Source organism: Escherichia sp. 94.0001 (assembly GCF_013369155.2).
GTDB classification, from domain to species: domain Bacteria; phylum Pseudomonadota; class Gammaproteobacteria; order Enterobacterales; family Enterobacteriaceae; genus Escherichia; species Escherichia coli_F.
The window spans coordinates 1-115343 of record NZ_JABWMS020000001.1; the positions used below are offsets into that span (position 1 = coordinate 1).

At 51.5% G+C, this 115343-nt stretch carries 99 protein-coding genes, 1 tRNA gene and 2 pseudogenes (1 of these 102 running past the window's edge); 65 read left to right on the forward strand and 37 right to left on the reverse strand.

Annotated elements, in window-relative coordinates; all coding sequences use genetic code 11:
* Positions 1-417: 417 nt before the first annotated feature.
* The gene (locus HEN33_RS00005) at positions 418-588 is read left to right on the forward strand and encodes a hypothetical protein (protein WP_001354975.1); all 171 of its coding nucleotides are present in this window, start codon (positions 418-420) and stop codon (positions 586-588) included.
* 61 nt (positions 589-649) lie between these two features.
* Here the strand turns inward: HEN33_RS00005 and zupT are convergent, their stop codons facing one another.
* Positions 650-1423: a zinc transporter ZupT gene (gene zupT, locus HEN33_RS00010; protein WP_001295627.1), complete on the reverse strand. Its 774-nt coding sequence runs from the start codon at positions 1421-1423 to the stop codon at positions 650-652.
* A gap of 142 nt (positions 1424-1565) precedes the next feature.
* On the opposite strand from zupT, the gene ygiD reads away from it, so the two are divergent.
* Positions 1566-2354, forward strand: coding sequence for a 4,5-DOPA-extradiol-dioxygenase (ygiD, locus tag HEN33_RS00015; protein WP_001364330.1), 789 nt, complete (start codon positions 1566-1568; stop codon positions 2352-2354).
* Between the two features lie 37 nt (positions 2355-2391).
* Here ygiD and HEN33_RS00020 read toward each other — a convergent pair whose 3' ends face one another.
* The 3 genes from HEN33_RS00020 to tolC form a co-directional block, all read right to left on the reverse strand.
* Positions 2392-3552: a glutathionylspermidine synthase family protein gene (locus HEN33_RS00020; protein ID WP_176263710.1), complete on the reverse strand. Its 1161-nt coding sequence runs from the start codon at positions 3550-3552 to the stop codon at positions 2392-2394.
* Positions 3553-3557: 5 nt separating this feature from the next.
* Positions 3558-4229 carry a DUF1190 family protein gene (locus tag HEN33_RS00025; protein ID WP_000831534.1) on the reverse strand — a complete coding sequence of 224 codons (672 nt, stop codon included), beginning with the start codon at positions 4227-4229 and terminating at the stop codon, positions 3558-3560.
* A gap of 147 nt (positions 4230-4376) precedes the next feature.
* Positions 4377-5858 carry an outer membrane channel protein TolC gene (gene tolC, locus HEN33_RS00030; protein WP_000735299.1) on the reverse strand — a complete coding sequence of 494 codons (1482 nt, stop codon included), beginning with the start codon at positions 5856-5858 and terminating at the stop codon, positions 4377-4379.
* A gap of 204 nt (positions 5859-6062) precedes the next feature.
* On the opposite strand from tolC, the gene nudF reads away from it, so the two are divergent.
* The 5 genes from nudF to parE are packed head-to-tail and all read left to right on the forward strand — an operon-like array spanning position 6063 to position 10469.
* Positions 6063-6692 carry an ADP-ribose diphosphatase gene (gene nudF / locus HEN33_RS00035; protein WP_176263711.1) on the forward strand — a complete coding sequence of 210 codons (630 nt, stop codon included), beginning with the start codon at positions 6063-6065 and terminating at the stop codon, positions 6690-6692.
* On the forward strand, positions 6693-7115 hold the full coding sequence (locus HEN33_RS00040; protein WP_000833393.1) for a DUF1249 family protein: 423 nt from the start codon (positions 6693-6695) through the stop codon (positions 7113-7115).
* A 24-nt stretch (positions 7116-7139) separates the two neighbouring features.
* Positions 7140-7967: a 3',5'-cyclic-AMP phosphodiesterase gene (gene cpdA / locus HEN33_RS00045; RefSeq protein ID WP_032185146.1), complete on the forward strand. Its 828-nt coding sequence runs from the start codon at positions 7140-7142 to the stop codon at positions 7965-7967.
* Positions 7967-8548, forward strand: a complete 582-nt coding sequence (yqiA, locus tag HEN33_RS00050) for an esterase YqiA (protein ID WP_176263712.1) — start codon at positions 7967-7969, stop codon at positions 8546-8548. The genes cpdA and yqiA overlap by 1 nt, the downstream gene beginning before the upstream one ends.
* Positions 8549-8576: 28 nt before the next feature.
* Positions 8577-10469 carry a DNA topoisomerase IV subunit B gene (gene parE / locus HEN33_RS00055; RefSeq protein ID WP_176263713.1) on the forward strand — a complete coding sequence of 631 codons (1893 nt, stop codon included), beginning with the start codon at positions 8577-8579 and terminating at the stop codon, positions 10467-10469.
* 47 nt (positions 10470-10516) lie between these two features.
* Here parE and HEN33_RS00060 read toward each other — a convergent pair whose 3' ends face one another.
* Both HEN33_RS00060 and mdaB read right to left on the reverse strand, forming a co-directional pair.
* Positions 10517-10831 (reverse strand): putative quinol monooxygenase, encoded by a 315-nt coding sequence (locus HEN33_RS00060; protein ID WP_000633737.1) that lies wholly within the window; start codon positions 10829-10831, stop codon positions 10517-10519.
* Positions 10832-10861: 30 nt separating this feature from the next.
* A complete protein-coding gene (gene mdaB, locus HEN33_RS00065) occupies positions 10862-11443 on the reverse strand; it encodes an NADPH:quinone oxidoreductase MdaB (RefSeq protein ID WP_000065430.1) in 582 nt (193 codons plus the stop codon).
* Positions 11444-11759: 316 nt separating this feature from the next.
* Between mdaB and HEN33_RS00070 the strand changes: the two genes are divergently transcribed.
* Positions 11760-12092: a DUF2645 family protein gene (locus tag HEN33_RS00070; protein ID WP_000912121.1), complete on the forward strand. Its 333-nt coding sequence runs from the start codon at positions 11760-11762 to the stop codon at positions 12090-12092.
* Between the two features lie 45 nt (positions 12093-12137).
* On the opposite strand, the gene qseC is transcribed toward HEN33_RS00070, so the two are convergent.
* Both qseC and qseB read right to left on the reverse strand, forming a co-directional pair.
* Positions 12138-13487, reverse strand: a complete 1350-nt coding sequence (qseC, locus tag HEN33_RS00075; RefSeq protein WP_000673345.1) for a quorum sensing histidine kinase QseC — start codon at positions 13485-13487, stop codon at positions 12138-12140.
* Entirely contained in the window at positions 13484-14143 is a 660-nt protein-coding gene (qseB, locus tag HEN33_RS00080; RefSeq protein WP_001221493.1) for a quorum sensing response regulator transcription factor QseB, read from the reverse strand. The genes qseC and qseB overlap by 4 nt, the downstream gene beginning before the upstream one ends.
* Before the next feature lie 151 nt (positions 14144-14294).
* On the opposite strand from qseB, the gene ygiW reads away from it, so the two are divergent.
* The 7 genes from ygiW (at position 14295) to HEN33_RS00115 (ending at position 24120) form a co-directional block, all read left to right on the forward strand.
* Complete coding sequence (gene ygiW, locus HEN33_RS00085) at positions 14295-14687, forward strand: OB fold stress tolerance protein YgiW (RefSeq protein WP_000712658.1); 393 nt, start codon at positions 14295-14297, stop codon at positions 14685-14687.
* 52 nt (positions 14688-14739) lie between these two features.
* Positions 14740-15222, forward strand: a complete 483-nt coding sequence (locus HEN33_RS00090; protein WP_000793821.1) for an AraC family transcriptional regulator — start codon at positions 14740-14742, stop codon at positions 15220-15222.
* 108 nt (positions 15223-15330) lie between these two features.
* A complete protein-coding gene (locus HEN33_RS00095; protein WP_176263714.1) occupies positions 15331-16938 on the forward strand; it encodes an ABC transporter substrate-binding protein in 1608 nt (535 codons plus the stop codon).
* A gap of 137 nt (positions 16939-17075) precedes the next feature.
* Positions 17076-19334: a DNA topoisomerase IV subunit A gene (parC, locus tag HEN33_RS00100; RefSeq protein ID WP_001281881.1), complete on the forward strand. Its 2259-nt coding sequence runs from the start codon at positions 17076-17078 to the stop codon at positions 19332-19334.
* Positions 19335-19567: 233 nt separating this feature from the next.
* Positions 19568-20305, forward strand: a complete 738-nt coding sequence (gene plsC / locus HEN33_RS00105) for a 1-acylglycerol-3-phosphate O-acyltransferase (RefSeq protein WP_000965713.1) — start codon at positions 19568-19570, stop codon at positions 20303-20305.
* A 73-nt stretch (positions 20306-20378) separates the two neighbouring features.
* Positions 20379-21791, forward strand: a complete 1413-nt coding sequence (gene ftsP, locus HEN33_RS00110; RefSeq protein ID WP_088541756.1) for a cell division protein FtsP — start codon at positions 20379-20381, stop codon at positions 21789-21791.
* Positions 21792-21900: 109 nt separating this feature from the next.
* Positions 21901-24120, forward strand: coding sequence for a YgiQ family radical SAM protein (locus HEN33_RS00115; protein WP_176263715.1), 2220 nt, complete (start codon positions 21901-21903; stop codon positions 24118-24120).
* Positions 24121-24158: 38 nt separating this feature from the next.
* Here HEN33_RS00115 and HEN33_RS00120 read toward each other — a convergent pair whose 3' ends face one another.
* From HEN33_RS00120 to yqhD, 5 genes are all read right to left on the reverse strand, one after another.
* On the reverse strand, positions 24159-24389 hold the full coding sequence (locus tag HEN33_RS00120; protein WP_176263716.1) for an LPP leucine zipper domain-containing protein: 231 nt from the start codon (positions 24387-24389) through the stop codon (positions 24159-24161).
* Between the two features lie 17 nt (positions 24390-24406).
* Positions 24407-24664, reverse strand: a complete 258-nt coding sequence (gene yqhH / locus HEN33_RS00125) for a lipoprotein YqhH (RefSeq protein WP_000848528.1) — start codon at positions 24662-24664, stop codon at positions 24407-24409.
* 50 nt (positions 24665-24714) lie between these two features.
* On the reverse strand, positions 24715-25641 hold the full coding sequence (locus HEN33_RS00130; protein ID WP_176263717.1) for a YbjP/YqhG family protein: 927 nt from the start codon (positions 25639-25641) through the stop codon (positions 24715-24717).
* A 199-nt stretch (positions 25642-25840) separates the two neighbouring features.
* A complete protein-coding gene (gene dkgA / locus HEN33_RS00135) occupies positions 25841-26668 on the reverse strand; it encodes a 2,5-didehydrogluconate reductase DkgA (protein WP_176263718.1) in 828 nt (275 codons plus the stop codon).
* Positions 26669-26772: 104 nt separating this feature from the next.
* A complete protein-coding gene (gene yqhD, locus HEN33_RS00140) occupies positions 26773-27936 on the reverse strand; it encodes an alcohol dehydrogenase (RefSeq protein ID WP_001058802.1) in 1164 nt (387 codons plus the stop codon).
* A gap of 193 nt (positions 27937-28129) precedes the next feature.
* Here yqhD and yqhC point away from each other — a divergent pair, with 193 nt between their 5' ends.
* Entirely contained in the window at positions 28130-29029 is a 900-nt protein-coding gene (gene yqhC / locus HEN33_RS00145) for an AraC family transcriptional regulator (RefSeq protein ID WP_203219654.1), read from the forward strand.
* A gap of 39 nt (positions 29030-29068) precedes the next feature.
* Here yqhC and yghB read toward each other — a convergent pair whose 3' ends face one another.
* Positions 29069-29728: a DedA family general envelope maintenance protein YghB gene (gene yghB, locus HEN33_RS00150; protein WP_000268419.1), complete on the reverse strand. Its 660-nt coding sequence runs from the start codon at positions 29726-29728 to the stop codon at positions 29069-29071.
* 139 nt (positions 29729-29867) lie between these two features.
* Positions 29868-31055 carry a cystathionine beta-lyase gene (metC, locus tag HEN33_RS00155; protein WP_176263720.1) on the reverse strand — a complete coding sequence of 396 codons (1188 nt, stop codon included), beginning with the start codon at positions 31053-31055 and terminating at the stop codon, positions 29868-29870.
* 251 nt (positions 31056-31306) lie between these two features.
* Here metC and exbB point away from each other — a divergent pair, with 251 nt between their 5' ends.
* Both exbB and exbD read left to right on the forward strand, forming a co-directional pair.
* Entirely contained in the window at positions 31307-32041 is a 735-nt protein-coding gene (exbB, locus tag HEN33_RS00160; protein ID WP_000527851.1) for a tol-pal system-associated acyl-CoA thioesterase, read from the forward strand.
* 6 nt (positions 32042-32047) lie between these two features.
* Positions 32048-32473 carry a TonB system transport protein ExbD gene (gene exbD / locus HEN33_RS00165; RefSeq protein ID WP_001240714.1) on the forward strand — a complete coding sequence of 142 codons (426 nt, stop codon included), beginning with the start codon at positions 32048-32050 and terminating at the stop codon, positions 32471-32473.
* A gap of 160 nt (positions 32474-32633) precedes the next feature.
* On the opposite strand, the gene yghA is transcribed toward exbD, so the two are convergent.
* Positions 32634-33518: an NADP(+)-dependent aldehyde reductase gene (gene yghA, locus HEN33_RS00170; protein ID WP_176263721.1), complete on the reverse strand. Its 885-nt coding sequence runs from the start codon at positions 33516-33518 to the stop codon at positions 32634-32636.
* A gap of 190 nt (positions 33519-33708) precedes the next feature.
* Between yghA and HEN33_RS00175 the strand changes: the two genes are divergently transcribed.
* Positions 33709-34203, forward strand: coding sequence for a TIGR00645 family protein (locus tag HEN33_RS00175; RefSeq protein WP_000439331.1), 495 nt, complete (start codon positions 33709-33711; stop codon positions 34201-34203).
* Between the two features lie 39 nt (positions 34204-34242).
* Here the strand turns inward: HEN33_RS00175 and gpr are convergent, their stop codons facing one another.
* Positions 34243-35283 carry an L-glyceraldehyde 3-phosphate reductase gene (gpr, locus tag HEN33_RS00180; protein ID WP_000262163.1) on the reverse strand — a complete coding sequence of 347 codons (1041 nt, stop codon included), beginning with the start codon at positions 35281-35283 and terminating at the stop codon, positions 34243-34245.
* Between the two features lie 156 nt (positions 35284-35439).
* Here gpr and yghX point away from each other — a divergent pair, with 156 nt between their 5' ends.
* The 10 genes from yghX to hybG all read left to right on the forward strand — a co-directional run bounded on the left by yghX (position 35440) and on the right by hybG (position 43467).
* A complete protein-coding gene (yghX, locus tag HEN33_RS00185; RefSeq protein WP_001360974.1) occupies positions 35440-36327 on the forward strand; it encodes a YghX family hydrolase in 888 nt (295 codons plus the stop codon).
* Positions 36328-36445: 118 nt separating this feature from the next.
* Positions 36446-36733, forward strand: a complete 288-nt coding sequence (gene yghW, locus HEN33_RS00190) for a DUF2623 family protein YghW (protein ID WP_001059139.1) — start codon at positions 36446-36448, stop codon at positions 36731-36733.
* A 188-nt stretch (positions 36734-36921) separates the two neighbouring features.
* Positions 36922-38040 (forward strand): hydrogenase 2 small subunit, encoded by a 1119-nt coding sequence (gene hybO / locus HEN33_RS00195; protein ID WP_000145410.1) that lies wholly within the window; start codon positions 36922-36924, stop codon positions 38038-38040.
* 2 nt (positions 38041-38042) lie between these two features.
* Complete coding sequence (hybA, locus tag HEN33_RS00200; protein WP_001081868.1) at positions 38043-39029, forward strand: hydrogenase 2 operon protein HybA; 987 nt, start codon at positions 38043-38045, stop codon at positions 39027-39029.
* Entirely contained in the window at positions 39019-40197 is a 1179-nt protein-coding gene (gene hybB, locus HEN33_RS00205; RefSeq protein ID WP_000017694.1) for a Ni/Fe-hydrogenase cytochrome b subunit, read from the forward strand. The genes hybA and hybB overlap by 11 nt, the downstream gene beginning before the upstream one ends.
* Positions 40194-41897 (forward strand): hydrogenase 2 large subunit, encoded by a 1704-nt coding sequence (gene hybC, locus HEN33_RS00210; RefSeq protein WP_000083074.1) that lies wholly within the window; start codon positions 40194-40196, stop codon positions 41895-41897. The genes hybB and hybC overlap by 4 nt, the downstream gene beginning before the upstream one ends.
* Positions 41897-42391 (forward strand): HyaD/HybD family hydrogenase maturation endopeptidase, encoded by a 495-nt coding sequence (locus HEN33_RS00215; RefSeq protein ID WP_001221940.1) that lies wholly within the window; start codon positions 41897-41899, stop codon positions 42389-42391. Before hybC ends, HEN33_RS00215 begins: the two co-directional genes overlap by 1 nt.
* A complete protein-coding gene (hybE, locus tag HEN33_RS00220; protein ID WP_000134014.1) occupies positions 42384-42872 on the forward strand; it encodes a hydrogenase-2 assembly chaperone in 489 nt (162 codons plus the stop codon). The genes HEN33_RS00215 and hybE overlap by 8 nt, the downstream gene beginning before the upstream one ends.
* The gene (gene hypA / locus HEN33_RS00225) at positions 42865-43206 is read left to right on the forward strand and encodes a hydrogenase maturation nickel metallochaperone HypA (protein ID WP_000544953.1); all 342 of its coding nucleotides are present in this window, start codon (positions 42865-42867) and stop codon (positions 43204-43206) included. The genes hybE and hypA overlap by 8 nt, the downstream gene beginning before the upstream one ends.
* A 12-nt stretch (positions 43207-43218) precedes the next feature.
* The gene (hybG, locus tag HEN33_RS00230) at positions 43219-43467 is read left to right on the forward strand and encodes a hydrogenase maturation factor HybG (RefSeq protein ID WP_000334896.1); all 249 of its coding nucleotides are present in this window, start codon (positions 43219-43221) and stop codon (positions 43465-43467) included.
* A gap of 132 nt (positions 43468-43599) precedes the next feature.
* Here the strand turns inward: hybG and yghU are convergent, their stop codons facing one another.
* The gene (gene yghU, locus HEN33_RS00235) at positions 43600-44466 is read right to left on the reverse strand and encodes a glutathione-dependent disulfide-bond oxidoreductase (RefSeq protein WP_001352936.1); all 867 of its coding nucleotides are present in this window, start codon (positions 44464-44466) and stop codon (positions 43600-43602) included.
* Between the two features lie 204 nt (positions 44467-44670).
* Here yghU and gss point away from each other — a divergent pair, with 204 nt between their 5' ends.
* On the forward strand, positions 44671-46530 hold the full coding sequence (gene gss, locus HEN33_RS00240) for a bifunctional glutathionylspermidine amidase/synthase (protein ID WP_001332914.1): 1860 nt from the start codon (positions 44671-44673) through the stop codon (positions 46528-46530).
* 291 nt (positions 46531-46821) lie between these two features.
* On the forward strand, positions 46822-48321 hold the full coding sequence (pitB, locus tag HEN33_RS00245; RefSeq protein WP_000933296.1) for an inorganic phosphate transporter PitB: 1500 nt from the start codon (positions 46822-46824) through the stop codon (positions 48319-48321).
* A gap of 48 nt (positions 48322-48369) precedes the next feature.
* Here the strand turns inward: pitB and HEN33_RS00250 are convergent, their stop codons facing one another.
* Positions 48370-49062: a dTMP kinase gene (locus HEN33_RS00250; protein WP_001190762.1), complete on the reverse strand. Its 693-nt coding sequence runs from the start codon at positions 49060-49062 to the stop codon at positions 48370-48372.
* Positions 49063-49235: 173 nt separating this feature from the next.
* On the opposite strand from HEN33_RS00250, the gene HEN33_RS00255 reads away from it, so the two are divergent.
* The 7 genes from HEN33_RS00255 to lptG are packed head-to-tail and all read left to right on the forward strand — an operon-like array spanning position 49236 to position 55706.
* Positions 49236-49949, forward strand: coding sequence for a dTMP kinase (locus tag HEN33_RS00255; protein ID WP_001076266.1), 714 nt, complete (start codon positions 49236-49238; stop codon positions 49947-49949).
* 30 nt (positions 49950-49979) lie between these two features.
* Complete coding sequence (locus tag HEN33_RS00260; protein ID WP_000339526.1) at positions 49980-50738, forward strand: hypothetical protein; 759 nt, start codon at positions 49980-49982, stop codon at positions 50736-50738.
* A 45-nt stretch (positions 50739-50783) separates the two neighbouring features.
* Positions 50784-52133 carry a lipopolysaccharide biosynthesis protein gene (locus tag HEN33_RS00265; RefSeq protein ID WP_000896872.1) on the forward strand — a complete coding sequence of 450 codons (1350 nt, stop codon included), beginning with the start codon at positions 50784-50786 and terminating at the stop codon, positions 52131-52133.
* Positions 52133-52957: a hypothetical protein gene (locus HEN33_RS00270; RefSeq protein ID WP_176263530.1), complete on the forward strand. Its 825-nt coding sequence runs from the start codon at positions 52133-52135 to the stop codon at positions 52955-52957. Before HEN33_RS00265 ends, HEN33_RS00270 begins: the two co-directional genes overlap by 1 nt.
* Positions 52958-52968: 11 nt before the next feature.
* On the forward strand, positions 52969-53529 hold the full coding sequence (locus tag HEN33_RS00275; RefSeq protein ID WP_176263534.1) for a YtfJ family protein: 561 nt from the start codon (positions 52969-52971) through the stop codon (positions 53527-53529).
* Positions 53530-53559: 30 nt separating this feature from the next.
* Entirely contained in the window at positions 53560-54630 is a 1071-nt protein-coding gene (gene lptF, locus HEN33_RS00280; RefSeq protein WP_000779656.1) for an LPS export ABC transporter permease LptF, read from the forward strand.
* A complete protein-coding gene (lptG, locus tag HEN33_RS00285) occupies positions 54627-55706 on the forward strand; it encodes an LPS export ABC transporter permease LptG (RefSeq protein WP_176263531.1) in 1080 nt (359 codons plus the stop codon). Before lptF ends, lptG begins: the two co-directional genes overlap by 4 nt.
* Positions 55707-55740: 34 nt before the next feature.
* Here lptG and spt read toward each other — a convergent pair whose 3' ends face one another.
* The 4 genes from spt to HEN33_RS00305 are packed head-to-tail and all read right to left on the reverse strand — an operon-like array spanning position 55741 to position 59813.
* Complete coding sequence (spt, locus tag HEN33_RS00290) at positions 55741-56913, reverse strand: serine palmitoyltransferase (protein ID WP_176263532.1); 1173 nt, start codon at positions 56911-56913, stop codon at positions 55741-55743.
* Positions 56913-57161: an acyl carrier protein gene (locus HEN33_RS00295; RefSeq protein WP_000248097.1), complete on the reverse strand. Its 249-nt coding sequence runs from the start codon at positions 57159-57161 to the stop codon at positions 56913-56915. The genes spt and HEN33_RS00295 overlap by 1 nt, the downstream gene beginning before the upstream one ends.
* 31 nt (positions 57162-57192) lie before the next feature.
* Positions 57193-58107, reverse strand: a complete 915-nt coding sequence (locus HEN33_RS00300) for an NAD-dependent epimerase/dehydratase family protein (protein WP_176263533.1) — start codon at positions 58105-58107, stop codon at positions 57193-57195.
* Positions 58104-59813, reverse strand: coding sequence for a fatty acyl-AMP ligase (locus HEN33_RS00305; RefSeq protein WP_105276749.1), 1710 nt, complete (start codon positions 59811-59813; stop codon positions 58104-58106). The genes HEN33_RS00300 and HEN33_RS00305 overlap by 4 nt, the downstream gene beginning before the upstream one ends.
* 371 nt (positions 59814-60184) lie before the next feature.
* On the opposite strand from HEN33_RS00305, the gene yghO reads away from it, so the two are divergent.
* Entirely contained in the window at positions 60185-61327 is a 1143-nt protein-coding gene (yghO, locus tag HEN33_RS00310) for a protein YghO (protein WP_176263326.1), read from the forward strand.
* 6 nt (positions 61328-61333) lie between these two features.
* On the opposite strand, the gene glcC is transcribed toward yghO, so the two are convergent.
* Positions 61334-62098, reverse strand: a complete 765-nt coding sequence (gene glcC, locus HEN33_RS00315) for a transcriptional regulator GlcC (protein ID WP_001332920.1) — start codon at positions 62096-62098, stop codon at positions 61334-61336.
* A gap of 256 nt (positions 62099-62354) precedes the next feature.
* Between glcC and glcD the strand changes: the two genes are divergently transcribed.
* The 20 genes from glcD (at position 62355) to yghD (ending at position 87750) form a co-directional block, all read left to right on the forward strand.
* A complete protein-coding gene (gene glcD / locus HEN33_RS00320) occupies positions 62355-63854 on the forward strand; it encodes a glycolate oxidase subunit GlcD (RefSeq protein WP_000026096.1) in 1500 nt (499 codons plus the stop codon).
* Complete coding sequence (gene glcE / locus HEN33_RS00325) at positions 63854-64906, forward strand: glycolate oxidase subunit GlcE (RefSeq protein ID WP_176263327.1); 1053 nt, start codon at positions 63854-63856, stop codon at positions 64904-64906. The genes glcD and glcE overlap by 1 nt, the downstream gene beginning before the upstream one ends.
* Positions 64907-64916: 10 nt before the next feature.
* Positions 64917-66140: a glycolate oxidase subunit GlcF gene (gene glcF, locus HEN33_RS00330; RefSeq protein ID WP_176263328.1), complete on the forward strand. Its 1224-nt coding sequence runs from the start codon at positions 64917-64919 to the stop codon at positions 66138-66140.
* A 4-nt stretch (positions 66141-66144) separates the two neighbouring features.
* Positions 66145-66549: a GlcG family protein gene (locus HEN33_RS00335; protein WP_000853256.1), complete on the forward strand. Its 405-nt coding sequence runs from the start codon at positions 66145-66147 to the stop codon at positions 66547-66549.
* 21 nt (positions 66550-66570) lie between these two features.
* Positions 66571-68742: a malate synthase G gene (gene glcB / locus HEN33_RS00340; protein ID WP_176263329.1), complete on the forward strand. Its 2172-nt coding sequence runs from the start codon at positions 66571-66573 to the stop codon at positions 68740-68742.
* Between the two features lie 354 nt (positions 68743-69096).
* Complete coding sequence (gene glcA, locus HEN33_RS00345; protein WP_000259279.1) at positions 69097-70779, forward strand: glycolate permease GlcA; 1683 nt, start codon at positions 69097-69099, stop codon at positions 70777-70779.
* Positions 70780-71263: 484 nt separating this feature from the next.
* Positions 71264-75820 (forward strand): lipoprotein metalloprotease SslE, encoded by a 4557-nt coding sequence (gene sslE / locus HEN33_RS00350; protein ID WP_176262852.1) that lies wholly within the window; start codon positions 71264-71266, stop codon positions 75818-75820.
* A 147-nt stretch (positions 75821-75967) separates the two neighbouring features.
* Positions 75968-76777, forward strand: coding sequence for a prepilin peptidase PppA (gene pppA, locus HEN33_RS00355; protein WP_176262851.1), 810 nt, complete (start codon positions 75968-75970; stop codon positions 76775-76777).
* Between the two features lie 65 nt (positions 76778-76842).
* Positions 76843-77253, forward strand: a complete 411-nt coding sequence (gspS2, locus tag HEN33_RS00360; RefSeq protein WP_001332998.1) for a type II secretion system pilot lipoprotein GspS-beta — start codon at positions 76843-76845, stop codon at positions 77251-77253.
* A gap of 15 nt (positions 77254-77268) precedes the next feature.
* Positions 77269-78228 (forward strand): type II secretion system protein GspC, encoded by a 960-nt coding sequence (gene gspC / locus HEN33_RS00365; RefSeq protein ID WP_032185103.1) that lies wholly within the window; start codon positions 77269-77271, stop codon positions 78226-78228.
* Positions 78229-78257: 29 nt separating this feature from the next.
* Complete coding sequence (gene gspD / locus HEN33_RS00370) at positions 78258-80318, forward strand: type II secretion system secretin GspD (protein WP_000498829.1); 2061 nt, start codon at positions 78258-78260, stop codon at positions 80316-80318.
* A complete protein-coding gene (gene gspE, locus HEN33_RS00375) occupies positions 80318-81811 on the forward strand; it encodes a type II secretion system ATPase GspE (RefSeq protein WP_000249374.1) in 1494 nt (497 codons plus the stop codon). Before gspD ends, gspE begins: the two co-directional genes overlap by 1 nt.
* A 4-nt stretch (positions 81812-81815) precedes the next feature.
* Positions 81816-83039 carry a type II secretion system inner membrane protein GspF gene (gene gspF / locus HEN33_RS00380; RefSeq protein ID WP_176262850.1) on the forward strand — a complete coding sequence of 408 codons (1224 nt, stop codon included), beginning with the start codon at positions 81816-81818 and terminating at the stop codon, positions 83037-83039.
* A 16-nt stretch (positions 83040-83055) separates the two neighbouring features.
* Positions 83056-83511, forward strand: a complete 456-nt coding sequence (gspG, locus tag HEN33_RS00385) for a type II secretion system major pseudopilin GspG (RefSeq protein ID WP_176262849.1) — start codon at positions 83056-83058, stop codon at positions 83509-83511.
* 3 nt (positions 83512-83514) lie between these two features.
* Positions 83515-84078, forward strand: coding sequence for a type II secretion system minor pseudopilin GspH (gene gspH, locus HEN33_RS00390; protein WP_176262848.1), 564 nt, complete (start codon positions 83515-83517; stop codon positions 84076-84078).
* Positions 84075-84446, forward strand: coding sequence for a type II secretion system minor pseudopilin GspI (gene gspI / locus HEN33_RS00395; RefSeq protein ID WP_105268460.1), 372 nt, complete (start codon positions 84075-84077; stop codon positions 84444-84446). Before gspH ends, gspI begins: the two co-directional genes overlap by 4 nt.
* A complete protein-coding gene (gene gspJ / locus HEN33_RS00400) occupies positions 84443-85048 on the forward strand; it encodes a type II secretion system minor pseudopilin GspJ (RefSeq protein ID WP_129707995.1) in 606 nt (201 codons plus the stop codon). Before gspI ends, gspJ begins: the two co-directional genes overlap by 4 nt.
* On the forward strand, positions 85045-86022 hold the full coding sequence (gene gspK, locus HEN33_RS00405; protein ID WP_176262847.1) for a type II secretion system minor pseudopilin GspK: 978 nt from the start codon (positions 85045-85047) through the stop codon (positions 86020-86022). Before gspJ ends, gspK begins: the two co-directional genes overlap by 4 nt.
* Positions 86019-87197, forward strand: coding sequence for a type II secretion system protein GspL (gene gspL / locus HEN33_RS00410; RefSeq protein WP_176262846.1), 1179 nt, complete (start codon positions 86019-86021; stop codon positions 87195-87197). The genes gspK and gspL overlap by 4 nt, the downstream gene beginning before the upstream one ends.
* Before the next feature lies 1 nt (position 87198).
* On the forward strand, positions 87199-87750 hold the full coding sequence (gene yghD / locus HEN33_RS00415; protein WP_176262845.1) for a GspM family type II secretion system protein YghD: 552 nt from the start codon (positions 87199-87201) through the stop codon (positions 87748-87750).
* 353 nt (positions 87751-88103) lie between these two features.
* Here yghD and HEN33_RS00420 read toward each other — a convergent pair whose 3' ends face one another.
* The 8 genes and pseudogenes from HEN33_RS00420 to HEN33_RS00455 form a co-directional block, all read right to left on the reverse strand.
* A complete protein-coding gene (locus tag HEN33_RS00420; RefSeq protein ID WP_176262844.1) occupies positions 88104-90335 on the reverse strand; it encodes a hypothetical protein in 2232 nt (743 codons plus the stop codon).
* Positions 90332-95029 (reverse strand): hypothetical protein, encoded by a 4698-nt coding sequence (locus HEN33_RS00425; protein WP_176262843.1) that lies wholly within the window; start codon positions 95027-95029, stop codon positions 90332-90334. The genes HEN33_RS00420 and HEN33_RS00425 overlap by 4 nt, the downstream gene beginning before the upstream one ends.
* Before the next feature lie 11 nt (positions 95030-95040).
* The gene (locus tag HEN33_RS00430) at positions 95041-97239 is read right to left on the reverse strand and encodes a DEAD/DEAH box helicase (protein WP_176262842.1); all 2199 of its coding nucleotides are present in this window, start codon (positions 97237-97239) and stop codon (positions 95041-95043) included.
* A complete protein-coding gene (locus tag HEN33_RS00435) occupies positions 97236-98552 on the reverse strand; it encodes an ATP-binding protein (RefSeq protein WP_176262841.1) in 1317 nt (438 codons plus the stop codon). The genes HEN33_RS00430 and HEN33_RS00435 overlap by 4 nt, the downstream gene beginning before the upstream one ends.
* A gap of 3 nt (positions 98553-98555) precedes the next feature.
* Positions 98556-100883, reverse strand: a complete 2328-nt coding sequence (locus HEN33_RS00440; RefSeq protein ID WP_176262840.1) for a tellurite resistance TerB family protein — start codon at positions 100881-100883, stop codon at positions 98556-98558.
* A gap of 182 nt (positions 100884-101065) precedes the next feature.
* A pseudogene (locus HEN33_RS00445) lies at positions 101066-102133 on the reverse strand (nucleotidyl transferase AbiEii/AbiGii toxin family protein).
* Entirely contained in the window at positions 102133-102750 is a 618-nt protein-coding gene (locus HEN33_RS00450) for a DUF6088 family protein (RefSeq protein ID WP_176262839.1), read from the reverse strand. The pseudogene HEN33_RS00445 and the gene HEN33_RS00450 overlap by 1 nt, the downstream one beginning before the upstream one ends.
* A 154-nt stretch (positions 102751-102904) precedes the next feature.
* Entirely contained in the window at positions 102905-104881 is a 1977-nt protein-coding gene (locus tag HEN33_RS00455; protein ID WP_242460275.1) for an ATP-dependent nuclease, read from the reverse strand.
* Between the two features lie 241 nt (positions 104882-105122).
* Here HEN33_RS00455 and HEN33_RS27050 point away from each other — a divergent pair, with 241 nt between their 5' ends.
* From HEN33_RS27050 to HEN33_RS00475, 4 genes and pseudogenes are all read left to right on the forward strand, one after another.
* On the forward strand, positions 105123-105434 hold the full coding sequence (locus HEN33_RS27050; protein WP_445297903.1) for an ash family protein: 312 nt from the start codon (positions 105123-105125) through the stop codon (positions 105432-105434).
* The gene (locus tag HEN33_RS00465) at positions 105317-105787 is read left to right on the forward strand and encodes a hypothetical protein (protein ID WP_176262838.1); all 471 of its coding nucleotides are present in this window, start codon (positions 105317-105319) and stop codon (positions 105785-105787) included. The genes HEN33_RS27050 and HEN33_RS00465 overlap by 118 nt, the downstream gene beginning before the upstream one ends.
* Positions 105784-106005 carry a helix-turn-helix domain-containing protein gene (locus tag HEN33_RS00470; protein ID WP_176262837.1) on the forward strand — a complete coding sequence of 74 codons (222 nt, stop codon included), beginning with the start codon at positions 105784-105786 and terminating at the stop codon, positions 106003-106005. Before HEN33_RS00465 ends, HEN33_RS00470 begins: the two co-directional genes overlap by 4 nt.
* A gap of 934 nt (positions 106006-106939) precedes the next feature.
* Positions 106940-107820 (forward strand): annotated as a pseudogene (locus HEN33_RS00475) (integrase domain-containing protein).
* A 189-nt stretch (positions 107821-108009) separates the two neighbouring features.
* On the opposite strand, the gene HEN33_RS00480 reads toward HEN33_RS00475, so the two are convergent.
* From HEN33_RS00480 to HEN33_RS00490, 3 genes are all read right to left on the reverse strand, one after another.
* Entirely contained in the window at positions 108010-109269 is a 1260-nt protein-coding gene (locus tag HEN33_RS00480) for a tyrosine-type recombinase/integrase (protein ID WP_176262836.1), read from the reverse strand.
* A 163-nt stretch (positions 109270-109432) separates the two neighbouring features.
* Positions 109433-109508 (reverse strand) — tRNA-Phe (locus HEN33_RS00485).
* Positions 109509-109613: 105 nt separating this feature from the next.
* On the reverse strand, positions 109614-110321 hold the full coding sequence (locus HEN33_RS00490) for a DUF554 family protein (protein WP_176262835.1): 708 nt from the start codon (positions 110319-110321) through the stop codon (positions 109614-109616).
* Between the two features lie 152 nt (positions 110322-110473).
* Here HEN33_RS00490 and HEN33_RS27055 point away from each other — a divergent pair, with 152 nt between their 5' ends.
* Both HEN33_RS27055 and speC read left to right on the forward strand, forming a co-directional pair.
* Positions 110474-110551, forward strand: a complete 78-nt coding sequence (locus HEN33_RS27055) for a hypothetical protein (RefSeq protein WP_422112601.1) — start codon at positions 110474-110476, stop codon at positions 110549-110551.
* A 162-nt stretch (positions 110552-110713) separates the two neighbouring features.
* The gene (gene speC, locus HEN33_RS00495; protein ID WP_176262834.1) at positions 110714-112849 is read left to right on the forward strand and encodes an ornithine decarboxylase; all 2136 of its coding nucleotides are present in this window, start codon (positions 110714-110716) and stop codon (positions 112847-112849) included.
* A 48-nt stretch (positions 112850-112897) separates the two neighbouring features.
* Here speC and nupG read toward each other — a convergent pair whose 3' ends face one another.
* Positions 112898-114154: a nucleoside permease NupG gene (gene nupG / locus HEN33_RS00500; RefSeq protein WP_001049791.1), complete on the reverse strand. Its 1257-nt coding sequence runs from the start codon at positions 114152-114154 to the stop codon at positions 112898-112900.
* A 201-nt stretch (positions 114155-114355) separates the two neighbouring features.
* On the reverse strand, positions 114356-115343 hold the 3' portion of the coding sequence (gene mltC / locus HEN33_RS00505; RefSeq protein WP_000760323.1) for a membrane-bound lytic murein transglycosylase MltC. Its footprint extends 92 nt past the window's final position; the window shows 988 of its 1080 coding nt (coding positions 93-1080); the start codon falls outside the window, past its right edge — the gene reads right to left on this strand; the stop codon is at positions 114356-114358.

The following is a 115343-nucleotide window of genomic DNA, read 5'->3' on the forward strand; positions in this document are numbered from 1 at the left end:
GTTATATATTTTGATGCATATATCTAGATATTTGTTGAATTTCGTTATGTATGATACATTTTTTGTATGGGTCACGGTGAAAGAATGACCACTTATTGACAAAAGTTTACTTCTGATATTGTAAGGTGGTAGAGTATAATTATTATAACGAGTAGGAACGTAATAATCACGAAGATATAATATATATCTGGTGGTGCTTATTAATATTAATTAGTGATGTTCCATCCGGGAATAGGATGCATTAATAGTCTTGGTTGTTTCTTTTTTAATCGAGTATGGTGTATAATACAACACTTACTATGATCGAAATCATATACTTGATCCACAATTATGCGAGTATATGAATATATTCAACGATGGATATGTGAAATTTTAATGCTAAATGTTTAGTAATGTTAAATTATGAAGGTGAATAGGATGTTTATTGCCTGGTACTGGATTGTATTAATTGTTCTACTAGCTGGTGGCTATTTTCTTCATCTTAAACGTTACTGTAAAGCTTTTCGTCATGACAGAGATGCGCTGTTAGCTGCTCAAAGTAAATTAGATAAACGCTTCGATAAAGACGTATTTGAAAAGCATCAATAATACCTTTAATAACGATACAGATGTTGCCTTTAGCAATGGGCAACATCTGTCATAATCGTCTTTAACCAATTCCCGCCGTTTGTAGTAGCACTAAACTGAATCCCATCACTGACATTCCACATAGCACGCCATAGCTGGGGTTATTATTGGGGTCAATCTCTTTAGCTAGCGGCATTAATTCATCAACCGAGAGCGCCACCATAATTCCTGCAACCGCCGCCATGATTGCCGCCATGACCACCGGAGAAATCATGCTACCGAGGATTAACCACGCCAGCACACCACCAAGAATTTCTGCCAGCCCAGAAATGCCCGCCCACAAAATTGCGGTGCGTTTTGACCCCGTTGCCGCGTAAACCGGCCCCGCAACTGCCAGACCTTCAGGAATATTATGCAATGCAACAGCCAGCGCGATGCCAAAGCCCAGCTCCAGGTTACTGCTCGCCGTGACAAAGGTGGCAATGCCTTCCGGGAAGTTATGCAGACTGATGCCGAGAGTGAGCAGAATGGCTGTGCGCTTGATCGATTTTGGCAACGGCTGCACCGATTTTTGCATTAAATCCTGCGGATGTGCATGTGGCAACATGCGGTCCAGACCAAAATAGCCAAGCAGACCGAAGATAAACATTCCATAACCCAGCACAGGCGACATTCCTTCGGCGGCTAATGCGGCAGGAAGCATTTCCATTAATGAGATGAGCAACATGATCCCCGCCGCAAATCCTAGCGAAAACGCCAGTAAGCGGTTCGAGGGTTTTTGTCCGAGAACGCCGAGAAACGCGCCAATAAACGTGGCTGCCCCCGCCAGTATGGTCAGAATGAGAGGTACTGACATCGACAACTCCTTATAAATCTTTACCTTCAGGCAGATCGTCAAAATAACTGATGATCATCATCATTGTTATCCGGGTTCTTACTCCGCCGAACAAGCGTATTGTGAGGATATCAAAATGACACCTTTAGTTAAGGATATCATCATGTCTTCAACACGTATGCCAGCATTGTTTTTAGGTCACGGTAGTCCGATGAACGTGCTGGAAGATAATTTGTATACCCGCAGCTGGCAGAAGTTGGGGATGACATTGCCACGCCCACAAGCGATTGTGGTGGTTTCGGCTCACTGGTTTACCCGTGGAACTGGAGTGACCGCGATGGAGACGCCGCCCACGATTCATGATTTTGGCGGTTTTCCGCAGGCGCTGTACGACACCCATTATCCTGCTCCGGGTTCGCCTGCGCTGGCACAGCGTCTGGTTGAGCTGTTAGCGCCGGTCCCTGTGACGCTGGATAAAGAAGCCTGGGGCTTTGACCACGGTTCCTGGGGCGTGCTGATTAAGATGTATCCTGACGCCGATATCCCGATGGTGCAGTTGAGTATCGACAGTACCAAACCTGCCGCCTGGCACTTTGAGATGGGGCGTAAACTGGCAGCGCTGCGGGATGAAGGAATAATGTTGGTCGCCAGCGGTAACGTGGTGCACAACCTGCGTACGGTGAAGTGGCACGGTGATAGTTCACCGTATCCTTGGGCGATGTCGTTTAATGAGTATGTGAAAGCGAATCTGACGTGGCAAGGGCCGGTAGAGCAGCATCCTCTGGTGAATTATCTCGACCATGAAGGTGGCGCGTTATCGAACCCAACGCCAGAGCACTATCTGCCGTTGTTGTATGTCTTAGGTGCGTGGGATGGGCAGGAGCCAATTACCATTCCGGTCGATGGTATAGAAATGGGCAGTTTAAGTATGTTGTCGGTGCAGATAGGCTAATAATTACCGGATGGCGAGTGCCATCCGGTATCATGGCTTATTCAACAAAAATATGTGGATAAAACCGAGACATATCCTGGGTGATCAATGCACGGTCTTCACGAATGCCAATTCCGGCAGGTTGATCGTTCACCAGCCAGCTACCAATCAGCATATAGCTGTCGCCGAATTTCGGTAACGGGTGGAATTGCTGAACAATCATCCCTTCTTCGCCATACGGACCTTCCGCTGCTTCAATGGTTTTGCCGTTCTCAATGATCGACACGTTTGCGCCTTCACGGGAGAAGATCGGTTTAACCACATATTTTTCCATTTGCGGATGATCATCTTCCGCAAAATAAGCGGGCAGCAGGTTCGGGTGATTCGGGAACATCTCCCACAGTAGCGGCAGAAGCGCTTTGTTGGAGATAATGCTCTTCCACGCCGGTTCCAGCCAGCGTACGCCTGCATCCTCCAGCTTGGTGGAGAACATCTCACGCAGCATAAATTCCCACGGATACAGCTTGAACAGGTTAGAAATCACCTGATCCTGTAAATCCGTGAACTGACCTTTTTCGCCTAAACCGATATCGTCGATGTAGAGGAATTCAGTAGCGATTTCAGCTTCTGTCGCGCAGTCCTGCAAATACTGAATGGTTCCGCGATCTTCCACCGTGTCGCGACAGCAGGTGAGATGCAGCAACTGGAAGCCATACTGTTCACGCAGCTCGACAAAGCGATCGATCAGCTTCTCTTGCAGACTGTTAAACTGGTCGCTGCCTTCCGGAAGGTTGCCCGCGTTAAGCTGATCTTCCAGCCAGATCCACTGAAAGAATGCGGCTTCATACAGTGACGTTGGCGTATCGGCGTTATTTTCCAGAAGTTTAGGTTCGCCAGTGCCATCCCACGCCAGATCGAGACGCGAATAAAGCGACGGCTGGTGAGTCAGCCATGACTGGCGCACAAAACTCCAGGTATGTTTTGGAATGCGGAATTTAGTCATCAGCTCATCGCTGGCGATCACTTTTTCCACCACTTTCAGGCACATCTGGTGCAGTTCGGCGGTGACTTCTTCCAGCTTTTCAACCTGGGCGAGGGTCAACTTGTAGTAAGCATCTTCACACCAGTACGGTTCGCCGTACATGGTGTGAAAATTGAAACCGTATTCTTGGGCTTTTTCGTGCCAGTCCGGGCGCTCGGTAATACTGACTCTTTCCATCGGTATCAGCCACCCATTGAACGAGAAGAGGTGCCGGTTGCGCTACGCTGCATAGTGCTTTGTTTGGCAACAGATTCACCAAAACCGCCACGGGTAACAGTAGTGGTGGTCGCCGGTTTTGGCGCCATGGCTGTCTTCGGTACGGTCATGGTGCGGCCTGGCTGCGCTGCGCCATAGTTTTTACCCGTCGCGTCGGTATATTTACCGTAAGCTGGGCTGGCTGGGTTTTTCGAGGAGAACAGCGGCTGTTGTGCAAAGCCCGCGCCGCCGCCCATCAGACGCCCCATCATGTAACCGGCCATCAGCGGCATCCAGAAACTCCCACTGGATTGCTGGGCCTGCGCCTGGTTTTCTGGTGCCATACCAGCCTGGGCTGGTGCCTGCTGGCACTGGCCTTCGCCAAATTCAGCAATACAGTCTTCACGAGTGGCGTATTTCGGCGCAGTACGTTCGGCTTCTTTCAGCGCATTGTTGTACGCAGTGGTACATTCGGCGCTTTTGCCTGGGTTTGCAGCTGAACAGTCGTCAGCATTTTGATAGAGAGACACTGTTTCATCACTCTTTTCACAGCCTGCCAGCATAAAAACAGTGGCAACAGCAAGAGCGACAGGTGTCAGATGGCGTGCGCTCCAGTTTTTGCGGAACGATGCGTGGCGTATGGATTTTGTCCGTTTCATTTTTGTCTTCCGGGACCAGTGGTAAATACCCATCAGAATAGAGGATGGCTGGTCGAAATTGAAGCGGGAAGGGGGAAGAATGCGGTAGATAACCCGTATCTTTACGTTGCCTTACGTTCAGACGGGGCCGAAGCCCCGTCGTCAGCATCAGTTACGGAAAGGGTTATGACCGTTACTGGTAGTCGTGCGTGCGGATGCTTGCTGAACGGCTGGGGCCGGGCTATCTGGTGCATAACCATCAGCAATAGCATTTTGTTCTGGCGTTTGCGGCGCAACGTTTTCTGGATTAGTGGAAACCGGTTTGCTCAGCGCATTGTTCAGTGCCAGCAGATCCTGCTCGTTCAACGTACCCAGAGCTGATTTAATATTCAACTGGTTAATCAGGTAGTTATAACGCGCATTCGCCAGCTCTTGCTTGGCGTTGTACAGCGTGGTGGTGGCATCCAGCACATCAACAATGGTACGCGTACCGACCGAGTAGCCCGCTTCCATCGCGTCTAATGAGCTTTGAGCGGAAACTACGGCTTGTTTGTAGGCGTTAATGCTGCTGATAGAAGCATTAATGTTGTTGAAGGAGGAACGCACGGTTTGCACGACGCTACGATGCGCGCTTTCCAGTTGTTCGCTGGCACCAACAAAGTTGTACTGTGCCTGTTTCACCTGCGAGTTAACCATTCCGCCCTGATAAATCGGCAGCGAGAAGCTCAGGCCAACTTTGTTCTGTCCCATATTGCTATCGTCATACTGGGTACCAGCGGCACCACGAGTTTTCGAACCGCTATATGAGGTGTCAGAAATCCCGGTAGAAGCCGTTAAATCCAGAGTCGGTAAGTGACCATCCTGCGCCTGGCGAATTTGCTCGCGCGCCAGGTCCTGACTCAAGCGTGCCTGTAACAGCGACAGGTTGCGTTTTTCGGCTTCTTTCAGCAGTGCGTTAACCGGCTGTGGTTTGTCGGTTTTAAAGTTTTCGACATTCAGCGCCGCCAGTTCCGGATAATAGTTACCGGTGATCTGGCGCAGCTGCTCTACCGCGTTATCAAGGTTATTACGTGCGGTCACTTCGTTCGCCAGCACGGTATCGTACTGTGCGCGGGCGTTCTGCACGTCGGTGATCGCTACCAGGCCCACGTTAAAACGTTGGGTGGTTTGATCTAACTGACGGTAGATCGCTTCTTTTTGCGCCTGCGTATAGGAAAGAACATCAATGGCATTCAACACGTTGAAATAAGCAGTCGCGGTGTTGAGGATCAAGGTTTGTTGATCGGTCTGATACGTGACGTCCTGAATACCCGCTGCTTTTTCCTGTAGCGTTAACGCACGCCATTTCGACATATCAAAAATGGATTGAGTTAACTGCAGGGACGCACTGGTCGCGTTAGAGTTGATGCCGTTCGCGTCGCGGTAGCCGTTGCTATAGGTGTAATCTGCACCTAAACCTAGCTGTGGCAGTAATGGACTGCGCGCTTCATTAATTTTTTCAAAGGCAGCATCACGATCGGCGGCAGACTTACGCAATTCCGGGTTACTAAGGCGTGCTTGCTGATAAACTTGCATCAGGTTCTCGGCCTGGCTCAACGTACTGAACCCAGAAAGGCTCAGGCCGATAAGAATGGGGAGCAATTTCTTCATTTGCATTCCTTGTGGTGAAGCAGTATTTAGCGCGATCAAACTGTAAAATTATTGCGGATTCTAGCAGAAGCCGCTACCGCAAAAGGTTGGCGTTACGTGCCATAGGGCGTTAATGTGCCTCAATTTAACACATGACTGCTCAAACGGCAGTCAAACGTCGCTGAAATTCACATTTAATTCACTATTAGTGCCAGGACATTAACAATGCTTAAGCCAGACAACCTGCCCGTTACTTTTGGCAAAAACGATGTTGAAATTATTGCACGAGAAACACTTTATCGCGGCTTTTTTTCATTAGATCTTTATAGATTTCGTCATCGTCTATTCAACGGGCAAATGAGTCGTGAGGTACGGCGGGAAATTTTTGAGCGCGGTCACGCCGCAGTCTTGCTACCCTTTGACCCAGTGCGCGATGAAGTTGTGCTGATTGAGCAGATTCGGATTGCCGCGTATGACACCAGCGAAACCCCCTGGCTACTGGAGATGGTGGCCGGGATGATTGAAGAGGGTGAAAGTGTGGAAGATGTCGCCCGTCGCGAAGCGATTGAAGAGGCGGGACTGATAGTCAAACGGACCAAACCGGTGTTAAGTTTCCTGGCAAGCCCTGGGGGCACCAGTGAGCGTTCGTCAATTATGGTGGGCGAAGTGGACGCCACGGCCGCAAGCGGTATTCACGGTCTGGCTGATGAAAACGAAGATATTCGCGTTCATGTGGTAAGCCGGGAACAGGCATACCAATGGGTAGAAGAGGGGAAAATCGACAACGCAGCGTCGGTCATCGCTTTGCAATGGCTGCAGATGCATCATCAAGCGTTAAAAAATGAGTGGGCATAAATGAAGCGTTACACACCTGACTTTCCTGAAATGATGCGCCTGTGCGAGATGAACTTTTCACAATTGCGGCGTTTGTTACCGCGCAATGACGCACCCGGCGAAACTGTAAGCTATCAGGTGGCAAACGCACAATATCGGCTAACGATTGTGGAATCGACCCGATACACTACCCTGGTGACAATCGAACAGACTGCGCCCGCGATCAGTTACTGGAGCCTTCCGTCAATGACGGTGCGTCTGTATCATGACGCGATGGTGGCTGAAGTGTGTTCAAGTCAGCAGATTTTTCGCTTCAAAGCGCGGTATGATTATCCTAATAAAAAGTTGCATCAACGCGACGAAAAGCATCAAATTAACCAGTTTTTAGCGGACTGGTTGCGATACTGTTTAGCACATGGAGCGATGGCGATTCCGGTTTATTAGCGTCGTGAAACCTAAGGACACCATTTGGAAAGCCTGTTAACCCTTCCTCTGGCTGGTGAGGCCAGAGTCAGGATTTTACAAATTACCGACACTCACCTGTTTGCGCAAAAGCACGAAGCCCTGTTGGGGGTAAATACCTGGGAAAGCTACCAGGCGGTGCTGGAGGCGATTCGTCCACACCAGCACGAATTCGACCTGATTGTCGCGACCGGTGATTTAGCGCAGGATCAATCCTCTGCGGCCTATCAGCATTTCGCTGAAGGCATCGCAAGTTTTCGTGCGCCCTGCGTCTGGCTGCCGGGCAACCACGATTTTCAGCCTGCGATGTACAGCGCGCTACAGGATGCGGGGATCTCCCCGGCGAAGCGGGTGTTTATTGGTGAGCAATGGCAAATCCTGTTGCTGGATAGCCAGGTGTTTGGCGTGCCGCACGGTGAGCTGAGCGAGTTTCAGCTTGAGTGGCTGGAACTTAAACTGGCTGATGCGCCAGAACGCCATACGTTGCTGCTGCTGCACCATCATCCGTTGCCTGCGGGCTGTAGCTGGCTTGACCAACACAGTCTGCGTAACGCGGGCGAACTGGATAACGTGCTGGCGAAGTTTCCGAACGTTAAATACTTGCTGTGTGGACATATCCATCAGGAGCTGGATCTCGACTGGAATGGTCGCCGCCTGCTGGCAACGCCATCGACCTGTGTACAGTTTAAGCCGCATTGTTCCAACTTTACGCTGGACACCATCGCGCCTGGCTGGCGTACGCTCGAGTTACATGCTGATGGTACGCTGACCACCGAGGTGCACCGCCTGGCGGACACACGTTTCCAACCTGATACCGCTTCAGAAGGCTACTGATGTCTACGCTTCTTTATTTACACGGTTTCAACAGTTCGCCGCGCTCTGCAAAAGCGAGTTTGTTGAAAAACTGGCTGGCGGAACATCACCCTGACGTTGAGATGATCATTCCGCAGTTACCGCCGTACCCTTCCGATGCGGCAGAACTGCTGGAATCCATTGTCCTGGAACATGGCGGCGATTCGCTGGGGATCGTCGGTTCATCACTGGGGGGATATTACGCCACCTGGTTGTCGCAATGTTTTATGCTGCCCGCCGTGGTGGTAAACCCAGCGGTGCGCCCGTTTGAACTGTTGACGGACTATCTCGGTCAGAACGAGAACCCCTACACCGGGCAGCAATATGTGCTAGAGTCACGCCATATTTACGATCTCAAAGTCATGCAGATTGACCCGCTGGAAGCGCCGGATTTGATCTGGCTGCTGCAACAGGCGGGAGATGAAGTGCTGGATTACCGCCAGGCGGTGGCGTACTACGCTTCCTGCCGCCAGACTGTTATAGAAGGCGGCAACCACGCATTCACAGGCTTCGAAGATTATTTCAACCCGATCGTCGATTTTCTTGGTCTGCACCATCTCTGACGATCAACTCGAATTGCTAACTTAAACCATGACGCAAACTTATAACGCTGATGCCATTGAGGTACTCACCGGGCTTGAGCCGGTTCGCCGCCGCCCGGGGATGTATACCGATACCACGCGCCCTAACCATTTGGGGCAAGAAGTCATTGATAACAGTGTCGATGAAGCACTGGCGGGTCACGCAAAACGCGTGGACGTTATTTTACATGCTGACCAGTCGTTAGAAGTGATTGATGATGGTCGCGGGATGCCGGTGGATATTCACCCTGAAGAAGGCGTTCCGGCGGTCGAACTGATTCTTTGCCGTTTGCACGCGGGTGGTAAATTCTCTAACAAAAACTACCAGTTCTCTGGCGGCCTGCATGGCGTGGGGATTTCGGTGGTTAACGCCCTGTCGAAGCGCGTAGAAGTTAACGTACGCCGCGATGGTCAGATCTATAACATCGCCTTTGAAAATGGCGAAAAGGTGCAGGATTTACAGGTTGTCGGTACTTGCGGTAAACGCAACACAGGCACCAGCGTGCACTTCTGGCCGGATGAAACTTTCTTTGACAGCCCGCGCTTCTCTGTTTCCCGTCTTACACATGTGCTGAAAGCCAAAGCGGTACTGTGCCCAGGCGTTGAGATCACTTTTAAAGATGAGATCAACAATACCGAACAACGCTGGTGCTATCAGGACGGTCTGAACGATTACCTGGCGGAAGCGGTAAACGGTTTACCGACGCTGCCGGAAAAACCGTTTATCGGTAATTTCGCTGGCGATACTGAAGCGGTGGACTGGGCGCTACTGTGGCTGCCGGAAGGTGGAGAACTGCTGACCGAAAGCTACGTCAACCTGATCCCTACGATGCAGGGCGGTACGCACGTTAACGGTTTGCGTCAGGGCCTGCTGGACGCAATGCGCGAGTTCTGTGAATACCGCAACATTCTGCCGCGCGGCGTGAAGCTATCAGCGGAAGATATCTGGGATCGCTGCGCCTATGTGCTGTCAGTAAAAATGCAGGATCCACAGTTTGCCGGGCAGACCAAAGAGCGCCTCTCCTCGCGTCAATGTGCGGCATTCGTTTCTGGTGTAGTGAAAGATGCTTTCATCCTGTGGCTGAACCAGAACGTTCAGGCGGCTGAACTGCTGGCGGAGATGGCGATTTCCAGCGCCCAGCGCCGTATGCGTGCGGCCAAGAAAGTGGTGCGTAAAAAGTTGACCAGCGGCCCGGCGCTGCCTGGCAAACTGGCTGACTGTACCGCGCAGGACCTTAACCGTACTGAACTGTTCCTCGTGGAAGGTGACTCCGCAGGCGGATCTGCCAAGCAGGCGCGCGATCGTGAATATCAGGCGATCATGCCGCTGAAAGGTAAGATCCTTAACACCTGGGAAGTTTCTTCCGACGAAGTACTGGCCTCGCAGGAAGTGCATGATATTTCGGTGGCGATCGGTATTGATCCTGACAGCGACGATCTTAGCCAACTGCGTTATGGCAAGATCTGTATCCTGGCGGATGCTGACTCCGATGGTCTGCACATTGCCACGTTGCTCTGCGCCTTGTTTGTAAAACACTTCCGTACGCTGGTGAAACACGGTCACGTATATGTAGCGCTACCACCGCTCTACCGCATTGACCTTGGCAAAGAGGTCTATTACGCCTTGACGGAAGAAGAGAAAGAGGGCGTGCTCGAGCAATTAAAACGCAAGAAAGGCAAGCCGAACGTCCAGCGTTTTAAAGGTCTGGGGGAAATGAACCCGATGCAATTGCGCGAAACCACGCTTGATCCGAACACTCGCCGTCTGGTGCAGTTGACTATCGATGATGAAGACGATCAGCGTACTGACGCGATGATGGATATGCTGCTGGCGAAGAAACGCTCGGAAGATCGCCGTAATTGGTTGCAAGAGAAAGGCGACATGGCGGAGATTGAGGTTTAAAGGAAAGAACATTGCCCGGTCAGGATGGCCGGGCAAACAAGGCAGGATTAAATCCCTGGCTGCAGGATACGAATATTCATCTCCAGCACGTCGCCTTTTACGGCTTCGCTGTACGCCTTCATGTGCGGGGTTTGCAGGTGCGCTTCAAGGTGCGCGATGCTTTCCCACTGCTCAATCATCACGATAGAATCCGGTGCCATAGACTGGAAACTCACGCCAGCAGCGCAATCCACCATTGGCGCATAGCCGTGGCAACCTTCTTCTTTCAGTACGGTTGGAACGATTTTAGCAAACTGATCCAACACTGCCTGACGGTGATGTTGACCAGGACGAGTACGGATTTCTGCGATTACTGTAATCATGGTTAACTCCTTCTAAAGCCAGAGCTCTAGTTAACCAAAAATTTCCACAAGATGCTTGCGATATTCTTCAGTATAGCGGGGAACATCAGGCATTTTTATCACGTCATTAGCGATAAATGTCGGCAGCGGTTCCATACCAAGGAATTGGTTTGCTTTATGGAACGGCAGATACACACCGTCGACGCCAACGCCGTGGAAGAATTGATCTTTTTCGGTGAAGGCTTCCATTGGTGCGTTCCAGGTCAGAGAAAGCATATATTTTTTGCCCTGTACCAGGCCGCCGGAACCGTATTTTTTTGACGGATCTTTGCGGGTACGGCCATCGCTGGCATACAGCGTCCCATGACCTTCGGTGAATACATCATCAATATATTTTTTCACTGTCCACGGCGCGCCCATCCACCAGCCTGGCATCTGCCAGATCACCACATCAGCCCAGAGAAAGTTTTGTACTTCCGCTTTGACATCGTAGTCGCTGTCGGCGCGAACGATGCGGACATCATGCCCGAGGTCGCGCAGCGTGCCATCCGCGACTTCGGTCAGGGTGTCGTTCAGTTGACCATTGGAGTGGGCGAATTTTTTCGCGCCGTTGATAATCAGGATGTTGCTCATTTTTTAACCTCAAGGTGAGACGTTTGCCGACTATAGTACGTCACAGAGCGGTACGGTGAAATTAGCAAAATGTGCAAAGTCTTTTGCGAATTTAGCAAAAGTCTGATCTTGCTCCGATTCACCGATGCAGGATAAATATTTTCTGAAAATGACAATACTGATAGCCATTCCTCATAATTCCTACTCGCACCGGATTAATTTACAGGTTTGGTTCGGTTTTTTGGGGATTAAAAATATGGCGTTGGATAAGTAAAAATGAAAATATCAACGCGTCACGTTGATAATTATAAATGGATTTTTATGAGCGTGCTAACATATGTTAAAGCATAAAATTCAAACAATATTTGAAGCTCTGTTATATATAATGCTTACTTATTGGTTAATAGATGCTTTTTTTGCATTCAATAAGTATGACTGGATGCTTGAGTCGGGAGACAATATTTGCAGTATACCTTCCGTTTCAGGCGAAGATCGTATATTGCAAACAATGATTGCAGCATTTTTTCTTCTGACGCCACTTATTATTATTATCTTAAGAAAACTCTTTGTGCGAGAAATGTTTGAGTTTTGGTTATATGTAATCTCGCTCGTTATTTGTTTGGTTTGTGGTTGGTGGCTTTTTTGGGGACGGTTTATATTTTGCTATTAATAAAATCTATGAGAGTCGTTTTAACGGCTCTCATAGACAGAGAAGTTACCAGCTTACTTTCGCCTCAAATCCACCTTGTTCCGCATTCCCAAACTCAACATTCATGCCATGCAGCTTGGCGATTCGCTGGACAATTGAAAGCCCAAGTCCACTGCCGGTAGCGGTTTGTCCGGGTGGGCGATAGAAGCGTTCGCCAATTCTCGCCAGTGCCTCTGGTGTCACACCGGGGCCGTTATCCCTCACGATGAAATTATCGGCATTCAGCGTGACGTCCACCACGCTACCTTGTGGACTGTAGCGCACGGCGTTATCCAGCAAATTTCGCACCAACAAACTTAGCAATAGCGGTTGTCCGGTGCGTTTGATGCCGTGGGCATTGAGTGTCAGTCGCACGTCAATTTTCGCCTGCTGCGCCGTGTGGTAAATATCCATCACCGACGATTGCAGGAGATCTTCAAGCGGGATCTCCGCGACGTCCTGAAGGTTATCCAGTGAGTCCAGCCGCGATAGCGTGAGCAGTTGATCAACCAGACGAGTAGCACGATCGATTCCGGAATGTAATTGAAGCAGCGCTTTTTTCCGCGCCTGCGGATCATCGTCAGAGAGCTGCGCAACTTCGGTTTGCACTTTCAGCGCCGTTAACGGGCTACGAAGTTCGTGAGCTGCGTCGGAGGTAAAGCGTCGTTCACGAACCATCATCGCATGTGTGCGGGCGAACAGTTGATTCAACGACTCAACCAGTGGACGCACTTCGCTGGGTACGCCCGTCGCGTTTAGTGGTTTTTCCGAGTCAGGGTCACGCATACGTAGTGCCAGCGCCAGTTTGTTCAGCGGCGCGAGTTCACGACCCAGTAGTACCATCATGATGATTAACATAATCGGCAGTGCGACAAGCCACGGGATCAATTGCCCGGCAACAATCGCCAGCGCCATGTCTTCACGGTATTCCCATTCCTGACCAACAACGATGCGATATTTGCCATCTGGTGAGGTCATCCAGACAAAACGCCAGGGATCTTTATCGCCCACCAGTTGCCCGTCAGCAAAACCTTCCCGTTGATAGCTATAGGGAATATCTTCTCCGTTATCCCCATCGTTAAGCACCATTCTGCCGTCGTGGGTAAAGATGGCAAAGGTCAGCGCATCGTCATCAACATGACCGTGTTTTAATTTATTTGGCGTCTGTGCCATGCGATCCGCCGCGTTGATTTCGTTGAGATCGAGCGTACTTAACCGTTTGGCAAACAGCATCAGTTGGGTGTCGAACAACTCATCGACGTTATCCGTTGTTTGTTTCCAGGCGACAAAGCTGGAAAGCAGCCAGGTTACCGAGGCCAGAATTAAAAAGATTAGCGTCAGCCTGACTCGCAGACTAAGACGTTGGGTAAATTTCATTTCTCACCTAATGTGTAGCCAATACCATGCACGGTACGAATAAAATCACTACCGAGTTTGCGTCGCAGATGATGCACATGCACTTCAACGGCATTACTGGTGACCTCTTCGTCCCAGGTATACAGTTTCTCTTCAATCAGTTTGCGCGGCAGTACTCGACCAGCGTTACGCATCAGTAATTCCAGCAGGGCAAATTCTTTTGGTTTCAGCGTTAAGGGTTCGCCAGCCAGCGTGGCGATACGTTTGCCGGGGTCGAGCATGACGTTACCGTGGCGCAGCTCGTTGCTGGCCTGGCCGTTGGTTCGGCGCATCAGAGCTTCCAGCCTGGCGGCGACTTCTATCAACGCAAAAGGTTTACACAGATAATCGTCAGCTCCCAGACGCAGCCCTTCTACACGTTCCGCCAGCGCATCGCGCGCGGTCAGGATCAGTACCGGCTCACGCTGACCTTTTTCTCGCCATTCGCGCAAAATATCGCGACCATCCATGCCCGGTAAGGTTAAATCCAGGATTACCGCATCATAAGGTGCGCTATAAAGCGCCTCTTTTCCCTGACGACCTTGGGTAAACCAGTCGACGCTAAAACCCATTTTACTAAGGCCCGTTTTGATGCCGTCGCCAATCAGCATGTCATCTTCTATCAGTAAAATTCGCATTTTTTCATCCCTGCGATAACCATATTTGCTGCCAGTAAACCGTGTTGTAACGCGCTCTGTACAGCACTAAATTTTATTTTTTTCCCTTAAGAAGTTGTTAAGGACTATCTTGTTAAATGCTCGAAAACAGACATTAAAGGGAGTAATAAACATGAAAAAATTCGCAGCAGTAATCGCAGTAATGGCCCTGTGCAGTGCACCGGTGATGGCAGCAGAGCAGGGCGGTTTTTCTGGTCCATCGGCAACACAAAGTCAGGCCGGAGGATTCCAGGGGCCGAATGGCAGCGTAACGACCGTAGAAAGCGCAAAATCCCTGCGTGATGACACCTGGGTCACCCTGCGCGGCAATATCGTTGAACGTATCTCTGACGATCTCTACGTGTTCAAAGATGCCAGCGGTACTATCAATGTTGATATCGACCACAAACGCTGGAACGGCGTGACGGTGACCCCGAAAGATACCGTTGAGATTCAGGGTGAAGTCGATAAAGACTGGAACTCTGTTGAAATTGACGTCAAACAGATCCGCAAAGTAAATCCGTAATTGTTAGCGCTCCCGGGACACGTTCCCGGGAATAATTTCGCAGGGAGGCAAAATGAAAAACCTGACACTGGATGTAAATATTATCGATTTCCCATCAATCCCTGTGGCGATGTTGCCACATCGCTGTAGCCCTGAATTGCTCAACTACAGCGTGGCGAAATTTATCATGTGGCGTAAAGAAACGGGGCTTTCTCCTGTTAACCAAAGCCAGACTTTTGGTGTCGCCTGGGATGACCCTGCCACCACCGTACCGGAAGCGTTTCGCTTTGATATCTGCGGCAGCGTTAACGAACCGATTCCCGATAATCGTTATGGCGTGAGTAATGGTGAACTTACCGGTGGACGTTATGCCGTGGCCCGCCACGTTGGCGAGCTGGACGATATTTCACATACGGTATGGGGCATCATTCGCCACTGGCTGCCTGCAAGCGGCGAGAAAATGCGTAAAGCACCGATTCTGTTTCACTACACCAATCTTGCCGAAGGGGTAACAGAGCAGCGACTGGAAACGGATGTTTATGTGCCGTTGGCGTGATGAAGAATCTTTACCGGAGTGTGAGCCAAATCACTCGCGATAAGTTTGAGCGAACAATGCCACAGGCGTATTGTTATTGGGCTTATAATTTCTCCGGTAAGGAATACCATGTATACGCGAAATTTATTATGGCTGGTCAGCCTGGTAAGTGCGGCTCCTCTCTACGATGCTGACGTTCCCGCCAACACACCGCTCGCCCCGCAACAAGTCTTTCGTTACAACAATCATAGCGACCCAGGTACGCTCGACCCGCAAAAGGTGGAGGAGAATACTGCCGCGCAGATTGTGCTGGATCTGTTTGAAGGTCTGGTATGGATGGACGGTGAAGGCCAGGTGCAGCCCGCTCAGGCTGAACGCTGGGAGATACTGGACGGCGGCAAGCGCTATATTTTCCATCTGCGTAGAGGTTTGCAGTGGTCAGACGGTCAGCCTCTGACGGCAGAGGATTTTGTCCTCGGCTGGCAGCGCGCGGTTGACCCGAAAACGGCAAGCCCTTTTGCTGGCTATCTGGCACAGGCGCACATTAACAATGCCGCGGCTATTGTTGCGGGTAAAGCAGATGTTACATCGCTGGGTGTCAAAGCGATGGATGATCGTACTATTGAAGTTACGCTTGAGCAGCCGGTTCCTTGGTTCACGACGATGCTCGCCTGGCCGACGCTGTTCCCGGTTCCCCATCATGTAATCGCGAAATATGGCGATAGCTGGAGTAAGCCTGCGCATATGGTTTACAACGGTGCCTTTGTGCTTGATAAATGGGTAGTTAACGAAAAGATTACTGCACGCAAAAATCCAAAGTACCGCGATGCGCAACATACGGTATTGCAACAGGTTGAGTATCTGGCGCTGGATAATTCGGTCACCGGCTATAACCGCTATCGCGCGGGAGAGGTCGATCTCACCTGGGTTCCGGCGCAGCAAATTCCTGCCATTGAAAAATCACTGCCTGGCGAGCTACGAATTATCCCGCGTCTGAACAGCGAATATTACAACTTTAACCTTGAGAAACCGCCATTTAACGATGTGCGGGTGCGTCGGGCGCTATATCTTACGGTTGATCGACAGCTTATTGCGCAAAAGGTACTGGGGTTGAGAACGCCCGCAACCACGCTGACGCCGCCAGAGGTAAAAGGCTTTAGCGCGACGACGTTCGATGAACTGCAAAAGCCAATGAGTGAGCGTGTCGCGATGGCAAAAGCCTTGCTGAAACAGGCGGGATACGACGCCTCTCATCCGCTACGCTTTGAGCTGTTCTACAACAAGTACGATCTGCATGAAAAAACCGCGATAGCGTTGTCTTCCGAATGGAAAAAATGGCTGGGTGCACAGGTGACGCTGCGCACAATGGAGTGGAAAACCTATCTTGATGCCCGACGAACCGGGGATTTCATGCTGTCTCGGCAGTCGTGGGATGCGACGTACAATGATGCTTCCAGCTTTCTGAACACGCTCAAAAGCGATAGTGAAGAAAACGTCGGTCACTGGAAAAATGCGCAGTATGACGCCTTACTAAACCAGGCCACGCAGATCACTGATGCGACAAAGCGTAATGCGTTGTATCAGCAGGCAGAAGTGATCATCAACCAGCAGGTACCGCTCATTCCCATCTACTATCAGCCGTTAATCAAACTGCTTAAACCCTACGTTGGCGGTTTTCCGCTGCATAATCCGCAGGATTATGTCTACAGCAAAGAGTTGTATATCAAGGCACATTGATGCCTTTATCGCCGTCGGAGCACGTCCGGCGGCGCTATTCACGCTGATCTCCTGTGACTCGACGCGGCAGATAATGTAGTATCTCCGGCAATATTGCCCCTTTGAAGGCTGGCGAATAAGTTGAGGAATCAGAATTAATGAGCGATATGGCAGAGCGCCTTGCGCTACATGAATTTACGGAAAACGCCTACTTAAATTACTCCATGTACGTAATCATGGACCGTGCGTTGCCGTTTATTGGTGATGGTCTGAAACCTGTTCAGCGCCGCATTGTGTATGCGATGTCTGAGCTGGGCCTGAATGCCAGCGCCAAATTTAAAAAATCGGCCCGTACCGTCGGTGACGTACTGGGTAAATACCATCCGCACGGCGATAGCGCTTGTTATGAAGCGATGGTCCTGATGGCGCAGCCGTTCTCTTACCGTTATCCGCTGGTTGATGGTCAGGGGAACTGGGGCGCGCCGGACGATCCGAAATCGTTCGCAGCAATGCGTTACACCGAATCCCGGTTGTCGAAATATTCCGAGCTGCTATTGAGCGAGCTGGGGCAGGGGACGGCTGACTGGGTGCCAAACTTCGACGGCACTTTGCAGGAGCCGAAAATGCTACCTGCCCGTTTGCCGAACATTTTGCTTAACGGCACCACCGGTATTGCCGTCGGTATGGCGACCGATATTCCACCGCATAACCTGCGTGAAGTGGCTCAGGCAGCAATCGCGTTAATCGACCAGCCGAAAACCACGCTCGACCAGCTGCTGGATATCGTGCAGGGGCCGGATTATCCGACCGAAGCGGAAATCATCACCTCGCGTGCCGAGATCCGTAAAATCTACGAAAATGGTCGTGGTTCTGTGCGTATGCGCGCGGTGTGGAAGAAAGAAGATGGGGCGGTGGTTATCAGCGCATTGCCGCATCAGGTTTCTGGTGCGCGCGTACTGGAGCAAATTGCTGCGCAAATGCGCAACAAAAAGCTGCCGATGGTTGACGATCTGCGCGATGAATCTGACCACGAGAATCCGACCCGTCTGGTGATTGTGCCGCGTTCCAACCGCGTGGATATGGATCAGGTGATGAACCACCTCTTCGCAACCACCGATCTGGAAAAGAGCTATCGTATTAACCTCAATATGATCGGTCTGGATGGTCGTCCGGCGGTGAAAAACCTGCTGGAAATTCTCTCCGAATGGCTGGTGTTCCGCCGCGATACCGTGCGCCGCCGACTGAACTATCGTCTGGAGAAAGTCCTCAAGCGCCTGCATATTCTGGAAGGTTTGCTGGTGGCGTTTCTCAATATCGACGAAGTGATTGAGATCATTCGCAATGAAGATGAACCGAAACCGGCGCTGATGTCGCGCTTTGGCCTCACGGAAACTCAGGCGGAAGCGATCCTCGAACTGAAACTGCGTCATCTCGCCAAACTGGAAGAGATGAAGATTCGCGGTGAGCAGAGTGAGCTGGAAAAAGAGCGCGACCAGTTGCAGGGCATTTTGGCTTCCGAGCGTAAAATGAATAACCTGCTGAAGAAAGAACTGCAGGCAGACGCGCAAGCCTACGGTGACGATCGTCGTTCGCCGTTGCAGGAACGCGAAGAAGCGAAAGCGATGAGCGAGCACGACATGTTGCCGTCTGAACCTGTCACCATTGTGCTGTCGCAGATGGGCTGGGTACGCAGCGCTAAAGGCCATGACATCGACGCGCCGGGCCTGAATTATAAAGCGGGTGATAGTTTCAAAGCAGCGGTGAAAGGCAAGAGTAACCAACCGGTAGTGTTTGTTGATTCCACCGGTCGTAGCTATGCCATCGACCCGATTACGCTGCCGTCGGCGCGTGGTCAGGGCGAACCGCTCACCGGCAAATTAACGTTGCCGCCTGGGGCGACCGTTGACCATATGCTGATGGAAAGCGACGATCAGAAACTGCTGATGGCTTCCGATGCGGGTTACGGTTTCGTCTGTACCTTTAACGATCTGGTGGCGCGTAACCGTGCAGGTAAGGCTTTGATCACCTTACCGGAAAATGCCCATGTTATGCCGCCGGTGGTGATTGAAGATGCTTCCGATATGCTGCTGGCAATCACTCAGGCAGGCCGTATGTTGATGTTCCCGGTAAGCGATCTGCCGCAGCTGTCGAAGGGCAAAGGCAACAAGATTATCAACATTCCGTCGGCAGAAGCCGCGCGTGGCGAGGATGGTCTGGCGCAACTGTACGTTCTGCCGCCGCAAAGCACGCTGACCATTCATGTTGGGAAACGCAAAATTAAACTGCGTCCGGAAGAGCTACAGAAAGTCACTGGCGAACGTGGACGCCGCGGTACGTTGATGCGCGGTTTGCAGCGTATCGATCGTGTCGAGATCGACTCTCCTCGCCGCGCCAGCAGCGGCGATAGCGAAGAGTAGTATGCCGGGGAGGGTATTGCTTCCTCCCGCTTGCAAGGAACGCCGGATGAAACGTTAAGTCGTCATCCGGCAGCATATTCAACCCCCGGAAACGATAAAAATTCCCTTGAAACCGTTGTTTATTCATGCGTTGCGATTAACAATACGCTTTTCCAGAGAGCGGCTTTTAACAATGCCCTAACCTGATTTCAGGTGACGTACAATGCCAGTCTCTCAGACCTTCAGAGGGTGTTATGCTATATATCTTTCGTCTTATTATTACCGTGATTTACAGCATCTTAGTCTGTGTATTCGGCTCCATTTACTGCCTTTTCAGCCCGCGTAACCCGAAACATGTAGCCACCTTTGGGCATATGTTTGGTCGTCTTGCGCCGCTGTTTGGCCTGAAAGTTGAGTGTCGCAAACCTGCAGATGCTGAAAGCTACGGCAATGCTATTTATATTGCTAACCACCAGAACAACTATGACATGGTGACAGCATCGAACATCGTGCAACCGCCGACGGTGACGGTAGGTAAAAAGAGTTTGCTGTGGATCCCCTTCTTTGGTCAGTTGTACTGGCTAACCGGCAACTTATTGATCGACAGAAATAACCGCACTAAAGCTCACGGCACCATTGCAGAAGTAGTGAATCACTTCAAAAAACGCCGTATTTCCATCTGGATGTTCCCGGAAGGTACCCGCAGCCGTGGTCGCGGCCTGCTGCCGTTCAAGACCGGGGCATTTCACGCGGCAATTGCGGCAGGCGTCCCGATTATTCCCGTGTGCGTCTCTACAACTTCGAATAAGATTAATCTTAATCGACTGCACAACGGCTTGGTTATTGTCGAAATGCTGCCGCCAATTGACGTGAGTCAGTATGGTAAAGACCAGGTTCGCGAGTTGGCTGCCCATTGTCGTTCGATAATGGAACAAAAAATCGCTGAGCTCGATAAAGAAGTCGCAGAACGCGAAGCCGCCGGAAGAGTTTAAGTCGGCAATCTGTATTTTTGCGGGAACACTTTCCTGCACGGTATTACTTTAGCCAGTTTTACATGGAGCAAATATGTCACTCAGTCGGCGTCAGTTCATTCAGGCATCGGGGATTGCACTTTGTGCAGGCGTTGTTCCCCTGAAGGCCAGCGCAGCCGGGCAACAGCAACCGCTACCCGTTCCGCCGCTGCTTGAATCTCGCCGTGGGCAACCGCTGTTTATGACTGTACAACGTGCGCACTGGTCATTTACGCCAGGAACGCGCGCATCGGTCTGGGGAATCAATGGTCGTTACCTGGGGCCGACTATCCGCGTCTGGAAGGGCGATGATGTTAAGCTGATCTACAGTAACCGCCTGACAGAAAATGTCTCAATGACGGTGTCTGGTTTACAGGTGCCTGGCCCGCTGATGGGCGGTCCGGCACGGATGATGTCGCCAAACGCTGACTGGGCACCCGTATTACCCATTCGCCAGAACGCAGCGACATTGTGGTATCACGCTAATACCCCCAATCGCACGGCTCAGCAGGTCTATAATGGCCTTGCCGGAATGTGGCTGGTGGAAGATGAAGTCAGCAAGTCGCTGCCTATCCCCAACCATTATGGTGTGGATGATTTTCCGGTCATTATCCAGGATAAACGGCTGGATAACTTTGGTACGCCAGAATACAACGAACCGGGAAGCGGCGGCTTTGTTGGAGATACGCTGCTGGTCAACGGTGTACAAAGCCCGTACGTTGAAGTCTCGCGTGGCTGGGTGCGCTTGCGTCTGTTGAACGCGTCGAACTCTCGTCGCTATCAACTACAGATGAGCGATGGTCGCCCGTTACATGTGATTTCTGGCGATCAGGGATTCTTGCCTGCTCCTGTATCGGTGAAGCAACTTTCGCTGGCACCGGGCGAGCGCCGCGAGATTCTGGTGGATATGAGCAACGGTGATGAAGTGTCGATCACCTGTGGCGAAGCGGCGAGCATTGTTGATCGTATTCGTGGCTTCTTTGAGCCATCCAGCATTCTGGTTTCTACGCTGGTGCTCACGTTGCGCCCAACCGGGCTACTGCCGCTGGTTACTGACAGCCTGCCGATGCGCCTGCTGCCAACTGAAATTATGGCCGGTTCGCCGATTCGCAGTCGCGATATCAGTCTGGGTGATGACCCGGGTATCAATGGGCAGCTGTGGGACGTCAACCGTATTGATGTCACCGCGCAGCAAGGAACGTGGGAACGCTGGACGGTACGCGCGGACGAGCCGCAAGCGTTCCATATTGAAGGCGTGATGTTCCAGATCCGTAACGTGAATGGCGCGATGCCGTTCCCGGAAGACAGAGGCTGGAAAGATACCGTTTGGGTTGACGGACAAGTGGAGCTGCTTGTTTATTTCGGTCAGCCTTCCTGGGCGCACTTCCCGTTCTACTTCAACAGTCAGACGCTGGAAATGGCGGACCGTGGCTCGATTGGGCAATTGTTGGTCAATCCGGTACCGTAATCGCCATACTCGCCCGAGAGGGCGAGTATGGAATACTTTTCGATTTCTCTTTCGTTCCGGCTTATAATCCCCGGCCTTTGATTATTTTTTTATCATTTCTGGAAGCAAAATGAGCTCTATCTCCCTGATCCAACCGGATCGCGACCTGTTCTCCTGGCCGCAGTACTGGGCCGCCTGTTTTGGACCGGCACCGTTTTTGCCGATGTCTCGTGAAGAGATGGATCAACTTGGCTGGGATAGCTGCGACATCATTTTGGTTACTGGCGACGCGTATGTCGATCACCCCAGCTTCGGGATGGCGATTTGCGGTCGTATGCTTGAAGCGCAGGGCTTTCGCGTTGGGATCATCGCCCAACCGGACTGGAGCAGCAAAGACGATTTCATGCGTCTGGGTAAACCGAATCTGTTTTTCGGTGTTACCGCGGGCAACATGGACTCAATGATCAACCGTTACACCGCCGATCGCCGTTTGCGTCATGACGACGCTTACACTCCGGATAACGTCGCGGGCAAGCGCCCGGATCGCGCCACGCTGGTTTATACCCAGCGCTGTAAAGAGGCGTGGAAAGATGTGCCGGTGATCCTTGGCGGTATCGAAGCCAGCCTGCGTCGTACCGCGCATTATGATTACTGGTCTGACACCGTGCGCCGTTCCGTGCTGGTGGATTCGAAAGCCGACATGCTGATGTTTGGTAACGGCGAACGTCCGCTGGTGGAAGTGGCGCATCGTCTGGCGATGGGCGAGCCGATTAACGAAATCCGCGATGTGCGTAATACCGCGATTATCGTGAAAGAGGCACTGCCTGGCTGGAGCGGCGTGGATTCCACCCGTCTTGATACCCCTGGGAAAATCGACCCGATCCCGCATCCGTATGGCGAAGATTTGCCGTGCGCGGATAACAAACCGGTGGCCCCGAAAAAGCAGGAAGCGAAAGCCGTAACCGTGCAGCCGCCGCGCCCGAAACCGTGGGAAAAAACTTACGTATTGCTGCCTTCTTTCGAGAAAGTGAAGGGCGATAAAGTGCTGTACGCCCATGCTTCGCGCATTCTGCACCACGAAACCAACCCTGGCTGCGCCCGAGCATTGATGCAAAAACATGGCGACCGCTATGTGTGGATCAACCCGCCTGCCATCCCGCTTTCCACCGAAGAGATGGACAGCGTCTTTGCGCTGCCGTACAAGCGCGTGCCGCATCCGGCTTACGGTGATGCCCGTATTCCGGCTTACGAAATGATCCGTTTCTCGGTCAACATTATGCGTGGCTGCTTTGGCGGCTGTTCTTTCTGCTCTATTACCGAGCATGAAGGGCGCATTATTCAGAGCCGTTCCGAAGATTCGATCATCAATGAGATTGAGGCGATCCGCGACACCGTTCCAGGTTTTACGGGCGTGATTTCCGATCTCGGCGGCCCAACTGCCAACATGTATATGTTGCGCTGCAAATCGCCGCGCGCCGAGCAGACCTGCCGTCGCTTGTCATGCGTTTACCCGGATATTTGTCCGCATATGGACACTAACCACGAACCAACGATCAACCTCTATCGCCGCGCGCGCGATCTGAAAGGTATTAAAAAGATCCTGATTGCCTCAGGCGTACGTTATGACATCGCCGTAGAAGATCCGCGCTATATTAAAGAGCTGGCGACCCATCACGTCGGCGGTTATCTGAAGATCGCCCCGGAACATACCGAAGAAGGGCCGTTGTCGAAGATGATGAAGCCGGGCATGGGTAGCTATGACCGCTTTAAAGAACTGTTCGATACCTACTCGAAACAGGCGGGGAAAGAGCAGTATCTGATCCCGTATTTCATCTCCGCGCACCCCGGTACGCGCGATGAAGATATGGTGAATCTGGCGTTGTGGCTGAAGAAACATCGCTTCCGCCTCGACCAGGTACAGAACTTCTACCCGTCGCCGCTGGCTAACTCGACCACTATGTATTACACCGGCAAAAACCCGCTGGCGAAGATTGGCTATAAGAGCGAAGACGTCTTTGTACCGAAGGGCGACAAGCAGCGTCGCCTGCATAAAGCGTTGTTGCGTTACCACGATCCGGCAAACTGGCCGTTAATCCGCCAGGCGCTGGAAGCGATGGGCAAAAAGCATCTGATTGGCAGTCGTCGCGATTGCTTAGTGCCTGCGCCGACCATTGACGAGATGCGTGAAGCTCGCCGTCAGAACCGCAATACCCGTCCGGCGTTGACGAAACATACGCCGATGGCGACCCAGCGTCAGACGCCTGCTACGGCAAAAAAAGCGCCGTCTACGCAATCTCGCCCGCAGAATGCTGGCGCGAAGAAACGCCCTAAAGCGGCGGCAGGTCGTTAAGTGAAGTGTGCCCGGCAGCAATGATGCTGCCGGGAAATTTATAATCTTGGTTTGAAAGGACTGTTACGAACGTCTAAGCGGTAATGCGCTCTTGCTGTTTCGTCTTTAACTTGCTGAATTTCCGGACGCAGGGCGTCAATATCCTGTTGCAGTTGATTAATTTTGTTATTCAATGCCTGTATATCATGTTCCAGGCGTTCAATTTTGGCATTGCTGGTACAGCCAACCAGACACAGCGCCAGCGGAATGGATAAGATAAGTTTGTTCATTTTGAATTCCAGAACCGTCATTCCGCATACATACGTAAGCAGCGCAGGCAATCGAAATAGTCCTGGGCGTCAAGACGCGTATTGGCTCTGTTAGCTTCGGATTTTGCCGCATAGATTTGCGGGCGTAATGCTTTCATATCCTGCTCAAGCCGGGCGATTTTGGCATTTAATGTTTGCACATTGCTCGCCAGCTGATTGACCTTTTGCTCATTGACGCAGCCACTGAGCAAGCAGGTTGCCAGAACAACAGCTCCCACGGTGAAAATCGTTTTCATATAGTGTTCCCTTTTATTTATTGTTCCGGCTAATTGTTATTTAATTCAGCTCATTGCTTTAATCTGGCTGCGGTTTTTGCCTCAATTTGCTTAAGTAGGCTGCCGCTGTTCGGGCGGATAAAATCAGCGATTTCCCACTTACCTTCGCGCCGCTGTAAAACCAGTTCTTGCTCTTCGTTGTTGCCATTGGTCAGCGTAAAACGAACATGAATGCGGGCGGAATCGGCGGTTTTCTCCAGGACACGGATTTCATCAACGCGTGAAAATAGCGACTCTTCGCCAAAACAGATCGGATTGTCGTAAATAAATTGCCGTTCTATTTGCATATCTTCATCGGGATTGTTGGCAGTCTTGAAGGTGGTTTTATAGAAGGCATTGACCGCCTGGCGGTAAGAGTCGGAAACCACCCACGTCCACGGCCAGCTATAATCAGCAATATGTTCAAAGAGTTCGGCAACAAAGGCTTCCGGCTGTTCTTTTTGCAACGAAGCTATAGCGGCCAGCGTTTTTTCATTCTCGCTATTAATTGCTTGTAAGACGCTGCCATGATTGCTGACAATATCGTCAATGACCCAACGACCATTTTCCGCCACCATTTTCAGTGTCTGCGTGGTCTTTTCTTTATCGTCTTTAAAGATACGAAAGCGCACAACGGCATCGGCATGATCGGCGTCAGGTTGGGTTATCGCTACGCTTTCTAACACCAGATCGCCAAAATCCTGACAATCACAAACCGGATCATAATCCAGCCAGCCAATATTGCCCGGCAGCGTAAGATTGTCGTTCAGGGTAAGCGCCTGTTGAATACGCGCAGAAGTTATCGCTCGCTCTCCGGTTTCACCAAAATAAGGCGTACTGGCATCTGATTTATAGTTCTGATAAATCTGCCGGACTGTTTGTTCTACGGTCTGTGAGGGAGGCTGTGCGTGTACGGTAAAACTTGCCAGGGCTGCTAAAAACAGAAGTATTATTTTCATCTGTTTTTCACCTCTCCGTTGCGTTCATCCCGGATGTAAATGAGTTGTTCCTTTAAGAGCTTCCGGCTCTGCATGATGATGTCCTTATATTTGGCATTCCTGAACAAGGAAGAGTAACAATGGGCGTGACGCGAGGGGAATAAATGATTTCTGAAAAGTCCGGTAGCGGAACATTACCGCCACCGGAAGAATTTGCGCGTTAGCCGCCGAACTGGTCGGGATCGGGGCCGAGGCGTTTGCCCTGGTCGAGTTTGGCAATTTCACCTAGCTCGTCTTTGTCGAGACGGAAATCCCAGACATCAAAGTTTTCGGCAATACGTGAAGGTGTGACCGATTTCGGGATCACCACCAGGCCGTTATCCAGATGCCAGCGGATAACAATCTGCGCCGGGGTTTTGCCGTATTTATCTGCCAGATCGCGAATGACTTTCTGATCGAAAACGCCTTTCCCACCTTGCGCTAATGGGCTCCAGGATTCGGTCTGGATTTTGTGTGTCGCGTTCCAGGCGTGAAGCAGGCGTTGCTGCATCAGCGGGTGGAGTTCAATCTGGTTTATCACCGGCGTCACGCCAGTTTCATCAATCAGGCGTTGCAAGTGATGGATCTGGAAGTTGCACACGCCGATGCTTTTGATTAATCCCTCTTTTTGCAATTCGATCATGCCTTTCCATGCTTCGACATAATGGTCGATAGCAGGAACGGGCCAGTGCATTAAGTAAAGGTCGACATAATCAAGCTGGAGTTTTTTCAGGCTGTCGAGCAGGGCTTCGCGGGGGCGCTTGTGGTCGTCGTTCCAAAGTTTAGTGGTGATGAACAGTTCTTCTCTGTTAACTGAGGCATTTTTCAGGGCTTTGCCGACACCTTCTTCGTTCTTATAGGCCGCGGCGGTATCAATCGAGCGATAACCCACGTCTAACGCTTTTTGAATGGCAGTGATTACTTCCTCATTACTTGCTTGCCAGACGCCCAGTCCCAACTGGGGCATGACATTGCCATCCTGTAGCTTAATAACGGTTGGATTAGCCATACGTTCCTCCTTTATATGAACTCACCGGAGCAGGCTCCGGTGAGGTGTTGTGAACTTAAGTCTGGACGAAATGCCCGAAAACGAAAGTTTGAGGCGTAAAAAGCTTAGCGGGCGGCTTCGTATATGCGGCGGCTGACATCCAGCGTAATGTCATGATTTTCGCCCAGTTGGGTCATACCGTGCTCTTCCAGTTTTTTCAACAAAGCCGGGATGGAGCTGCCGTCCAGACCGTAGTCGGAGAGGTGGGTCGGCACGCCTAATTGCTCAAAGAAATTGCGGGTTGCGGCAATCGCGGCGTCAATACGCTCATCGTCGGAACCTTCTGTGATGTTCCAGACGCGTTCAGCATATTGCAGCAGCTTAGCGCGCTTGGTATCGCGTTTTTCATTCCACAGTGCAGGCAGGACGATAGCCAGCGTTTGCGCGTGATCCAGACCGTGCATCGCAGTCAGTTCGTGGCCCAGCATATGCGTTGCCCAATCCTGGGGTACACCTGCGCCAATTAAACCGTTCAGCGCCTGAGTCGCCGCCCACATAACGTTGGCGCGTACATCGTAGTTTTCTGGCTCTTTCAGGGCTTTCGGACCATCTTCGATCAGCGTCAGCAAAATGCCTTCTGCGAAACGGTCCTGAATTTTGGCATCAACCGGTTTTGTAACATACTGTTCCACGGTGTGCACAAAGGCATCCACTACACCGTTAGCCACCTGACGCGGCGGCAGAGTGTAGGTATAAACCGGATCGAGCACGGCAAATACCGGCTGAACATGGGCAGAATGGAACGCCTGCTTGTCGCCTGTAGTTTTACGGGAGATGACCGCACCTGCGTTGGATTCTGAACCGGTCGCTGGCAGCGTCAGCACACAGCCCATCGGGATAGCGCTTTTAATCTCTTTACCGCCCGTTTGCAGAATGTGCCACGGATCGATATTTTCTGGATAGTTAGCCGCCGCAGCGATAAATTTGGTGCCGTCCAGTACAGAACCGCCGCCAACCGCCAGCAGGAAGGTTACTTTCTGTTCGCGAACCAGTTTCACGGCATTCATCAGCGTTTCATAAGCCGGGTTTGGCTCAATACCGCCAAATTCCAGCACGTCCATGCCTTTCAGGGCATCCAGAACTTGATCGAGAACGCCGGTTTTTTTCACGCTGCCGCCGCCGTAGGTAATCAATACGCGTGCATCGTGAGGAATTTGCTCGCGTAAACCAGCGATTGCGCCTTTACCAAACAGAATGCGGGTTGGGGTGTGCAGATTAAAGTTGTTCATTACTTGCTCCCTTTGCTGGGTCAATATGAGGGCAGAGATCGGTCTGCCTGATGTTTTTCATTGTGGTCGCCAGCGCCGTACCTCTCAATGCTCATTTCTGCCAATGTCTTGCCTATTTCTCCAGAGTGCTGGAGAAATGCTACAAAATTGCGCACAATCAAATTGCCACATTATTCCTAAGAAATTACGCGATATGAAACGTGAAGAGATTTGCCGCTTGCTGGCGGATAAAGTTAATAAACTGAAAAATAAAGAAAATAGTTTGTCAGAGCTGTTGCCCGATGTGCGTTTGTTGTATGGCGAGACGCCTTTCGCACGTACGCCGGTGATGTACGAGCCTGGCATCATAATTCTCTTTTCTGGGCATAAAATCGGTTATATCAATGAACGCGTGTTTCGTTATGATGCCAATGAATATCTGCTGCTGACGGTGCCGTTGCCGTTTGAGTGCGAAACTTATGCCACGTCAGAGGTACCGCTGGCAGGGTTGCGTCTCAATGTCGATATTTTGCAGTTACAGGAACTGTTGATGGACATTGGCGAAGATGAGTATTTCCAGCCGTCGATGGCAGCCAGCGGGATTAACTCTGCCACGTTATCAGAAGAGATTTTATGCGCGGCGGAGCGGTTACTCGACGTGATGGAGCGACCGCTGGATGCGCGTATTCTCGGCAAACAGATCATCCGCGAAATTCTGTACTACGTGCTGACCGGACCTTGCGGTGGCGCGTTACTGGCGCTGGTCAGCCGTCAGACCCACTTCAGCCTGATTAGTCGTGTGCTGAAACGAATTGAGAATAAATACACCGAAAACCTGAGCGTCGAGCAACTGGCGGCAGAAGCCAACATGAGCGTATCGGCGTTCCACCATAATTTTAAGTCTGTCACTAGCACCTCCCCGTTGCAGTATTTGAAGAATTACCGTCTGCATAAGGCGCGGATGATGATTATCCACGACGGCATGAAGGCCAGTGCAGCAGCGATGCGCGTCGGCTACGAAAGCGCGTCGCAATTTAGCCGTGAGTTTAAACGTTACTTTGGTGTGACACCGGGGGAGGATGCGGCAAGAATGCGGGCGATGCAGGGGAGTTAAATGCGTTCCCGGTACCGCAACCGGGAACGGGGGAAATTGTCAGGCGTTACAGTATTTCTTTTTAATCACCACAAACAGCGTGCCTAACAAGCCTGCAGTTAACAAGGCAATCGGCAGGATCATCAGGAATGTCATTACCTGATCTTCATGCCGTTTAACGAACGGAATCATGCTTAAGGCATAGCCGAAACTGGTTACTACGCTGACCCACAGCAATCCGCTTAGCCAGTTGAAAAACTGGAAGCGGCGGTTTGGCAGACCGGAAATACCCGCCATGGTTGGCAACAGCGTACGGACAAATGCGAGAAAACGTCCAGCCAGCAGCGCCAGCAGACCGTGACGGTCAAACATACAGGTAGCACGCTGGTGATATTTGGCAGGAAGCTGTGCCAGCCAGCCTTTCACCGTTTTAGTATTCCCTAACCAGCGCCCCTGAATATAACTTAACCAGCAGCCCAAACTTGCTGCGGCGGTCAGAATCGCAATCGTTGGCAGAAAATCCATAACCCCCTGGGCAATCAATGCGCCTGCCAGTATCAACAAGCTGTCGCCTGGCAAAAATGAGGCGGGCAGCAGGCCGTTTTCTAAAAACAGCGTGGCAAACATGACAAAGTAAACAACGCTAACAATATGAGGATCCGCCAGCGCGGCAAAGTCGTGTTGCCAGAGCGCAGCGATGATATCTTGAATAACAGCCATGGACTTTCCTGTGGAACAGCGTTTAAGCCTTTATCTGCCTATTGTACTCCTGAATCACCCGGGACGCCTTGATCCCGGACGCAACAATTTAAGACTTTTCACAATTAAATGTCTGCAAAATTGTCCAAAAGTGGCAATGTTATACAATTCGCGCAAAACCGGCGTCCAGATCGGCAATCAGATCGTCGACATCTTCCAGACCAATATGCAGGCGAATCAAGGTCCCGCTAAAATCGATCTCGCCTTGTGGACGAATGGCGGCGATATGTTCTGGTTGATTTGCCAGGATCAACGATTCATACCCGCCCCACGAGTAGGCCATGCTGAATAAACTGAAGTTATCCAGATAGTTCGCCAGCTCTTCAGCATTGAGTTTTTTCTTAAGCACGAAGGAAAATAACCCGCTGCTGCCTGTAAAGTCTCGTTGCCAGAATTCGTGACCTTTACTGCCAGGCAGAGCAGGGTGGTTAACTCGCGCTACTTGCGGATGTTCTGCCAGCCATTCAGCCACTTTCAGACTGCTTTCATGATGTTGACGCAGGCGAACACCCAAAGTGCGCAGGCCACGGCTGGTTATATAGGCGGTATCGGCATCAACCATCTGGCCCATCAGATAGGCATTCTCCCGCAGCTGCTCCCAGCAACGGGCATTGCACACGGCAGTGCCAATCATCGCATCTGAATGCCCCACCAGATATTTGGTAGCGGCCTGAATGGAAACATCGATGCCAAAATCCAGCGCCTTAAACAGCACACCGGCCGCCCAGGTGTTATCGATCATAATGATGGCATCCGGCACCACACTGCGCACGGCGGCAACAATCGCCGGAACGTCGTGGACTTCCATGGTGATGGAGCCTGGGGATTCCAGAAACACGATTTTAGTGTTTGGCTGCACATGTTTAACGATATTTGCGCCAATCAGCGGATCAAACCACGATGTCGTTACGCCCAGTTTGCTGAGGATTTTGCTACAGAAATCCTGACTCGGTTCATAGGCGGTGTTGGTCATCAACACATGATCGCCCTGTTCGACAAAAGCAAGAATAGAATTAGCAACCGCCGCCGCCCCGCAGGGGAACAGCACGCAGCCTGCGCCACCTTCCAGTTCGCACATCGCTTCTTGTAAGGAGAAATGGGTTAACGTTCCGCGCCGTCCATAAAACAACTCGCCATTGGCGCGATTGCGCGTCGCGTGTTTTTTGGCTTCCACACTGTCAAAGACCAGCGAAGAAGCGCGCTGAATCACGCTATTTACCGCGCCGAGAGTGTATTTTTTGCTGCGTCCTGCGTTCACCAGTTGAGTATCAAGCTTTTTGTCCGCCATCTCGGGATTCCTGTTTTTATACGTCTGGATGTCTAAACTAGCATGAATATTCGCGGGCGCATCCTGAAGAATTGGCATAAAGCAGAAAATTTTCGCAAATGGCGTGCTGGTGACTTTTTTACTGCGTAAACGCAAGGAAAAGAAAACAAAGGTACGGCAGTATGCAAATAGTAATGAGAACGACTATCAATTCGACGTCGTTTTGATATTATTATGCGCAGATTTTGTGATTTGCGTCCTGGAGATACACAGTGGGTAATAATTTAATGCAGACGGATCTTTCCGTCTGGGGTATGTATCAGCACGCCGATATTGTCGTTAAGTGCGTGATGATTGGGCTTATTTTGGCGTCCGTAGTCACCTGGGCAATCTTCTTCAGTAAGAGCGTTGAGTTCTTCAATCAGAAGCGTCGCCTGAAACGCGAACAGCAACTGCTGGCCCAAGCGCGTTCCTTGAACCAGGCCAACGATATCGCCGCTGATTTTGGTAGCAAAAGCTTAAGCCTGCATTTGCTCAATGAAGCGCAGGATGAGCTGGAACTGTCAGAAGGCAGCGACGATAACGAAGGTATTAAAGAACGTACCAGCTTCCGTCTGGAGCGTCGGGTCGCTGCAGTGGGTCGTCAAATGGGCCGCGGTAACGGCTACCTTGCAACCATCGGCGCGATTTCGCCGTTTGTGGGCCTCTTTGGTACGGTCTGGGGCATCATGAACAGCTTTATCGGTATTGCGCAAACGCAGACCACTAATCTGGCTGTCGTTGCGCCGGGTATCGCAGAAGCTCTGTTAGCAACGGCAATCGGCCTCGTGGCAGCGATTCCGGCGGTCGTTATCTATAACGTATTTGCACGTCAGATTGGCGGCTTTAAAGCGATGCTGGGTGATGTCGCAGCGCAGGTATTGTTGCTGCAAAGTCGTGACCTGGATCTGGAAGCCAGCGCCGCTGCGCATCCGGTTCGTGTCGCCCAAAAATTACGCGCAGGATAATGTCCGATGGCAATGCATCTTAACGAAAACCTTGACGATAACGGCGAAATGCATGATATCAACGTGACGCCGTTTATCGACGTGATGTTGGTTCTGCTGATTATCTTTATGGTGGCAGCGCCGTTAGCGACGGTAGATGTGAAGGTGAACTTGCCTGCTTCTACCAGCACGCCGCAGCCTCGTCCGGAAAAACCGGTTTATCTGTCGGTGAAGGCGGACAACTCGATGTTTATCGGTAACGATCCGGTCACCGATGAAACAATGGTTACAGCGCTGAATGCGTTAACCGAAGGTAAGAAAGACACCACTATCTTCTTCCGTGCGGATAAAACCGTCGATTACGAGACGTTGATGAAGGTAATGGATACGCTGCATCAGGCGGGTTACCTGAAGATAGGTTTGGTTGGCGAAGAAACTGCCAAAGCGAAGTAAAGACAATTGCCTGATGCGCTACGCTTATCAGGCCTACAAAATCTATCGCAACGTATTGAATTTTCATGAATTTGTAGGCCGGATAAGGCGTTCACGCCGCATCCGGCAAGAGTTATAAAGTACGATGATGCCCGGTGGCTTTATACAACCGGGCATTTTTTTAGCCTAAATGTTCGCCGCCGCACACGCCGTGTACTTCTGCAGTGACATAGCTCGACTCCTGACTTGCCAGATAAACATACACTGGGGCCAGCTCCGCCGGTTGTCCTGCACGTTTCATTGGTGTTTGCTGACCAAACTGCGGGATCTTATCCTGCGTTTGTCCGCCGGAAATTTGCAGTGCTGTCCAGATCGGGCCTGGCGCAACAATATTCACCCGAATACCTTTCTCCGCGACCTGTTTTGCCAGGCCTCGGCTGTAGTTCAGAATCGCCGCCTTCGTAGCCGCATAGTCCAGTAAATGCGGGCTTGGCTGGTATGCCTGGATTGACGAAGTGGTGATGATACTGGCACCTTTCGGTAGCAGGGGGATCGCTTCCTGGGTGAGCCAGAACAGTGCGAAAACGTTAATGGCAAACGTCTTTTGAAACTGTTCGCTGGTGAGGTCTGCAATATCAGGAATAGCAACCTGTTTCCCGGCGACCAGCGCCATAATATCCAGCCCGCCTAACGCCTTATGCGCTTCGTGAACCAGCGAACGGGCAAACTTCTCATCGCTTAAATCGCCAGGCAGCAGGACGGCTTTGCGTCCGCATTCTTCAATGATCTTTTTCACATCCTGAGCGTCTTCTTCTTCCACGGGAAGATAACTGATCGCTACGTCAGCGCCTTCACGCGCGTAAGCGATGGCGGCAGCACGACCGATTCCGGAATCGCCCCCTGTCACCAGTGCTTTACGATCTTTCAGGCGACCGCTACCAACATAGGATTTCTCGCCGCAATCCGGCACCGGTGTCATTTTCGCCTGGATGCCTGGCGTCGGTTGTTTCTGTTTGGGATATTCACCAGTGTAATACTGCGTGGTCGGGTCTTTTAAATGAGACATTGTTTTTCTCCCTTCAGGTTCAACGTCCTTTAAGGGTAGACGCTCTCGATGCGTTGATAAGGGAACCAGGAAGATCCCTAAACCTCGGATTTATGCGACAAAGGTTTAACGGATATGTTGATTTGCTGTTGCGCGCTGTTTACTCAATTGCGATATACTGTTGCCCGTTTTAACTACACGACAGGAATGTATGGAACGTTTTCTTGAAAATGCAATGTATGCTTCTCGCTGGCTGCTTGCCCCCGTGTACTTTGGCCTTTCGCTGGCGTTAGTTGCTCTGGCGCTGAAGTTCTTCCAGGAGATTATTCACGTACTGCCGAATATCTTCTCGATGGCGGAATCAGATTTGATCCTCGTGTTGCTGTCGCTGGTGGATATGACGCTAGTTGGCGGTTTGCTGGTGATGGTGATGTTTTCCGGTTATGAGAATTTCGTCTCGCAGCTGGATATCTCCGAGAACAAAGAGAAGCTGAACTGGCTGGGGAAAATGGACGCAACGTCGCTGAAAAACAAAGTAGCAGCGTCGATTGTGGCAATTTCTTCCATTCACTTACTGCGCGTCTTTATGGATGCGAAAAATGTCCCTGATAACAAACTGATGTGGTACGTCATTATCCATCTGACGTTTGTGCTCTCTGCATTTGTGATGGGCTATCTTGACCGACTGACTCGTCATAATCACTGATCTGATTCGGGCGCGGTTCTCGCGCCCGTTATTAACAGGTCATTTATCGGAAGACGCCTGCCACAGATTCAGCTCGCCATCGGCGATATGCTGATCAATCTGCGCCAGCTCCTCGGTGCTAAATGTCAGATTATTCAGCGCCTGCACGTTCTCCTCAAGTTGCTCCGCGCGGCTGGCACCAATCAATACCGACGTCACTCGCTCATCTTTCAGCAACCAGCTTAACGCCATTTGCGCCATTGATTGTCCACGCTGCTGTGCCATTTCATTCAATAACCGCAGGCTGTTGAGGTTGGCTTCGGTGAGCATTTTCGGCGTCAGACCACGAACTTTATTCCCTTCACGATGCATCCGTGAATCTTGCGGAATACCGTTGAGATATTTTCCGGTCAGCAATCCCTGAGCCAGAGGAGTAAAGGCAATGCAGCCCACGCCGTTATGTTGCAGGGTATCCAGCAGGCCGCTTTTATCCACCCAGCGGTTCAGTAAATTGTACGAAGGTTGATGAATTAACAGCGGAATTTTCCACTCGCGCAGCAACTCGACCATTTTTTGCGTCCGCTCTGGCGAGTAAGAGGAGATCCCGACATAAAGCGCCTTACCGCTTTGTACCGCATGAGCCAGCGCAGAGGCGGTTTCTTCCATCGGCGTATTTTCATCGACGCGATGAGAGTAAAAGATATCGACATACTCAAGCCCCATCCGCTTCAGGCTTTGGTCGAGGCTGGCGAGCAGGTATTTACGTGAGCCGCCAGAGCCGTACGGGCCGGGCCACATATCGTATCCGGCTTTGGTAGAGATAATCAGTTCATCGCGATAAGCGGCAAAATCCTCCCGCAGCAGGCGCCCAAAGTTCTCTTCTGCGCTTCCTGGAGGCGGCCCGTAATTGTTGGCTAAATCAAAGTGCGTAATGCCCAAATCAAACGCTTTGCGCAGGATCGCACGCTGTGATTCCAGTGCGTTAACGTGACCGAAATTGTGCCATAAACCGAGCGATAACGCGGGCAGGCGTAAACCGCTTTTTCCGCAATAGCGGTATTGCATCTGCCCGTAACGTTCGGGATTCGCTAACCAGACCATGACCTCTCCTTTCCACCATTCAATTTCGAAACAATGTTTCCAGTTTAGCGATTTACCAGGGGGGATCCCGTAGCATCGCTCACAGTGTGACGAAAAACTGGGCAAAAACACGTGCTTATGCTTTGCTTAAAAAAACACCAATTGAGGAGTGCAATGATGCCGCGTCTGACCGCTAAAGATTTCCCACAAGAGTTGCTGGATTACTACGACTATTACGCTCACGGGAAAATTTCGAAACGTGAGTTCCTCAACCTTGCGGCGAAGTATGCGGTGGGCGGGATGACGGCATTAGCGTTGTTTGATTTGCTCAAGCCAAATTATGCGCTGGCGACTCAGGTAGAGTTTACCGACCCGGAAATTGTTGCTGAGTACATCACGTATTCTTCGCCAAATGGTCACGGCGAGGTACGGGGTTATCTGGTGAAGCCCGCAAAGATGAGCGGCAAAACGCCAGCCGTGGTGGTGGTGCATGAGAATCGTGGACTGAATCCGTATATCGAAGATGTGGCACGGCGAGTAGCTAAGGCGGGGTATATCGCCCTGGCACCTGACGGCTTAAGTTCCGTTGGAGGTTATCCGGGTAATGATGATAAAGGTCGTGAGCTGCAACAGCAGGTTGATCCAACCAAACTGATGAATGATTTCTTTGCCGCAATTGAGTTTATGCAACGCTATCCGCAAGCGACAGGCAAAGTGGGTATTACCGGATTTTGCTATGGCGGTGGTGTATCGAACGCGGCGGCTGTCGCGTATCCGGAACTGGCCTGCGCGGTGCCGTTTTATGGTCGTCAGGCACCCACTGCCGATGTGGCGAAGATTGAAGCGCCTTTACTGCTCCACTACGCGGAACTGGATACCCGAATCAACGAGGGCTGGCCCGCTTACGAGGCGGCGTTGAAAGCCAATAATAAGGTCTATGAGGCGTATATCTATCCGGGGGTTAATCACGGATTCCATAATGATTCCACGCCCCGTTATGACAAATCTGCCGCCGATCTTGCCTGGCAAAGGACGCTGAAATGGTTCGATAAATATCTCTCCTGATAGGTTTATCTCTTACGGGATTACGTCTTAAACAAGCATGAAAAAATAGCGTGCGCAAAAGTCGTTCTTTGCCTAAAATATCGCTATATATGACAATATATAGCGAATGAGGTGAACGATGAATAACCATTTTGGTAAAGGCTTAATGGCGGGATTAAAAGCAACGCATGCCGACAGTGCGGTTAATGTGACAAAATACTGTGCCGATTATAAACGCGGTTTTGTATTAGGCTACTCACACCGGATGTACGAAAAGACCGGAGATCGCCAGCTTAGCGCCTGGGAAGCGGGGATTCTGACGCGCCGCTATGGACTGGATAAAGAGATGGTAATGGATTTCTTTCGTGAGAATAATTCCTGTTCTACGTTGCGCTTTTTTATGGCCGGTTATCGCCTCGAAAATTGATCAAACATACGTATTATCTTGCTTTAATTAATTACACTAATGCTTATTCCCTTCGTTTTAGTGCCCCGCCGCAGTATCATGATATCGATAACCATAATAAATGTGTGGTAAATGGCGCATCGATCGCATTATTGATTTTGCGATTGAGGCAAAATATATGCCAGGTCTTCGCAACGGAATAACTATAAATGACTGGAGATAACACCCTCATCCATTCTCACGGCATTAACCGTCGTGATTTCATGAAGCTTTGTGCAGCATTAGCCGCCACCATGGGGTTAAGTAGCAAAGCCGCTGCAGAAATGGCCGAATCGGTTACTAACCCGCAGCGTCCGCCAGTTATCTGGATTGGCGCGCAGGAGTGCACCGGTTGTACGGAATCTCTGCTTCGTGCAACGCATCCAACGGTAGAAAACCTCGTGCTGGAGACTATCTCTCTCGAGTATCACGAAGTGCTTTCCGCCGCCTTCGGTCATCAGGTCGAAGAGAACAAACATAACGCTCTCGAGAAGTACAAAGGGCAGTATGTGTTAGTGGTGGATGGTTCTATCCCATTAAAAGATAACGGTATTTATTGCATGGTTGCCGGTGAGCCGATTGTGGATCACATCCGCAAAGCGGCGGAAGGCGCAGCAGCCATTATCGCTATCGGTTCCTGCTCTGCGTGGGGCGGTGTTGCCGCAGCTGGAGTTAACCCAACTGGCGCAGTCAGCCTGCAAGAAGTTCTACCGGGCAAAACCGTTATCAACATTCCGGGCTGCCCACCGAACCCGCACAACTTCCTCGCGACCGTTGCGCACATCATCACTTACGGCAAACCGCCGAAACTGGATGACAAAAACCGTCCGACTTTCGCCTATGGCCGTCTGATTCACGAACACTGCGAACGCCGCCCGCACTTCGATGCTGGTCGTTTTGCCAAAGAGTTCGGTGATGAAGGCCACCGCGAAGGCTGGTGCCTGTACCACCTCGGCTGTAAAGGGCCAGAAACTTACGGCAACTGCTCAACGCTGCAATTCTGCGATGTTGGTGGTGTGTGGCCGGTGGCGATTGGTCACCCGTGCTATGGCTGTAACGAAGAAGGTATCGGCTTCCATAAAGGCATCCATCAGCTTGCCAACGTCGAAAACCAGACTCCGCGTTCGCAGAAACCGGATGTTAACGCTAAAGAGGGCGGCAACGTCTCTGCGGGCGCTATCGGTTTGCTCGGCGGTGTGGTTGGGCTGGTTGCCGGTGTCAGCGTGATGGCGGTGCGTGAACTGGGTCGTCAGCAAAAGAAAGATAACGCTGACTCACGGGGAGAATAACCGTGAACAGACGTAATTTTATTAAAGCAGCCTCCTGCGGGGCATTGCTGACGGGCGCGTTGCCGTCGGTCAGTCATGCGGCTGCTGAAAACCGCCCGCCAATTCCGGGATCGCTGGGTATGTTGTATGACTCGACGCTGTGCGTAGGCTGCCAGGCTTGCGTCACTAAGTGTCAGGATATCAACTTCCCTGAACGTAACCCACAAGGGGAACAGACCTGGTCGAACAACGACAAACTGTCGCCGTACACCAATAACATCATTCAGGTGTGGACCAGCGGCACGGGAGTCAACAAAGACCAGGAAGAGAACGGCTATGCGTACATTAAGAAACAGTGTATGCACTGCGTCGATCCGAACTGTGTCTCCGTGTGCCCGGTCTCCGCGCTGAAAAAAGATCCGAAAACCGGCATTGTCCATTACGACAAAGATGTGTGCACCGGCTGCCGTTACTGCATGGTCGCCTGCCCGTACAACGTGCCGAAGTACGACTACAACAACCCGTTTGGTGCGCTGCATAAGTGCGAGCTGTGCAACCAGAAAGGTGTGGAACGTCTCGATAAAGGGGGTCTGCCTGGCTGCGTAGAAGTGTGCCCGGCGGGCGCGGTGATTTTTGGTACGCGTGAAGAGCTGATGGCGGAGGCGAAAAAACGTCTGGCGCTGAAGCCTGGCAGCGAATACCACTATCCGCGTCAGACGCTGAAATCTGGCGACACTTACCTGCATACGGTGCCGAAATATTATCCGCATCTGTACGGCGAGAAAGAGGGCGGCGGTACTCAGGTACTGGTACTGACGGGTGTGCCTTATGAAAATCTCGACCTGCCGAAACTGGACGATCTTTCTACTGGTGCGCGTTCCGAACATGTTCAACACACCCTGTATAAAGGCATGATGCTACCACTGGCTGTGCTGGCGGGCTTAACCGTGCTGGTTCGTCGCAACACCAAAAACGACCATCACGACGGAGGAGACGATCATGAGTCATGATCCACAACCGCTGGGCGGCAAAATCATCAGTAAACCGGTCATGATTTTTGGACCGTTAATCGTCATCTGTATGCTCCTGATTGTGAAGCGTCTGGTGTTCGGTCTGGGCTCTGTCTCTGACCTGAACGGCGGCTTCCCGTGGGGCGTGTGGATCGCGTTTGACCTGTTGATCGGCACCGGCTTCGCCTGTGGCGGCTGGGCGCTGGCGTGGGCGGTATACGTCTTTAACCGTGGGCAATACCATCCGCTGGTACGTCCGGCACTGTTGGCAAGTCTGTTTGGTTACTCACTGGGTGGCTTGTCGATCACTATCGACGTGGGTCGCTACTGGAACCTGCCGTACTTCTACATTCCGGGTCACTTCAACGTGAACTCGGTACTGTTCGAGACGGCGGTCTGTATGACTATCTACATCGGCGTGATGGCACTGGAATTTGCTCCGGCATTGTTTGAACGTCTGGGCTGGAAGGTGTCGCTCAAACGTCTGAATAAGGTGATGTTCTTCATCATCGCGCTCGGTGCGCTGCTGCCAACTATGCACCAGTCTTCAATGGGGTCGCTGATGATCTCGGCGGGCTACAAGGTGCATCCACTGTGGCAAAGCTATGAAATGTTGCCGCTGTTCTCGCTGCTGACGGCGTTCATCATGGGCTTCTCGATTGTCATTTTTGAAGGTTCGCTGGTACAGGCGGGTTTGCGTGGCAACGGTCCGGATGAGAAGAGCCTGTTCGTCAAGCTGACCAACACTATCAGCGTGCTGCTGGCGATTTTTATCGTGCTGCGCTTTGGCGAGCTGATCTATCGCGACAAGCTGTCGTTAGCGTTTGCCGGTGACTTCTACTCCGTGATGTTCTGGATTGAAGTCCTGCTGATGCTCTTCCCGCTGGTTGTTCTGCGTGTGGCGAAGCTGCGTAATGATTCCCGCATGCTGTTCCTGTCAGCACTGAGCGCACTGTTAGGTTGTGCAACCTGGCGTTTGACCTATTCGCTGGTGGCATTCAACCCGGGCGGCGGTTACGCCTACTTCCCGACCTGGGAAGAACTGTTGATTTCTATTGGTTTTGTGGCTATTGAGATTTGCGCTTACATCGTACTCATTCGTCTACTGCCGATACTTCCTCCTTTAAAACAAAACGATCATAATCGTCATGAGGCGAGCAAAGCATGAGCCAGAGAATTACTATTGATCCGGTAACCCGAATTGAAGGGCATTTACGCATCGATTGCGAAATCGAAAATGGCGTCGTTTCGAAAGCATGGGCTTCCGGTACCATGTGGCGCGGCATGGAAGAGATCGTGAAAAACCGCGATCCGCGCGATGCATGGATGATTGTGCAACGTATCTGTGGCGTATGTACTACCACTCACGCGCTGTCTTCTGTCCGTGCGGCAGAGAGTGCGCTGAATATCGACGTTCCGGTTAACGCGCAATACATCCGTAACATCATTCTGGCTGCGCACACCACGCATGACCATATCGTTCATTTCTATCAGCTTTCGGCGCTGGACTGGGTGGACATCACTTCTGCACTGCAAGCTGATCCAACCAAAGCCTCCGAAATGCTGAAAGGCGTTTCGACCTGGCATCTGAACAGCCCGGAAGAGTTCACCAAAGTTCAGAACAAGATCAAAGATCTGGTTGCCAGCGGTCAGTTGGGTATTTTCGCCAATGGCTACTGGGGTCACCCGGCAATGAAACTGCCGCCGGAAGTGAACCTGATTGCGGTAGCGCACTACCTGCAAGCGCTGGAGTGCCAGCGTGACGCTAACCGCGTCGTGGCGCTGCTGGGCGGTAAAACGCCGCACATTCAGAACCTGGCGGTAGGTGGTGTCGCGAACCCGATCAACCTGGACGGTTTGGGCGTGCTGAACCTTGAGCGCCTTATGTATATCAAGTCTTTCATCGACAAGCTGAGCGACTTTGTTGAGCAGGTTTACAAGGTTGATACCGCGGTTATCGCCGCGTTCTACCCGGAATGGCTGACGCGCGGTAAAGGTGCGGTGAACTATCTGAGCGTGCCGGAATTTCCGACCGACAGCAAAAACGGTAGCTTCCTGTTCCCGGGCGGCTACATCCAGAATGCCGATCTGTCGACTTACCGTCCGATCACTTCTCATTCCGATGAATACCTGATCAAAGGGATTCAGGAAAGCGCGAAGCACTCCTGGTATAAAGACGAAGCGCCGCAGGCACCGTGGGAAGGTACCACCATTCCGGCTTACGACGGTTGGTCTGACGACGGTAAATATTCCTGGGTGAAATCACCGACTTTCTACGGCAAAACGGTAGAAGTGGGTCCGCTGGCTAACATGCTGGTGAAACTGGCGGCAGGTCGCGAATCTACCCAAAACAAACTGAATGAAATCGTTGCGATTTATCAGAAACTGACAGGCAACACGCTGGAAGTGGCGCAGCTGCACTCCACGCTGGGCCGTATTATTGGTCGTACCGTTCACTGCTGCGAATTGCAGGATATCCTGCAAAATCAATACAGTGCACTGATTACCAATATCGGCAAAGGCGATCACACCACCTTTGTGAAGCCGAACATTCCGGCTACAGGTGAGTTCAAAGGCGTTGGCTTCCTTGAAGCACCGCGCGGTATGCTCTCTCACTGGATGGTGATCAAAGACGGTATTATCAGTAACTACCAGGCAGTTGTTCCATCAACCTGGAACTCTGGCCCGCGTAACTTCAATGACGACGTTGGTCCTTACGAACAGTCGCTGGTGGGCACGCCGGTTGCTGATCCGAATAAACCGCTGGAAGTCGTGCGAACCATTCACTCCTTTGACCCGTGCATGGCCTGTGCGGTACACGTAGTGGATGCCGACGGCAACGAAGTGGTTTCAGTGAAGGTACTGTAATGCGTATTTTAGTCTTAGGGGTTGGCAATATTTTGCTGACCGATGAAGCCATCGGTGTGCGGATTGTCGAAGCGTTAGAGCAACGATACATTCTGCCGGATTATGTTGAGATCCTCGATGGCGGCACGGCGGGAATGGAGCTGCTTGGCGACATGGCAAATCGCGATCATCTGATTATCGCCGATGCCATTGTGTCGAAAAAGAACGCGCCGGGAACGATGATGATCCTGCGGGATGAAGAAGTTCCGGCGTTGTTTACCAACAAAATCTCTCCGCATCAGCTTGGCCTGGCCGACGTATTGTCGGCCCTGCGCTTCACCGGTGAGTTTCCGAAAAAACTGACCCTGGTCGGCGTGATCCCGGAATCGCTGGAGCCGCACATCGGTTTGACACCAACGGTCGAAGCGATGATTGAACCTGCGCTTGAGCAGGTTCTGGCTGCGCTGCGCGAATCAGGCGTGGAAGCTATCCCACGGGAGGCGACTCATGACTGAAGAGATAGCAGGTTTCCAGACCTCCCCGAAGGCGCAAGTACAGGCAGCGTTTGAAGAAATTGCCCGGCGTTCGATGCACGATCTCTCTTTTCTGCATCCTTCAATGCCAGTGTATGTTTCTGACTTTACGCTGTTCGAAGGTCAGTGGACGGGGTGTGTAATCACCCCGTGGATGCTGAGTGCAGTTATCTTCCCCGGCCCGGATCAACTCTGGCCACTGCGCAAAGTCAGTGAAAAAATTGGTCTGCAACTGCCGTATGGCACCATGACCTTTACTGTTGGTGAACTGGACGGTGTTTCGCAATACCTCTCCTGCTCGCTGATGTCGCCGCTTTCGCATAGCATGTCGATTGAAGAGGGCCAACGGCTGACGGATGACTGCGCGCGGATGATCCTTTCGCTGCCGGTCACCAATCCGGATGTACCACACGCAGGGCGTCGCGCCCTGCTGTTTGGCCGCAGGAGTGGCGAAAATGCATGAGTTGTCGCTTTGCCAGAGCGCCGTTGAAATTATCCAACGGCAGGCGGAGCAGCACGATGTTAAGCGCGTCACCGCCGTGTGGCTGGAAATTGGCGCGCTCTCCTGCGTTGAGGAGAGCGCCGTCCGTTTTAGTTTTGAAATTGTCTGCCACGGAACGGTGGCGCAAGGGTGCGATTTACATATCGTCTATAAACCCGCCCAGGCCTGGTGCTGGGATTGCAGCCAGGTGGTGGAGATTCATCAGCACGATGCGCAATGCCCGCTCTGTCATGGCGAGCGGTTGCGTGTCGATACCGGCGATTCGCTGATCGTCAAAAGTATTGAAGTTGAATAACCGGAGTTAACAATGTGTATTGGCGTTCCAGGCCAGGTGCTGGCTGTCGGTGAAGATATTCACCAGCTTGCGCAGGTTGAAGTATGTGGTATCAAGCGCGACGTGAATATCGCCCTGATTTGCGAAGGTAACCCTGCCGATCTGCTGGGCCAGTGGGTGCTGGTGCACGTCGGATTTGCCATGAGCATCATCGACGAAGATGAAGCCAAAGCCACATTAGACGCGCTGCGCCAGATGGATTACGACATTACCAGCGCGTGATGATTAGCTTTTGTAGGCCTGATAAGACGCGGCAGCGTCGCATCAGGCATTGTGCTCGATTGCCGGATGCGGCGTAAACGCCTTATCCGGCCTGGATCGGCCTGGATGGCTTGCTGCGACGAACACCAACCCTTACCCCTGACGCTTATCTTCCGTATTCGTCTCGAAATCACTGGCGTCATGGCGCTCATGCAACTGCTCATTCAGCGGTCCGTTGGTGCGGTTAACAATACGCCCACGCTTCACCGCCGGACGTTCGCCTACTTCTTTCGCCCAGCGTTGCACGTGTTTATAACTGCCCGCATCAAGAAACTCTGCGGCATCATACACACCACCTAACACCACGTTGCCAAACCACGGCCAAATCGCCATATCTGCAATGGTGTACTCATCGCCCGCAACAAACTTATGCTGCGCCAGTTGCTTATCCAGCACGTCGAGCAGGCGCTTGGCTTCCATGGTAAAGCGGTTGATGGCGTATTCAATTTTCACCGGCGCGTAATGGTAAAAGTGACCAAAACCACCGCCGAGGAACGGCGCGGCACCCTGTAACCAGAACAGCCAGTTCATTGCTTCAGTACGTTTCGCCAGATCCTGCGGCAGGAAGTAGCCAAATTTCTCCGCCAGATAAAGCAGAATCGATCCAGACTCAAACACGCGGATCGGCGGAGTATGGGTATGATCGCGTAGCGCCGGGATCTTCGAGTTTGGGTTCACTTCGACAAAGCCGCTGGAGAATTGATCGCCATCGCCAATACGAATCAGCCAGGCGTCGTACTCTGCACCAGTAACGCCCAGCGCCAGCAGCTCCTCAAGCATAATCGTTACTTTCTGTCCGTTTGGCGTTCCCAGCGAATAGAGTTGCAGCGGATGTTTGCCCACCGGCAGCGTTTTTTCATGCGTCGGACCAGAAACCGGGCGATTGATATTGGCGAACGCGCCGCCAGCGGATTTATCCCACGTCCAGACTTTCGCGGGCTGATAAGTATTGTCTGTCATAGTGAGTTGCCTTCTGAGTGGTAGTGTTGAAGCAGTGTAGCAGGTCACTTGCTGTACAGAATGTGAATTTTTTAACCCTTTGCGCCAGCCGCTGCGATGAGGTGTATGATTAGTCTGACCTCTGTCCGGTTAATGTCGCTGAGCAGGTAATCAGAGCACAACAATTACGCCAACTGCTTAGGTTGTATTGTTAAAGGTAAAGTGATGAGCAAAGGAACGACCAGCCAGGATGCCCCGTTCGGGACATTATTGGGCTACGCCCCAGGTGGGGTAGCAATCTACTCTTCAGATTACAGTTCTCTCGATCCGCAGGAATACGAAGATGACGCCGTATTCCGTAGCTATATCGACGACGAATATATGGGCCACAAATGGCAATGCGTTGAATTTGCTCGCCGTTTTCTCTTTCTGAATTACGGTGTGGTCTTCACTGACGTGGGTATGGCGTGGGAGATTTTCTCGCTGCGCTTCCTGCGTGAAGTGGTTAATGACAACATCCTGCCATTGCAGGCATTTCCTAACGGCTCGCCGCGTGCGCCGGTCGCGGGTGCGCTTCTTATCTGGGATAAAGGCGGTGAATTTAAAGACACTGGCCATGTCGCCATCATTACTCAATTGCATGGCAACAAAGTCCGTATTGCGGAACAGAACGTGATTCATTCCCCGTTACCGCAAGGGCAACAGTGGACACGCGAGCTGGAGATGGTGGTCGAAAACGGCTGCTATACCCTTAAAGACACGTTTGATGACACCACCATTCTGGGCTGGATGATCCAGACGGAAGATACCGACTACAGCTTACCGCAGCCGGAAATTGCAAGCGAGCTGCTGAAAATCAGCGGAGCGCGTCTGGAAAACAAAGGTCAGTTTGACGGTAAATGGCTGGATGAAAAAGATCCGCTACAAAATGCCTACGTGCAGGCCAACGGTCAGGTGATCAATCAGGATCCGTATCATTACTACACCATTACCGAGAGCGCAGAGCAGGAGCTGATTAAAGCCACCAACGAGCTGCACCTGATGTATCTTCACGCAACCGACAAGGTGCTAAAAGATGACAACCTGCTGGCGCTGTTCGACATTCCGAAAATCCTCTGGCCACGTTTGCGTCTCTCCTGGCAGCGTCGCCGTCACCATATGATCACCGGTCGTATGGATTTCTGCATGGACGAACGTGGCCTGAAGGTCTACGAATACAACGCCGATTCCGCCTCCTGTCATACCGAAGCGGGCTTGATCCTCGAACGTTGGGCGGAGCAGGGCTATAAAGGCAACGGCTTCAATCCTGCGGAAGGGCTGATTAACGAACTGGCTGGTGCCTGGAAACACAGTCGTGCACGTCCGTTTGTCCATATCATGCAGGACAAAGATATCGAGGAAAACTATCACGCGCAGTTTATGGAGCAGGCGCTGCACCAGGCGGGCTTTGAAACGCGTATCTTGCGTGGGTTGGATGAACTGGGCTGGGATGCTGCCGGGCAACTGATTGATGGGGAAGGGCGACTGGTTAACTGCGTGTGGAAAACCTGGGCGTGGGAAACCGCGTTTGATCAGATTCGTGAAGTTAGCGACCGTGAGTTTGCTGCGGTGCCGATCCGTACCGGTCATCCGCAAAATGAAGTGCGTTTAATTGACGTATTGCTGCGCCCAGAAGTGCTGGTCTTTGAGCCGCTGTGGACGGTGATCCCCGGCAACAAAGCGATTCTGCCGATCCTCTGGTCGCTGTTCCCGCACCATCGTTACCTACTGGATACCGATTTCTCCGTGAATGATGAACTGGTGAAAACAGGTTACGCAGTGAAACCGATCGCCGGTCGCTGTGGCAGTAACATCGACCTCGTCAGCCATCATGAAGAGGTGCTGGACAAAACCAGCGGTAAATTTGCCGAGCAGAAAAACATTTACCAGCAACTGTGGTGCTTGCCGAAAGTGGACGGTAAATACATCCAGGTATGTACTTTCACCGTTGGCGGCAACTACGGCGGTACTTGCTTGCGCGGTGATGAATCACTGGTCATCAAAAAAGAGAGTGATATTGAACCGTTAATTGTCGTGAAAGAGTAATAGATGTTGTAGCAGCCCCGTACTGATTATGAAGAATAATCAGTGCGGGGATTAATCAAAATATTCAATATTTATATATTTCAATATTTATTCATTTCATATGTGAATATATTAACCAGCAGAATACCTGTGTTCTAATTATTTTTAAATATTTTGAATGAATGCTTATTGTCTGATACACAAGAAATAACACTCTTTTTATCGTTAAAAGATGATATTTCACTTTGCCCACGCCGTGAAAGTCACTGATAATGCGTCCGTTCGTAAATTCAAAATGGCGTAATCTAATATATGCTAAATTTATTTGTTGGCCTTGATATATACACAGGGCTTTTGTTATTACTTGCTCTGGCATTTGTGTTGTTCTACGAAGCAATCAATGGTTTTCATGACACGGCGAATGCGGTGGCAACCGTTATTTATACTCGTGCCATGCAGCCACAGCTTGCCGTGGTGATGGCGGCATTTTTTAACTTTTTTGGCGTATTGCTAGGCGGACTTAGCGTTGCCTATGCCATTGTCCATATGTTGCCAACCGATTTGTTGCTGAATATGGGGTCAACTCACGGCCTGGCGATGGTCTTTTCCATGCTGCTGGCGGCGATTATCTGGAACCTGGGAACGTGGTTCTTTGGTTTACCGGCCTCCAGTTCGCATACCTTGATTGGTGCGATTATCGGCATCGGTTTAACCAACGCGCTGTTAACCGGCTCATCGGTGATGGATGCGTTAAACCTGCGTGAAGTGACCAAAATTTTCTCCTCGCTGATTGTTTCCCCTATCGTCGGCCTGGTCATTGCGGGAGGCCTGATATTCCTGCTGCGCCGCTACTGGAGCGGGACGAAAAAGCGTGACCGTATTCACCGCATTCCGGAAGATCGCAAAAAGAAAAAAGGCAAACGTAAGCCACCATTCTGGACGCGTATTGCGCTGATTGTTTCCGCTGCGGGCGTGGCGTTTTCGCACGGCGCGAACGACGGGCAGAAAGGGATCGGACTGGTGATGCTGGTACTGGTGGGGATTGCTCCTGCTGGTTTCGTCGTCAATATGAATGCGTCCGGCTATGAAATTACCCGTACCCGCGATGCCGTCACCAACTTTGAACACTATCTGCAACAGCATCCTGAACTGCCGCAGAAGTTGATTGCGATGGAACCTCCATTGCCTGCGGCATCGACTGATGGCACGCAAGTAACGGAGTTTCATTGTCATCCGGCAAATACCTTTGATGCGATTGCGCGCGTTAAAACGATGTTGCCAGGTAATATGGAAAGCTACGAGCCGTTAAGCGTGAGTCAGCGCAGCCAGCTGCGCCGCATTATGCTGTGCATCTCTGATACCTCTGCGAAGCTGGCGAAACTGCCAGGCGTCAGTAAAGAAGATCAGAACCTGCTGAAAAAACTGCGCAGCGATATGTTAAGCACCATTGAGTACGCTCCGGTGTGGATCATCATGGCGGTAGCACTGGCGCTCGGCATTGGCACCATGATTGGCTGGCGTCGTGTAGCGATGACCATCGGTGAGAAGATTGGTAAGCGCGGCATGACGTATGCGCAAGGCATGGCGGCACAAATGACGGCGGCAGTGTCTATCGGCCTTGCCAGTTATATTGGGATGCCCGTCTCCACAACGCACGTCCTCTCGTCTGCGGTAGCAGGGACGATGGTGGTGGACGGCGGTGGGTTACAGCGTAAAACGGTAACCAGCATCCTGATGGCGTGGGTGTTTACTTTACCGGCGGCGATTTTTCTGTCTGGTGGGTTGTACTGGATAGCATTGCAGTTGATTTAACCTTCCTGAAAATGCCCGGTCCTGGCGATCGGGCATTTCCATTTTTGACTAGTGATAACCACACGCGGTCATAAAATCCGTAATCGCTTTTTCTGCATCAACCAGCACCTTTTCCAGTGGCTGATTGGCGTCGATATCAACCAGTTGTGCACCACCAAAGGTTAACTGTGGCGTTATGGCAATCTTTCTCGCCAGCGATTCCCGTTTATGGTCGGGTTTACGCGCGCAGGCAACTTCAAGGTCAACATTGAGTTTGATGACCAGATCAGGCTTATGGCTCGCCATCCAGTGAAATGCTTTACGTTCCTGGCTTGCCAGCCATGAGACAAACCGGCCGCCTTCAACGTTAGGTGGGAACACCGTACCATCGTAAGCGCCAGGAATTTGGTCCTGAGGATAACGATCGGTTAAGACAATCAGCCCGCGACGACGGCAGGCGAGCATATGACGAAAGCGTAACAGTCGGCGGGCGACGAAAGCGGTGATCACCAGGGCCGGAACCGGACCCGGCAATTTTTTTGCCGTTTTCACTTCATTTTTTTCAATAGTCTTGTGCAGAGACTTTCCCATCAACGGTAATTTTGTCACTGCACGACCGACATTTCCGGCCTGTTTTCCTAAATGAACTCTTTCGGCAGCACCATATTTTTCGACAACGGTAATAAGATGTTCACACACCGTTGACTTGCCTGAACCATCGCTACCAATAACGGCAATTAATGGAGGTGTTATTGACTGCATGAATATATCCTTAAATTTAAATATCCATCCAAAATATTTATTTGGTTAATATGTTTTTATGAAAGCGTAATTCAGGTCAATGTCACAATTAACCATTGTCACAATAAGGTTGAACGGATATTCTGAGCACGGACCACGTAATATTCAATACATTATTTGCTGCCGGGTTTTTCGTGAATCAACGTAATATGTCAATAATTAATTCCACGCCAGTGCGTGTTATTGCCATTGTAGGATGTGATGGTTCAGGTAAATCGACCCTCACGGCAAGCCTGGTAAATGAACTGGCAGCAACAATGCCAACAGAACACATTTATCTCGGGCAATCGTCCGGGCGAATTGGCGAATGGATTTCACAGCTCCCTGTTATTGGCGCACCTTTTGGGCGTTATCTGCGAAGTAAAGCGGCACATGTGCACGAAAAGCCCTCCACACCGCCTGGCAATATTACTGCGCTGGTTATCTATCTGCTTTCCTGCTGGCGGGCGTATAAGTTTCGCAAAATGTTGTGTAAAAGCCAGCAAGGCTATCTGCTCATCACCGACCGCTACCCGCAGGTTGAAGTGCCGGGTTTTCGCTTTGATGGCCCGCAACTGGCAAAAAACACGGGCGGTAACGGCTGGATAAAAATGTTAAGACAGCGCGAGCTCAAACTTTACCAATGGATGGCGTCTTATTTGCCCGTATTGTTGATTCGTCTTGGCATTGATGAACAAACCGCGTTTGCGCGTAAACCTGACCACCAACTGGCGGCGCTACAGGAAAAAATCGCTGTTACGCCGCAACTGACATTCAATGGTGCAAAGATCCTTGAACTGGATGGTCGGCAACCAGCCGATGAAATTCTGCAAGCGTCACTACGCGCAATTCACGCCGCGCTTTCCTGATCACCAAATGGATAGGGGATGATTTAACGAATGGATGCACTACAAACACAAACTGTTAATAGTACAACCGCGCCGCAGCCCAACTACATTCCGGGGCTGATTGCGGTGGTCGGGTGTGATGGCACCGGTAAATCCACACTGACCACTGACCTGGTGAAATCGCTGCAACAACACTGGCAAACCGAGCGCCGCTATCTGGGGCTGCTCTCCGGCGAAGACGGCGACAAAATCAAACGGTTGCCGCTCGTTGGCGTCTGGCTGGAACGGCGACTGGCGGCCAAATCCTCGAAAACCCAAAGCATGAAAACCAAATCTCCGGCGCTATGGGCGGCGGTGATTATGTACTGCTTCTCGCTGCGAAGAATGGCGAATCTACGCAAGGTTCAGCGACTGGCGCAAAGTGGCGTTCTGGTGGTCAGCGATCGCTTCCCGCAGGCTGAAATTTCGGGCTTTTATTATGACGGACCGGGGATTGGCGTCGAGCGTGCGACCGGGAAAATCAGCATGTTTCTGGCACAGCGCGAACGGCGTTTATACCAAAAAATGGCGCAATACCGTCCTGAATTAATTATTCGTTTGGGGATTGATATTGATACTGCCATCTCCCGCAAGCCTGACCATGACTATGCCGAGCTGCAGGACAAAATCGGTGTCATGTCGACGATTGGCTATAACGGCACAAAAATTCTTGAGATTGATTCCAGAGCGCCCTACAGCGAAGTGCTGGAACAGGCACAGAAGGCGGTTTCTCTGGTTGCAATCGTTTCTGACCGCCGAAGTTTAACTTAAGGTTGGCGGGATACTTTTTACTATCAACGATAAGGTCAGGCTGAATTGGCGGGGTTTAACATCAAACATTGGTTTGCAGATGGCGCGTTTCGCACCATTATTCGCAATAGCGCCTGGTTAGGCTCCAGTAATGTCGTGAGCGCTTTGCTGGGTCTGTTGGCGCTCTCGTGTGCCGGTAAAGGGATGACGCCCGCCATGTTTGGCGTACTGGTGATTGTGCAATCGTACGCCAAGTCGATCAGCGATTTTATTAAGTTTCAGACATGGCAGCTGGTGGTTCAGTACGGAACGCCAGCCTTGACCAATAATAATCCGCAGCAATTTCGCAATGTCGTCTCATTTTCCTTCTCGTTGGATATCGTCAGCGGCGCGGTGGCGATTGTCGGCGGCATTGCCTTACTCCCTTTTCTTTCCCATTCATTAGGTCTGGATGACCAAAGCTTTTGGCTGGCAGCGCTGTATTGCACGCTCATTCCTTCAATGGCTTCCTCCACACCGACCGGCATTCTGCGTGCGGTAGATCGCTTCGATTTGATTGCTGTACAGCAGGCGACGAAACCTTTTCTGCGCGCAGCGGGGAGCGTCGTAGCCTGGTATTTTGATTTTGGTTTTGCGGGTTTTGTTATTGCCTGGTACGCATCGAATCTGGTTGGCGGCACCATGTACTGGTGGTTTGCCGCGCGCGAATTACGCCGCAGAAATATCCATAACGCCTTCAAATTGAATCTGTTTGAGTCTGCCCGACACATTAAAGGCGCGTGGAGTTTTGTCTGGTCAACCAACATTGCCCACTCCATCTGGTCGGCACGTAACTCGTGCAGCACAGTGTTGGTGGGGATCGTGTTAGGACCCGCTGCCGCCGGGTTATTTAAAATCGCCATGACATTCTTCGATGCCGCCGGAACGCCAGCGGGTTTACTGGGCAAAAGTTTTTACCCAGAGGTGATGCGTTTAGATCCGCGCACCACCAGACCGTGGTTGTTAGGCGTGAAGTCCGGTTTACTGGCGGGCGGAATCGGTATTCTGGTGGCGCTCGCGGTGTTGATCGTCGGCAAGCCGCTCATTTCGCTGGTGTTTGGCGTTAAGTATCTCGAAGCGTATGACCTGATTCAGGTGATGCTTGGCGCAATTGTGATTTCGATGCTGGGCTTCCCACAGGAGTCATTGCTATTGATGGCGGGAAAACAGCGCGCTTTTCTCGTGGCGCAAACCATCGCCTCAATCGGCTACATCGTATTGCTGTTCATGTTCTGTCATCTGTTTGGCGTGCTGGGGGCTGCATTTGCTTACTTCGGTGGGCAATGTCTGGATGTGGTGCTCTCGTTAATTCCAACCTTAAAGGCATTTTTTCAGCGCCATTCCTTGCTTTATAACGCAGCCGGAGAGAAATCCTGATGATGAGAAAATATTTCCCGCTTGAGGCGAGCGAGCGTCTATTTATTGCAGTTGAAGAAGATGATGTCGTTGATGCGCAGGTCAGTTTACCGCCGACTATCGCAACAGGTTGTACCACCGAAATCATTCATGATAATTACGCGTTATGCCTGCAATTCTGGCTGAATGGCGTTGATCGTCAGGAATTACTGCGTTTAATCCACAAACAAGCCAAAGGCGAGGGGCTTACGGCTGACGAGCGTAAACAGTTTAAATATATGCGGGCGCGTTATAAGCATCTACGTTTTGCCCAACGGTTGTATTTAAAAAAGCATCAGGCCGGATTTTTATTTGGCAAAACGACCGTTTTTCTTGGACGTTTTCAGGACGGCTTTCGTAACGGTAAGAAAAATATTGTGTCGTTTTACGGCAACCTTTTACGGATTTATTTAAGCTCTCCGGTCTGGTTGTTGGTGAACTATTCATTACGCCATAGCCAGTTAGAAAGCGTAAGCGGTTTTATTGCCTATCGGCAAAAGCAAATGCACCTCCTGAAAGAGATTATTGCCAAACCACGGCTAACTGGCAGGGAATTTCATAATGTACGAAAAATAATCAGCCAGCAGGTTTCTTATTACGACACCCTAAGATCGCTTGATCCTGAAAATAAAGAAGCGTTACAGATTTCCCGCTTCCTCGCCGCCATTAATGGCCTGATGGGTGATAAACACGACGACATGGTGGCGGATGATATGGAAAACCGCCAGTCGTATGATGCACCGATGGCGCTGGATAGCGATATTCGTCAGCGCTTAGAACTGCTGATTTCGCGTTTTCCGCTATAACCGGAGCAATGATGTCATCTCGTTTGATTATTGCGCTGATTATCATGCTCTTAGCCCCGGGTGTGCAGGCGCACAATTTCGTCACTGGTAAAATGGTTACCCCTGTTTATATCCAGGAAGGCGGCGAGCTGCTTCTGAATAGCGACGACGAAATTCACTACCAAAAGTGGAACAGCACACAGCTGGCGGGAAAAGTCCGCATTATTCAGTATATCGCCGGGCGTAAGTCGGCGAAGAAAAAGAACTCACTGTTAATTAAAGCGGTTGAAGCGGCAAACTTTCCGCAGGATCGTTTTCAGCCCACCACCATTGTGAACACCGATGATGCCATCTTTGGTACTGGCTATTTTGTCGTTGGCAAAATCGAAAAAAATAAACGCCGCTATCCGTGGGCGCAATTCGTTATTGACGGCAATGGACAGGGACGCGTTGCCTGGCGGTTGCCGGAGCAGAGTTCAACCATTCTGGTGCTGAATAAAGCCGGGCAAATTCAGTGGGCAAAGGACGGCAGCCTGACGCCGGAAGAGGTAGATCATGTCATTGCGCTGGCGCAGAAGCTGATCAATGAATAAAAAACTCAAAGGATTGAGGGCGTTAGTGAGATGAAGCTGGTTGAACACTACATCATGCGTGGTACGCGCCGTCTGGTGCTGATTATCGTCGGTTTTCTGATCTTTATTTTCGCCAGCTACTCCGCACAGCGTTATCTGACCGAAGCGGCAAATGGGACATTAGCTCTTGATGTTGTGCTGGATATTGTTTTCTACAAGGTGCTGATTGCACTGGAGATGTTGTTACCTGTTGGACTGTATGTGTCAGTTGGCGTGACGCTAGGGCAGATGTATACCGACTCGGAAATTACCGCTATTTCTGCGGCGGGGGGGAGTCCGGGACGCTTGTACAAAGCCGTTCTTTATCTGGCGATACCGCTAAGTATTTTTGTCACCCTTCTGTCGATGTATGGTCGTCCGTGGGCTTATGCGCAGATTTATCAACTGGAGCAACAGTCGCAGTCGGAGCTGGATGTTCGCCAGTTGCGGGCAAAGAAATTTAACACTAACGATAACGGACGAATGATCCTTTCGCAGACGGTTGATCAGGATAATAATCGCCTGACTGACGTGCTGATTTATACTTCTACTGCCAATCGAACCCGTATTTTCCGCGCCCGTTCGGTTGATGTAGTTGACCCATCACCCGAGAAACCGACCGTTATGTTGCATAACGGGACCGCCTATCTTCTCGATCATCAGGGGCGTGACGACAACGAACAGATCTACCGTAATCTGCAATTGCATCTGAATCCGCTGGATCAAAGCCCTAACGTCAAACGCAAAGCAAAATCGGTCACGGAGTTGGCGCGCTCCGCCTTTCCTGCCGATCATGCCGAACTGCAATGGCGACAAAGCCGTGGCCTGACAGCATTGTTGATGGCGCTGCTGGCCATTTCATTAAGTCGGGTAAAACCGCGGCAAGGGCGATTTTCAACGTTATTGCCACTGACGTTGCTGTTTGTTGCGATTTTTTATGGCGGCGACGTCTGCCGTACGCTGGTGGCTAACGGCGCGATTCCCCTCATTCCTGGTTTGTGGTTAGTACCCGGACTCATGCTAATGGGCCTGCTGATGCTGGTCGCACGCGACTTCTCTTTGCTGCAGAAATTTTCCCGATGAATGTTTTCAGTCGCTATTTAATCCGTCATCTCTTTCTCGGTTTTGCCGCCGCCGCAGGGCTATTGCTGCCGCTTTTTACCACCTTCAACCTGATTAACGAACTGGATGATGTCAGCCCGGGTGGTTATCGCTGGACTCAGGCGGTGCTGGTGGTGCTGATGACCTTACCGCGCACACTGGTCGAACTTTCGCCGTTTATCGCCTTATTGGGAGGGATTGTCGGCCTGGGGCAGTTATCGAAAAACAGTGAGCTTACCGCCATTCGCAGCACGGGGTTTTCTATCTTCCGTATTGCACTGGTGGCGCTGGTTGCCGGGATATTGTGGACTGTTTCATTAGGCGCGATAGATGAGTGGGTGGCGTCGCCATTGCAGCAACAGGCGCTGCAAATCAAATCGACTGCCACTGCGTTGGGGGAGGACGATGACATTACCGGCAATATGCTGTGGGCCAGGCGTGGTAATGAATTTGTGACGGTGAAATCGCTGAACGAGCAGGGCCAGCCGGTGGGCGTGGAGATTTTTCATTACCGTGACGATCTCTCGCTCGAATCCTACATTTACGCGCGCAGTGCCACCATTGAAGACGACAAAACGTGGACCCTGCATGGTGTGAATCATAAAAAATGGCTGAACGGCAAAGAAACGCTGGAAACATTAGATAATCTTGCCTGGCAATCGGCCTTCACTAGTATGAATCTTGAAGAGTTATCGATGCCGGGGAATACTTTTTCTGTTCGTCAGCTTAATCATTACATCCATTATTTGCAGGAAACCGGGCAACCCAGCAGTGAATACCGCCTTGCACTGTGGGAAAAACTGGGACAACCCATCTTGACCCTGGCGATGATTTTGCTGGCTGTGCCGTTTACCTTTAGTGCCCCGCGTTCGCCTGGGATGGGGAGCCGTCTCGCTGTAGGCGTCATCGTGGGCTTACTCACCTGGATCAGCTATCAAATTATGGTCAATCTGGGATTGCTATTTGCGTTGAGCGCACCTGTTACCGCGCTCGGTTTACCGATAGCGTTTATGCTGGTGGCGTTGAGCCTGGTGTATTGGTATGACAGTCAACATTAAACCCGCCGTGGCGCAGCACCACAGCGGGCTCACATTACTGCTTCAGAGTAGCAAATGCCTGAATGATGGCATCGATTTGCTCACGAGTGTGGGCAGCGTTTACGCTACAGCGCAGCAGCGTGATGCCTGCAGGCGCGGCAGGTGGCAGGATAAGATTCACATAAACGCCCAGCGAAATAAGCTCGCGCCAGATGCGTAAACCTTCCTCTTTCGAACCGATTATTACTGGCACTACCGGGCTAATATGTGAACTTAACTCGTAACCCAGTTTTTGCAGACCGTCATACAGATGGTTGGCGTTATCCATCAGCTTTTGCCGCAACTCTGGTTGTGAGGCAATGGTTCTTAACGACGAGCGCACGGTCGCAATGCAGGACGGAGAAGGAGAGGCGGTAAAAATATACGGGCGGCTGCCGTAGCGCAGCACTTCCATCGCTTCCGAACCGACAGCAAAACCGCCAATCGAGGCCAGACTTTTACTGAAAGTACCAACGATAATATCCACATCATCTTCAACGCCAACGGCTTCAGCCAGTCCGCGCCCCGTTGCGCCTAACACGCCAAACGAATGCGCTTCATCGACAATCAAATAACCACCGAGACGACGTTTGATATCAACAATTTCCGCCAGCGGCGCAACGTCACCGAGCATACTGTAGATGCCTTCAACGATGATAATCGCCTCTTTTGCCCGTTCACCGAGGCGAACCATGCGCCGTTCCAGATCTTTAGCATCGTTATGGCGGAAACGAATAATTTCCGCTCCACCGAGAGAACAGGCGTCATAAATACTGGCGTGGCTGTCGGCATCCAGTAACACTACGGCGTTATGGTCGGCAAGCGCGCTGATGACGCCTAAATTCGCGGTATAACCGGTTGAAAAAACGATAGCGGTAGGGCGATTGAAAAACTCGGCAATTTCTTTCTCTAACGCCAGATGTGGCGCATAGCTGCCGTTTGCCATACGAGAACCGGTAGTGCCGGTGCCTTGGGCCGCTAACGCTGCCTGACCTTCGGCGATGGCATCATGATTGAAGGTTAAACCGAGATAATTATTGGTCCCGGCCAGGATCACGTTTTTATCGCCGATCCGGCCTTCGGTGGCGGAATACACTTCATCAATACAGGTACCAAACGGCGTTAACCCGTTGTCACTAAATTGCAGTCGCTCGCCAGCAAGGCGCGCATATTTATCGTATAGCCCCATTATTTATTCTCCAGCCATGGAAGTAGAGTTTCCATTAATTGCGCAGGGGTTTTGACATCCAGCAGAATATTAATAGGAATGGAAATATCGAATCTGTCTTCCAGCATCATTAAGAGATCCATCACTTTGATCGACTCCAGGCCAAGATCGTTGACGAGATCGCTGTCGGGCTTAATTTCCACACCGTTTTCGACCAAATCCTGTAAACAGGAAAGGATGTAATCCATTACTATTTCACGATTTACCATAGAAACGTTAACACACCTTTAAACAAGACAATCAAAATAGCCCGCTGCGTAATGCGTGTTCCAGGCTAATCCCGGGAAACCAATTAATATCTTCAGAAATACGGTTATTACTTGCTGACCAGTCGGCGTGGGTTAATTCACGGATTTTCGAGCGGGTCAGCATAGGTTCTTTACCTGCCAGGCGACTCAACGCAGTACTGATATCCGCAAGGCAGGTGAGTACCGACAGAGGAATACCAACCATTCGAACGGAACCGCAACGGGCGTCGGCGGCAAGTTGCTGTACGCGTTGCCAGTCATAGCCGCCGGCGACGCCATCGCATAATTCATAGGTTTGCGTTTGTACAGTTTCGGCGCTTAACCACTGCCCCACGGCTTGCGCGAAATCGGTGACGTGCAGGAAAGAGAGCTGTGTATCTGGCGCACCAAGTCGTGGCAGCAGGCCGCGCAGCATCCAGTCAAACAGCGGTTTTAACTCTTTATCGCCGGGACCATACACGGCTGTCGGGCGAAAAATGCCCAGCGTAATTTCGTCAGCCATTGCGGTCAGTCGTTGTTCGGCGACGTGTTTGGAATTTGCGTACCAGGAGAGTTCGGGATGGCGCGCCGCCAGCGAAGAGATAAACAGAAAACGTTGGCAAAAGCCGCTCTCTTTTGCCGCTTGCATCAGGCGCAGGCTGCCGTCAACGTTACAGCGGGTAAAAATCTCTTCTTTGTGTCCGCGCACTTGCCCGGCGCAATGGACCACCGCGCTGGCTCCGGCAACCAGTTCCCTAAGCGAATGTGTATCTTCCAGCGAACCGCGCACCCAGATGAGATTATCATTGACGTGAGCGCGGGCAGTACGCGTCAATGCGCGAACGTGAAAGCCGCGGGCGAGCAGGTTATCGATAATATATTTACCGATAAACCCGGTAGCGCCCGTCACCGCGACAGTTTGATTCATGCCATGGATTCCTGCACATGAAGGCTTGCAGCATAACGTTTTTTCGCTTCCGCACGGGCAGGCTTGCCGGAGGACGTTCGGGGAATACTGTGGGGCGGCAACAGATCGATAGCCGCTGTTACGCCAAATTCGCTTTGGATCCGTGCTGCCAGTGCGTGGATAAGCTGCCCACGACGTTCTTCGTCGCTGATCCTACACTGGATCTGCAAAATGATTTTTTCCTGGGCGGTAACAAAAGCAATCGCATCGCCAGAATGAATTTCCGGTTCCTGTTCCGCAATATATTCAATATCCTGCGGCCAGATATTACGGCCGCGAATAATAATCAGATCTTTAATGCGCCCGGTGACATACAGATAACCGTCCAGCAGATAACCGAGGTCGCCGGTATCTAACCAGCCCGTCGCGGCAATCTCGTCTTGCGAAACCTGGTCGCCAAAGTAACCGCTCATCAGGCTGGGGCCGGAGATGCAAATATGGCCTACCACACGTTCCGCGACCGGCATACCTGCTTCATTGCGGATTTCAATGCCATGTTCCGGCAACGCTTTACCGCAGTTGACGAAAGTCGATACGGCGCGTGTTTCAGCACCCGGCGCGACGGCTTTGCCCTGATATTCAAGGATGTCGCGATCCACTTCGTTAACCACAACCCCGGAGGCTTCATCAGAGAAGCTGACAGCCAGCGCATTTTCTGCCAGTCCGTAGCACGGCATGAAAGTTTTATCGTCAAAGTTAACCTGACGGAAACATTCAGCGAATTGATGGAGTTGTTCTGCGGAGATCGGCTCAGCACCAATACCAGCAACGCGCCAGCAGGAAAGATCCAGTTCAGCGAGATCTTTTTCATTCACGCGGCGCTGGCACAATTCATAGCCAAACGGCGGCGCAACGGAAACGGTGCCGCGATTTTTACTGATCAATTTAAGCCATTGCAGAGGACGCATGGCAAAATCCTGAGTGCGCAAATAATCTACTGAGAGCTGCGTGGCGACGGGGGTCAGGAGAAAGCCGACCAGTCCCATATCATGGTAGAAAGGCAGCCAGGAGACGCAGCGGTCGCCAGGGCGTAATTTTATGCCATCGTGGCTTATAGCACGTAGATTAGCCATCACTTCGCGATGGGTGATAATGACGCCACGGGGAAAACGGGTGCTGCCGGAGGTGTACTGGAGGTAGGCGATATCGTTCGGAACTGGACGCTGGAGTACAACATCGGCTTCCGGTAATGCCTTAAACCAGGCGTGGCTTAAAACATGTAATTCGGGGTTGTTATGCGTAGCAGCATTGACCAGTGGCAACCACTCATCACCAGTGATAATGGCTGCGGGCTGGCAACTTGCCAGTAAACCCTGCAGTTTGGCGCTCCAGGAATCCCGCTGACCGACGCCCATTGGAATTGCCAACGGGACGGCGACTAAGCCGGCATACTGGCAGGCAAAAAAAGCCTCTACAAACCCGCTACTCGTTTCGGCAATCAGCGCCACGCGATCGCCTTTTTTCAGATTCAGTGATAACAACCGCTTCGCACCAGCTTCGGCACGCGCTTTTAACGTCTGATATTCCAGTTGATCTTCAAGTTGGCAACGTCTGTCATAAAAATTCATTCCGGCGCTACTCAGAGCGGCGTAGTCCAAAGCATCAACCAGCGTTGGAAAATCGGCATAGCGCATAGGTAGGGAATGCGTAAAGATGTTATTAGACATATACACCACGAAAAAAATTGGATATCAGAAATAAAATGACAATAATGCGGTGGATTATATAGGCATAAAAGATAAATGAGATAGTATTTTCATCGGTGCGATATTGAACATTGATTTAAATAATAGGTTTGGCTTTGTTGTTTTTATTGTGAATGATATTTAATTTATGAATATATTAAGAAGAAGCCTTGTTTGGTTGCCTTAAATCGACAAAAGGCATTGAGGCGCTTCTGTGTAGTCTCTGACCTTATCTTAATTATTAATAAATACTATTTATTCTTTGTTTGTATTCATTGGGTTGATTATTAAGATGCCGTTCGTTGCTGTTGCAATCTGTTTGTCACCGTTAATTATTTGTTATCCACAGAGATATGGAATGCGATCTGCTGATGATTAAAATTGAAAAAGTAATTAATAAAAATGACCTTAAGGCATTTATCGCTTTTCCGTCATCACTTTATCCCGATGATCCAAACTGGATACCCCCTTTGTTCATTGAACGCAGCGAGCATTTGTCGGCGAAGAATCCGGGGACGGACCATATTATCTGGCAGGCGTGGGTAGCAAAAAAAGCGGGGCAGATAGTCGGGCGGATTACCGCGCAAATCGATACCTTGCACCGCGAGCGTTACGGTGACGATACCGGTCATTTTGGCATGATTGACTCCATTGATGATCCGCAGGTTTTTGCCGCTTTGTTTGGCGCAGCGGAAGCATGGTTGAAGTTACAAGGTGCCAGTATGATCAGCGGGCCTTTCAGCCTGAATATCAATCAGGAAAGCGGATTACTGATTGAAGGTTTCGACACTCCGTCCTGTGCGATGATGCCGCACGGTAAACCGTGGTATGCCGCGCATATTGAACAATTGGGTTATCACAAAGGTATTGATTTACTGGCGTGGTGGATGCAACGAACCGATCTCACTTTCTCTCCGACGCTAAAAAAACTTATGGATCAGGTACGCAAAAAGGTGACCATTCGTTGCATCAATCGTCAGCGGTTTGCCGAAGAGATGCAGATCCTGCGTGAGATTTTCAACTCTGGCTGGCAGCACAACTGGGGATTTGTGCCGTTTACCGAACATGAATTCGCTACCATGGGCGATCAACTAAAGTATCTGGTGCCGGACGATATGATCTACGTCGCCGAGATTGATTCTGCTCCCTGCGCGTTTATAGTCGGCTTGCCGAACATCAACGAGGCGATTGCCGATCTGAACGGATCGCTCTTTCCCTTCGGCTGGGCAAAATTGCTGTGGCGCTTAAAAGTCAGCGGTGTGCGAACTGCGCGAGTGCCGCTGATGGGCGTGCGTGACGAGTATCAGTTCAGCCGCATCGGCCCGGTGATTGCGCTGTTATTGATTGAAGCCTTACGCGATCCGTTTGCTCGCCGGAAGATCGATGCGCTGGAAATGTCATGGATCCTCGAAACCAATACAGGCATGAATAACATGCTGGAACGCATTGGAGCGGAGCCGTACAAGCGTTACCGATTGTATGAAAAGCAGATTTGATGGCAGTCACCCCTGCTTCATCTCCAGTGGCACCGCCGAGCGAATCAAATGGTGGCCTTCCAGTTCGATATCGTGGAGATTCTTTTTCACGGTCCGCACATGATCACGTGCGGCGCGCTGGGCGACGTGCGGCAGTCGCTGCAACACCGCGTTGTAGATCCGCGCATGTTGGCGATCGATCTGCTTTTTTTGCTGTGGTCGATGGTAGAGATTATTTACGCTGGCAAACACTGAATTAAACATCAGATCGGTCAATGATTGCAGCGTAAAAACTAGCACCTGATTGTGGGAAGCCTGACAAATGGCGAGATGGAAAGCGTGATCCAGTTGTGCATGTTCGATCAGCGAAATCTCTTTGTTGTTTTCACTGGCGGCGAGCATTTTTTCATAACAGCGGGTTATCAAAACAAAATCCGCCTGGGTTCCCAGCGTAGCTGCCAACCTTGCCGATTCGCCTTCCAGCAATGCGCGAACGTCGAGCAGATCGTACAGCGTTCGCGGCTGTGTACTGAACAGATGGATCAGCGGGCTGGTGTCCTGCACGCGATTAAGGCGTGCTACACGAGAATCGCGCCCCTGCGCTGTTTCAATAATCCCGCGTCCGCGCAGCACGGTCAGCCCTTCACGCAGTGCGGAACGCGAGAAGCCGAGCTTTTCACACAGTCGACGCTCCGAAGGAAGCGGCTGACCGACCTTCAGCACGCCGTCGATAATTAACCGTTCGATACTCTCTGCAACCACTTCGCAAATAGGGCGACGTTCATCTTTCATTCCCGGACCTCGTGCACAGGTAGGACCAATTTTTCTGTTCTTGATTCGCAAAACACGCACATCACGTAAGTGATTATGTTACATCAATTTAACATTAAGTTAACCAAGGCAAGGTCACAGAGCTGGAAAAAAAAATGGTCTGACCGGTAGCTAAAGAGATAGACGAAAACGAAAAGCCCGCTTAATAACTGTTCACAGAAGCAGCGCGCAAAAATCAGCTGCCACACAACACAACACAACAAAGCGAACCCTACTCATGAGCATCTTGTACGAAGAGCGTCTTGATGGCGCTTTACCCGATGTCGACCGTACATCGGTACTGATGGCACTGCGTGAGCATGTCCCTGGACTGGAGATCCTGCATACCGATGAGGAGATCATTCCTTACGAGTGTGACGGGTTGAGCGCGTATCGTACGCGTCCATTACTGGTTGTTCTGCCTAAGCAGATGGAACAGGTGACGGCGATTCTCGCTGTCTGCCACCGTTTGCATGTACCGGTAGTGACCCGTGGCGCAGGCACCGGGCTTTCTGGTGGCGCGCTGCCGCTGGAAAAAGGTGTGTTGTTGGTGATGGCGCGCTTTAAAGAGATCCTCGACATTAACCCCGTTGGTCGCCGTGCGCGTGTGCAGCCGGGCGTGCGTAACCTGGCGATCTCCCAGGCTGTTGCGTCGCATAATCTCTATTACGCGCCGGATCCTTCCTCACAAATCGCCTGTTCCATTGGCGGCAACGTGGCGGAAAACGCCGGGGGCGTCCACTGTCTGAAATATGGTCTGACCGTACATAACCTGCTGAAAATTGAAGTGCAAACGCTGGATGGCGAGGCACTAACGCTGGGATCGGACGCGCTGGATTCGCCCGGTTTTGACCTACTGGCGCTGTTCACCGGATCGGAAGGCATGCTCGGCGTGACCACCGAAGTGACGGTAAAACTGCTGCCGAAGCCCCCTGTGGCACGAGTTCTGTTAGCCAGCTTTGACTCGGTAGAAAAAGCCGGACTTGCGGTTGGCGACATCATCGCTAATGGCATTATCCCCGGCGGGCTGGAGATGATGGATAACCTGTCGATCCGCGCGGCGGAAGATTTTATTCATGCCGGTTATCCCGTCGACGCCGAAGCGATTTTGTTATGCGAGCTGGACGGCGTGGAGTCTGACGTACAGGAAGACTGCGAGCGGGTTAACGACATCTTGTTGAAAGCGGGCGCGACTGACGTCCGTCTGGCGCAGGATGAAGCGGAGCGCGTGCGTTTCTGGGCCGGTCGCAAAAATGCTTTTCCGGCGGTAGGACGTATCTCCCCGGATTACTACTGCATGGACGGCACCATCCCGCGCCGCGCGTTGCCTGGCGTACTGGAAGGCATTGCCCGTTTATCGCAGCAATATGATTTACGCGTTGCCAACGTCTTTCATGCCGGAGACGGCAATATGCACCCGTTAATCCTTTTCGATGCCAACGAACCCGGTGAATTCGCCCGTGCGGAAGAATTGGGTGGGAAGATCCTTGAACTCTGTGTTGAAGTAGGCGGCAGTATCAGTGGGGAACATGGCATCGGGCGCGAAAAAATCAATCAGATGTGCGCCCAGTTCAACAGTGATGAAATTACTACCTTTCATGCAGTCAAGGCGGCGTTTGATCCTGATGGTTTGCTGAACCCTGGGAAAAACATCCCCACACTGCACCGCTGCGCTGAATTTGGTGCCATGCACGTGCATCACGGTCATTTACCTTTCCCTGAACTGGAGCGTTTCTGATGCTACGCGAGTGTGATTACAGCCAGGTACTGCTGGAGCAGGTGAATCAGGCAATTAGCGATAAAACGCCGCTGGTGATTCAGGGAAGCAATAGCAAAGCCTTTTTAGGTCGTCCTGTCATCGGGCAAACGCTGGATGTGCGTTGCCATCGCGGCATTGTTAATTACGACCCGACCGAGCTGGTGATTACCGCGCGTGCCGGAACTCCGCTGGTGGCGATTGAAGCGGCGCTGGAGAGCGCGGGGCAAATGCTCCCCTGCGAGCCACCGCATTATGGTGACGAAGCCACCTGGGGCGGTATGGTCGCCTGCGGGCTGGCAGGGCCGCGTCGCCCGTGGAGTGGTTCGGTACGCGATTTTGTCCTCGGTACGCGCATTATTACCGGCACTGGAAAACATCTGCGCTTTGGTGGCGAAGTGATGAAAAACGTTGCCGGATACGATCTCTCGCGGTTAATGGCCGGAAGCTACGGCTGTCTTGGCGTGCTCACTGAAATCTCGATGAAAGTGTTGCCGCGACCGCGCGCCACACTGAGCTTGCGTCGGGAAATAAGCCTGCAAGAAGCCATGAGTGAAATCGCCCAGTGGCAACTCCAGCCATTACCCATTAGTGGCTTATGTTACTTCGACAATGCGTTGTGGATCCGCCTTGAAGGCGGTGAAGGATCGGTAAAAGCAGCACGTGAACTGCTGGGTGGCGAAGAGGTTGCGGGTCAGTTCTGGCAGCAATTGCGTGAACAACAACTGCCGTTCTTCTCATTACCGGGCACTTTATGGCGTATTTCCTTACCCACCGATGCGCCGATGATGGATTTACCCGGCGAGCAACTGATCGACTGGGGCGGCGCGTTACGTTGGCTGAAATCGACAGCCGATGACAATCAAATCCATCGCATTGCCCGCAACGCAGGCGGTCATGCGACCCGCTTTAGTGCCGGAGATGGTGGTTTTGCCCCGCTACCGGCTCCTTTATTCCGCTATCACCAGCAGCTTAAACAGCAGCTCGACCCTTGCGGCGTGTTTAACCCCGGTCGCATGTACGCGGAACTTTAAGGAGCAGGCTATGCAAACCCGGTTAACTGAAGAGATGCTTCAGAACGCGCGTGCGCTGGAAGCCGACAGCATCCTGCGCGCCTGTGTTCACTGTGGATTTTGTACCGCAACCTGCCCAACTTATCAGCTTTTAGGCGATGAACTGGACGGGCCGCGCGGGCGCATCTATCTGATTAAACAGGTGCTGGAGGGCAACGAAGTCACGCTTAAAACGCAGGAGCATCTCGATCGCTGTCTCACTTGTCGCAATTGTGAAACCACCTGTCCTTCTGGTGTGCGCTATCACAATTTGCTGGATATCGGGCGTGATATTGTCGAGCAGAAAGTGAAACGCCCACTGCCAGAACGAATGCTGCGCGAAGGGTTGCGCCAGGTTGTGCCGCGTCCGGCGGTCTTCCGTGCGCTGACGCAGGTAGGGCTGGTGCTGCGACCATTGTTACCAGAGCAAGTCAGAGCAAAATTGCCTGCTGAAACCGTGAAAGCCAAACCGCGTCCGCCGCTGCGCCATAAGCGCCGGGTTTTAATGCTGGAAGGCTGCGCCCAACCTACGCTTTCGCCCAATACCAACGCGGCAACTGCTCGTGTGTTGGATCGTCTGGGGATCAGCGTCATGCCAGCTAACGAAGCAGGCTGTTGTGGCGCGGTGGACTATCATCTTAATGCGCAAGAGAAAGGGCTGGCGCGGGCGCGAAATAATATTGATGCCTGGTGGCCCGCGATTGAAGCAGGTGCCGAGGCAATATTGCAAACAGCCAGTGGTTGCGGCGCGTTCGTCAAAGAGTATGGGCAGATGCTGAAAAACGATGCGTTGTATGCCGATAAAGCGCGTCAGGTCAGTGAACTGGCGGTCGATTTAGTCGAACTTCTGCGCGAGGAACCGCTGGAAAAACTGGCAATTCGCGGCGATAAAAAACTGGCTTTCCACTGCCCGTGTACCCTACAACATGCGCAAAAGCTGAACGGCGAAGTAGAAAAAGTGTTACTTCGTCTTGGATTTACCTTAACGGACGTTCCCGACAGCCATCTGTGCTGCGGGTCGGCGGGAACGTATGCATTAACGCATCCCGATCTGGCGCGCCAGCTGCGGGATAACAAAATGAATGCGCTGGAAAGCGGCAAACCGGAAATGATCGTCACCGCCAACATTGGTTGCCAGATGCATCTGGCGAGTGCCGGTCGTACCTCTGTGCGTCACTGGATTGAAATTGTAGAACAAGCCCTTGAAAAGGAATAACAAAATGAAAACTAAAGTCATTCTTAGCCAGCAAATGGCGAGTGCAATTATTGCCGCAGGTCAGGAAGAGGCGCAGAAAAATAACTGGTCTGTTTCCATTGCTGTTGCCGATGACGGCGGTCATCTGCTGGCGTTAAGTCGCATGGACGATTGCGCGCCGATTGCGGCTTACATCTCCCAGGAGAAAGCGCGTACCGCCGCGCTGGGGCGTCGTGAAACTAAGGGCTATGAAGAGATGGTGAACAACGGACGTACCGCGTTCGTGACTGCGCCGTTACTGACGTCGCTGGAAGGTGGCGTACCGGTTGTTGTGGATGGGCAAATTATTGGTGCCGTGGGCGTTTCTGGTTTAACCGGAGCACAGGATGCGCAGGTCGCGAAAGCGGCAGCAGCGGTGTTGGCGAAATAAGCGAAAACGAGGAGAGAAACAATGAGTCAAACCATAACCCAGGGCCGTTTACGCATTGACGCCGACTTTAAACGTTTTGTGGATGAAGAAGTTTTGCCTGGCGTGGAACTGGATGCTGCCGCGTTCTGGCGCAATGTTGATGAGATTGTTCACGATCTGGCACCAGAAAATCGTCAGTTGCTGGCAGACCGCGATCGCATTCAGGCGGCGCTTGATGAGTGGCATCGCAGCAATCCGGGGCCGGTAAAAGATAAAGCGGCCTATAAATCTTTCCTGCGTGAACTGGGCTACCTGATGCCACAGCCTGACCACGTTACGGTGGAAACCACGGGCATCGACAGCGAAATCACCAGTCAGGCGGGGCCACAGCTGGTGGTTCCGGCGATGAACGCCCGCTACGCGCTGAACGCGGCGAACGCTCGCTGGGGCTCACTGTACGATGCGTTATACGGCAGCGACATCATCCCGCAGGAAGGGGCGATGGTCAGCGGCTACGATCCGCAGCGTGGTGAGCAGGTTATCGCCTGGGTTCGGCGTTTCCTCGATGAATCACTACCGCTGGAAAATGGCAGCTATCAGGATGTGGTGGCGTTTAGCGTGGTCGACAAACAATTACGCATCCAGTTGAAAAATGGTAAAGAAAGCACGTTACGTACACCGGCACAGTTTGTCGGTTACCGTGGCGATGCCGCTGCGCCGACCTGCATTTTGCTGAAAAATAACGGCCTGCATATTGAGCTACAAATCGATGCCAACGGGCGGATTGGCAAAGACGATCCGGCGCACATCAACGATGTTATCGTCGAAGCGGCCATCAGTACCATTCTCGATTGCGAAGATTCGGTCGCAGCGGTTGATGCGGAAGATAAAATCCTACTGTACCGCAACCTGCTGGGCCTGATGCAGGGGACTCTGCAAGAGAAAATGGAGAAAAACGGTCGGCAAATCGTGCGTAAACTGAATGACGATCGTCAGTACACCGCCGCCGATGGCTCTGAAATTTCTCTGCACGGACGTTCGCTGCTGTTTATCCGCAACGTAGGTCATTTGATGACCATTCCTGTGATTTGGGACAGCGAAGGTAATGAAATTCCGGAAGGTATTCTTGATGGCGTCATGACTGGTGCGATTGCCCTCTACGACTTAAAAGTGCAGAAAAACTCGCGTACCGGCAGTGTTTATATTGTGAAACCGAAAATGCACGGTCCACAGGAAGTGGCTTTTGCCAACAAACTGTTTACCCGCATTGAGACAATGCTTGGTATGAAACCGAATACCCTGAAAATGGGCATTATGGATGAAGAACGCCGGACCTCGCTGAACTTGCGTAGCTGTATCGCTCAGGCGAGCAACCGCGTGGCGTTTATCAACACTGGCTTCCTCGACCGTACCGGCGATGAGATGCATTCGGTGATGGAAGCGGGCCCAATGTTGCGTAAAAACCAGATGAAATCGACGCCGTGGATCAAAGCCTACGAGCGTAATAACGTGCTTTCCGGCCTGTTTTGCGGGCTGCGCGGTAAAGCGCAAATCGGTAAAGGGATGTGGGCAATGCCGGACCTGATGGCAGACATGTACAGCCAGAAGGGCGACCAATTGCGTGCCGGGGCAAACACGGCCTGGGTTCCGTCGCCAACTGCCGCTACGCTCCATGCGCTGCACTACCACCAAACCAACGTACAGAGCGTGCAAGCCAACATTGCCCAGACCGAGTTCAATGCTGAATTTGAACCGCTGCTGGACGATCTGCTGACTATTCCGGTTGCTGAAAACGCTAACTGGTCAGTGGAAGAGATCCAACAAGAGCTGGATAACAACGTGCAGGGGATTCTGGGGTACGTGGTGCGTTGGGTGGAGCAGGGGATTGGTTGTTCAAAAGTACCCGATATTCACAACGTGGCGCTGATGGAAGACCGTGCAACGCTGCGTATCTCCAGCCAGCATATCGCCAACTGGTTACGTCACGGTATTCTGACCAAAGATCAGGTGCATGCGTCGCTGGAGAACATGGCGAAAGTGGTGGATCAGCAAAATGCTGGCGATCCGGCATATCGTCCGATGGCGGGGAATTTCGCTAACTCGTGTGCCTTTAAGGCTGCCAGCGATTTGATCTTCCTCGGCGTGAAACAGCCAAACGGCTATACCGAACCGTTATTACACGCCTGGCGTTTACGCGAAAAAGAAAGTCATTAATAGCGTCAAAAAAGCCCCGGCAAGTTTTATTGTCGGGGCTATGATAGTAACTGCGGTAGTACATTTATCCCGGAAATAACCGGAGCGATTATCAGGGTTTAACAATATTAAATACCCGTAGCGCATCACTAGCGGGATTAAAACAACAATATGGACATCTTAACGATACTCTGCACCTGTGTGTGCGGAACAGAAACCCTTACCCGATATACTTGTTATGCCAGAGGTAGCAATTGCGTTAGCGGCGTACTGTTGCTGTAAAGTATAACGCCTATATTTTACAGTTCAGTCCTCTTTTGCTTATTACAACCTTAAGTATATCAAGCATATAAAGATAATAAGAGACTGAACAATATGGTTACCTGGACCCAAATGTATATGCCGATGGGAGGACTGGGGCTATCCGCTCTGGTCGCCCTGATCCCGATAATATTCTTCTTCGTTGCACTCGCGGTATTACGTCTGAAAGGACATGTTGCCGGAGCAATAACCCTTATATTATCTATCCTGATTGCGATATTCGCCTTTAAAATGCCGATTGATATGGCATTTGCTGCTGCGGGCTATGGCTTTATTTATGGATTATGGCCTATTGCGTGGATTATTGTCGCGGCGGTATTCCTGTATAAATTAACCGTTGCCAGCGGCCAGTTTGATATTATCCGCAGTTCGGTTATCTCCATCACCGACGATCAGCGTTTGCAGGTGTTACTGATTGGTTTCTCCTTTGGCGCACTGCTGGAAGGAGCGGCTGGCTTTGGCGCGCCGGTGGCGATTACAGGTGCTCTGCTGGTGGGGCTGGGCTTCAAACCGTTATATGCGGCGGGGTTGTGTCTGATTGCCAACACTGCGCCGGTGGCGTTTGGTGCGTTGGGCGTGCCGATTCTGGTCGCTGGTCAGGTAACGGGAATCGATCCGTTTGATATTGGCGCAATGGCGGGACGTCAGTTACCGTTCCTGTCGGTTCTTGTGCCATTCTGGCTGGTGGCAATGATGGACGGTTGGAAAGGGGTGAAAGAGACCTGGCCAGCGGCGCTGGTTGCAGGGGGAAGCTTCGCTGTCACGCAGTTCTTTACCTCTAACTACATTGGTCCGGAACTGCCGGATATTACTTCGGCGCTGGTGAGTATTGTCTCACTCGCTTTATTCCTTAAAGTCTGGCGGCCGAAAAATACCGAAACGGCAATCAGCATGGGGCAATCCGCAGGTGCGATGGTGGTAAATAAGCCATCTTCTGGCGGTCCCGTGCCTTCAGAATATAGTCTGGGGCAAATCATTCGTGCATGGTCACCGTTTTTAATCTTAACGGTACTGGTTACCATCTGGACGATGAAACCATTTAAAGCGTTATTTGCTCCGGGCGGTGCGTTTTATTCGCTGGTGATTAATTTCCAGATCCCTCATTTGCATCAACAAGTGTTGAAAGCGGCACCCATTGTCGCTCAGCCAACGCCAATGGATGCGGTGTTTAAATTCGACCCTCTCTCCGCTGGCGGCACCGCTATTTTTATTGCGGCGATTATCTCGATCTTCATCCTCGGCGTGGGGATCAAGAAAGGTATTGGTGTCTTTGCCGAAACGCTAATTAGCCTGAAGTGGCCGATACTGTCGATTGGCATGGTGCTGGCGTTCGCCTTCGTCACCAACTATTCCGGTATGTCCACCACGCTGGCGCTGGTACTGGCGGGCACAGGCGTGATGTTCCCGTTCTTCTCACCGTTCCTTGGCTGGTTGGGTGTATTTCTCACGGGTTCGGATACGTCTTCTAACGCCCTGTTTGGTTCACTGCAATCAACGACGGCGCAGCAAATCAACGTCTCTGACACCCTGCTGGTGGCAGCAAACACCAGCGGTGGCGTGACCGGCAAGATGATCTCCCCGCAATCTATCGCCGTGGCCTGTGCCGCGACAGGTATGGTGGGCCGAGAATCTGAACTGTTCCGCTACACCGTGAAGCACAGTCTGATTTTTGCCAGCGTTATCGGCATTATCACCCTGCTGCAGGCGTATGTGTTTACCGGGATGTTAGTTTCGTAAATCAATAAAGCCGGATGATCGTTAATATCATCCGGCTTCATTTACATTATTCTGTCTTATTAATTTAAAATCATTTCCTGCTTTATTATCTATACAGTAATAATGTATTGCATTCAGATAACATACTAAATAATTAAGGGTGTGAGAACATCTGTTTTTTTATCACGCAAAACAAGTCTGTATTAATTATGTTCGCTTGATGAGCAAACACCGTTCTATCTGTTGCTTTTGCAATCTAAATCGTTAAAACTATCAACGAATTTATATGGTTACGCTGTGAAAAGTTGTTGATTTTTTGTTTGTTGAAATTTCGTAAAAATAACCTGACAGATATCGTATAGGGGATATTCTTATAGATTTCACCTGTTTTTCTATAAATGATGCCGTTTTCTTAAGAATGGAGGAAGTTATTAGAGAAAATAAAGCATAAAACTATTTTCCCAGTTACAAATTCTTTAATTTTATTTTGTCACTTGCGTTATTAATGAATAAGAAATTTAAATATAAAAAATCGCTTTTAGCGGCTATTTTAAGCGCAACCTTATTAACCGGTTGTGATGGCGGTGGTTCAGGATCGTCCTCCGATACGCCGTCTGTAGATTCTGGAGCAGGGACTTTGCCGGAAGTGAAACCCGATCCAATACCAACCCCGGAACCGACACCTGAGCCGACGCCGGACCCAGAACCTACACCAGACCCGACACCCGATCCAGAGCCGACACCAGAACCGGAGCCAGAACCTGTTCCTACGAAAACGGGGTATCTGACCCTGGGCGGAAGCCAGCGGGTAACTGGTGCTACCTGTAATGGTGAATCCAGCGACGGCTTTACCTTTACGCCAGGCAATACCGTGAGTTGTGTGGTGGGCAGTACGACCATTGCAACATTCAACACCCAGTCAGAGACTGCGCGTAGCCTGCGTGCGGTTGACAAAGTGTCGTTTAGTCTTGAGGACGCGCAGGAGCTGGCGGATTCTGCAAATAAGAAAACCAACGCCATCTCTCTGGTGACGTCCAGCGACAGTTGCCCCGCAGATGCAGAACAGCTTTGTCTTACTTTCTCGTCAGTGGTTGATCGCGCGCGTTTTGAAAAACTGTATAAGCAAATTGATCTGGCAATAAACGATTTCAGCAAGCTGGTCAATGAAGAGGTGGAAAACAATGCTGCGACTGATAAAGCGCCGTCCACCCATACCTCAACGGTAGTGCCAGTCACGACAGAGGGAACAAAACCGGATCTGAACGCGTCCTTTGTGTCGGCTAACGCGGAACAGTTTTATCAGTATCAACCAACTGAAATCATTCTTTCCGAAGGCCATCTGGTGGATAGCCTGGGGAACGGTGTTGCTGGCGTAGACTACTACACCAATTCAGGCCGTGGCGTAACTGACGAAAACGGTAAATTCTCCTTTAGCTGGGGCGAAACCATCTCCTTTGGTATCGATACCTTTGAACTGGGCTCAGTACGCGGCAATAAGTCGACTATTGCGCTGACTGAATTGGGTGATGAAGTTCACGGCGCGAATGTTGATCAGCTTATCCACCGCTATTCGAAAGCCGGACAAAATAATACCCGAGTTGTTCCGGACGATGTACGCAAGATCTTTGCCGAATATCCCAACGTCATCAACGAGATTATCAATCTCTCGTTATCCAATGGCGCGACGCTGGATGAAGGCGATCAAAACGTTGTGCTGCCTAACGAATTTATCGAGCAGTTTAAGACGGGTCAGGCCAAAGAGATCGATACCGCGATTTGTGCGAAAACCGACGGTTGTAACGAGGCTCGCTGGTTCTCGCTGACGACGCGCAATGTTAATGACGGCCAGATTCAGGGCGTTATCAACAAGCTGTGGGGCGTGGATACGAACTACCAGTCTGTCAGCAAGTTCCATGTATTCCATGACTCTACCAACTTCTATGGCAGCACGGGAAATGCGCGCGGTCAGGCGGTGGTGAATATCTCCAACGCGGCATTCCCGATTCTGATGGCGCGTAATGATAAAAACTACTGGCTGGCGTTTGGCGAAAAACGCGCCTGGGATAAAAACGAGCTGGCGTACATTACGGAAGCGCCTTCCATTGTGCAGCCAGAGAACGTAACGCGCGATACCGCCACCTTCAATCTGCCGTTTATTTCGCTGGGGCAAGTCGGTGAGGGCAAACTGATGGTTATCGGTAACCCGCACTACAACAGCATTTTGCGTTGCCCGAATGGTTACAGCTGGGCCGGTGGTGTTAATGATAAAGGTGAGTGTACGCTCAGCGGTGATTCAGATGACATGAAGCACTTCATGCAGAACGTACTGCGCTATCTGTCAAACGACATCTGGCAGCCAAATACCAAGAGCACAATGACCGTGGGTACGAACCTGGAAAACGTTTATTTCAAAAATCATGGCCAGGTTACGGGGAGCCGTGCTGCGTTTGGCTTCCATCCGGATTTCGCAGGTATTTCTGTTAAACATTTGACCAGCTATGGCGATCTGAATCCGGAAGAAGTTCCGTTGCTGATCCTCAACGGCTTTGAATATGTGACTCAGTGGTCTGGTGATCCCTATGCAGTGCCTCTACGTGCAGATACCAGCAAACCGAAGCTGAGCCAGCAGGATGTGACCGATCTGATAGCCTATCTGGACAAAGGCGGTTCGGTGCTGATCATGGAAAACGTGATGAGCAATCTTAAGGAAGAGAGCGCGTCTGGCTTTGTGCGCCTGCTTGATGCCGCAGGCCTGTCAATGGCACTGAACAAGTCGGTGGTGAATAATGATCCTCAAGGGTATCCGAACCGCGTTCGTCAGCAGCGCGCAACGGGCATTTGGGTCTATGAACGTTATCCTGCCGTAGACGGTGCGTTGCCATACTCCATCGATAGCGAGACAGGGGAAGTTAAGTGGAAATATCAGGTAGATAACAAACCTGATGACAAACCGAAGCTGGAAGTTGCCAGCTGGCTGGAAGATGTAGATGGCAAACAGGAAACGCGCTATGCCTTTATTGATGAGGCGGAGTTTAAAACCAAAGAGTCTCTGGAGGCTGCAAAGGCAAAAATCTTTGAGAAGTTTCCTGGATTACAGGAGTGTAAGGACTCGGCATACCACTATGAGGTCAACTGCCTGGAATATCGTCCTGGCACGGGGGTTCCGGTTACTGGTGGCATGTATGTTCCGCGCTATACGCAACTGAATCTTGACGCCAACACGGCGAAAGCGATGGTGCAGGCTGCGGATTTAGGCACCAACATTCAGCGCCTGTATCAGCATGAGCTTTATTTCCGTACTAAAGGCAGTAAAGGTGAGCGTCTGAACAGCGTCGATCTGGAGCGTTTGTACCAGAACATGTCGGTCTGGTTGTGGAACGATACGGCTTATCGTTATGAAGAAGGCAAAAATGACGAGCTGGGCTTTAAAACGTTCACCGAGTTCCTGAACTGCTACGCCAATGATGCCTATGCAGGTGGCACCAAGTGTTCTGCAGATCTGAAAAAATCGCTGATCGATAACAAGATGATCTACGGTGAAGGCAGCAAAGCAGGCATGATGAACCCGAGCTACCCGCTCAACTATATGGAAAAACCGCTGACGCGCCTGATGCTGGGCCGTTCCTGGTGGGATCTGAACATCAAAGTTGATGTCGAGAAGTATCCGGGAGCGGTATCGGAAGAGGGGCAGAACGTTACTGAAACCATCAGCCTGTACTCGAATCCGACCAAATGGTTTGCGGGTAACATGCAATCTACCGGCCTGTGGGCACCGGCCCAGCAGGACGTCACCATTAAGTCTTCGGCGTCAGTCCCTGTGACCGTCACCGTGGCGCTGGCTGACGACCTGACCGGACGTGAGAAGCATGAAGTTGCGCTGAACCGTCCGCCAAGAGTGACTAAAACGTACTCTCTGGACGCTAGCGGTACGGTGAAGTTCAAGGTGCCTTACGGTGGCCTGATTTATATCAAGGGCAATAGCTCTACCAATGAATCTGCCAGCTTCACCTTTACTGGCGTGGTAAAAGCACCGTTCTATAAAGACGGCGCATGGAAAAACGATCTGAACTCTCCTGCGCCGTTGGGCGAGCTGGAATCAGACGCTTTCGTCTACACCACGCCGAAGAAGAACCTTGAGGCCAGCAATTTCACTGGTGGCGTAGCAGAATTCGCTAAAGATCTGGATACCTTTGCCAGCTCGATGAATGACTTCTACGGTCGTAATGATGAAGACGGTAAGCACCGGATGTTTACCTATAAAAACTTGACGGGCCACAAGCATCGTTTCACCAACGATGTGCAGATCTCCATCGGTGATGCGCATTCGGGTTATCCGGTAATGAACAGCAGCTTCTCGACGAACAGCACCACGCTGCCGACGACGCCGCTGAACGACTGGCTGATTTGGCACGAAGTCGGTCATAACGCTGCAGAAACACCGCTGAACGTACCGGGTGCAACTGAAGTGGCGAACAACGTGCTGGCGCTGTACATGCAGGATCGCTATCTCGGCAAGATGAACCGTGTTGCTGACGATATTACCGTTGCGCCGGAATATCTGGAGGAGAGCAATGGTCAGGCATGGGCGCGCGGCGGTGCGGGTGACCGTCTGCTGATGTACGCGCAGCTGAAGGAATGGGCAGAGAAAAACTTTGATATCAAGCAGTGGTATCCAGAAGGCTCTCTGCCAGCGTTCTACAGCGATCGTGAAGGGATGAAAGGCTGGAACCTGTTCCAGTTGATGCACCGTAAAGCACGCGGCGATGATGTTGGCAAAACCAAGTTTGGCGAAAGAAATTACTGTGCCGAATCCAACGGTAACGCTGCCGACAAGCTGATGCTGTGTGCATCCTGGGTCGCCCAGACGGATCTTTCGGAGTTCTTTAAGAAATGGAATCCGGGCGCGAATGCTTACCAGCTGCCGGGGGCGAGCGAGATGAGCTTCGAGGGCGGTGTGAGCCAGTCGGCGTACAACACGCTGGCGTCACTCAAGCTGCCGAAACCGGAACAGGGACCGGAAACCATTAATCAGGTTACCGAGCATAAGATGTCAGCTGAGTAAGCCTGTATGCCGGATAAGGCGTTCACGCCGCATCCGGCATGAAATAAGGCGCACCGGGTTGCGCCAGCTTATCGGGCCTGGAGGAAAGCCGTATGGCATACACCTGCAGGCCCGCATCCGGCAAGTTACAACAAATAACCTTTAACCATGCTTTTTGATGTTTTTCAGCAATACCCTGCGGCGATGCCCGTCCTGGCAACCGTCGGAGGATTGATCATCGGCAGTTTTTTGAATGTGGTGATTTGGCGTTACCCCATCATGCTGCGCCAACAAATAGCGGAGTTTCACGGTGAAATGTCGAGTGCGCAGTCAAAAATAAGCCTTGCGCTGCCGCGTTCGCACTGTCCGCATTGCCAGCAGACTATCCGCGTTCGTGACAATATTCCGCTGCTCTCCTGGTTGATGCTCAAAGGGCGCTGCCGTGATTGTCAGGCGAAAATCAGCAAGCGTTATCCGCTGGTGGAGTTATTGACGGCACTCGCTTTTTTGCTGGCGAGTCTGGTCTGGCCGGAAAGTGGATGGGGGCTGGCGGTGATGATATTATCCGCCTGGCTGATTGCCGCGAGCATCATCGACCTTGATAACCAATGGCTGCCCGATGTTTTTACTCAGGGCGTATTGTGGACAGGACTGATTGCGGCATGGGCGCAACAGAGCCCGTTAACGCTACAAGACTCAGTCACCGGCGCTCTGGTGGGGTTTATTACGTTTTACTCCCTGCGCTGGATAGCCGGAATAGTTCTGCGTAAAGAAGCATTAGGCATGGGCGATGTATTACTCTTCGCCGCGTTAGGTGGCTGGGTGGGCGCGTTGTCGCTGCCCAATGTGGCTTTAATCGCCTCATGCTGCGGCCTGATATATGCCGTTATTACAAAAAGAGGATCAACCACACTGCCTTTTGGACCGTGTTTAAGTCTGGGCGGTATAGCAACACTTTATCTACAGGCATTGTTTTAATGATAACCCCGTCATTATCAAAGTGACATTTTAACTCTTATTAATAACCTTAGAGATTATTTACCATGTCGATAAAACAGATGCCAGGGAGGGTATTAATATCGCTATTATTGAGCGCTACAGGATTATTAAGTGGCTGTGCCAGCCATAATGAAAATGCCAGTTTACTGGCGAAAAAACAGGCGCAAAATATCAGCCAAAACCTGCCGATTAAATCTGCGGGTTATACCTTAGTGCTGGCGCAAAGCAGCGGCACGACGGTAAAAATGACCATCATCAGCGAAGCGGGTGCTCAGACCACGCAGACGCCTGACGCCTTTTTAACCAGCTACCAACGACAAATGTGTGCAGACCCAACGGTGAAATTAATGATCACCGAGGGAATTAATTACAGCATAACGATTAATGATACACGTACAGGTAACCAGTATCAGCGGAAACTGGATCGCACTACTTGTGGAATAGTCAAAGCATAACGTCGGGTATATAAATTGGCGCGGGTTGTTTTTCGTGACGCACGAATTTATCTCATTCAATGGCTGACAAAAATTCGTCACACTCTTAACCAGAGACAATCTCTTAATACAGACAAAGAGCATCTGCGAAAAATTGTACGCGCGATGTTCTGGCTGATGCTGCTTATTATTTCTGCAAAAGTGGCGCATTCACTCTGGCGCTATTTCTCCTTTTCTGCGGAATATACGGCGGTTTCCCCATCGGCGAATAAACCGCCCCGTGCAGATGCAAAAACGTTCGATAAAAATGACGTGCAATTAATCAGCCAGCAAAACTGGTTTGGCAAATATCAGCCCGTCGCCGCACCGGTAAAACAACCTGAACCTGTGCCTGTGGCAGAAACACGTCTTAATGTGGTGCTGCGCGGGATCGCCTTTGGTGCCAGACCTGGCGCGGTTATTGAAGAAGGCGGCAAACAGCAGGTCTATTTGCAGGGGGAACGGCTTGGTTCTCACAACGCGGTGATTGAGGAAATCAACCGCGACCATGTGATGCTGCGTTATCAGGGGAAAATGGAACGTCTGAGTCTGGCAGAGGAGGAACGCCCCCCTGTGGCGGTGACCAGCAAAAAAGCCGCCAGTGACGAAGCAAAGCAAGCTGTTGCTGAACCTGCTGTCAGTGCGCCAGTTGAGATTCCGACTGCCGTGCGTCAGGCACTGGCGAAAGATCCGCAGAAAATTTTTAACTATATCCAGCTTACGCCTGTGCGTAAGGAGGGGATTGTCGGTTATGCAGTGAAGCCGGGGGCAGATCGTTCTCTGTTCGATGCCAGCGGTTTTAAGGAAGGCGATATCGCCATTGCGCTCAATCAGCAGGATTTCACTGATCAACGAGCAATGATTGCTCTGATGCGGCAGTTACCTTCAATGGATTCCATTCAACTTACGGTTTTACGCAAGGGTGCGCGCCACGACATTTCCATCGCGCTGCGCTAACCGCATTTAATCCAGGAGAATCATTCATCGTGTTTTGGCGTGATATTACGTTGTCGGTCTGGCGTAAGAAGACAACTGGCCTCAAAACAAAAAAGCGTTTACTGCCGCTGGTGTTGGCAGCGGCATTATGCAGTTCACCGGTCTGGGCGGAAGAAGCCACTTTCACCGCTAATTTTAAAGATACCGACCTGAAATCGTTCATCGAAACCGTCGGCGCTAACCTTAATAAAACCATCATTATGGGGCCGGGCGTTCAGGGGAAAGTGAGTATTCGCACTATGACGCCGCTCAATGAACGCCAGTATTACCAGTTATTCCTTAACCTGCTGGAAGCACAGGGGTATGCCGTCGTACCGATGGAAAACGACGTGCTGAAGGTGGTGAAATCCAGTGCCGCGAAAGTCGAGCCGCTGCCGCTGGTTGGTGAAGGCAGCGACAACTACGCGGGCGATGAAATGGTCACCAAAGTCGTGCCGGTACGTAATGTGTCGGTACGCGAGCTGGCACCGATTCTGCGCCAGATGATCGACAGCGCAGGCTCAGGCAACGTTGTTAATTACGATCCCTCCAACGTAATTATGCTCACCGGACGCGCCTCCGTCGTGGAGCGGCTGACAGAAGTGATCCAGCGTGTGGATCACGCGGGAAATCGCACTGAAGAGGTGATCCCGCTGGATAACGCCTCGGCTTCGGAAATCGCCCGCGTGCTGGAAAGCCTGACGAAAAACAGCGGCGAGAACCAGCCTGCAACGCTGAAATCACAGATTGTCGCCGACGAACGCACCAACAGTGTGATTGTCAGTGGTGACCCGGCCACGCGGGACAAAATGCGCCGCCTGATCCGTCGTCTGGACTCAGAAATGGAGCGCAGCGGCAACAGCCAGGTGTTCTATCTCAAATACAGCAAAGCCGAAGATCTGGTCGATGTGTTGAAACAGGTCAGCGGCACGCTCACAGCGGCTAAAGAAGAGGCGGAAGGCACGGTTGGTAGCGGGCGTGAGGTTGTCTCCATCGCCGCCAGCAAACACAGTAATGCCCTGATTGTCACCGCGCCGCAGGACATCATGCAGTCGCTGCAAAGCGTGATTGAACAACTGGATATTCGCCGTGCTCAGGTGCACGTCGAGGCGTTGATCGTGGAAGTTGCCGAAGGTAGCAATATCAATTTCGGCGTGCAGTGGGCGTCGAAAGATGCCGGATTAATGCAGTTTGCTAACGGTACGCAGATCCCTATCGGTACGCTGGGCGCAGCCATTTCTCAGGCGAAACCGCAGAAAGGCTCCACGGTGATCAGCGAAAACGGTGCCACCACCATTAACCCGGATACTAACGGCGATCTCTCCACGCTCGCCCAGCTTCTTTCTGGCTTTAGCGGTACGGCGGTTGGCGTGGTGAAAGGCGACTGGATGGCGCTGGTACAGGCGGTTAAAAACGACTCCAGCTCGAACGTGCTCTCCACGCCGAGCATCACCACGCTGGACAACCAGGAAGCCTTCTTCATGGTGGGCCAGGACGTTCCGGTATTAACTGGATCTACCGTTGGCTCCAATAACAGCAATCCTTTCAACACGGTAGAGAGGAAAAAAGTCGGCATCATGCTGAAAGTCACGCCGCAGATTAACGAAGGTAACGCGGTACAGATGGTGATTGAGCAGGAAGTGTCGAAGGTGGAAGGACAGACCAGCCTCGACGTCGTGTTTGGCGAGCGCAAACTGAAAACCACCGTGCTGGCAAACGATGGTGAGCTGATCGTGCTTGGCGGTTTGATGGACGACCAGGCGGGAGAAAGCGTGGCGAAAGTGCCGCTGCTGGGCGATATCCCGTTGATTGGTAACCTGTTTAAATCGACGGCGGATAAAAAAGAAAAACGTAACCTGATGGTGTTTATCCGCCCGACCATTCTGCGTGATGGTATGGCGGCAGACGGCGTGTCGCAGCGCAAATATAACTACATGCGCGCCGAGCAGATCTATCGCGATGAGCAAGGCTTAAGCCTGATGCCGCACACCGCGCAGCCGGTACTGCCAGCGCAAAATCAGGCTCTACCGCCGGAAGTTCGTGCGTTCCTTAATGCCGGGAGAACGCGTTAATGGTGCCTGTAGCACAGGAAACCACCGCTAACACCGTGCGTCTGCCCTACAGTTTCAGCCGTCGGTTTAGCCTGGTGGCATGGTGCGAAGCGTCGCTGGAGATCCTCCATGTGCATCCGTTGTCACTCTCTGTTTTGCAGGAGCTGCAGCGGGGGCTGAACGCGTCTTTTACGCTGCGGCAAATCGACGAGGCCGAATTTGAACAGCGGCTGAATGCGGTCTGGCAGCGTGACTCTTCCGAGGCTCGCCAGCTGATGGAAGATCTCGGTTCTGCCGAGGACTTTTTTACCCTCGCGGAAGAACTGCCGGAAACGGAAGATCTGCTGGAAAGTGACGACGATGCGCCGATCATCAAACTGATCAACGCCATGCTGGCAGAGGCGATTAAAGAAGGCGCTTCGGATATCCACATCGAGACGTTTGAAAAGAGTCTGGTGATCCGTTTTCGCGTTGACGGCACATTACATGAAATGCTGCGTCCGGGGCGCAAACTGGCCTCGCTGCTGGTATCGCGTATTAAGGTGATGGCACGGCTGGATATCGCCGAAAAACGCGTACCGCAGGATGGGCGCATTGCGCTGCTGCTGGGCGGTCGGGCGATTGACGTGCGTGTCTCCACCATGCCTTCCGCCTGGGGCGAGCGCGTGGTGCTGCGACTGCTGGACAAAAACCAGGCCCGCCTGACGCTGGAGCGTCTGGGGTTGAGCCATGAACTGACCGCGCAGTTGCGCCAGCTACTGCACAAACCGCACGGCATCTTTCTGGTGACGGGGCCGACAGGTTCCGGCAAAAGCACCACGCTGTACGCCGGATTGCAGGAGCTGAACAACCACTCGCGCAACATTCTCACGGTTGAAGACCCCATCGAATACATGATTGAAGGGATCGGTCAGACACAGGTTAACACCCGCGTCGGCATGACCTTCGCCCGTGGCCTGCGCGCGATTTTGCGTCAGGACCCGGATGTGGTGATGGTCGGTGAAATCCGCGATACCGAAACCGCAGAAATCGCCGTCCAGGCGTCATTGACCGGACACCTGGTACTTTCCACGCTGCATACCAACACGGCGGTGGGGGCGATCACGCGTTTGCAGGATATGGGCGTTGAGCCTTTCCTGCTCTCTTCCAGCCTGACGGGCGTGATGGCGCAGCGACTTGTTCGCACACTGTGCACCGACTGCCGCCAGCCCGCGCCTGCCACTGATGAAGAAAAACGCCTGCTGGGAATTACCGATGTGCGTACCGTCACGCTGTACCATCCGCAGGGCTGCCCCGCCTGTAATCACAAAGGTTTTCGCGGGCGTACTGCCATCCATGAGCTGATCGTGGTAGACGCCACATTGCGTGATTTGATCCACCGTCAGGCCGGGGAACTGGAGCTGGAACGTTATGTCCGGCAACACTCTGCGGGTATCCGCAGCAACGGCATTGAGAAAGTGCTCGCCGGAGAAACCTCTCTCGATGAAGTGCTGCGGGTAACAATGGAGGCGTAATGTAATGGCACTGTTTTACTATCAGGCGTTACAGCGTAATGGTCGCAAAACCAAAGGCATGATTGAGGCGGATTCCGCGCGTCATGCCCGCCAGTTGTTGCGCGGTAATGAGCTTATCCCCGTACACATTGAAGCCCGGATGAATGCTTCGTCAGGGGGAATGTTGCAGCGTTGGCGACACGCACATCGTCGCGTGGCGGCGGCAGATTTGGCGCTGTTCACGCGCCAACTGGCAACGCTGGTGCAGGCAGCAATGCCGCTGGAAACCTGCTTACAGGCGGTCAGTGAGCAAAGTGAAAAACTGCATGTAAAAAGCCTCGGAATGGCGCTACGCAGCCGGATTCAGGAAGGTTACACCCTGTCGGACAGCCTGCGCGAACATCCCCGCGTCTTTGACTCCCTGTTTTGTTCGATGGTGGCTGCCGGAGAAAAATCCGGGCATCTCGACGTGGTGCTCAATCGCCTGGCGGATTACACCGAACAGCGACAGCGCCTGAAATCACGCCTGCTGCAGGCCATGCTCTATCCGCTGGTACTGCTGGTGGTGGCAACGGGCGTGGTCACTATTTTGCTGACGGCGGTGGTGCCGAAAATTATCGAACAGTTTGATCATCTCGGACACGCGCTGCCTGCCTCCACCCGCGCTCTTATCGCTATGAGCGACGCGTTGCAGACCAGCGGCGTTTACTGGCTGGCAGGTCTGCTGGGGCTTCTGGTGCTGGGGCAACGATTACTCAAAAATCCTGCTATGCGCCTGTGCTGGGATAAAACCTTGCTGCGCCTGCCCGTGACCGGGCGTGTTGCGCGCGGACTGAATACGGCGCGTTTTTCCCGCACGTTAAGCATCCTCACCGCCAGCAGTGTTCCGCTACTGGAAGGCATTCAGACCGCCGCTGCCGTGTCGGCAAATCGCTATGTCGAGCAACAACTGCTGCTGGCGGCAGATCGCGTCCGCGAAGGAAGCAGCTTGCGCGCTGCGCTGGCGGAGTTGCGCCTGTTCCCGCCGATGATGCTGTACATGATCGCCTCCGGCGAACAGAGCGGTGAACTGGAAACCATGCTTGAACAGGCCGCAGTCAACCAGGAACGGGAATTTGATACCCAGGTGGGGCTGGCGTTGGGGCTGTTTGAGCCTGCTCTGGTGGTGATGATGGCGGGTGTGGTGCTGTTTATCGTCATCGCCATCCTCGAGCCGATGCTGCAACTGAACAATATGGTTGGAATGTAATTTACGGAGTTATCACATGAATTCGTTATCCCGCACACAAAAACCACGGGCAGGTTTTACCCTGCTGGAAGTGATGGTGGTGATTGTTATTCTTGGCGTCCTGGCAAGTCTGGTGGTGCCTAACCTTTTGGGCAACAAAGAGAAAGCAGATCGGCAAAAAGCCATCAGCGATATCGTGGCGCTGGAGAACGCGCTGGATATGTATCGACTGGATAACGGGCGTTATCCGACCACCGAACAGGGGCTTGAGGCGCTGATCCAGCAACCGGCCAATATGGCGGACGCCCGCAACTACCGTCCTGGTGGATACATCAAACGGCTGCCAAAGGATCCGTGGGGCAATGATTATCAGTATCTCAGCCCGGGTGAAAAAGGACTGTTTGATGTTTACACCTTAGGGGCGGATGGTCAGGAAAACGGGGAAGGTGCTGGCGCAGATATCGGTAACTGGAATTTGCAGGAGTTTCAGTAATCAGTGCCCAAACGCGGATTCACTCTTCTGGAAATCATGCTGGTGATTTTCCTTATCGGCCTTGCCAGTGCGGGCGTGGTACAGACTTTTTCGACCGATTCTGAATCGCCCGCGAAAAAAGCGGCGCAGGATTTTCTGACTCGCTTTGCGCAGTTTAAGGACAGGGCAGTGATCGAAGGACAAACACTCGGTGTACTAATCGATCCTCCTGGCTATCAGTTTATGCAGCGTCGTCACGGGCAGTGGCTGCCCGTTTCTACGACCCGCTTATCGGCACAGGTTACGGTGGCGAAACAGGTGCAAATGCTGCTACAACCCGGCAGTGATATCTGGCAGAAGGAATATGCGCTGGAGCTGCAACGCCGTCGCCTGACGCTGCACGATATTGAACTGGAGCTGCAAAAAGAGGCGAAAAAGAAGACGCCGCAGATCCGTTTTTCGCCTTTTGAACCCGCCGCGCCGTTTACGCTGCGCTTCTACTCGGCGGCGCAAAACGCGTGTTGGGCGGTAAAGCTGGCGCACGATGGCGCGTTATCCCTCAATCAATGTGATGAGAGGATGCCATGAAGCGCGGATTTACCTTGCTGGAAGTGATGATCGCACTGGCGATTTTTGCGCTGGCTGCCACGGCGGTATTACAGATCGCCAGCGGCGCGCTGAGTAATCAGCAAATTCTTGAGGAAAAAACGGTAGCGGGCTGGGTAGCTGAAAACCAGACCGCACTGCTCTACCTGATGACCCGCGAACAACGGGCGGTCAGGCATCAGGGCGAGAGCGATATGGCAGGAAGCCGCTGGTTCTGGCGAACCACACCACTGAATACCGGTAATGCGCTGCTCCAGGCGGTGGATATTGAAGTCAGTCTTCATGAAGACTTTTCGTCAGTGATTCAGTCACGACGCGCCTGGTTTAGCGCCGTGGGAGGCCAACAGTGAAAAGGACTCGCGCTGGTTTCACGTTACTGGAAATGCTGGTGGCGATAGCCATTTTTGCCTCACTGGCACTGATGGCACAGCAGGTGACAAACGGCGTCACACGCGTGAATAGCGCCGTCGCCGGACACGATCAAAAACTGAACCTCATGCAGCAAACGATGAGTTTTCTGACCCACGATCTGACACAAATGATGCCGCGTCCGGTAAGAGGCGATCAGGGTCAGCGAGAACCTGCGTTACTGGCGGGCGCTGGCGTGCTGGCCTCTGAGAGTGAAGGAATACGCTTTGTGCGCGGCGGTGTGGTTAATCCATTGATGCGTCTGCCGCGCAGTAATCTGCTCACCGTCGGTTACCGCATTCATGACGGTTATCTCGAACGGTTAGCCTGGCCGCTGACCGATGCCGCAGGCAGCGTGAAGCCAACAACGCAAAAGTTGATTCCGGCGGATTCACTTCGTTTGCAGTTTTACGACGGCACTCGCTGGCAGGAAACCTGGTCATCAGTGCAGGCGATCCCTGTGGCAGTGCGCATGACTCTGCATTCGCCGCAATGGGGCGAGATTGAACGCATCTGGTTGTTACGCGGGCCGCAATTATCATGATCACCTCACCACCAAAACGCGGAATGGCACTGGTCGTGGTGCTGGTATTGCTGGCGGTCATGATGCTGGTAACCATCACGCTTTCCGGGCGGATGCAGCAACAACTTGGGCGAACGCGCAGCCAGCAGGAGTACCAGCAGGCGCTGTGGTATAGCGCCAGTGCAGAAAGCCTGGCGCTGAGCGCACTCAGTCTGAGCCTGAAAAATGAAAAGCGCGTGCATCTGGCGCAGCCGTGGGCTTCCGGCCCTCGTTTGTTGCCACTGCCGCAGGGGCAAATTGCCGTCACTCTGCGTGACGCTCAGGCCTGCTTTAACCTGAATGCCCTTGCTCAACCAACAACGGCGTCGCGTCCGCTCGCGGTACAACAACTGATTGCCCTGATCTCGCGCCTGGATGTGCCTGCTTATCGGGCCGAACTGATAGCCGAAAGCCTGTGGGAATTTATTGACGAGGACCGCAGCGTGCAGACGCGTCTGGGCCGTGAAGACAGCGAGTATCTCGCCCGTTCGGTACCGTTCTACGCCGCGAATCAACCGCTGACCGATATCAGCGAAATGCGCGTGGTACAGGGAATGGACGCCGGACTTTATCAAAGACTGAAACCGCTGGTCTGTGCGCTGCCGATGACCCACCAGCAAATCAACATCAACACCTTAGACGTCACGCAAAGTGTGATTCTTGAGGCGCTGTTTGACCCGTGGTTAAGCCCTGTTCAGGCGCGGGCGTTATTACAACAACGTCCGGCGAAGGGCTGGGAAGATGTCGATCAGTTTCTCGCACAGCCGCTACTCGCTGACGTCGATGAGCGTACTAAAAAACAGCTAAAAACCGTCCTGAGCGTGGACAGCAATTACTTCTGGCTGCGTTCAGATATCACCATGAATGAGATTGAACTGACGATGAATTCGTTAATTGTCCGCATGGGCCCACAACACTTTTCGGTTCTCTGGCATCAGACAGGAGAAAGTGAGTGAGTTCCATGCTTGAGATTTTTTTCCCGCTTTGCGCCGCTGATCCCATCCGTTGGCAGCGCCGTACACCCGACGTGGAGCACGGCATATGGCCTGACGTTGCTGGCGAACATCTCCAGCAATGGCTGCAAACTGATGCGATTCGACTCTACATTCCCGGCGAATGGATCAGCGTCTGGCAGGTTGAACTGCCTGATGTGCCTCGCAAGCAGATACCAACTATTCTGCCTGCCTTACTGGAAGAAGAGCTGAATCAGGATATTGACGAACTGCATTTCGCCGCGTTGAAAATCGACCAGCAACTGGCAACCGTAGCAGTGATTCACCAGCAGCATATGCGCAACATTGCGCAGTGGTTACAGGAAAACGGCATTACTCGCGCCACCGTTGCACCGGACTGGATGTCCATTCCTTGTGGTTATCTGGCTGGCGATGAACAGCGAATTATTTGCCGCATCGATGAATGTCGTGGATGGAGCGCCGGGCGGGCGCTGGCCCCGGTCATGTTCCGCGCACAGCTCAATGAGCAGGCGTCACCGCTTTCGCTGACCGTAGTCGGAATCGCGCCGGAAGAGCTATCTGCATGGGCTGGCCCAGACGCTGAACGTCTGACAGTGACGGCCCTGCCAGCCGTTACCACTTATGGCGAACCTGAAGGGAACCTGCTAACAGGGCCGTGGCAGCCTCGTGTCAGCTACCGAAAACAGTGGGCGCGCTGGCGGGTGATGATTCTGCCGATATTGCTGATTCTGGTTGCGCTGGCAGTGGAACGGGGCGTGACGTTATGGAGTGTCAGCGAACAGGTGGCGCAAAGCCGCGCCCAGGCGGAGAAACAGTTCTTAACGCTGTTCCCGGAGCAAAAACGGATTGTGAATTTACGCTCTCAGGTGACGATGGCGTTGAAAAAATATCGCCCACAGACTGACGATACCCAGCTGCTCGCAGAGTTGTCAGCGATAGCCAGCACCCTGAAATCAGCGTCACTTTCCGACATTGAGATGCGTGGTTTCACCTTTGATCAAAAACGCCAGACGCTTCATCTCCAGTTGCGGGCCGCAAACTTTGCCAGTTTCGACAAACTGCGTAGCGCGCTGGCGGCAGATTATGTTGTGCAACAGGACGCGTTACAGAAAGAGGGTGATGCGGTTTCCGGCGGCGTAACGTTGCGGAGGAAATAACATGTTACGCGATAAATTTATTCACTATTTTCAGCAATGGCGTGAACGCCAGTTAAGCCTTGGCGAACACTGGCTGGCACAACACCTGGCGGGGCGTTCTCCGCGCGAAAAGGGCATGTTACTGGCTGCGGTAGTGTTCCTGTTTAGTGCCGGATATTACGTCTTCATCTTGCAGCCTTTAAGCGAACGGATTGAGCAACAGGAGACGATGTTGCAGCAGCTGGAGGCGATGAACACCCGACTGAAGCGAGCCGCGCCGGATATTATTGCAGCGCGAAACTCCGCCACAACAACGCCTGCGCAGGTATCGCGGGTTATCAGTGATAGTGCTTCCGCGCACTCGGTGGTCATCAAACGGATAGCCGAGCGTGGGGAGAATATTCAAGTCTGGATAGAACCTGTGGTGTTTAATGACCTGCTGAATTGGTTAAACGCGCTGGATGAAAAGTATGCGCTGCGGGTGACACAAATTGATGTCAGCGCAGGTGAGAAGCCTGGGATGGTGAACGTGCAGCGACTGGAATTTGGACGGGGTAAAGTATCAGGAGATTAATATCAATAAAATTACTCTCGTTAACGTGGCGAGAGTAATTCCCCCAGACCTTATAAGCTAAGTTTTTTCGTGAAGGTTATTGCCAGATCCAAAAGCAAAAACCCGCCTTGTGGGCGGGTCTTAAGAATTAGTGGTGCCGGACTCGGAATCATATCGGCGATTAACATGATATTTATTATTGGTTTTATTGAAGAAATAACTAAACAGCGCCCCCACTAAAGCCCCCATAAAAAATTGCTTTATTTTTGTGATGATTATCACGAAAAATCGTTGTTTTGCGAGTGGGGGATTCGTTATGTGTGGAGTCAGGTTCACACATAACGAGTTCTAAAAACACCGCCCTAAATTTTCCACTAGTTCTCCACCATCAATCGGGCAAGCTTGGCAAAAATCGAACTCTTACTACTTTCGCCGCTCCTGAGCATATCCAGGGTGAAGCTATTGAGATAAACGCCAGTTAACGGGTGGCTAAATACATCTACGGCTTTCCCCTGGGCATCCCATATCAGCAGGTTTTCTACGAGTTTAGGCCGTGCAATAGTAGGATTTATAGGCTGAGCATCGCTTACCAGAACAAATACTCCATTCTCATGCGGTTGCAAGTAAATATGGTGATGCTTCATTTTTTGCGCTTTGGTCAGCGAGTCGTGTTTTGAACGGCCTGGTGATATCAGATAGGGCAGTACGTTTTGCTCCGGTTTTGCTGAGCGGGTGATGGTGTACCCGTTAAATTTATCCCCTTTATGTTCCGCCAGCGCTTTTTCTTGCTCCTGATAAGCGTATGAATCGACGATATTAAGTTGTGTTGGGCCGATCAGGCGCGGCACGCGATCGCTGTTGTAGGTAGTCAGCAGGACGTCTGCGACGTGGTCGTAGAGATAGAAGCTTTTGTCGAATAATTTCTTTAACCGTCCCAGAGAGGGATGATCAACGGATAGATAGCCTAATTTACCTTCAGCGATCCCGGTATCAACCACCCTAAGTTGGCCGTGCTCAATTTTTAGTTCAACATGCCCAAGGAGAGAGAGATTGTTTTTCGTTTTGCGTACCGCATAGGCGGTATAGTGCCCGTCCGCCAAATCTGGTAGTGGGATGTGATGCTGATTGAGTAAGCTTTCTTTGAACCATAGTTCGGTTTTCGTTCGGCGTATCTTACTGTTTAGTAAGGTAATTGCTGATTTGAGACGGCTGTGAGGCTTCGTAAAATCGATTTCGTATTGAGCAGGGTCGCTCGCCGAGCGTTCATTAATAAGATCAATCGCATCCAGCAATTTGCGATCAATATTCATACCCTGCAAGACCACAGGTAGCGGTTGCTGATTTAGCCACCCTTGCAAACGATCCAGTTTAAGTTGGGTATAGGTATCCCAATTGAGTTCAGGTTGTTTTCGGGCGTCGGCAAAAGCCGCATAGAAATCATTGTACTCAACAGATTCATTAACTTGCTGGCGGATGCTGTTGCTCCGTTCTTCATCTACCGCATTGAGCACCAGAATAGAGGTATTGGCGGGCAGCTCAGAAAAGCCGGTTTGCTGAGAATGTTTAAGCGATGTCAGCGGCCAGAGTTGATATTCGGGGAACTGGATGGCTAATGCGTCAAAGAAATAAGCTTCTTGCGTGGCGCTGAATTCGACGCCGTTATTAACCACCAACAGCGTATTAGCCAGCTGTTGATCGAGGTCGGTAGCGAACTGATTGACCTCGTGGGTGGCCTGAAATGGGATAGGTTGATGGGGGATCTCTAGTTCACTGAGCCGCTCGCAGGCAGCATTCATGACCACGTTATAGGTATAGGCCTGGCATTCACCATAGCCGCTGCGCTCACGAAAAAAGTCCAGTTTGCTATCCCGGGCATCGAGTTTGCGTCGGGCTTTGAGCCGACGATTATCGATGTTAAACCACACGCTGGTATCGTCCAGAGAGAGGTGTAATTCATCCTCCGGTTCGACCAGAAATTTTCGTTTGTGCAGGGTAAAGGCGAGTTCGTTATATTCTGATGCATAAATGTCGAGTTCGAATGCCTCCATCACTCCAGTGCCGCTTTTCTGCGTGACGGGCTGACTCAGGCGAGCGTTGAGATAGAACGTAGAGTTGAAGTAGGTCGGCGGTACCGAAAAGCGCTCGCTGGCTTGTTCCAGCATTACCATTTTCAGATGCAGACTGAACAATCCCTGAATCAGGCGAGATAGGTCATAATTTTCAGCGGTGAGCTGCTGACAAAGCGTTTCAATACGTTCTGCCAACGTCCTGTGAGCCGGGCTGTTCGGCGCAGTTGCAGGCGCCAGGAAAAAAAAGACGTGATGGTAATTGGGTAAGCAATGCAGCTCATATTTTACCTCCTGCCCGGCCTCCAGCCCAAGCTTCTGCCGCACGCAAGATTTTACCTCCTGATGAATTCGCGCATAGTAATCAGCGGATTTTTCTTTTCGCTCTTTAGTAAAGCGCTGAACCATAAAGTCTATCGTATAGATATTAGATACAGGGGCCAATAGACGCTGGATGGTCGTCAGCTGATCGTCTTCAAGCTTGATCAAATTGGTACGGGCAATCGGAGTATCCGTCAGCTCATTCAGATTAGGGATCATGATGCTTTTCCTTTAGTCGGCAACTTTTCTACACCCAGCAGGGTTAGTAGCATTGGGTTAATATCCAACATCGTGCGCAGTTTCGAGTTTTCCTGAGCGCGTCCGCTCTCTCGATTTTTGGGCTGATAGTACTGGTAGTCGGTTTGCAACAGGTTAAGGTAGTGGATCGTGTGATCCACGTTATCTTGCCACATCAGATTATTGGGGTTCTGGCTGTAGGCGACGTTCAGATAGACAAATCGAATGCGTTCGTAACGGCCTGCCAGCACCGCCTGAAGCTGTTTCTGCCCCTCTGTATCGGCCTTTTGGCTGGTGATGTTACGGATCTGGCGAATCTTGTTGTTGCTTTTCTCAAGCGTTTCTTCTGCCCGCGTTAAATCGTCCAACTGCGTTGCCCAGCGTTTAACGTCGATGCAGAGCAGGTCGTCACCCACTTCAATAAAGCGGTCAAAAAACTCATATACCAGCGGTTCAAGGCATTCAAACACCTGTTGGTCGGAGAGTGGGGTAATACCATAACTTTTTAGCACTTTATCGAAGAGATATTCACCGACATTGCCTTTGAGCAACGGAACTAGCCTGGGGTTGGGTACCCATTTTTTGAATGCCGTTTCCTGGATGTTGTTACATTCACGAATCAACTCGCCGACCAGGTTGCCAGGGGTAAAATCGACATCGTTTCTATACTGCGGAAAGAGGGTGAGCTCTGGCCGGTACTCTCTTGCGCCGCCAGCGAAATCCGACAGGGCGGAATAATCTCTGTGGACAAGTCCATCCGGGCCGCGTTTGTGGCAAAGTAAAATAGTTTGGTTGCCCTGTTGGCGATCGATAAACAGGGCGTGGTGGATAGATTGCATTTGCCGATTGGCGGCATACAAGGAATTAGCCTGAAGTTTTTCCAGCCAACGCAGGGGATCGGTAAAGGAGTCAGAATCACGGAATAAATTACACAATTCGAGATATTCAAGGTTGCCGGCGCGTACCTGATTTATCCAGTCGGTTTTCAGGACTCGCTTATGAACAGCATCGATGCGGCGACCATTTTCTACGATAGCCTGTTCAAACGCATGCCGCTGTTCTGCATCACTAAATGACTGGCTCTGACTCAGCTTTTCGCACTCCTCCATGAGGCGGTGGTTAAGCAAGGACATGCTTTCTGATACTACCTCGTTACCGCTATCTTCACTGAGAGCGGCGAACTGGAATGCAACATTACGGAACACGTCGCGGGGTAAAAAGATTTCTGTTTTCAATAGCGTGTCGCGACGCTCGACCCGCCCTACGGCCTGCACGACGACTTTGAATAAGCTCATATCATGTTCGGCCATTAACAGGCGATAGTTTTCGCCGTGGGCAAAATTAACGTTGAAATCGGCCAGCTTGTGGACGGTAATATCGTCATCGGCGTAGTGTTTAAGCACGGTAACGTAGTTAGGTAATGTATTGAGGTTGCCGCTGTTGTCCTTTACTTCGCTGTAAAACGAGGAGTTGATGAGCACTAAGCGCTCAAAATCGACATCCAGACGTGGTGCATTGATATCATTAATATCGCCGTCATGGTATTTAACAAAGTAGTTGAGGCCGGTGCCTGCACTTTTGTAGCTGCTCATAAATACCAGTACGGTATTGCTGTTCTGGAGATAGGTTTCTTGCCTGATATCTTCGACATTAGCCAGTGGTGAATCGAAAAAGACCAAATGGACGGTGTGACGCCCTTTGAATGGGGTAAAGGTCAGGATCTGGTCATGTTTCTTATCGTTATCCGTTTTTTCATCGCACCGGGAGTGCATACCGTACTGCTGACGCCAGGCTGATTGATGAGTGCGCCAGGCGCTGATAAAGGCCCGCTTAAATGTCCCTGAAAGTGACAAAATCAGGCTGTTTTTACCCTCGTAGGCGGCAAGCAATAACGCTTCCAGTTCCCGCTGGTACTGACGCCGTTTATAGGTATTTTTCAGGTCGTACTCCAGCGGTTTCTTCAGCGCGTCGAAAAAGTTGTCATACGTCCTGCGATAGATCTCACAATTTTGGTAGATATCGGTCAATTTTAACTGCTTATCATCGAACACCCTGAAGTCGACGTTGCGGATACTGGCCCTCAACCCGCGTAGTGCCTTAAGTGTGTCGATATCTGCCTTTTCGCGTTCAACGACCCGGTAGCCAAGGTCGCGGCTATAGCGTGCCAGGAAGCGACGATTGAAGTTACCGTTTTTGGTGTGGCTAAAACCGCTGGTGGCGCTAAGCCCAATTACTTTATTGTGCGTGCCGGTTAATAAACGCAGCAGCATGGCTTCGGGCAGCTCTTGTACCAGATCCATTTCGAACGCCAGAATAATTGTGCGCTCGGCTCCCCTATTCACGTAATTGAGTTCAGCTATAGGCGTCATCGTGAATACGGTTTTGGGTTGCAGGTAAGTGTAGAAATGATCAATCAACAAGTTTTTATCGGTGGTGCGATCGAAGATATGTCGCACCACGCCAGCTACGTTATTGGCAGCGTCAACAAACTGGCCCAAAGGCGTATTCTGGCTGCTGGAGTTGTCCTGGCCGCCATTCTTTACCCAGCGCTTAAAGTGCCGGTTGGTGATTTCAGAACAGGCGGCGAGGATGACGGAGACCAACTGGAACAGATCGTGCAGGGTGGGGTTGGTGTCATTGGCATCATTTTCGACTTCGTAATACAGCTCGGTGCGCGTTATGTCGCCTTCGCTATTGCGCATGCGAATGCGTTTCAGCCCTTCTTCATTGACGTACATTTTGGGGTTAAAGCTGAATACGTTGCGGGTGATTGAGATGATGCGTTCGGCGGCGTCGCCGTTGACTTCAAATGCCCCTAACTGGTCGCGAAACATCTCTAGGATCGATTCCAGCGTTGTACCGGGGGATAGTTCGCACTTTTCTGCCAGTAAATTGCGCAGAGTAGTGATGAATTTGACCATCTCTTGCTCAAAGGTCGTTTGCGCTTCTTTGGGCTTGTTTCGGCGCTCTAAGCTGAGTACCGCGTTGTGAATACGTCCTGCGACGGAGATAACATGCGCCAGGTTATTTTCCTGTGTGATTAGCTTCACATGGCATGTTTCTTCAAGGCGGGTGTAGGCTTCATGTAGTTCATCAATGATCACCGTAAAGTGAATATTTTTCTGGCGAAAAGGACAATCTGGATTACGTTTGAAATGTTCATCGCGAAGGTAAGCAACCTGCCCGGCGTGGCCTACAGCTGCAACGGTGCTGATCTGAGGATCTTTGGGGCTCAGCTTGCCGCCAAGGAGCAGGTCAAAACCTACGGGCTCAAAATTCACACCTTCGCCTCGTTTACGAGGTGTCAGGCGATAAGTTGATGTATCGAATTTTTTGGTGGTCATTAACAGCACCGATGGGCGGTACTGACACACTTCGAAAGGCAATACCTGCTTGATAAGCTCGAAGTAGACTTCGTGTACGCTCATTTTTGACGCAGGTTTTCCCTGCATCGCGTTAAGCTCTCGCTTTCTGCGAGCAAGCAGTCCGCGGCGAATATATTCTTGAATCGACGTTTCACCATTACTCCGTTCAAATAATGACTTGCAGGCCGATACAATGGTGTTGCGAAGACTATGACGGTAGTTCTTTAGTTGGTCTTTGATTATTTCTATATCAAAATCCGTATGCTGACTATTGAATGTTGCCAGTTGTTCTTCACAACGATCAATCTGCGAAACCAGGTGATTAAGTGAACGCATAGCAACACTGATAAGGGAGTTGTTATTGGCATTTTTATACCAACGGGTATAGCGCTCGCGGTTTTTCAGGCCAGAGGCCCAGTCCATAAAATCAAGGTCGGCAATATCATTACGAGAGAGAACGCAAATGAACTCGCCACCAGCGGCCAGAATTTTCTCTTTCTGGTTGCTGTCCAGGTCGATTTGTGATTTTTGCGGCGACATGAACAACAGGTTGGTAAAGCCGCCTTCGGGAAACAGGTAATTTGGCTGCTGGGTTTTGGCGAAACGTTCCAGATATTCAACATACCCTTGAATCACGCCATAGCTTTTGCCGAACCCCGTGCCGTCGGAACTGAAAATAACCTCAGCGCCATCACGTTCATGCACGTGGTAAAGTTGAGAGACTTGGGCGCGACAGGCGTTAATCTCTTTAATCAGCGTTATGTCAGGAATTTGCCTGGAGATGAGATCTTGCAGATTATTATTATTGATAGTTATCTCTCCAACACGCTCACACTCACGGTAACTATTGATGGTTATTTGGCCGCTTTCGAGCAGAATCTTTTCCACCTGCATGGGGGCAAGATGCAAGGCTGTTGCAATTTCATTGATAGTATTGGGCAGAGGTTCGTGTGGATTGCTAATCGTGAAGTGGTTTAGTGCTGCCGCAACGGTATCTGGATGCAATGCTTTTCTGAGGGTGGGAAAGGTGAGTCTGTAATCGTATAGCGCCAAATCATTGTTTATCAGGCAGCGAAACGGCTGTTTAGTGGGATCGCCTCCAGGACGGCTGGCAAATCCCAGGATTTTTGCCTGTTCGAGGCGATAAAGCAATGCTGCGGCATCGCGGTCAGGTGAGTCAAATGCAGCGTGGAGCTGCTGGCTAAATGGCATTGTGGCATTCAGCCGGTTATGGCTGACCAGCGCGGAAAAGTGCTGACGCACCAAGGTTAGCAACTTACAATCTTCCTCTATAGTCCAGCTTTTTCTCATTCTTCTTCCCCTTAATATAAATGCCCCTGCAACCACTCCTCCACGTGCTCAACATCAAAAGCGCGTAACCCATACTCCTGCGTCAGCAACGTCTCCGGTAAATACTCATCATATTTTTCGAGGCACTTTTCAGCGATGCTTTCGGCAAGATGGGACTCGGAGGGCAAACCTTCCTGAAGTGCGCTGGCTAACGTCTGTTTAACTTCCGCGACCGTGGTTTTTTCAACTTCAACCACACCAGCAAATGAGCCCGCCTTGAAACCGCGCTGGATAAGTAATGCCGACAGCGTATTTACGGTTTGATCGCCAAGCCAGGGAAGAATGTAGACATGCTGCCCCTGCTGAATAAAACATTCCGAAGCCAGATTATTGTTGCGAAAACAGTTCAGCCCTTCATCAAACAGGTTTCTGGCCGTGGTATCGGCAAAATCGGCTTTGCGATCGCCAACGGTGATGCGGTAGTCTCCCTCCCGATAAATGGTAAGCATTTCCTGGCGGACGACGTCATGAATTGACATCCCTTGTCCGCCAAATAACGGCGGCTGCCCGCCCTTTGTCGCCTCGACATAAATAACTTTTTTATCACTATCGATATCGGTTACCTTCCAGCGTCGACCGCCGAAAATAATGTGTTGGTCAGGCATCAGTGGGGAATCAACGGGAATGGAGCCCAGTGTTTTGCTCCCTGCCACAATGCGAAACTCTTCCGGCGTGCTGAACACGGCGTAGAAGGTGTATTGATTTACCTGACGTTCGCCCTCGACGCCCAGAACCAGTTCGCCGCTTGATAGCTGGGTCAGAAACTGGTGCTCCCCCATATGTTTCAATAACGTTTTGAAGTCATCGATTCTGACTTTCTTAAATGGCCCTTGCTGGCATAGCTGTGACCAGATCTGATCCGCACGCACGCCCCCCCATTGCGCCACGATCGCCAAAATCTGATGGAACAGGGTGGAATAGTGCATCTGCCGGGTATCAGCTGGCTCAAACCATTTGCTGCCGATAAGTAAGCGGATCATGGCCAGCGACTGAACAAGCTGAAGCCTGAGCTGGTCGACAATGCCTGATGTCGGCGTCAGTTCATGTTCGGCAATCAGCATTCTCAATACGGCAGGCGAGTCGCGCCGACCGGAGCGTCCCATTCGCTGGCGCAGGCTGGCTACGGAATGGGGGGCGGTAACTTGCACAACGGAGCTGACTTTACCGATGTCGATGCCAAGCTCTAACGTCATCGTACAGATGGCGGTGGTGGGTAAGTTGCCTTGTTGAAGCCTCTGTTCCAGCGTTTCACGCAGATCTCTGGACAGCGAGCCGTGATGGGGGAAGAACTCATTGGGAACGATGCTCGCTTCACTGAGATCGCTAAGCGTAGCGGCAATGCTTTCGGTCCGTTTGCGGCTATTAGCGAACACCAGATGGGAGTCACCGCGACAGAGGCGAAAGATATCATGACAGATTTGCGTCTCTGCCGACGGCGGTGGTTGTTGGCCCGAGGTGGTTAGCGGTTCCAGATAACCTTTCACCTGTACTTTTAGCGTGGCGTGAGTCTGACTGTCGGTAATAATGTCGCAGGGCAGTCGTTGATTTGGTCGCAGAGATAACGGCACCTGTTCCAGTTCCCCCAGCGTTGCGCTGAGTGCGACCCGAGGAACCGGATTGTCGATTCTTCCGAGCAGGTGATCGATTCGATTTAACAGAGAGAGAAGCTGCATACCCCGCTCAGAACCGATGAAAGCATGGAATTCATCAATGGCGATATACGCCAGTGGAGCGAAAGCCGGCTTTAACCATCCCGCGTTGCGGATCAGCATCGCTTCCAGCGACTCCGGGGTGATAAGCAGAATACCAGCAGGGTTTTTCTTCGCTTTTAGTTTTTTGCTCTGCGCAACGTCGCCATGCCAGGGCGTGACCGGCATCTCCAGTGCATCGCCAAGGCTTTCCAGCCGTCGATACTGATCGTTAATCAGGGCCTTAAGCGGGCTGATGTATAAAATGCCAAAGCCACCCTGAATATCCGCAGTGGCAGAACAGGCGGGCAGGAAAAACGCTTCTGTTTTACCTGCGGCAGTCGCGGCGCTGATCAGGACGTCCCGATCGCCCGCTAATATCGGTGGAACGGCTTTTTTTTGCAGTTCCCGGAGATCGGCCCATCCCTGCCGGTATATCCACTTCTGTATCCGTGGATCCAGCCGCTGGTATTCATTCATCATAGTCTGAAGTCGGCCAGACCGTCCACATCGGCATCTTCTGCCGACGCTATTTCATCCATATCGCTGGGTTTTTCTTCTGCGATCGCGACACCGGCAATTAGCTGTGACCACTGAATGGACGGATTTTGTTCCAGCACGGCCAGCATATCCAGGAAGGCTTTAATCGTGTTTCGTGGCGTACGGAAATAGGCATCACCGATAGTATTGCTACAGTGGCGTAAGAATGCCGTCAGCGCATCATCAGGAACCAGATAGTTATCCGCATCGCCGCCGGAATAAACGTGACGAAGGTTTTTCAACAGAATATAGAGCTCTTCCGGCGTTAAGTTGGCTAAGTGTAGGGAAGGGGACGAATAATCAATCACCCCGGCACGCTGAGCAAAGCTGTTTTCCGCCAGCCGGGACTGGAGCGCCTCGTAGCTGTACAACCCCTTGCGCGGATCGAACAGGAACTCTGGCGTGCCGCCGAGTAAAAAGCCGATATACTCAGCCGTTCCTTGCAGGCAGTCATTCAGAATACGCAGTATTTGTTCATAGTTGGCCACTCGCGCCTGTGTATTGCTCAGTTTGTACAGGTTGACCATTTCATCCAGATTGACCAGCAGCCCGGCGTATCCGGCCTGACGAACAAACAGGCTCATCAGCTTTAACGAGTCGTAGAAAGAGGCATCAGAAATAATGGTGCGCACACCCAGATCGTTACGCGCGTCGGTTTTCGTGGTGTATTCACCTCTTAGCCAGCGGATGGCATTTGATTTCAATGTCTCATTATCCTGCTCGTGGCCCTGCCAGTAACATTCAATGACTTTGGCGAAATCGTAGCCGCCAACCATATCGGACAAGGCGGCGAGTTTTTGGTGAATAATCGTCGGAACTGGCACATCTGTACTTTCTGCTTCTTTTCTGGCTTCTGTAATAAATCGCTCAACCACGCTTAATAACGCGTTTCCGTCCGGCTTATTGCGCGTGGACAGATTTTTCATTAGCTCGGAATAGAGGTTACGCGCCTGTCCACCCGTCGCGTGGATGCGCCTGTCCGGGGATAAATCGGCGCTGATTGTCACCAGCTTTTTCTCTAGCGCAATTGAGCGCACAACGCTTAAAAAGAATGTCTTACCTGAGCCGTATTCCCCAATAATCAGCCGGAATCCTGCGCCGCCATCAGCGATACGCTCAATATCCTGATACAGCGCTTTTATTTCATTGACTCGGCCAACCTGAATATGCTGAATGCCAATTTTAGGCGTAACGCCTGACTTCAGTGACTGAATAATGGCGTCTCTTTCTTTGAGACGAATACGAATGCCAGACATAAATTATCCTTTGAGTTCTTGTGCAATTTCCAGGTCAACGTAAATATCATCGTCATCATCAAGCACTGGTGCGTCAACCTGTTCGAAAGACCAGTCATTAATTGCTTCAATCGCGCCACTCAGCATCAAATTAAACTGCTGGCATAGCTCAGCGACGTCGTTTCGCGCCCAGCGTTCTTTTTCCAGCAAACGTTGGTACAGCTGGTGATGTGCTTCATCAAGACCTGCACCAGCGTGTGGCGGGATCTCTGCTGGGGTTTCGTCTGCAGGTTCATCTTCTGTGAAGATGGTGTTCAGCAACTGGCGTACGTCCGTAGTATCGGATTCATGACGGGCAAGGATCCGTTCATCAAGCGAAAATGCGCCGTTCGTCGCTGATGGGGTTTGTAACGCCACTGTCGGAGTTGTTTCTGCGGTTGACAGACGGTGGATATCGCTGGTGACGGTACTACTATCCAGACCAAGGCTGGCGTAGATTTTTTCCAGTTGCTTAATTTCAGCCGGATCGATTTTTCCGTCTGCGCAGGCGACGTTGATAATAACGTTGCCAATAGTGGATTTATCTTTATCGCTGAGTTGCTCAATTTTACCTTTCAGACCGGCCTGATTTGCAGGCGTATTGAGCCGCCAGGTGAGGTAGGCGTGCAGCGAACGTTTTTCTGTTGGCGACAGCGCGTCGTTATGATTAATCGTTCTCTCCAGCGCAGCCCGTTCAGCAACATCCACGCGCTTGTCCATTTGTGCAATCATGGCACCCAGCCGAAGCGCCACAGAGACTGACGTAAATTCCGCCGACGGTACGTAGAATTCTGCGTGTCCTTCGGGAAACAAAACAACGTGTCCTTCTGGTTCTGGCCGGACAAGGTGATAGCGCATATCCGGCGCAATGCCATAGCCAGCTCGTCGGGCGAAATTTTGCATCAGCTCGGCTTCTTTCTTATTGATCTTATCCGGTACAGGCATACCCAGTCTGGCCCAGAAATCAGCCACTGTCGTCAGTCCTGAATGTTCACTGATTTTCTCATCTGCCCAGTGTTTAAATTCAGCAAACAAACGTTCTGCATCTTCGGTCAGTATTTCATCGGGAAGCAGCATGATGGCGGCGACATCGCTTGTTGAGGCATCTTTTTTACCGAGATAGCGACTGTAGGCATCCAGCGCATTGATACAGGATTCTGCAACAGAGATTAATTTCTGCACCGGCGCTTTTAAAACGCTGGGGTCGGGAAGGTCCATCTGTTTCTTTACCTGAAGCTCCCGAAGCGTACCGCTGGCGGGGGTATAGCTTAAATATAACCGTGTTTTATTGGGCTTGACGACAATACCGTCACCGTATTTTTGGGTATAACGCTGTTTGAATAACGCGGAAAATTCAGCATGACATCGACGGGCAGGCGTGCGTAATGTGTAATCAGGAAAATAGTGTATCCATGCCAGCGCCAGTTCGGCGCAAACAGGTTGTCCTTTATCAACCACTGTTGCCAGATTCAGCCTGAACAGTAATGCACTCCTCGACGAGAAATATTCGTTTTCAGTGTGTATAGAAAGTAGCTTCGGTCTGAAAATGATCATCATTTCCAGCAACTGCGTTGCATAATGTCGGAAGGAACCGCTTGCCTGAAATACGGTTCTCAGGCGCGATATCTCTTCGAATAATGCTTTGAATTCATCGTCAGAAATGGCTTCTTGTGTGCCATCGGCCAGTATGCGGCGTTCAAGACCGTAAAAATAGATAAAAATGTAGCCAACAGGGCAACTCGCATCGCTGCGATCGCTTGCCAGCCAGTCAAGATAGGCGCCACGGCAGCGAGGGGAGAGTGTGGCAAAGCTGGGCCAGTATCCCAGTGATTCATCATAATAATGTCGTGAAATGGGCTCGATGGGGAAAGCGTCGTTAACCAGCGAAGCGTCGGAACCATCGTTATAAAGATAGCCATATTCCCCTGATGAATGTATTTTTAATCGTCCGCCGAAATAAAAATGACCGTGATTAATGACGACGTTTTGAATGGTGATGCTTTCTCCCGGTTTGACCCATCGTGCTGGCGTAGTATTGCGCCGGGCGGCGCTTTCTCGCGATGACTGGCGGCTGGTGCTGTATTCAACCGCCTGTCCATTAACAAAGCTAAAGGTTGCTAGCTCGTCATTATCGGATGCCTGAGAATGCATATTTGTCACGCTGCCGTCTGGCTTATTGAGAGATTCTTGTCGGGATGAATAATTTGTTTTGGTGATGATTTTGCTGTTTATATTGGAGGGAGGCGATTTTTTCTTTTTGGAAAACAGAAGCCAGATAACCGCCAGCATAATAACAAATATCCAGAAGCCCATTCCGTGCCCTTAATTGCTGATAACGCTTCCCGGCATTGTTCAACTATCGGCAAAGGCGGTAAGCATAAAACTGGAAGAGAGATCGTAAAATAATACCGCGAATGGGCTGGAGTACAAGCATAAAACTATATTATTCAAAAGGCTTATGTCATATGGCTGAGGGATCAATTAGCAGGAATAATTTATATCGATGAACCACACATAAAACGATTGATATTATCCTGAGCATGGCGAAGGCGGTCAGCAATGTCAGTAAATCTGTCAGGCTCACGAAAGAACATTCCCCCTTCCACTGCCGTTTGATGATCCCCTGCGATCGCGGCGAACCGTTCAGCATCGTCAGGCAACAGTTGCAGGTTTCCGACAATCACCTGAGTAAAATCAACGCCCGGCACAGACCAGCGACGTTGCTTCATCTCGACCACATTGCGCATGGCTTCCTGTGTGTCATATGGGTTGGCAAAATGATTACGCAACAGACAATCAACATCATACCAGTGGCGTGCTAGTCGGGCTGGATTTGGCGCTTTGGTTTGCGTGCAGAACTGGTGCAGAGCCGTCAGTTTTTCCCAAAGAATATAACCGGTGTCATAAGCGTTTACGGTCGCGGTGGGTAACAGAAGTGTATCCATTCCTGCAATCCCGGACAGATAGCTCACAACAGGCATCCGATCGGTTGGCTTGCCACGATTTCGTCCGCCAAATTCCAACAGAATATGATCGCGCTGATAGGCCATACTGTCTTCTTTCACCCGTGGGAAATAGATATCGACTTTTTCGCCACCGCTGTCGGGTTCCATTTTTGCTTCAAGGCCCGAAATATCATAAATCTGAAAGCGTTGGTTTAACCGTTCTGCCAGCGCGTTTGTCCATTCTGTTAAGCGCTCTTGCTGCTGCTCTCTGAACCGGCGATTCTGGCTGTTATTTAGCGTGCTTTGCTCCCATGCCTGCTGTTCTTCCTCTTCTTAGTGGCCTGCCAGATCGGCCCAGTGAACAGAAAGATCGATATCTTCAGAAAAACGCTCAATCACGTTCCAGCATTTGCTTAACGCCGTTCCACCTTTAAACGCGACAGATAAACCTCCCAGCAGCTCCTCATTAAAAAGCAGCCGAAGGATCTCCGTTACCCAGAGATCCTTTTCCAGAAAGCTGGCTCCCAGCCCGGAGGGATGCTGCTGCGCCGCGTAAGAGAGGATTTCCTGAAGCTCGCGACGTTGTGATGCGCTCCGGTAGTAATCAAAAATGTCCATCAGAGCGCCTTTTGCAACGTTATCAGCTGCGAGCGCCACGCGTGAAGCGCAGGCTCATTCATCAACTTTCCGGCAATCTGCCGTGCTTTAGCGGACGGGATGCTCAGCCGATGAAAAGCATTCTTCAGCGTTTCCAATGGGGTATGTTGCTGATCCAGACTCAGCAAACCGCGCATCAGCTCTCCTTCAGGCCGGTTCAGCCAACGTAACCGACTTGCTGATTTATGCTGGATCCGTACCCGCTCATTGCCGACGCGGAATTCTCGCGTAGGGCCGTTTGACCAGTAGATGCGTTTAACCGGCGCCTGCGTTTGCAGCCCCAGCCGGTAAGCGGCTTCCAGCCCCTGAAGGGTGATTTTGTAACCACGCTCTTTTGCCCATGCCGTGGCAACATCGTTGGCGCTGGCGACAACGTTTACGGATGGAAGATTTTTCAACGGTTTTGGCCGGGAGTAGAAACCGCGTTCAACCCGGACCAACTGACCTTCTTTGACCAGACGACTCATTGCCTGTTGTACCGACGCACGACTTCCCAGCGAGTAAAATCCGCTGATGGAAAAGGGGATGCCCCGCTTCATGCGGTGAACCCGCTGGCGGGCCAGAGCGGCAACAGACATTGATTCTCCTGTATTGACGTTTAATACCAATGTGATTTTATTTTAGACTATATCTATCAAGGTATACAAGCGTATTGATGTCAGCAAAATAGTATCTACATTAGTATAATTAATGACAGAGTCGCTATGAATAACGACCCTGTCGGTTTCTGTATCAGACCTCAGCGTGTAGTGGTTCAGCATTGCGACTGAACCTGATATCGTCTTGTTTTCCGTGCTGCGCTGCCCAATCAGTAACTTGATCCAGCAATTGTTGCATGTAGTGATTGGTATCTCTGACTGTTTCAAAAGGAGAGTGCTGTTCGGAAGAAAGAAGCGCAGTCAGTAAATCCTGAACGCCTGTGGCCAGGTCTTCGTCCTGAGTGATTTGCAGATAAGCATTGAGCGGCTTATCTTTCGATGCTTCGTCTCCGCCCAGAAAACGTTCAAAGTCAGGAACACTGACGCGGTGGCGAACCGTAAGCCCTTCACTTCGGGCCTGTCGGATGGCATTTTTGATTTTTTCGTTTTCTGTCCACATACCATTTCTGGTACCGTTCGATTTTTGCGGTGAGTCGGCGTCATGCACCAGACTGAAATCAATTTTGAAATGCGTAAGCACTTTTATCAGCGGCACCAGTATGGCTTTTCCCCGGGCGCGAATGATAGCGACCTGATCCATCAGCGCGTGATTACGCTCGATGATGGATGCCATAAACGCAGCATGTTCCGTATCGCCTTCAACCAGTACAGGGTGTGAACCAAAAAAGACCTCAGAAAAGCTGGGATCAATATGCTGTAATGCCTGAAGCCGCTGTTTATCATCACCTTCAAATTCAATCAGATCTGAGCGATAGGTTCTCGGCGTTACAGGGGACTGATCATCATCTCTTTCCCTGTCTAAACGCACAATGGTGGTGTGATCTTCAAACGGATTGATAAAATAAGGTGAATGGGTGGTCAGAATGACCTGCCAGTCCGGGTTTTTTGCCAGTTGGTATAAATGGCGCTGAGCCGCTCGGGCCGCCATAGGGTGTAAAGCATTTTCTGGTTCATCAATTAATAGTAGGTAGCCGGGAAAGGCAGGATCTTCCGGGCTGTCCGGGATTGGTGCGCCACTGTCGTGGGCTTCGAGTAACGCTTTGGCTTGTGCTAAATACTCTGCCAGCTGTTCCGGGTCATCTTTTTTGGTGGGTTTCGCGACTTTCTTCGAAAGCTCGGTAATATCTTTTTCAAGGCGTTTGCGATAATCACTTCGTACTTCTTTATCGCGATTAAGCTCATTATGGACCTGAAGCATTGCCCAGAATAACGCTCTGCGAGCCCCTGTTCCTTGTTGGACCAAATCGGTATCAGCTCTTCCATCTGAAATTCTCAAGCTCGAACCATTTTTAATAAGTTCGTCCACTTTTGGAACAAGCGGTGCCGCACACACATTAAGGCTAACGTCCAGTCGGGGAAAAATTCCTTTAAATCCCGTAGACACCTTACTTGCAATACCATTGAAATGTTCCTGATGCTGCTCGCTGAGGGCGTTCATGCTGGAGGACACACTCTCAATCGCTTTTGCCAGATCGGATGCAGGATTGCTCCGGGCTTTTTCCAGTTCTGTGAACAGGGGAGACAGAGCAAGTTTAAGTAACAGTTCTTCCGTTTTTGCCGCATCTTCAAGTGAACCAATCCGTAGCGGTCTGGGAAGTCTGGAAGTAAATACCGGATCGGCACCACCAGCTTTAGTATCCTCGGCCCAGCAGCCTTGCTGTTCATCGCCTCCGGTGGGATCCCATGTGGTACGGACCTTCTGAAAATCTGGCACGCACCATTGCCAGCGGCTTTTTACAACAAGAAACTCGCCTCTTGCTTGTTTCCATTTTTCATCAACGTTGCCAATACCCTGAGGAATATGTACCTCAAGAAGAACTTCAGAGGGTTGATCCGGTTGAGCGTGTTGGTGTCGATCATGTGCGGCATCAAATGACACGCTTCCTTTGGCTAACTCATAGGCTCTGAGAACGGTGGATTTACCAGCATTGTTTTTTCCTACCAGACAAACAATATTATCGAGTGCAATATCGATACCTTCATTACCTATACATCCGATGTTGCGGATGGTCATACGAAGCAGCTTTGAGCGATTTTCTACGGACATCATTTACTCCAGGATTATTAATATGCAAAGAAGGGTCATGTTAATAACGAAATGAGAAGCATAATTTGATGTCACGCTAATTTATTGATAATCATCTATTTTGAGATGGCCGTATAATTTAAAGACAGTTTTTTCCGTTTGCGATCTGCCTTCCATAACCTCACTTGCTGTTAACCGCTAATCGCGGTATCTTTTACCTGCGCCTGCAAAATCAGGCGTCGGGATTGGCATCCTGAAATCCTTCATCGACGACACAAGCGCGTTCGCGCTTTTTTTGTGTCGTACGCACGGCTACACCTCAATGGCGGGCCGGGCGGGGGCGTCGCAAGACGCGCCGGTGTCGATGAGGCCGGTAATGCCAACTCCGTCCGGTTCCGCCACCCGTGAAATTGGCATTTCCGGTGGCGGTAATAAACATTACTCATCGGAGGTTGCCCTATGGCTACAATCCTCACCCCTGACTGCGATTTACGCGATCTGTTGTCCGTTCCCTTCAACGCCGCCACGGATTTCACCGTCCTTGCCGACTACTGCGCCCGCTTCGCCGAAACCCTGATAGAAACCGACGATCCCGCGTTGCGGCTGGCGCTGTGCGGACGGCTGCACGCGGCTCTTGCGCTGCTGCAACCCACGCTGAACGACCCTATCCCGCCGCATCTTATCGACAGCCTGACCGTGGAGACACTGCCACCCGAACCACAGCACTTTGTTTCTGAACCTGATGCGTTATGCGAATACTGCCTCACGCTGCTCCAGCTTCTGCTGGAACGCCCGGCGGAACCCAAAACGGAACAAACCCTGACCGGGCTGTTATGTGAACTGGTCTGGTATTTCACGGAAGGGCTGAAAGCCCCGCGCTGGTTGCGTACCGCCGATGGCGTGAAGTTTATTGACGGGGTGACGGCATGATGCAACCGGACTGGCATTCTGCCGACATTATTGCGGCACTGAAAAAGCAGGGGACGTCGCTGTCCGCTGTTTCCCGCAAATCAGGGCTGGCGTCTTCCACGCTGGCAAACGCACTGATAAGGCACTGGCCCAAAGGCGAAAGGCTGATAGCCGAAGCGTTGGGTATTGCACCAGAGCAAATCTGGCCTTCCCGCTACCGTAAGTCTGAAAATTGTTAAATCGTCTCTCCCGATCTTCTGATGACTTTGCTGTCAGAAGATCGGGAGAAGGCAAGCGAAGCGCGGCAGACTGTCATTCACAAAATGACGAAAAAATCCACAAACAACTCAATTTCCAGAAAAAAGGTTTCCCCTTTTCATCCGTGCAAACCGGGTGTAATCTCCCTCCTGCTCTATGCTGTCGTCGACAGCGTCCAATGCTTCATGACCTGAAAGAAGCGCCTGACTCGTCAGGAGATGGTTGATCCCTTTACCGGTGCAGACCTCTGCAAACACCGGGTCGCAGAACATCGCGGCGGAGGCTCGGAGTCACACTCGATACATTCTTTAACTGTGCCAGTTCACCGGCTGCAATTCTACTCGACCAGAAATCACCCGATTTCCAGGCCCACTTACACCTGCTGAATTTCAGTATCTTTTCCTGTACCAGATCTCTGGTCAATGCCGTACTGCGCCGAAAACGATCCGGTAACCCCTGTACCAGTTGCCACATCAGCGCCTTTCACTTTACGGGCTGCGGCCTGCATTGCCGCAAGGCTTTGCTGCCGCGTGACCGTAAAACTGCACCAGAATTTGCGTTCTCAGAGCGCAACGCTGAACCGGGCGTCACTTTCGTCGCACAAAGCGGCAAAGTGACGCCATTCCACTACGCCGACGCAAGCCACGGAAAATCTGGCCTGCGCCTTCAATCCCCCACACTGACACGCCGTTTTCAGGCCGCTGTCGGTTCAGAAAAGGAGAAAAAGATCGATACCGAGGGGGGCATGATGCCCCGGAGAATTTCCTGCTCACGCAGGCAGCCTGTACCGCGTACAGTCTGAAACTCCCTACACCTCAACAACCTGCCACCCCGGCGTGAAGGTATCGTTCTGGCGCAGCCATAAAGTATACGCCGGGGCCAGATTGTGCTTTTTAACAGCGGCAAGGGGTAGCTATGGGTAAATTAGGCGGTGAAATGAAGGCGCTGGCAAAAAAGTGGGCAGCAGTTTTAAAACGGTGGATAACCGCATTCACATTGTGCAACGGTTCAGCCGCCATTTACGCTCGCTGAATATCCAGATCCAGCGGGTGGCACAGATTAAGGTTCGTCATATTGAAAGCTATATTCATGACAGGCTTGCGCTGGAGATCGGTCTGCGGACGCTGCAAAATGAAATGGCTTCGCTTCGGGCAGTGTTGCAACAGGCGGGGCGCAGTCAGGTGGCGGAACATACGCGACTGACCAATAAATCATTGGGGCTGGCAGGCGCATCGCGCAACGGGACGCGGCAGGCCATCACGCCGGAGCTCTACCTCCACGTGCTGGCCGTGGCCCGCAATAAAGACGCAGGTCTGGCGGCAGCGGTGGAACTGGCGCGACTGATGGGATTACGCTCGCAGGAGGCGGTGCAAAGTGTGCAGTCTCTGAGAACGTGGAAGCAGGCCATTGAACGCGGCGAGACACGGCTTACCGTGGTCTATGGCACCAAAGGCGGTCGGCCCCGCGAAACGGTCATTCTGGATGCTGGCGCAGTTCGCAAGGCGCTTGAGAATGCGTTAACTGTCGCAGAACAGCATAACGGCAGGCTGATCGACAGGTCCGATCTCAAATCGGCCATGAACTACTGGCACAAACAGGCCGTCAACGTCGGGTTGACTGGCGCATATTCTCCTCACTCACTGCGCTATACCTGGGCGCAGGACGCGATCAGCCATTATCTGGCGCAGGGATTCAGCGAAAAAGAGGCGCTGGCAATGACGGCGATGGATTTGGGCCACGGCGACGGGCGCGGGCGTTATGTGGCGCAGGTGTACGGGCGGCATGAAGAGGAATAATTTCCTGTTCTGGTGCAGTCATGAAAAGCAAAAGGGCGAAGGGTAAAGGAGTTTTAAGGGTAACAGCGCCAGACCGGAAAAGGCCAAAGGGCCGGAACTGGCGCAGATCGATTTTTATCCGAGTGAACTGGTGCAAATACAAAAAGCAGATCTGCGAGATCTGCTTTTCGGCGTGGCGCGTTAACGGGTTCAGGCTACCTGAACCTGCCTGTCATACCGATATGGCGCAACAAACTTCTGCCGACAGGCGTCGAGATAGTCCGACCACCACTGCATCATCTGCGTGCGTTCGTCGAGGTGCTCCGCTTTGTGGATATACGCGGCGCGAACGTTGTTACGCTCCTGATGGCTCATCTGCCGCTCAACCGCGTCTTTCGACCAGCGCCCGGACTCGATCAGCGCGCTACAGGCCATCGTGCGAAAGCCGTGACCGCAAATATCTACTTTCGTATCGTAACCCATCACCCGCAGCGCCTTGTTGATGGTGTTTTCGCTCATTGGCTTACGCGGATCGTGGTCGCCGGGAAACAGTAACTCACTGCTGCCGGACAGCAGCTTCAACTGTTTTAGCACCGTGACCGCCTGTTTTGACAGCGGCACCAGATGCGGGGTTTTCATCTTTGCACCACGCTCCGAATAGCGCACGCCGGGGATCGGCTCACGCTGGGCGGGGATAGTCCACATTGCGCCATCCAGATCGATCTCCGTCCAGCGGGCAAAGCGCAGCTCGCTGGAGCGGATAAAGATCAGCAGATTGAGCTGCACCGCCAGACGGGTTAACAGCCTGCCGGAATAGCTTTCCATATGTTCCAGCAACTCCGGCATCTTTTCCAGCGGCAGGGCGGGGTAATGGTTTTTCGGCGGCGGCGCGATGGCTCCGGTCAGATCGTTAGCCGGATTGCTGGCGATCAGGCTCTCCTGCACCGCGTAGCGCATGATTGCCGTGGTGCGTTGTTGGATCCGTGCGGCAGTTTCCAGATTGCCTTTCTTTTCGGCCACCCGTAGCGGGATCAGCAGATCGGCGGTTTTCAGGTCGGCAACGGGAATTTTGCCAATCAGCGGGAATACGTGCAGCTCCAGCGAGCGCAGGATTTTCGCCGCGTGGTGCTCCGTCCAGTGGATATTGCCAGCCAGCCACTGACGGGCGACTTCTTCAAAGCTATTACCGCTTTTCTTTGCCTGCTTCTCCTGCTGCTTTTTCACCCCCGGATCGTCGCCTGCGCTGAGTACGGCACGGGCTTCTTCACGCAGCTTACGCGCATTCGCCAGCGTAACGGTCGGGTAAGGGCCAAACGCCAGCTTCTTCTCCTTGCCGCCAAAGCGGTACTTGAGTTGCCAGAGCTTAGAGCCGTTGGGCTTAATCAGCAGGTAAAGACCCTGCGCGTCGCTGAGTTTGTAAGGTTTATCGAGCGGCTTGGCGTTACGAATGGCGGTATCGGTGAGTGGCATAGCGGGGGCTCCAGAGTTTATCGAACCAACAGGCCCCCAATTAAGCCCCCAAAAACTCTGGATGTCAAAAAACCTGACGGAACTTTTCAGTGTCATCAGGTTTCTTTAACTTACTGTTTTTTCAACGTTTCAGGACTTATAGGAACGCCATGAAACTAAATTTTGGTGCCCGGACTCGGAATCGAACCAAGGACACGGGGATTTTCAATCCCCTGCTCTACCGACTGAGCTATCCGGGCAACGGGGCGCATTAAACCTGATTCGCCTCGTCTCGTCAATCAAATTTCTTCAATTTACTGCAGACTGCACAATCTATCATCACTTTGTCGCTATTGCACGCACTGTCAGGCAAACCAGGCGGTCCAGGCTGCGGAAAGCGGCATTGCCAGAAGCAATGCTGGAAGCATGTTGACCACCGGGAACATTTTAATGCCACAGATGCGTAAGCCGGTTGCCAGCAGCAATAAACCGCCCACGGCGCTGAAGTCTGCCATCATCGACGGTGTGGTCAGCGGTAATATCAGCGCGGCAGCCCACGCCAGTGTTAACTGGATGATCAGTAATGGAATGCTAATCACCGACACCGCAATACCCAGCGAGCAGGCGAAGATCATCGCCGTAAAGAAATCAAGAAATGACTTGGCGATTAAAATACTCGGATCGCCGGTCATCCCTTCGTTCATCGCCCCGAAGATCCCGGTGCCGCTGGCGCAAAACAGGACAATAATCGCCACAAAATTCTGAATAAAAGATTCATGCGATGGCATCTTACGTGAGTGACGAAACAGATTTTGTGCTTTGGCGACCGCGGTATTGACACCTTTCTCCAGCAAACAAATTTCGCCAATTAGAGCGCCAAGTAGCGTAGCTAAAACCATCGCTGGAAGGTTGGCGCATTTCACCACCAGTAAAATACCAATCCCCAGCGATGCCAGACCAAAAATAGATGTCATGGAGACGCGGATACGTTCCGGTAAACGTTGGCTGAGCAGTGCGCCGATAACGCCACCCAGTAAGACTGCACTCGCGTTGATAAAAGGGCCGATGACCACAAGAGTTCCTGTTAACTGTATTGTTTGATTTTCTTATTATGAGCTTTTTGCCTTGTTGATGGCTTGTCTGGTCGCAAAGTCCTGGCTTGCGCGCTTTAGCGAAAGGTGCCATGATTGCGCGAATTTTCTCCTCTCTGTACGGAGTTTGCCCGATGCACGCCACCTCCTTACATTCTCTCGCTAATCGCCGTTTCGCGCGAAACTCCTCCCTTTTTCTGCTCATGCGGTGAAGTTAACGCACGCTCACTGCAGGACAACAGTAAAATCAGAGCATTTCTGCTTTTACTGATGTCTGGCGGTCGGAGCTGGTGACCAGTTTGACCCATATCTCGTGGGGCAGGGTTTTTCACCTTGTCCGGTATTCTTACTTCCCCGAAACGGGTTTTGCGCTTATGAAATCAATGAATATTGCCGCCAGTAGTGAACTGGTATCCCGACTTTCTACTCATCGCCGCGTGGTGGCGTTGGGAGATACTGATTTTACGGACGTCGCGGCAGTCGTCATTACCGCTGCGGATAGTCGCAGTGGCATTCTTGCGTTGCTTAAGCGCACCGGTTTTCATCTACCGGTGTTTTTGTATTCCGAACATGCTGTTGAATTACCTGCGGGCGTTACGGCGGTAATCAACGGCAACGAGCAGCAGTGGCTGGAGCTGGAATCCGCAGCCTGTCAGTATGAAGAGAATTTGCTGCCACCGTTTTATGACACGCTGACGCAGTACGTTGAGATGGGCAACAGCACCTTTGCTTGCCCTGGGCATCAACATGGTGCGTTCTTTAAAAAGCATCCTGCCGGACGCCATTTTTACGATTTCTTTGGTGAGAACGTCTTTCGCGCCGATATGTGTAATGCTGACGTAAAATTGGGCGATCTGCTTATTCATGAAGGTTCGGCGAAGGATGCACAGAAATTCGCAGCCAAAGTCTTTCATGCCGATAAAACCTATTTTGTGCTGAACGGCACATCGGCAGCGAATAAAGTGGTGACGAATGCGCTGTTAACGCGTGGCGATCTGGTGCTCTTCGACCGTAACAACCATAAGTCGAATCATCATGGCGCGTTGATTCAGGCGGGGGCGACGCCGGTCTATCTGGAAGCTTCACGCAACCCGTTTGGTTTCATTGGTGGTATTGATGCGCACTGTTTTAATGAAGAGTATCTGCGCCAGCAAATTCGCGACGTTGCGCCAGAAAAAGCAGACCTGCCGCGTCCGTTTCGTCTGGCGATTATTCAGCTGGGAACCTATGACGGCACTGTCTATAACGCCCGACAGGTGGTCGATACCATTGGGCATCTATGTGATTACATTCTGTTTGATTCCGCGTGGGTCGGTTACGAACAGTTTATCCCGATGATGGCGGATAGCTCGCCGCTGCTGTTAGAACTTAACGAAAACGATCCGGGGATCTTTGTGACGCAGTCGGTGCATAAACAGCAGGCGGGATTCTCACAGACGTCGCAGATCCATAAAAAAGATAACCATATTCGCGGGCAGGCGCGTTTTTGCCCGCATAAGCGGTTAAATAATGCCTTTATGCTCCATGCTTCTACCAGCCCGTTCTATCCGCTGTTTGCCGCGCTGGACGTTAACGCCAAAATTCATGAAGGGGAGAGTGGGCGTCGGCTGTGGGCGGAGTGCGTTGCGTTGGGGATTGAAGCCCGGAAGGCGATTCTTGCGCGCTGTAAGCTGTTCCGCCCGTTTATTCCACCCGTTGTTGATGGCAAATTGTGGCAGGATTATCCGACGTCAGTGTTAGCCAGCGACCGTCGTTTTTTCAGTTTTGAGCCGGGGGCGAAGTGGCACGGCTTTGAAGGATATGCCGCGGAGCAGTATTTTGTCGATCCGTGTAAGCTGTTACTGACCACACCAGGTATTGATGCTGAAACCGGTGAATATAGCGACTTTGGCGTTCCGGCGACGATTCTGGCGCACTATCTGCGTGAGAACGGTATTGTGCCGGAGAAGTGCGATCTCAACTCCATTCTGTTCTTATTAACGCCGGCGGAAAGCCACGAGAAGCTGGCACAACTGGTGGCGATGCTGGCGCAGTTTGAACAGCATATTGAGGATGACTCACCGCTGGCTGAGGTGTTGCCGAGCGTTTATAACAAATATCCGGTGCGCTATCGCGACTACACCCTGCGCCAGTTGTGTCAGGAGATGCACGATCTGTATGTCAGTTTCGACGTCAAAGACCTACAAAAAGCGATGTTCCGCCAGCAGAGTTTCCCGTCAGTGGTGATGAACCCCCAGGACGCGCATAGCGCTTATATTCGCGGTGAAGTGGAGTTGGTGCGGATTCGTGATGCCGAAGGGCGAATTGCGGCAGAAGGGGCTTTGCCTTATCCGCCTGGCGTGCTTTGCGTGGTGCCCGGGGAAGTCTGGGGCGGGGCTGTCCAGCGTTATTTCCTTGCGCTGGAAGAAGGGGTGAATTTGCTGCCAGGTTTTTCACCGGAGCTGCAAGGTGTCTATAGCGAAACCGATGCGGATGGTATGAAACGGTTGTACGGGTATGTGTTGAAGTAAGAATAAAAAAACGGGTCACCTTCTGGCGACCCGTTTTTCTTTGCGTAATTAGTGGCTAACCGTCTGTGTGCCTGTCGGGACACGAACGTGTTTATATTTGAACATCGCCATGAACGCGAAGGCCAGAACCACGGAGTAACCTGCGAAAATCAGCCATACGGTCTGCCAGTCGGTAATGCCGTTTTGGGTGTACATCTCAACCACTTTACCGCTCACGATGCCGCCGAGGATACAGCCGAAGCCGTTAGTCATCATCAGGAACATCCCTTGCGCACTGGCGCGAATCGCCGGGCTAACTTCTTTTTCCACAAATACGGAACCAGAGATGTTGAAGAAGTCGAATGCGCACCCGTAAACGATCATCGACAGCACCAGCAGCACAGTACCGAACGGAGTCGGGTCGCCGTAAGCAAACAGAGCAAAACGCAGGATCCACGCCACGATACTGATCATCATTACGTTCTTAATACCGTAGCGGCTTAAGAAGAACGGGATGGTCAGAATGAACAGGGTTTCAGAGATCTGCGAAATCGACATGATGATTGACGCATGCTGCACGATGAAGCTGCTGGCAAACATCGGATCTTTGTCGAAGCTGTGCAGGAAGGTGTTACCGAACATGTTGGTAATCTGCAGTTCCGCGCCTAGCAGCATTGAGAAGATGAAGAAGATTGCCATACGCTTGTTTTTAAACAGCGCGAATGCGTCGAGGCCCAGCAGGGTTGTCCAGCTCTGATTCGCTTGCTGTTTAGCAACCGGAATATGCGGCAGAGTCAGGGTAAACAGAACCAGAATGGCGGAAAGAGCTGCGCCAATATACAGCTGCATGTGGCTTAATTCGAAGCCAGACAGGCTCACCACCCACATTGCCATGATAAAGCCGATGGTGCCCCAGATACGAATTGGCGGGAAGTCAGTAACGATATCCATCCCGGCATTTTGCAGGCGATAGTAAGAGATGGTGTTGATTAACCCAAGCGTTGGCATATAAGCAAACGAGTTAATCAATATCACAAGGAACATCGCTTCCGGCGTCGTAACCTGTGCCGCCATGAACAGCGTGATAGCGCCAATGGTGTGGCAAATGGCATAGACCCATTTCGCACTTAACCATTTGTCGGCCACAATTCCCAGCAGCGCAGGCATAAAGACCGCGGCGATACCCAGTGAGCTATAAACTGCGCCAATAGAAGCACCGTCAAACTTCAGGGTAACAAACATATAGGAACCGAGGGTCGTCAGCCAACTTCCCCACAGACAGAACTGCAGAAAAGAGAGGATTTTCAGCTGCAGCTTAAGATTCATGTTAATTTCCTCACATCGTGATGCGGATGAGTGTTTGAAAAAGCACATTTGACCGTGCGAGATGATGCGATTCTATCAACTTCGCAGACTGGTTTTTTGTTACCTGTGGCAAATAATTGCAAACATTCCCAATTTGCAAAACGAAATTGTGATGTGGATAACATTTTTGCCCCTGAGCATCGTCAGGGGCGGTTAGTGGAATTATCGGCGGCGGTAGGATTTTTGCGCGGTATTCACTTTATAAAGATAACGGCGAGATTCCGCAGAGGGATGGCGGGTCGTCAGCGTCTGATAAACATCGCCCGGCGTCATGGTGTTAATAATATTAGCCGCCTGAATCTTATCATTCGAAAAGACTCGCAGCACGCTGCCTGCGCCGCCGTTATAGGCGGTGATGACGGCATAACGCCGCGACGTTGGGTTATCAATTCCGCCAAGATAAACATTATTCAGCATCGCCAGATACGCGGTGCCGGTATCAATATTGCTGGCAGGATCAAACAAGAAACTGCGGCTCGGCGTGCCGGATTTCCCCTGCGAGCGGAACACATCTTTCCCGGCAGTATGTTGTACCACCTGCATTAATCCCAGCGCATCGGAACGGCTGACCGCATACGGGTTAAAGGAAGATTCAGTCTGCATAATTGCCAGAATCAGCGACTCATCAACGCCATATTTCCGTGATGCCTGGCGGACCATACCGAGATATTTGTGCGCACGTTTATCAAGGTGGTTCGGCACCATGTTAATGGTGACGCTGTAGATGATACGCAGCCCGTTGCTGCGGCTCTTCAGACGGTTTTTCAGCAGATAATCCGCGAAGTTGCTCGCGCGACCTTCCCAGCGAATCGGCTGCCCGGTGTTGTCCACCACCTGACCGTAAAGGAAAGGTTCTTTCGAAATCGTAATATCATCAACGTCGGAATAGAGATCGACCGAACTCGGATCGTCACCCATCAGCAACGTTTTGATTATTGCCCGGCGCAAATGCGCGGCAGGTTCTGTCCCGGCGATGGTTTCGATAGTAATCGTACCGTCATCGAAGTTGATGTGGCTGCGGGTCTGATATTGATCGGTGTATTTCACGTAGTCCTTAGGACCGGCGATCACCACCTCTTTGAAGCCCCAGATGTTCTCAATATTGTGGGCAAATTGCCCCATCAGAATATCAAAACCGTTGGTATCTTTG

Bases quoted from the DNA above. Each gene is read 5' to 3' on its own strand.
- speC (WP_176262834.1), top strand. From the start codon at position 110,714: ATGAAATCAATGAATATTGCCGCCAGTAGTGAACTGGTATCCCGACTT.
- HEN33_RS00060 (WP_000633737.1), bottom strand. From the start codon at position 10,831: ATGATTACAGTAATCGCAGAAATCCGTACTCGTCCTGGTCAACATCAC.
- ygiD (WP_001364330.1), top strand. From the start codon at position 1,566: ATGTCTTCAACACGTATGCCAGCATTGTTTTTAGGTCACGGTAGTCCG.
- gspS2 (WP_001332998.1), top strand. From the start codon at position 76,843: ATGTCGATAAAACAGATGCCAGGGAGGGTATTAATATCGCTATTATTG.
- HEN33_RS00335 (WP_000853256.1), top strand. From the start codon at position 66,145: ATGAAAACTAAAGTCATTCTTAGCCAGCAAATGGCGAGTGCAATTATT.
- plsC (WP_000965713.1), top strand. From the start codon at position 19,568: ATGCTATATATCTTTCGTCTTATTATTACCGTGATTTACAGCATCTTA.
- glcD (WP_000026096.1), top strand. From the start codon at position 62,355: ATGAGCATCTTGTACGAAGAGCGTCTTGATGGCGCTTTACCCGATGTC.
- HEN33_RS00260 (WP_000339526.1), top strand. From the start codon at position 49,980: ATGGATGCACTACAAACACAAACTGTTAATAGTACAACCGCGCCGCAG.
- HEN33_RS00480 (WP_176262836.1), bottom strand. From the start codon at position 109,269: ATGCCACTCACCGATACCGCCATTCGTAACGCCAAGCCGCTCGATAAA.
- lptF (WP_000779656.1), top strand. From the start codon at position 53,560: ATGAAGCTGGTTGAACACTACATCATGCGTGGTACGCGCCGTCTGGTG.
- HEN33_RS00130 (WP_176263717.1), bottom strand. From the start codon at position 25,641: ATGAAAATAATACTTCTGTTTTTAGCAGCCCTGGCAAGTTTTACCGTA.
- yghO (WP_176263326.1), top strand. From the start codon at position 60,185: ATGGAATGCGATCTGCTGATGATTAAAATTGAAAAAGTAATTAATAAA.
- HEN33_RS00470 (WP_176262837.1), top strand. From the start codon at position 105,784: ATGATGCAACCGGACTGGCATTCTGCCGACATTATTGCGGCACTGAAA.
- ygiW (WP_000712658.1), top strand. From the start codon at position 14,295: ATGAAAAAATTCGCAGCAGTAATCGCAGTAATGGCCCTGTGCAGTGCA.
- sslE (WP_176262852.1), top strand. From the start codon at position 71,264: ATGAATAAGAAATTTAAATATAAAAAATCGCTTTTAGCGGCTATTTTA.
- lptG (WP_176263531.1), top strand. From the start codon at position 54,627: ATGAATGTTTTCAGTCGCTATTTAATCCGTCATCTCTTTCTCGGTTTT.
- glcC (WP_001332920.1), bottom strand. From the start codon at position 62,098: ATGAAAGATGAACGTCGCCCTATTTGCGAAGTGGTTGCAGAGAGTATC.
- HEN33_RS00115 (WP_176263715.1), top strand. From the start codon at position 21,901: ATGAGCTCTATCTCCCTGATCCAACCGGATCGCGACCTGTTCTCCTGG.
- HEN33_RS00295 (WP_000248097.1), bottom strand. From the start codon at position 57,161: ATGGTAAATCGTGAAATAGTAATGGATTACATCCTTTCCTGTTTACAG.
- hypA (WP_000544953.1), top strand. From the start codon at position 42,865: ATGCATGAGTTGTCGCTTTGCCAGAGCGCCGTTGAAATTATCCAACGG.
- hybO (WP_000145410.1), top strand. From the start codon at position 36,922: ATGACTGGAGATAACACCCTCATCCATTCTCACGGCATTAACCGTCGT.
- gpr (WP_000262163.1), bottom strand. From the start codon at position 35,283: ATGGTCTGGTTAGCGAATCCCGAACGTTACGGGCAGATGCAATACCGC.
- HEN33_RS00430 (WP_176262842.1), bottom strand. From the start codon at position 97,239: ATGATGAATGAATACCAGCGGCTGGATCCACGGATACAGAAGTGGATA.
- HEN33_RS00250 (WP_001190762.1), bottom strand. From the start codon at position 49,062: ATGCAGTCAATAACACCTCCATTAATTGCCGTTATTGGTAGCGATGGT.
- glcF (WP_176263328.1), top strand. From the start codon at position 64,917: ATGCAAACCCGGTTAACTGAAGAGATGCTTCAGAACGCGCGTGCGCTG.
- HEN33_RS27055 (WP_422112601.1), top strand. From the start codon at position 110,474: ATGCACGCCACCTCCTTACATTCTCTCGCTAATCGCCGTTTCGCGCGA.
- dkgA (WP_176263718.1), bottom strand. From the start codon at position 26,668: ATGGCTAATCCAACCGTTATTAAGCTACAGGATGGCAATGTCATGCCC.
- pitB (WP_000933296.1), top strand. From the start codon at position 46,822: ATGCTAAATTTATTTGTTGGCCTTGATATATACACAGGGCTTTTGTTA.
- gspF (WP_176262850.1), top strand. From the start codon at position 81,816: ATGGCACTGTTTTACTATCAGGCGTTACAGCGTAATGGTCGCAAAACC.
- HEN33_RS00120 (WP_176263716.1), bottom strand. From the start codon at position 24,389: ATGAACAAACTTATCTTATCCATTCCGCTGGCGCTGTGTCTGGTTGGC.
- hybG (WP_000334896.1), top strand. From the start codon at position 43,219: ATGTGTATTGGCGTTCCAGGCCAGGTGCTGGCTGTCGGTGAAGATATT.
- glcE (WP_176263327.1), top strand. From the start codon at position 63,854: ATGCTACGCGAGTGTGATTACAGCCAGGTACTGCTGGAGCAGGTGAAT.
- yghX (WP_001360974.1), top strand. From the start codon at position 35,440: ATGCCGCGTCTGACCGCTAAAGATTTCCCACAAGAGTTGCTGGATTAC.
- metC (WP_176263720.1), bottom strand. From the start codon at position 31,055: ATGGCGGACAAAAAGCTTGATACTCAACTGGTGAACGCAGGACGCAGC.
- gspI (WP_105268460.1), top strand. From the start codon at position 84,075: ATGAAGCGCGGATTTACCTTGCTGGAAGTGATGATCGCACTGGCGATT.
- ftsP (WP_088541756.1), top strand. From the start codon at position 20,379: ATGTCACTCAGTCGGCGTCAGTTCATTCAGGCATCGGGGATTGCACTT.
- glcB (WP_176263329.1), top strand. From the start codon at position 66,571: ATGAGTCAAACCATAACCCAGGGCCGTTTACGCATTGACGCCGACTTT.
- HEN33_RS00425 (WP_176262843.1), bottom strand. From the start codon at position 95,029: ATGAGAAAAAGCTGGACTATAGAGGAAGATTGTAAGTTGCTAACCTTG.
- yghU (WP_001352936.1), bottom strand. From the start codon at position 44,466: ATGACAGACAATACTTATCAGCCCGCGAAAGTCTGGACGTGGGATAAA.
- zupT (WP_001295627.1), bottom strand. From the start codon at position 1,423: ATGTCAGTACCTCTCATTCTGACCATACTGGCGGGGGCAGCCACGTTT.
- nudF (WP_176263711.1), top strand. From the start codon at position 6,063: ATGCTTAAGCCAGACAACCTGCCCGTTACTTTTGGCAAAAACGATGTT.
- HEN33_RS00305 (WP_105276749.1), bottom strand. From the start codon at position 59,813: ATGTCTAATAACATCTTTACGCATTCCCTACCTATGCGCTATGCCGAT.
- HEN33_RS00175 (WP_000439331.1), top strand. From the start codon at position 33,709: ATGGAACGTTTTCTTGAAAATGCAATGTATGCTTCTCGCTGGCTGCTT.
- parE (WP_176263713.1), top strand. From the start codon at position 8,577: ATGACGCAAACTTATAACGCTGATGCCATTGAGGTACTCACCGGGCTT.
- yqhD (WP_001058802.1), bottom strand. From the start codon at position 27,936: ATGAACAACTTTAATCTGCACACCCCAACCCGCATTCTGTTTGGTAAA.
- HEN33_RS00465 (WP_176262838.1), top strand. From the start codon at position 105,317: ATGGCTACAATCCTCACCCCTGACTGCGATTTACGCGATCTGTTGTCC.
- nupG (WP_001049791.1), bottom strand. From the start codon at position 114,154: ATGAATCTTAAGCTGCAGCTGAAAATCCTCTCTTTTCTGCAGTTCTGT.
- HEN33_RS00300 (WP_176263533.1), bottom strand. From the start codon at position 58,107: ATGAATCAAACTGTCGCGGTGACGGGCGCTACCGGGTTTATCGGTAAA.
- hybB (WP_000017694.1), top strand. From the start codon at position 39,019: ATGAGTCATGATCCACAACCGCTGGGCGGCAAAATCATCAGTAAACCG.
- yqiA (WP_176263712.1), top strand. From the start codon at position 7,967: ATGTCTACGCTTCTTTATTTACACGGTTTCAACAGTTCGCCGCGCTCT.
- qseC (WP_000673345.1), bottom strand. From the start codon at position 13,487: ATGAAATTTACCCAACGTCTTAGTCTGCGAGTCAGGCTGACGCTAATC.
- yqhC (WP_203219654.1), top strand. From the start codon at position 28,130: ATGAAACGTGAAGAGATTTGCCGCTTGCTGGCGGATAAAGTTAATAAA.
- spt (WP_176263532.1), bottom strand. From the start codon at position 56,913: ATGGGGCTATACGATAAATATGCGCGCCTTGCTGGCGAGCGACTGCAA.
- parC (WP_001281881.1), top strand. From the start codon at position 17,076: ATGAGCGATATGGCAGAGCGCCTTGCGCTACATGAATTTACGGAAAAC.
- gspK (WP_176262847.1), top strand. From the start codon at position 85,045: ATGATCACCTCACCACCAAAACGCGGAATGGCACTGGTCGTGGTGCTG.
- HEN33_RS00005 (WP_001354975.1), top strand. From the start codon at position 418: ATGTTTATTGCCTGGTACTGGATTGTATTAATTGTTCTACTAGCTGGT.
- exbD (WP_001240714.1), top strand. From the start codon at position 32,048: ATGGCAATGCATCTTAACGAAAACCTTGACGATAACGGCGAAATGCAT.
- HEN33_RS00420 (WP_176262844.1), bottom strand. From the start codon at position 90,335: ATGATCCCTAATCTGAATGAGCTGACGGATACTCCGATTGCCCGTACC.
- pppA (WP_176262851.1), top strand. From the start codon at position 75,968: ATGCTTTTTGATGTTTTTCAGCAATACCCTGCGGCGATGCCCGTCCTG.
- yghD (WP_176262845.1), top strand. From the start codon at position 87,199: ATGTTACGCGATAAATTTATTCACTATTTTCAGCAATGGCGTGAACGC.
- HEN33_RS00040 (WP_000833393.1), top strand. From the start codon at position 6,693: ATGAAGCGTTACACACCTGACTTTCCTGAAATGATGCGCCTGTGCGAG.
- yghW (WP_001059139.1), top strand. From the start codon at position 36,446: ATGAATAACCATTTTGGTAAAGGCTTAATGGCGGGATTAAAAGCAACG.
- qseB (WP_001221493.1), bottom strand. From the start codon at position 14,143: ATGCGAATTTTACTGATAGAAGATGACATGCTGATTGGCGACGGCATC.
- mdaB (WP_000065430.1), bottom strand. From the start codon at position 11,443: ATGAGCAACATCCTGATTATCAACGGCGCGAAAAAATTCGCCCACTCC.
- HEN33_RS00440 (WP_176262840.1), bottom strand. From the start codon at position 100,883: ATGGGCTTCTGGATATTTGTTATTATGCTGGCGGTTATCTGGCTTCTG.
- yghA (WP_176263721.1), bottom strand. From the start codon at position 33,518: ATGTCTCATTTAAAAGACCCGACCACGCAGTATTACACTGGTGAATAT.
- hybE (WP_000134014.1), top strand. From the start codon at position 42,384: ATGACTGAAGAGATAGCAGGTTTCCAGACCTCCCCGAAGGCGCAAGTA.
- gspG (WP_176262849.1), top strand. From the start codon at position 83,056: ATGAATTCGTTATCCCGCACACAAAAACCACGGGCAGGTTTTACCCTG.
- HEN33_RS00070 (WP_000912121.1), top strand. From the start codon at position 11,760: ATGTTAAAGCATAAAATTCAAACAATATTTGAAGCTCTGTTATATATA.
- HEN33_RS00450 (WP_176262839.1), bottom strand. From the start codon at position 102,750: ATGTCTGTTGCCGCTCTGGCCCGCCAGCGGGTTCACCGCATGAAGCGG.
- gss (WP_001332914.1), top strand. From the start codon at position 44,671: ATGAGCAAAGGAACGACCAGCCAGGATGCCCCGTTCGGGACATTATTG.
- HEN33_RS00095 (WP_176263714.1), top strand. From the start codon at position 15,331: ATGTATACGCGAAATTTATTATGGCTGGTCAGCCTGGTAAGTGCGGCT.
- HEN33_RS00025 (WP_000831534.1), bottom strand. From the start codon at position 4,229: ATGAAACGGACAAAATCCATACGCCACGCATCGTTCCGCAAAAACTGG.
- HEN33_RS00455 (WP_242460275.1), bottom strand. From the start codon at position 104,881: ATGATGTCCGTAGAAAATCGCTCAAAGCTGCTTCGTATGACCATCCGC.
- hybC (WP_000083074.1), top strand. From the start codon at position 40,194: ATGAGCCAGAGAATTACTATTGATCCGGTAACCCGAATTGAAGGGCAT.
- HEN33_RS00215 (WP_001221940.1), top strand. From the start codon at position 41,897: ATGCGTATTTTAGTCTTAGGGGTTGGCAATATTTTGCTGACCGATGAA.
- HEN33_RS00020 (WP_176263710.1), bottom strand. From the start codon at position 3,552: ATGGAAAGAGTCAGTATTACCGAGCGCCCGGACTGGCACGAAAAAGCC.
- gspE (WP_000249374.1), top strand. From the start codon at position 80,318: ATGGTGCCTGTAGCACAGGAAACCACCGCTAACACCGTGCGTCTGCCC.
- yghB (WP_000268419.1), bottom strand. From the start codon at position 29,728: ATGGCTGTTATTCAAGATATCATCGCTGCGCTCTGGCAACACGACTTT.
- HEN33_RS00435 (WP_176262841.1), bottom strand. From the start codon at position 98,552: ATGTCTGGCATTCGTATTCGTCTCAAAGAAAGAGACGCCATTATTCAG.
- HEN33_RS00090 (WP_000793821.1), top strand. From the start codon at position 14,740: ATGAAAAACCTGACACTGGATGTAAATATTATCGATTTCCCATCAATC.
- tolC (WP_000735299.1), bottom strand. From the start codon at position 5,858: ATGAAGAAATTGCTCCCCATTCTTATCGGCCTGAGCCTTTCTGGGTTC.
- yqhH (WP_000848528.1), bottom strand. From the start codon at position 24,664: ATGAAAACGATTTTCACCGTGGGAGCTGTTGTTCTGGCAACCTGCTTG.
- HEN33_RS00270 (WP_176263530.1), top strand. From the start codon at position 52,133: ATGATGAGAAAATATTTCCCGCTTGAGGCGAGCGAGCGTCTATTTATT.
- HEN33_RS00275 (WP_176263534.1), top strand. From the start codon at position 52,969: ATGTCATCTCGTTTGATTATTGCGCTGATTATCATGCTCTTAGCCCCG.
- glcA (WP_000259279.1), top strand. From the start codon at position 69,097: ATGGTTACCTGGACCCAAATGTATATGCCGATGGGAGGACTGGGGCTA.